This window comes from Blastococcus sp. SYSU DS0617, assembly GCF_054051075.1.
The window spans coordinates 1-115,343 of record NZ_JBJHAO010000004.1; the positions used below are offsets into that span (position 1 = coordinate 1).

A 115,343-nucleotide genomic window follows, 5' to 3' on the forward strand; every position below is an offset into this window, starting at 1 on the left:
AAAACCCGGACGCCGAGCAGCTGGAGATGCACGACCCCGACGTCACGGTGGGCGGCCCCCGCGCCCGCGCGGGGGGCCGCCCCCCCCCCCCCCCCCCCGACGTGGGCCGCCAGGCCGCCGAGGACCACCGCGAGGAGATCGAGGAGGTCCTCAAGGGGGCCGACATGGTCTTCGTGACGGCGGGCGAGGGTGGTGGCACCGGCACCGGTGGCGCCCCCGTCGTGGCCTCCATCGCGCGCAAGCTCGGCGCCCTGACCATCGGCGTGGTCACCCGCCCGTTCGCCTTCGAGGGCAAGCGGCGCGCGGTGCAGGCCGAGTCGGGCATCGAGGAGCTGCGCAACGAGTGCGACACGCTCATCGTGATCCCGAACGACCGGCTGCTGCAGCTGGGCGACCGGAACGTCAGCGTCATGGACGCCTTCCGCACCGCCGACCAGGTGCTGCTGTCCGGTGTCCAGGGCATCACCGACCTGATCACCACGCCCGGTCTGATCAACCTGGACTTCGCCGACGTCAAGTCGGTCATGTCGGGGGCCGGGTCGGCTCTCATGGGCATCGGCAGCGCGCGCGGGGACAACCGGGCACTGCTGGCCGCGGAGCAGGCGATCGCCTCACCCCTGCTCGAGGCCTCCATGGAGGGTGCGCACGGCGTGCTCCTGTCGATCTCCGGCGGGTCCGACCTGGGCCTGTTCGAGATCAACGAGGCCGCCTCGCTGGTCTCCGATGCGGCACACCCGGACGCCAACATCATCTTCGGCGCCGTCATCGACGACGCCCTGGGTGACGAGGTGCGGGTGACGGTCATCGCCGCGGGGTTCGACAGCGGCAAGCCCAACGTCCGCAAGGACGGGGCGGCCGCATCGGTGCCCGGGAGCCAGTCCAACGGCTCGGTGCCCAGCGGGCTGTCACCGCATCGCCGCCCCCCGATGGCGCCGATGAACCCCGCCCCGGCGGCACCCCAGGGGTCCGGTGAGCGGCTCGCCCCCGCGCAGCCGGTCGCGTCGGCGCCCGTCGCCGCGTCCCGGCCGGCGCCGACGCCGCCGCCCGCCGGCGGTGGCATCACCGTGCCCCCGCTGCCGCCGATCCCCGGAGCGATCAACGGTCGTCGCCCGCTGTCCAACGAGGACTTCGAGGAAGAGCTCGACATCCCCGAGTTCCTCAAGCAGTAGCGACGATCGACCCGACCGTAAGGTCGACGTCGATGAGTACTCCACCGGCCGCCTCGTCGGCGGTGCGACCCCGCCGGGTCGTCACCGACCGACGGGGCGGCCGCTCCGTGTCGCCCTACGACTCCTTCAACCTCGGCGACCACGTCGGCGACGACCCGGCCGCCGTGGCGGCCAACCGGTCGCGCGTGGCACGCGAGCTCCGGGTCGGCGAGGACCGGCTGGTCTGGATGGACCAGGTGCACGGCTCGGGCGTCGCGGTCGTCGCCGGCCCCCAGGACGGCCCCCTGCCCGGTACCGACGCCCTCGTCACCGCCACCCCGGGGCTGGTCCTCGGCGTCCTGGCCGCCGACTGCGTACCCGTCCTGCTGACCGATCCGGTCGCCGGGGTGGTCGCCGCCGTGCACGCGGGCCGCGAGGGGGTGCGCCGGGGTGTGCTGCCGGCGACCCTGTCGGCCATGGCGAGCCTCGGCGCGCGGGCCCGGCACGTCACCGCGCTGCTCGGCCCGGCCGTGTGCGGCGCCTGCTACGAGGTGCCCGAGGCCATGCAGGCGGAGGTGGCCGCCGTCGTCCCCACCGCCGCCGTGCGGACCCGGCGCGGCACTCCGGGGCTGGACCTCCGTGCCGGCCTGGCCGAGATCCTGGGCCGCGCCGGCGTGACCGAGGTGGTGCAGGACGCGCGCTGCACCGTCGAGGACCGGACGCTGTTCTCCCACCGCCGCGACGGCGTCACCGGGCGCCAGGCGGGCCTGGTGTGGCTCGACCCGGCATGACCGACCTCGAGCGGAACCTGCGCGCGGTGCGCGACCGGATCGACGCCGCCGCCCGTGCCGCCGGGCGGGATCCGGCCACGGTCGCGCTGCTCGCCGTCAGCAAGACCTGGCCCGCGACCGATGTCCGCGCCCTGGCCGGGCTCGGGCAGTCCGATTTCGGCGAGAACCGCGCGCAGGAGCTCGTCGGCAAGGCCGCCGAGCTCGCCGACCTCCCGGTCCGCTGGCACTTCATCGGCCAGCTGCAGCGCAACAAGGCCGCCGCGGTGGCCCGGCTGGGTGCGGTCGTCCACTCCGTGGACCGGATGTCGCTGGCCCAGGCCCTCAGCCGGGCGGGGGAGGCCGCGGAGCGGGTCGTCGAGGTCTTCCTGCAGGTCGACCTCGGCGGGCCCGAGGGGGAGCTGGGAGCCCGTGGGGGAGCGGACCCGGCCGAGCTGCCGGGCCTGGCCGACGCGGTCGCGGAGCTGCCGGGGGTGCGCCTGCGCGGGCTCATGGCCGTGGCGCCCCGCGGGGTCGCGCCCGCGCCGGCCTTCGCCCGGCTGGCCGAGCTCGCGGGCCGCGTGCGCACCGACCACCCGGGCGCCGTGGAGCTCTCCGCCGGCATGAGCGGCGACCTGGAGGAAGCGGTCGCGGCCGGCGCCACGATCGTGCGTGTCGGAACCGCGCTGTTCGGCCGGCGGCCCCTAACCTCGCCCTGAGACACACGAGTCACACCAGTCACACGGGCCTCCGGAGCCCCGGGGTGATTCCGTCGACGCTCGTCGAACGTGCACGCTGAGCACGCCAGCAGAGGGGGAGGTCCGATGGCTGGAGCCATGCGGAGGATGGGGATCTACCTGGGGCTCGTCGAGGACGACGACGCACGGGGGTACGGCCGGTACGACGCCCGCCAGTCCGACCATCCCGAAGCCGACCGCCGGTACGCGCGGTACGAGGACGACCGCTACGACGACTACGCCGACGGCGACTACCCGGCTGGGTACGCCGACGACGAGCCCGCCGAGCCGGCTCCGTCCCGGGCCCCCGAGCCGCTGAGCGTGCGCCGGGTCGCCCCGGCCCGCCCGCTCGGCCTGGCCCCCTCGGTGGGCAGCGGTGGCGGCTCCCGGATCAGCGCCATGAGCAGCGGCCCGGTCGGCGCCGCCGGACTCGCCGTCCGCGAGCCCGTCGCCGCCGTCGTGCCCGACCCGGTCCCGGCGCCCGCGCCCGCGCCGCAGCCCTACCGGATCACCACGCTGCACCCGCGCACCTACAACGAGGCGCGCATCATCGGTGAGCGGTTCCGCGACGGGATGCCGGTCATCATGAACCTGACGGAGATGGACGACGCCGACGCCAAGCGGCTCGTCGACTTCGCTGCGGGACTGTCCTTCGGGCTGCGCGGTAGCATCGAGCGCGTCACGGCGAAGGTCTTCCTGCTCAGTCCGCAGAACGTCGACGTGACGGCCGAGGACAAGGCGCGGATCCGCGAGGGCGGGTTCTTCAACCAGTCCTGAGGCCCCGCGCGGGCACCCGCCCGCGCGCACGATGACGGCGGCACGTCAGGTGCCCTGGACGAACGAGGACCGTGTCACTTTTCTGGGGGATCGTCTCGTCGGTCCTGCTCGTGTTCCTCGTGCTGCTCTTCGCCCGGTTCGTCGTGGACTGGGTGATGGTGCTGGCGCGCAGCTGGCGTCCCTCCGGACTCGTCGCGGCGGGGCTGGAGGTGGTGTACAGCACCACCGACCCTCCGCTCAAGGCCGTGCGGAAGGTGATCCCGCCGCTCAACCTCGGCCAGATCCGCCTGGATCTGGGATTCATGGTGCTGCTGATCGCTGTGGTCATCCTCCGTGGGATCGCCCAGAACCTCGCCTACTAGGTTGAGCGATACTTCCCCGGAGCGGGCCGCGTCAGGGACCTTGTCCTCGGCGTACCGCTTGCAGCCTCCCAGTCCCGCCGTATCACTAAGGTGACCTGATGCCACTCACGCCTGCCGACGTGCACAACGTCGTCTTCAAGAAGCCGCCCATCGGCAAGCGGGGCTACGACGAGGACGAGGTCGACGCCTTCCTCGACGTGGTGGAGGCCGAGCTGGCCCGCCTGATCGAGGAGAACAACGAGCTGCGCTCGAGCGCCGGCGGCCGGGTCCAGGCCCGCGCCGAGGAGCGCCCCGAGCCCCCGGCGCCCGCGCCGGTGGCGGCCGCGCCGCCGGTCCAGCAGCCGCGCGAGGACGACAGCGCACGTGCCTCGCGGATGCTCGCCCTGGCGACCGAGACCGCCGACCGCTACGTCAACGAGGCCAAGACCCAGGCCGAGCAGATGCTCAGCGGCGCGAAGACCAACAGCGAGCGGCTCATGACCGACGCGCGCGCCAAGAGCGAGCAGATGGTCACCGAGGCCAAGCACCGCGCCGACTCGATGATGGGCGACGCCCGGACCCGCGCCGAGACCCTGGAGCGCGAGGCACGGGCCAAGGCCGCGGCTCTCGACCAGGACGCCGAGCGCCGCCACGCCGAGGTCATGGGCACCCTCGAGGAGAAGCGGAGCAGCCTCGAGCGCAAGATCGAGGAGCTGCGCACCTTCGAGCGCGAGTACCGCACCCGGCTCCGGTCCTACCTCGAGTCGCACCTGCGCGATCTCGACAGCCGGGGCTCGGCGGAGCCGGCCTCCAACGCACGCCAGAACCAGCACGCCAGCGCCTGAACCCAGCGTTCGCCACAGGGCTCCCGGACGGTCGTCCGGGAGCCCTGTGGCGTTCGTAGGCGTGGCGGGCCCTCGGACGGGGGCGGCGCACGGACGGTGCCCCTAGAGTCCTGGTCGTGATCGTCGCGGCCGGCCTGTTGGTGCTCGGAGGCCTGGGACTGTTCGTGGCCGGTGTCTTCACCGACGTCACGGCGCTGTACTGGGCCTGCGTGGCTGCGTGCGTGGTCGCGGCTGTGCTGCTGTACCTCGCGCGGCGTCAGCTGCGCGCACAGGGCACCACCGCGCCCGCCACGTCCGGGACGGCCCCGGTCAGCACCGCACCGGCCACGTCGGGGGCTGCCCCGGTCAGCACCGCTCCGGCCACGTCGGAAGCGGCCCCGGTGACCACCGCACCGGCCACGGCCGGGGCCGCGCCGGCCGGGGTGCGATCCGGGCGGCATGCCGATCGCGGTGACGCGCCCACGGACCCGCCCGCTGCCGCGGCAGCGCGAGGCGACGCGGCAGTCCCCGAGCCGGCCGGCGCGACGGACGCCGACGGCCCGGCGCTGCCGGCGGACCCCGGCGGGACCGGCGAGCCGGACGGTGTCCCGGCGGAGCGACCGGCTGCCGAGGCGCCCACGGCGACGACCCCGGCAGCCGGGGCCACGGCGGTCTCCGTCCCGGCAGGGATCGCCGGCACGACGACCGGCAGGACCGGTACGACGGCGGGCACGACGACCGGCACGACGGCGGGCACGACGGCGGAGCCCCCGGTGGAGGAGGTGGAGGTGACCGATCTGCTCCTGGTCGTCGACCTCCGCGACGAGGTGCTCGTCGTGGACGAGCACCCGCGCTACCACGTGCCCGGCTGCCGCCACCTCGCCGGCCAGGAGACCATCCCGCTCCCGGTGGACGAGGCGAAGACCGACGGCTTCACACCGTGCGGCTCCTGCCGTCCGGACGCCACGCTCGCCGACCGGGTCCGCGCCCGGAGGCACTCCGGCGGCTGAGCCGCCGGTCGCCCGAGGAAGCGGGCGCGGGCCTCAGCTCCCGGCGCGGACCACCCAGAACCGGGAACCCTCGGGTCCCTCGACGCCGTCGCCGGTGCCCGCCCCCGCCTGCACGCGCACGGCGAGCACCTCCGCGGCCAGCTGCTCGGCATGCTCCTCCACCGCCTGCGCCACCGCGCCCTCGGCGGTCCAGGACAGCTCGATCCGGTCGCTGACCTCGAGGCCGGCGTTCTTGCGGGCCTCCTGCACCAGCCGGACGACCTCGCGGAAGAGCCCGGCCCGCTCCAGCTCGGGGGTGAGCGTCAGGTCCAGCGCGACGGTGAGGCCGCCACCGCTGGCGACGGTCCAGCCCTCGCGGGGGGTCTCGGTGACGATCAGATCGCCGTCGGCCAGCGCGACGGGGGCGCCCTCGACCTGCACGGTCGCCGTCCCGGCCCGGTAGTCCGCCACCAGTCCGGCGGCGTCGGCCGCGGCCACGGCCTTCGCGACCGCCTGCACCTGCTTGCCCAGCCGTCGTCCCACGGCCCGGAAGTCCACCTTGACGCTGACGTCGACCAGGTCGCCGCCGACCGCGGAGAGCTCCACGAGCTCGGCGACGTTCAGCTCGTCGGCGACCTCCGCGACCAGGTCGCGGGGGAGCGTCGACCACGCCGGGGCCGCGACCAGGGCGCGGGCCAGTGGCTGGCGGGTGCGGACCTTCGCGGAGGTGCGGGCCGACCGGCCCAGCTCCACCAGGCGGCGGACCAGGTCCACCTGAGCCACCAGCGCGTCGTCCCGGGCGTCCTCGTCGACCGTGGGCCACGCGGCCAGGTGCACCGAGTCGACGGCGCGCTCGGCGGCCGGGCCCACCAGCCCGGGCACGACCGCGCGGGCCCAGACCTCCTCGGTGACGAAGGGCACGAACGGCGCCATGAGCCGGGTGAGCCCGTCGAGCACCTCGTGCAGCGTGGCCAGGGCCGCGGGGTCGCCGTCCCAGAAGCGTCGCCGCGAGCGCCGCACGTACCAGTTCGACAGGTCGTCGACGAACTCGGCGAGCAGCCGGCCGGCGCCCTGGGTGTCGAACTCCTCCAGCGCGTCGGTCACCCCCTGCGTGACCGACGCCAGCCGCGCCAGCGCCCAGCGGTCCAGCAGCGTGCGGTCGGCCGGCGGGGGAGCCGGGCTCGCGGCCCCGTCTCCCGAAGATCCAGCCCAGCCGTTGGTCTCCGCGTAGAGGGTGAAGAAGCTCGCGGTGTTCCAGTAGGTGAGCAGCACCTTCCGGACGACCTCGGACAGCGTCTCGTGCCCGACCCGGCGGGCCGACCACGGCGAGCCGCCGGCCAGCATGAACCAGCGGACGGCGTCGGCGCCGTGCCGGTCCATCAGCGGGATCGGCTCGAGGATGTTGCCCAGGTGCTTGCTCATCTTGCGGCCGTCCTCGGCCAGGATGTGGCCCAGGCACAGCACGTTCTCGTAGGAGCTCTGCTCGAACACCAGGGTGCCGACGGCCATGAGCGTGTAGAACCAGCCGCGGGTCTGGTCGATCGCCTCGCAGATGAACTGCGCCGGGTAGGCGGCCTCGAACTGGTCCCGGTTGCGGTGCGGCGCGCCCCACTGGGCGAAGGGCATGGAGCCCGAGTCGTACCAGGCGTCGATGACCTGGCGCACCCGCCGGTAGGTGCCCTCCTCGCCGGGGCGGGTGAAGGTGACGTCGTCGATGAACGGCCGGTGCGGGTCCAGGTCGGACAGGTCGCGGCCGGTCAGCTCGGAGAGCTCGGCCAGCGAGCCGATGGCGATCATCCGCGAGGGATCGGCGTCGTTGCGCCAGATCGGCAGGGGAGTGCCCCAGTAGCGGTCACGGGACAGCGCCCAGTCGACGTTGTTGTTCAACCAGTCGCCGTAGCGGCCGGTCTTGATGCTCTCCGGGTACCAGTTCGTCTTCTCGTTCTCGGCGAGCAGCTGGTCCTTGATCGCGCTGGTGCGGATGTACCAGGACGGCTGCGCGTAGTACATCAGCGGTGTGTGGCAGCGCCAGCAGTGCGGATAGCTGTGCTCGAACCGGTGCTCGCGCCAGAGCACACCGCGGGTCTGCAGGTCCTCGACCAGCGTCGGGTCGGCCGCCTTGAAGAAGTGCCCGCCGACCAGCGGGACCTCGGGCAGGAAGTGCCCCGTGGCGTCGATCGGCACGACGACGGGCAGCCCGTAGCCGCGGCACACGGCGAGGTCCTCCGCGCCGAAGGCGGGGGACTGGTGCACCAGGCCGGTGCCGTCCTCGGTCGTCACGTAGTCGGCGAGGACGACGTAGTGGGCGTCGCCCTCGGGGAACTCGACCAGCTCGAAGGGCCGCTGGTAGTGCACCCGCTCCCAGTCGCGGCCGGTGGTCCTGGCCAGCACCTCGCGGGGCGCGTCGGGGTCCAGGACGGCGTCGAGCAGCGGCTCGGCGACGACGACGGTGGCCGGGGCACCGGCATGCTCGGTGCGGACGACGAGGTAGGTGACGTCGGGGTGCACGGCGACGGCGGTGTTGCTCGGCAGCGTCCAGGGCGTCGTCGTCCAGATCAGCAGATCGGCCCGGCCGGCCCACTCGCCGCTGGTGACCGGCATCCGGACGTAGACCGAGGGGTCGGTCAGCGTCTCGTAGCCCTGGGCCACCTCGTGGTCGGACAGACCGGTGCCGCACCGGGGGCAGTACGGGGCGACGCGGTGGTCCTCGACCAGCAGGCCCTTGTCGAAGATCTGCTTGAGCGACCACCAGACGCTCTGGATGTAGCCGGGGTCCATCGTCCAGTAGGCGGTGGACATGTCGACCCAGTAGCCCATCCGCCGGGTGAGCTCGGAGAACGAGTCGACGTGCCGCTCGACCGACTCGCGGCACCGCGCGTTGAACTCGGCGATGCCGAAGCGCTCGATGTCGGGCTTCCCGGCGAAGCCGAGCTCCTGCTCGACGGCGATCTCCACCGGCAGGCCGTGGCAGTCCCAGCCGGCGCGGCGGGGCACGTGCCAGCCCTGCATCGTCTTGAAGCGGGGGAAGACGTCCTTGAACGCCCGCGCCTCGATGTGGTGGGTCCCCGGCCGTCCGTTGGCCGTGGGCGGGCCCTCGTAGACGTTCCACTGCGGGCGGCCGGCCGAGCCCTCGAGCGTGCGGGAGAAGATCTTGTCGGCCTCCCAGCGCTGGAGGATCTGCTGCTCGAGTGCCGGCAGGTCGACCTGTGGGGGCAGCGCGGCGAAGGGGCCGGTGGCCGAGGGGGAACTCACGCGGCCCATTCTCCCCGAACCGGCAAACGCATTCGCACGGCGCGTCCACCGGCGGCCGGTCCGGGCGCCTGCTCCGCGCGGGAGGCGGGTCCGTGGGTGCGGGAGACTGCCCCCATGGCGGGGGGCGAGCGGTGAGCACGACCGTGACGCTGGCGCTCGCCCTCGGCGCCACCGTCGTCCTCGTGGCCGCGGTGGCCCTGCGCCTGGCCGACCGGCTGGGGCTCCCCAGCCTGCTGCTGTACCTCGCTCTCGGCGTGGCCCTCGGCGAGAGCGGGCTGGGCATCCAGTTCGAGGACGCGGAGTTGACCCAGACCCTCGGGTTGGCCGCGCTCGTGGTCATCCTGGCCGAGGGCGGGCTGACCACTCGCTGGGCTGACGTCCGGCGGGCGATCGGGCCGGGGCTGAGCCTGGCGACCGTCGGGGTCGGGGTCAGCGTCGGGGTCACCGCGACGATCACCGTCTGGCTGCTGGACACGTCCTGGGGCTTCGCCCTGCTGCTGGCTGCGGTGATCGGCTCGACCGATGCGGCGGCGGTCTTCGCCGCGCTCAGGAAGCTCCCGCTGCCGCGCCGGCTGGCTGCCTCCATCGAGGCGGAGAGCGGGCTGAACGACGCGCCGGCGCTCCTGCTCGTGACCACCCTGGCTGCCTACCTGACCGATGCCGACGCGTACGCCTGGTGGGCGGTCGTGCTGCAGGTGGTCGGGCAGCTGCTCGGTGGGGCCGTGATCGGGGTGGCCATCGGGTGGGCGGGGTCGCAGCTGCTGCGCCGGGTGGCGCTGCCGCTGGCCGGGCTCTATCCCCTGGCGATGCTCGCGCTGTGCGTACTCGCGTTCTCGACCGCGACCCTGGCGCTGACCTCGGGAATCGTCGCCGTCTACCTGTGCGGAGTGGTGCTGGGCAACGCGGCGCTGCCGCACCGAGCGGCCAGCATCGGCTTCGCCGAGGGTATGGCGTCGCTGTCGCAGATCGGGCTCTTCGTGCTCCTGGGCCTGCTGGTCTCGCCCGGCCGCCTGGTCGAGGCACTGGGGCCGGCGCTGGTGGTCGGCGGGGCGCTGCTGCTGGTGGCCCGGCCGATGTCGGTCGTGCTGAGTCTGGTCTGGTTCCGCATCCCGTGGACGCACCAGGTGTTCGTCTCCTGGGCGGGCCTGCGCGGCGCGGTGCCCATCGTGCTGGCGACGTTCCCCCTGACCGCCGACGTGCCCGGCGCGGGCCGGCTGTTCGACACCGTGTTCGTCCTGGTCGTCGTCTTCACCGTGGTCCAGGGCACCTCGCTGCCCTGGGTGGCACGGCGGCTGCGGATCGCCGCACCGGTAACCCCGCGGGACGTCGACGTCGAGTCGGCGCCCCTGGAGGAGCTCGACGCCGAGCTGATGCAGCTGACCGTGCCCGAGGGCTCCCGGCTGCACGGGGTGTACCTGCCCGAGCTCCGGCTGCCCGAGGACGCCGCGGTGGTGCTCGTCGTCCGCGACGGCCGGCCGTTCGTGCCCGATGCCGAGACCCGGCTGATGCGCGGCGACCAGGCGCTCATCGTCTCCGCGCGGCGGTCGCGGTCGGCGGCCGAGCGCCGGCTGCGGGCGGTCAGCCGGGCCGGACGGCTGGCGTCCTGGCGTGGTGAGAGCGGGGCGGTGACCGGCGCGGACTGACGCGACCGGTGGCCGTGCGGGGACCCCGCGGTACGTGCGAAGGTGACGTCCCCGAGAGCACCGTGCCGGCACGGAGCCCGACGGGTGCTGCGAGCGACGGAGACCGCCCATGCGCTTCCTCTTCCGGCCCCCGGCCAACGAGGCGGCCGAGCTGCTGGCGCTGCCCTGGGACGCACCGCTCGAGGAGTGGGACGCAGACCTGCTGCTCGAGGTGCCGCAGCGCGGCATCTCGCGCCACGTCGTCCGCTTCGTGGCATCGGGAGGGCACGTGTACGCCCTCAAGGAGATCGCCGAGCGGCTGGCCCGGCACGAGTACGCCCTGCTGGCCCGCTTCCAGGAGGAGGGGCTGCCGGCGGTCAGCGTGCTCGGCATCTGCGTGGACCGCCCCGGCGACCAGCAGGCGATCCTGGTGACCCGCTACCTCGAGTACTCGATGTCCTACCGCTGGCTGTTCTCGCGGCCACCGGGGGACCACTCCGCGGAGCAGCTGCTCGACACGATGGTGGTGCTGCTGGTCCGGCTGCACCTGGCAGGGGTGTTCTGGGGGGACTGCTCGCTGTCCAACACGCTGTTCCGGCTGGACGCGGGCACCCTGGCCGCCTACCTCGTCGACGCCGAGACCGTCGAGCGCTACCCGACCCTGACGCCGGGGCAGCGCAGGCACGACGTCGACCTGGCCCGGGAACGGGTCGGCGCCGAGCTGCTGGACCTGCGCTTCGGCGGCCTGCTGCCCGAGGGGATCGACCCCATCGACGTGGCCGACAGCCTGCCCAAGCGCTACGAGTCGCTGTGGGAGGAGGTGACCCGGGAGGAGACCTTCTCGCCCGAGGAGCAGCAGTACCGGGTGGCCGAGCGGCTGCGCCGGCTCAACGAGCTGGGCTTCGACGTGGGGGAGATCGAGATCGTCACCTCGCCCGAGGGTTCGCGGCTGCGCGTGGAGACCCGCGTCTCGGAGCCCGGGCACAACCGCCGCGAGCTGTTCCGGCTCACCGGGCTGGAGGTCCAGGAGCGGCAGGCGCAGCGGCTGCTCAACGACGTCCGGGCCTACCGGGCCTGGCTCGAGCAGGGCAGCGGCACGCCGGTGCCCGAGCCGGTCGCGGCCCACCGCTGGCTGGCGGAGGTCTACCAGACCGTGATGGCCGCGATCCCCGCGGAGCTGGCCGGCCGGCTCGCCCCGGCCGAGATCTTCCACGAGGTGCTCACGCACCGGTGGCTGCTGTCCGAGCGGGCCGGCCGGGACGTCGGCACGGAGGAGGCGGCGCGCTCGTACGCGGCCGACGTCCTGCCGCGGACGCCGCAGGAGGTCACCACGCCGTCGGTCATCGCCCACCGCGCGAAGGAGCGCTGAGCCGCCGGTCGCCGGCGCAGATGGTCACGATCGCGCCGCTCCGGACGTCGTGGAGCCGGTTCGAATTGACAGCGAATGTGGCCTGGACCACGCTCCGGGAACCGCTGTTGATCAGCTTGTGGCGCGCCAACGGAGGCGATGACCGATGCCGAACGCTCGAGGCCGTATCCGCTCGCACGGAAGGACCCCGGCGCCGCCGCTCGCGCGCCGGAGGGGGCGCGGGACGGCGGGGGCAGCGGCACTGCTGGTGGCCGCCGGGACGCTGGCCGCCTGCGGTGGGGACAGCGGCGGTCCGCCGACCCTCACCTGGTACTACAACCCCGACAACGGGGGGCAGGTCGAGCTGGCCGAGCGCTGCACCCAGGAGGCCGACGGCCGCTACCGGATCGACACCGCCATCCTGCCGCGTGACGCCTCCTCCCAGCGCGAGCAGCTGGTGCGTCGCCTGGCGGCGAAGGACTCCTCGATCGACCTGATGAGCCTCGACCCGATCTACGTTCCCGAGTTCGCCCAGGCGGGCTTCCTCGCCCCGGTGCCCGAGGACGTCGCCGAGCGGGTCACCGAGGGCGTCGTGCAGAGCGCGATCGAGGGGGCGACCTGGGAGGACGAACTCGTCGCCGTCCCCTTCTGGGCCAACACGCAGCTGCTCTGGTACCGCAAGTCCGTGGCCGAGGCCGCCGGGCTGGACATGAGCCAGCCGGTCACCTGGGAGCAGATCGTCACCGCGGCGCAGGAGCAGGACGTCGAGCTCGGCGTCCAGGGCATCCGCGCGGAGTCGCTGACCGTCTGGCTGAACTCGCTCATCGAGTCCGCCGGCGGCTCGGTGATCGAGGACAACGCGGACGACCCGCAGAACCTGGAGCTCGGGCTGGACTCCGAGGCCGCTGTCCGTGCCGCGGAGGTCATGAAGATGGTCGCCGAGTCCGGCGTGGCCGGGGCCGCGTTCTCGACCGAGAACGAGTCGGCGTCGGCCGCGGAGTTCGAGGGGGAAGCCGGCGGCTTCATGGTGAACTGGCCGTTCATCTACGCCCAGGGGGTCGCCGGCGTGGAGGGCGGCACGATCGACCAGGCCGTGCTCGACGACTACGGCTGGACGCTGTGGCCCTCGGTCGTCGAGGGGGAGCCGAGCGCCCCGCCGCTGGGTGGCATCGACCTCGGGGTCGGCGCCTACAGCGAGAACGTGGAGTTCGCCTACGAGGCGGCCGAGTGCATCACCACGGACGAGAACCAGGCCTATTACATGATCAACGAGGGCAACCCGGCGTCCTCGGCCGCTGTGTTCGACGACCCCGAGGTCGTCGAGCAGTTCCCGATGGCCGACACCATCCGCCAGTCCCTCGAGCAGGCGGCCCCGCGGCCGCAGACCGCCTACTACAACGAGGTGTCCGGCGGTCTCCAGCGCGAGTACCACCCGCCGGGCTCGGTGCAGCCGGGCGAGACCGGTCCGGAGGCGGCCGAGCTCATCGCCGCCGTGCTGCGAGGGGAGCAGCTGCTGTGAGCGAGCTCGCGAGCGAACCGATGGGTACAGCAGCCCCGCGAACGCGGCCCACGAGCGCCAGCGAGGAGGACTCGTGAGCACGACGACGCTGCCACCGACCAAGAAGGACGCGCCGAAGTCCGCACCGGACGCGACGACCAGCGACCGGGCGAGGAGCGAGCGCAAGCTCGGCTGGCTGCTGGCCGGCCCGGCGTTCCTGGTGATGCTCGCCGTCACCGCCTACCCGATCCTGCAGGCCACCTACGAGTCGTTGTTCTCCTACCGGCTCACCGACCCCGACAACCGGTCGTTCGTCGGCCTGCAGAACTACGGCGTGATCCTCAGCGACCCGCTGTGGTGGCGGTCCCTGTGGGTGACCGGCCTGATCACGTTCATCACCGTGCTCGTGGAGCTGGTGCTCGGGTTCGCGCTGGCGATGGTGATGGCCAAGGCGCTCAGCACCATCCGGCCGGTCGCCCGGGCGGCCATCCTCATCCCGTACGCGGTGATCACGGTCGTGTCCGCCTACGCCTGGCAGTTCGCCTTCGACATCAACACCGGCTTCGTCAACTCCTGGTTCGCGTGGATACCGGGGGTGGGCACGGACACCGACTGGTTCGGCGACTTCGGGACGTCGATCTTCGTGATCTGCCTGGCCGAGATCTGGAAGACCACGCCGTTCATCTCGCTGCTCCTCCTGGCCGGTCTCGCGCAGGTCCCCGAGGTGCTGCAGGAGGCGGCCAAGGTCGACGGCGCGACGTGGTGGCAGCGGCTGTGGCGGGTGACGCTGCCGAACATGAAGGCGGCGATCATGGTCGCCCTGCTCTTCCGCACCCTGGACGCGTTCCGGATCTTCGACAGCATCTTCGTGATGACAGCCGGCGCCAACGGCACGGAGTCGGTGTCGTTCCTGGCCTACCGGCAGACCATCTCCCGGCTCGAGATCGGGCTGGGCTCGGCGCTGTCGGTGCTGCTGTTCCTCTCGGTGGTGCTCATCGCGATGATCTTCATCAAGGGCTTCAAGGTCGACCTGGCACAGGCGAGGGGTGAGGGCTGATGTCCCGGAGGGAGAAGACCTGGTGGTGGGTCGGCGGCGCGCTGATCGTCGTCTACTGCCTGTTCCCCATCGCGTGGATCGTGTCGCTGTCGCTCAAGGCGCCCAGCGACCTCAACGCCGGCGGCTTCCTGCCCACAGCGGTGTCGTGGGAGAACTACGAGCTGATCCTCACCGGTGGGGCCAGCGACCTGTTCCTGCCGGCGCTGCGCAACTCGTTCGGGATCTGCCTGATCGCCACCGCGATCTCGTGTCTGCTGGCGATGTTCGCCGCCTACGCCATCGCCCGGCTCGACTTCCCGGGGAAGCGGCTGATCCTGTCCACCGCGCTCATCGTGGCGATTTTCCCGATCATCTCGATCGTCACCCCGCTGTTCAACCTGTGGCGCAACATCGGCCTGTACGACACCTGGCCGGGCCTGATCATCCCGTACCTGTCGCTCACCCTGCCGATCTCGATCTGGACCATGTCGGCGTTCTTCCGCGAGATCCCGTGGGAGATGGAGCAGGCCGCGCAGGTCGACGGCGCGACCACGTGGCAGGCGTTCCGCAAGGTGATCGTGCCGCTGGCGGCGCCCGGCGTCTTCACCACCGCGATCATCGCGTTCTTCATCGCCTGGAACGACTTCCTCTACGGCATCTCGCTGACCTCGACCGAGCGGGCCCGGCCGGTGCCGGCGGCGATCGGCCTGTTCTCCGGCGAGTCGCAGTTCGTGGAGCCGACCGGCGCCATCGCGGCCGCCGCGGTGCTCGTCACGATCCCGGTCGTGGTCCTGGTCCTGCTCTTCCAGCGGCGCATCGTCGCCGGCCTCACCAACGGCGCGGTCAAGGGATGACCCCCGAGCCGTTCCCCACCACTCCCATGCCGCCCCCCACCACCCCCATGCCGCTCCCCACCACCCCCATGCCGCTCCCCACCACCCCCATGCCGCTCCCCACCACCCCCATGCCGCTCCCCACCACCCCACCCACCCAGCGAGGGGACTCCTGATGGCCTCGATCGAGATGCGGAACATCGTCAAGCAGTACGGCGACGGGTTCCCGGCGGTGAACGACGTCAGCCTGGACATCGCCGACGGCGAGTTCATGATCCTGGTCGGCCCGTCGGGCTGCGGGAAGTCGACCCTGCTCCGGATGATCGTCGGCCTGGAGGACATCACCAGCGGCGACATGATCATCGGGGGGAAGAAGGTCAACGACCTCGCCCCCCGGGACCGCAACCTGTCGATGGTGTTCCAGAACTACGCGCTCTACCCGCACATGACGGTGTTCGAGAACATCGCCTTCCCGCTGCGGCTGGCCAAGATGCCCGACGACGAGGTGCGCCGTCGCGTGACCGAGGCCTCCGACGTTCTCGAGCTCGAGGAGCACCTGGAGCGCAAGCCGGCCAACCTCTCCGGCGGTCAGCGCCAGCGGGTCGCGATGGGGCGCGCCATCGTCCGCCAGGCCGAGGCGTTCCTCTTCGACGAGCCGCTGTCCAACCTCGACGCCAAGCTGCGCGGGCAGATGCGCACCGAGATCTCCCGGCTGCAGCGCCGGCTGGGCATCACCACCGTCTACGTCACCCACGACCAGACCGAGGCCATGACCCTCGGCGACCGGGTCTGCGTGCTGCGCAAGGGCAAGATCCAGCAGGTCGCGTCCCCGCGCGAACTCTACGAGCAGCCGGTCAACCTGTTCGTCGCCGGGTTCATCGGCTCGCCGCCGATGAACTTCCTCCCGGCCACGCCCGAGGGCAACCGCCTGAAGACGCCCTTCGGCGACATCGAGATCGAGCAGTCGCGGGCCGCGAAGTTCGCCGGGCACGACCTGCTCCTGGTCGGCATCCGCCCGGAGTACTTCGAGGACGCCTCACTGGTGGACGAAGCGAAGCGGCCGCTCGGCTCGACCTTCACCGCCCGGGTGGACGTCACCGAGTGGCTGGGCGACTCGCAGTTCGCCTACATCCCCTACGACGCGCCCCAGTCGATCCAGCAACACCTGCGCGACCTCTCCCGGGAGCTGGACTCGGAGGAGCTGCGCACCCAGGCGATCGTGTCGATCGACGCGACCAGCCGGATCCGCGAGGGCCGGGACGCGGAGTTCTGGCTGGACAGCCGCAAGGTGCACGTCTTCGACCCGGAGTCGGGGGAGAACCTCACCCGCGACGCCGAGGCCGGCGCCGAGCTCACCCGGCTGGCGAGCCAGGACCGCGAGGAGCAGCTGGAGGACTCGCAGAGCCGCACCGGCTCGGCTCAGCAGGTGGGCGGGGCCACGGCCGCGTCGGCCTGACGGCGTCGGCGCGCCCGGAGGGGGGCGGCCGGTGCGCGGCTATCGTCGGGTGCGGCGGCGCCGGAGCGGGTCCGCCCCCGAACCGAGGAGTGCGCCCTGTCCGAGCACCACGACCCGTCCGAGGGCCCGAACGACGGTGCGTCGGGGTCCGACGGTGCGGCGGCCGCTCCCGCGAAGGGGCGGCCGCGTACCCGTCTGCTGCTGGGCCTGGCCGCGGCCGTGCTGCTCCTGGACCTCGTCACCAAGCTGGTCGTGGTCGCCACGATCGAGCCGGGCGAGGACATCCGGACCCTCGGCGGGGCGCTGTACCTGACGCACCTGCGCAACACCGGCGCGGCGTTCTCCTTCGCCGAGGGCTTCACGGTCGTGTTCACGCTGGTCGCCGCGGCCGTCGTCGTCGTCATCGTGCGCACCGCCCGGCGGCTGTTCTCGACCGCCTGGGCGGTCACGCTCGGGCTGGTGCTCGGGGGCGCCGTGGGCAACCTGATCGACCGGGTCTTCCGCGACCCCGGCTTCCTGCGCGGTGGCGTCGTCGACTTCCTGTCGGTGTTCGGACCCGACGGCGAGGTGTGGCCGGTCTTCAACGTGGCCGACTCGGCGATCGTCTGCGGCGGGATCCTCGGAGCCGTCCTCGCGCTGCGCGGCATCGACTTCGACGGCACCCGGGAAGGCGCCGGGTCGGCGGGCTCCGCCGGCAGCGGTGGGCGGCCCGTCACAATGGAGGAGTGACCAGCTCTCCCGGCCTGCCCGCGTCCGGGATCCACCGTGCCCTGCCCGTGCCCGACGGGCTCGAGGGCCAGCGCGTGGACCAGGCGATCTCGCGGCTGTTCGGGCTCTCGCGCTCGGTGGCGGCCGAGGTCGCCGACGCCGGGAACGTCCAGGTCGACGGCCGGGTGCGCGGCAAGGGCGACCGGCTCACCGGTGGCAGCTGGCTGGAGGTCGAGCTGCCGCCGCCGCCGGGCGAGCCGGTGGCGCCCCGCCCGGTCGAGGGCATGACGATCCTGCACGACGACGACGACCTCGTCGTGGTGGACAAGCCCGTCGGGGTCGCGGCCCACCCGAGCCCCGGCTGGGACGGGCCGACCGTCATCGGTGGGCTCGCCGCCTCGGGGTACCGGGTGTCGACCTCCGGAGCGGCGGAGCGCCAGGGCGTCGTGCACCGCCTGGACGCCGCGACCACCGGCGTGATGGTCGTGGCCAAGAGCGAGCGCGCCTACGCCGTGCTCAAGGCCGCCTTCAAGGAGCGCACGGTCGAGAAGGGCTACCACGCGCTCGTCCAGGGTCACCCCGATCCCTCGCGCGGCACCATCGACGCGCCGATCGACCGGCACCCCAAGCACGACTGGCGGTTCGCGGTGGTGCAGGACGGCCGCCCCTCGGTGACGCACTACGAGGTGATGGAGGCCTTCCCGGCCGCGAGCCTGGTGGACATCCGGCTGGAGACCGGGCGGACCCACCAGATCCGGGTGCACTTCTCGGCGCTGCGGCACCCCTGCGTGGGCGACACGACCTACGGCGCCGACCCCACGCTGGCCGCCCGTCTGGGCGTGAGCCGGCAGTGGCTGCACGCGGTGCGCCTGGGCTTCCACCACCCGGCCGACGGGCGCTGGGTGGAGTTCACCAGCGAGTACCCGTCCGATCTCGCCGGCGCGCTGGCCGTCCTGCGCGCCGAGGCCTGACCCGGCCCGGGCGTCGGCCGTGAGCGGGCTCCCGGACGCACTGACCGACTTCGGCCCGGCGGCCTTCGCCGCGGTCGTCGTCGCGGTGTACCTGGTCGCCGGGGAGCCGGTGGTCGGCCACGTCCTGCACCGCCGCTTCGAGGGGCGACTGCGCACCGACCCCGGCGCCCGCCGCTCGTTCTACGGCCGGCTGCTGATCCTCGAGTGGGGTCTGGCCCTGCTGGCCCTGGTCGTGTGGCTCTCGGCACCGGGGGTGGACGCCGGGGCGGTGGGGCTCACCTGGCCGCGGTCGTGGCCCGGCCCGCTGACGCTGCTGCTCGTCGTCCTCGTGCTCGTCTTCGTCGTCGCCTCCACGCGGGCCCTGCGCGGCGGCGCGCTGGTCGAGGCCGGCACGCCGGCGCCGGCGGCCCGCCGTCCGCCCGGCCAGGGCCGGCACGCAGAGCCGCCGGGGTCCGCCACGCTCGCCCTGCTGCCGCGCACCGCCCAGGAACGCCGGCTGTTCACCGTGGTCGGCCTGACCGCCGGCATCTGCGAGGAGTGGCTGTACCGGGGCTTCTTCCTCGCCGTGGTCGCGGCCGTCGCCGGCGACCTGCCGACCTGGCTGCTCGTGCTGGTGGCGGCGGTGGCCTTCGGGCTCGCGCACGCCTACCAGGGTCGGGCCGGCATCGTGCTCACCGGCGTGCTGGGGGGCGTGATGGCCGCGCTGTACCTGGGGACGGGGTCGCTGCTCCTCCCGGTGCTGCTGCACGCCGCCATCGACCTACGCTTCCTCCTCGTGCCCACGTCCGTGCTGCCCGCCGCAAGGCCCGCCTGGTGACCCGGCCGTCGGCCCGCGTGGCCACCCCGGACGACTGGCCCGAGGTGGTGGCCCTGCGCACCCGCGTCTTCGTCGACGAGCAGGGTGTGCCCGTGGAGATCGAGCAGGACGGGCGCGATGCCACCGCCGTGCACGTGGTGAGCCGCGATGCCGCCGGCGGCGTCGTCGCCACGGGGCGGTTGCTGCTGCCGGCCGACGGCTCGGCCACGGCCGGGATCGGCCGGATGGCCGCCGACGCGTCGGTGCGCGGGACGGGGCACGGCGCCGCCGTCCTGGCCGAGCTGCACCGCCAGGCCGCGCTGCGGGGTGCCGCGGCGGTCGAACTGCACGCGCAGGTGACCGCCCGGGGGTTCTACGAGCGGGCCGGCTACACGGCCGTCGGGCCGGAGTACCTCGAGGCCGGCATCGCGCACGTCACCATGCGCCGGGCGCTCCCGGAGCCGGACGGCGCGCACCGGCTGCCGGGCGGACACGCGGGCGACGCGGGGCGGGTGTGACCGATCGGTCCGTCCGGGGTCAGACACGTCCTGTCAGACCCTCGGCGTAGACAGCTTCCAGTGCGAGGATCGGGGCAACCCCGAGACACCTCTCCCGAGGGCTCGCACGCCGGTCTTCCCCGCCGGTCGCCCGCCGGAGACCTTGCCGGCCGGGCACGCACGACCACTGAGGAGCACGACCGCCCGTGACCAGTTCGTCCGATTCCTTCGCTCACCTGCACGTGCACACCGAGTACTCGATGCTCGACGGCGCGGCGAAGCTGCCCGAGGTGACGAAGGCGGCTGCCGAGCAGGGGATGCCGGCGCTGGCCATGACCGACCACGGCAACGTGTTCGGCGCCTACGACTTCTACAAGCAGGCCGGCGCCGCGGGCGTGAAGCCGATCATCGGCATGGAGGGGTACTACACGCCGGGCTCGCGCTTCGACCGTGCCCCGTTCGACTTCGGCGACAAGCTGCTCGACGAGGAGGGCGACGGCGGGTCCAACCGGGGCAAGGCGGCCTACACCCACATGACGCTGCTGGCCCGCACCACCGAGGGGATGCACAACCTCTTCCGCATCTCCTCGCTGGCCAGCCTCGAGGGCCAGTACCGCAAGCCGCGCTTCGACCGCGACCTGCTCGAGCGCTACGGCAAGGGCCTCATCGCCACCACGGGCTGCCCGTCCGGCGAGGTCAACATGTGGCTGCGCGCGGGCAAGGAGGACAAGGCCAAGCAGGCGGCGGCGGACTTCCAGGACATCTTCGGGAAGGAGAACTTCTACGCCGAGCTGATGGACCACGGCCTGTCCATCGAGAAGAAGACGCGTCCGGCGCTGCTGGCCATCGCCAAGGACCTCGGCATCCCGCTCCTGGCCACGAACGACCTGCACTACACGCACAAGGAGGACGCCGGCGCCCACGACGCCCTGCTGTGCATCCAGACCGGCTCGCGGCTCAACGAGCCCAACCGCTTCCGGTTCAACGGTGACGGCTACTACCTGAAGAGCGCCGCGGAGATGCGGGCGCTGTTCCCGGGCGAGCTCTCGGTCGCCTGCGACAACACGCTGCTGGTCGCCGAGCAGTGCGAGGTCACCTTCACCGAGGGCGCGGACCTGATGCCCCGCTTCCCGCTGCCCGAGGGAGAGGACGAGACCTCCTGGTTCGTCAAGGAGGTCGAGCGCGGGCTGCACAAGCGCTGGCCGGGCGGCATCCCCGACCACGTGCGCAAGCAGGCCGACTACGAGGTCGGGATCATCTGCCAGATGGGCTTCCCGGGGTACTTCCTCGTGGTCGCCGACTTCATCAACTGGGCCAAGGACAACGGCATCCGCGTCGGTCCCGGCCGTGGCTCGGCCGCGGGGTCGCTGGCCGCCTACGCCATGGGCATCACCGACCTGGACCCGCTGGCCCACGGCCTGATCTTCGAGCGGTTCCTCAACCCCGAGCGCGTCTCCATGCCCGACGTCGACATCGACTTCGACGACCGCCGCCGGGGCGAGGTCATCCGGTACGTGTCGGAGAAGTACGGCGAGGAGCGGGTCAGCCAGATCGTCACCTACGGGACGATCAAGGCCAAGGCCGCGATCAAGGACGCCGCCCGGGTGCTCGACCGGCCCTACTCCGTGGGCGACGAGCTGACCAAGCTCATGCCGCCCGGCGTGATGGGCAAGGACATCCCGCTGTCGGGGATCTTCGACCCGGCCCACCCCCGGTACAAGGAGGCCGCGGAGTTCCGCGCCCGCTACGAGTCGGACCCGGGGGCCGCCGAGGTCGTCGACCAGGCGCGCAAGCTCGAAGGCCTGAAGCGGCAGTGGGGCGTGCACGCGGCCGGCGTCATCATCGGCCGCCACCCGCTGATCGACAGCATCCCGCTCATGCGCCGGGAGGCCGACGGCGCGATGATCACGCAGTTCGACTACCCGACCTGCGAGACGCTCGGCCTGCTCAAGATGGACTTCCTGGGCCTGCGCAACCTGACCGTCCTGGACGATGCGCTGCGCAACATCGTGCTGAACGGCAAGCCGCCGGTGGACCTCGACGAGATCAGCAAGGACCTCACCGACAAGGCCACCTACGAGCTGCTCGGCCGCGGCGACACCCTCGGAGTCTTCCAGTTCGACGGCGGCCCGATGCGGTCCCTGCTGCGGCTGATGCGCCCGGACAACTTCGAGGACATCTCCGCCGTCGGTGCGCTCTACCGGCCCGGCCCGATGGGCGCGAACTCGCACACCAACTACGCGCTGCGCAAGAACGGCCAGCAGGAGATCACCCCGATCCACCCGGAGCTGGCCGAGCCGCTGGAGGAGATCCTCGGGCAGACCTACGGCTTGATCGTCTACCAGGAGCAGGTCATGGCGATCGCGCAGAAGGTCGCCGGGTACTCGCTCGGCAAGGCCGACCTGCTGCGCCGCGCCATGGGCAAGAAGAAGAAGTCCGTCCTGGACGCCGAGTTCGTCGGCTTCGAGGCCGGGATGAAGGCCAACGGCTTCTCCGCCGCCGCGATCAAGACGCTGTGGGACATCCTCGTCCCGTTCGCCGACTACGCCTTCAACAAGGCCCACTCGGCGGCCTACGGGCTCATCTCCTACTGGACGGCGTTCCTCAAGGCCAACTATCCCGCCGAGTACATGGCCGGCCTGCTCACCAGCGTCCAGGACGACAAGGACCGCCGGCCGATCTACCTCGCCGAGTGCCGCCGGATGGGCATCAAGGTGCTCCCGCCGGACGTCAACGAGTCGTCCTGGGACTTCACCGCCGTCGGCAACGACATCCGCTTCGGGCTGGCCTCGGTGCGCAACGTCGGGCACAACGTCGTCGAGTCGATCGTCAAGGCGCGCGAGGAGAAGGGGGCGTTCAAGGACTTCCCCGACTTCATGAAGAAGATCGACACGGTGGCCTGCAACAAGAAGGTCATCGAGTCCCTCGCCAAGGCCGGCGGGTTCGACTCCCTCGGCCACTCCCGGCAGGGCATCGTCGCCATCCACGCCCAGGCCGTGGACTCCGCGATGGGTCTCAAGCGCAAGGAGGCCGAGGGCCAGTTCGACCTGTTCGGCAGCTTCGGCGAGGGCGACGCGGCCGACGACCCCTTCGGCAGCGCGCTGGACATCGTCATCCCGACGGCGGACTGGTCCAAGAGCGAGCGGCTGGTCTTCGAGCGGGACATGCTCGGCCTCTACGTCTCCGACCACCCGTTGCACGGCGTGGAGCACGTGCTGGCGCAGAACGCCGACACCCCGATCGCCGAGATCAACGCCGGCGGGGTCGAGGACGGCGCGAACGTCACGATCGCCGGCATCCTCACCGCCGTCTCACCGCGCACCAACAAGCAGGGCGCGCCCTGGGCGATCGCCACGCTGGAGGACCTCGAGTCCGGCATCGAGGTGCTGTTCTTCCCCAAGACGTGGGCGGAGGTCTCCGAGAAGGTCGTCCGCGACCAGATCGTCGTGGTCAAGGGCCGGATCAGCCGCCGCGACGACCAGCCCTCCCTCTTCGGCTCCGAGGTGACGCTGCCCGAGCTCACCGAGGGGGCGCGCGGGCCCGTGCTGGTCTCGATGGCCGCCGGGCGCTGCACCCCGCCGGTGGTCGAGCGGCTCCGCGAGGTGCTGGGCAGCCACCCCGGCACCACCGAGGTGCAGCTCAAGCTGGTCAACGGCAGCCGCGAGACGGTGCTGCGGCTGGACCAGGGGCTCCGCGTCCGTCCGAGCCCGGCGCTGATGGGCGACATCAAGGCGCTGCTCGGTCCCATGAGCGTCGCGCTGCTGTGACCCGGCCCGGCCCGCCGTTCGTCCCGCCCGGGCAGATCCGGCCCGCGGTGTCCGACCGCTGGCTGGCCCGGCAGGAACTGCGTGCCGACCTGCGCCCGGCGGTGCTGCTCGCCCTCGCGCTGGCCGGCGCCGGGGTGCCCGCCGGGCTGCTCTGGTGGGTGCTGGCGCCCCGGGCGGACTTCCGCATCACTGCGGACGGGCCGGTGGTCATCGGCTCGCCGTCGCTGGAGCTGCTGGTCGCCGACGACGCGATCTTCGTCCTCGTCATGGCGGTCGTCGGCCTGCTCGCCGGGCTGGCCGCGTGGCCGCTGCGCCGGCACCGCGGGGTCACGATCCTCGGCGCGCTCGCGGTCGGGGCGACCGCGTCCGGGGCGGTCGCCTGGCTGGTCGGCGAGATGCTCGGCGAAGGGCCCACCGAGGCCGAGCTGTCGGAGGTCGGGCGGGTGGTCACCACCGGGCTGGACCTGGGTGCCACCGCGGCGCTGGCGGTGGCGCCGTTCGTGGCGGTCCTGGTCTACGTCCTCGGCGTGATCGTCAACGCCGACGAGGGCCTCGGCCGCACAGATGCACCCTCGGCCCCGTCCGGAGGTTCGCCCTGAGCCTGCGACGGGCCGTCGGCCCCGTCGCAGGGCTCCCGTCGCGAGCGTGCGAGCGATGGGGGGCGACGGGGTCCTTCCGGGGGTCCTTCTTCAGTTGACCGTCATCGGGGTGGCGAAGCGCTGCAGCGGTGCGGGCACCGCCCCGATCTCGCGGAGCAGGGTCAGCTCCCTGCGCAGCAGCCGCGCCTCCGCCGCGAGCCGGCGCCGGGTGGCCGACTCGGCCAGCAGCGCCTGACGGTCCTCGGTGGTCAGCAGCGCCGCTGAGGCCACCAGCCAGGACAGCGCCGTGGGGTCGCCGGCCACCGCGGCCAGCAGCGCGGCACGTTCGGCGTCCTCGCCGTCGCTGCCCGCGCCCAGGTCGGCCACCTCGTCGACGTAGTCGGTGAACAGCTGCTGCACGGCGGACGCCAGCAGGGCCAGCGAGTCCCGGGCGACGGAGGCGACCACCTCGTCCAGGTTCTCGTCGCACGGCGGAGGCGTCCCAGGGCCCGCCGTCCCGCCGGCCGCCGGACCGCTGCCGGGCAGCACCAGGCCCTCGGCGTCGCCGGCGGCCTCCTCCGCGGCCTCCTCGTCGGCGAGCCACTCCACCTCGCCCTGCAGATAGGGCGGGTCGCCGCCGACCACGACGTCGCGCAGCCGGAACCGCTCGCCGCCGACGGTCACCACGCGGAAGCCGCCGTCGGACTGGGGGCGCACCATCTGCAGGCGGGCCACGCAGCCGATGTCGTACAGCGCCTCGGCCGGCGCTATCCGCTCCACCTCCCAGCCCTGCCGGATGGCGACGACGCCGAAGAACCGGCGGTCGCTCTCCTCGGGCATCGCCAGCAGGTCGAGCACCAGCCGGCGGTACCGGGGCTCGAAGACGTGCAGCGGCAGGACCACGCCGGGGAACAGGGGAGTCCCGAGCGGGAACAGCGGGATCAGCTCACCCATCCCAGCAGCCTACGGGCCGCTGGCTACGCTGGACTTCCCGTCGGCCGCTCCCTGGCCGGCGCACCTGGATCCTCCCGTCCCTCCCGACTGAGCCGTCCACCCGCCCACCATCCCGGAGGCAACCCCGTGCTCGCCCGCATCGACCTGCGCGGATCCGCGCTGCCGGGAAGCCGGGAGCTCACCGGCCTGCTGCCGCGCGCCGCCACCGACATCGACTCCGTCCTGGCGACGGTGCGCCCGCTGTGCGAGGACGTGCGCCTCCGGGGCGCGCAGGCCGTCCGGGAGATCACCGCGCGCCTCGACGGCGTGGACAACGAGGACTTCGCCGTCCCGCAGGAGGCGCTGGACCGGGCCCTCGCCGAGTGCGACCCCACCCTCCGCGCGGCGCTGGAGGAGGCGATCGTCCGGGTGCAGAAGGTGCACGCCGACCAGCGCCGCACCGACGTCACCACCGAGGTCGTGCCCGGCGGGACGGTGACCGAGCGCTGGGTGCCGGTGCGCCGGGTCGGCCTCTACGTGCCGGGCGGGCTCGCTCCGCTGCTGTCCAGCGTGATCATGAACGTCGTCCCCGCGCAGATCGCCGGCGTCGAGTCCATCGCCGTCGCCTCGCCGCCGCAGCGCGACCACGGTGGGCTGCCCGACCCGGGCGTCCTCGCCGCCTGTGCGCTGCTGGGCATCACCGAGGTCTACGCCGTCGGCGGGGCACAGGCCGTGGCCGTGTTCGGGTACGGCGCGGGCTCCTGCGAGCCGGTCGACATGGTCACCGGGCCGGGCAACGTCTACGTGACCGCGGCCAAGCGGCTGCTGCGCGGCCTGATCGGCATCGACTCCGAGGCCGGCCCCACCGAGGTCGCCATCCTCGCCGACGACACCGCCGACCCCGCCCACGTGGCCGCCGACCTGATCAGCCAGGCCGAGCACGACCCGCTGGCCGGTGCCGTGCTGGTCACCGACAGCGAGGCGCTCGCCGACGCCGTCCTCGGCCTGGTGCCCGGCCAGGTGACGGCGACCAAGCACTCCGACCGGATCACCACGGCGCTGGACGGCAGCCAGTCGGGGATCGTCCTGGTGGACGACATCGACGCCGGCCTGCGGGTCGTCGACGCCTACGCCGCCGAGCACCTGGAGATCCAGACGCGCGATGCCCGGGCGGTGGCGGCGCGGGTCCGCAACGCCGGCGCGATCTTCGTGGGCGCCTGGTCGCCGGTGTCGCTGGGCGACTACTGCGCCGGGTCCAACCACGTCCTGCCCACCGGTGGGTGCGCACGGTTCTCCAGCGGGCTGTCGGTGCAGTCGTTCCTGCGCGGCATCCACGTCATCGAGTACGACGAGCAGGCCCTCGCCGGCGTCGCGGGGCACATCGACGCCCTCGCCGGGGCCGAGGACCTGCCCGCGCACTCGGCCGCGGTCCGGATCCGGCAGCGTCCGTGACCTCGATGGACGAGCTCCCGCTGCGGCCGGAGCTGCGTGGACGCACGCCCTACGGCGCCCCGCAGGTCCCGGCCGCGCACCGGCTCAACACGAACGAGAACCCGCACCCGCTGCCCGACGAGCTGCTCGCCGACCTGGGGACGGCGCTCGGGCACGCGGCGCTGGAGCTCAACCGCTACCCCGACCGGGACGCACGCGAGCTGCGGGCGGACCTCGCGGGCTACCTCTCCCGGACCGCCGGGACGGCGCTCGAGCCGGCCCAGGTGTGGGCGGCCAACGGCTCGAACGAGGTGCTGCAGCAGATCCTGCAGGCGTTCGGCGGTGCGGGGCGGACCGCGCTGGGCTTCACCCCGTCCTACTCGATGCACCCGATCATCGCCGCCGGCACCGGGACGGGCTGGGTCGACGGGCACCGCCGGGCGGACTTCACCATCGACCCGTCCGCGGCCGTGGCGCAGCTGCGCGAGGTGACTCCGGACGCCGTCTTCGTGACCAGCCCGAACAACCCGACCGGCACCGCGGTGCCGCTGGAGACGATCGAGCAGCTCTACGACGCGACCGCCGGGATGGTCGTGGTGGACGAGGCCTACGCCGAGTTCGCGCGGACCGGCACCCCGTCGGCGCTCACCCTGCTCCCGGGCCGGCCCCGGCTGATCGTGAGCCGGACGATGAGCAAGGCGTTCGGGATGGCCGGGCTGCGGCTGGGGTACCTGGCGGCGGACGCCGCGGTCGTGGACGCGCTGCAGCTGGTGCGGCTGCCCTACCACCTGAGCTCGCTGACCCAGGCCGCCGCGCGGGCCGCGCTGGCGCACACCGACGCGCTGCTGGCGACCGTCGACGCGGTGCGGCAGCAGCGCGACCGGATCGTCGCCGGGCTGCCCGCCATGGGGCTGACCAGCGTGCCCAGCGACGCCAACTTCGTGCTCTTCGGCCGGTTCGCCGACGCGCCGGCCGCCTGGCAGGCGCTGCTCGACCGGGGGGTGCTCGTCCGCGACGTCGGGCTCCCGGGGTGGCTCCGGGTGACCGCCGGCACCGCCGCCGAGACCGATGCCTTCCTCACCGCGCTGGGTGAGGTCGCCGCAGGCCAGGAGCTCGCGTCGTGATCACCCGCCTCACCGCGCCGGGTGAGGCCGCGCCGATTCGGTGCGCCACTCTGGGAGACTGACGCCATGACCGCACCTGCACGCCGCACCGCCCGGGTGGAGCGCGAGACCAGCGAGACCAAGCTGGTCGTCGAGCTCGACCTCGACGGCACGGGCACCAGCTCGATCAGCACGGGCGTCGGCTTCTACGACCACATGCTCACCGCGCTGTCGAAGCACAGCGGCATCGACCTCACCGTGCAGGCCGACGGCGACCTGCACATCGACGCCCACCACACGGTCGAGGACGTCGCCATCGCGCTCGGTCAGGCGTTCGCGCAGGCGCTGGGCGACAAGCGCGGCATCACCCGCTACGGCGACGCCACGATCCCGATGGACGAGGTGCTCGCGCAGGCCGCCGTCGACCTGTCCGGCCGGCCGTACTTCGTGCACTCCGAGCCCGAGAACATGACGCCGATGATCGGGCCGGACTACCCGACGTCGCTCACCAAGCACGTGCTCGAGTCGTTCGCGTTCAACGCGCGGATCAGCCTGCACGTGCGGGTGCTCTACGCCGGCCGGGACGCCCACCACATCGTGGAGGGCCAGTTCAAGGCGCTCGCGCGGGCGCTGCGCCAGGCCGTCGCGCTGGACCCCCGCGTCACCGACGTGCCCTCGACCAAGGGCGCCCTGTAACCGGTGAACTCGGGTCTGGTCCTCCTGCTCGTCGGGGGCTTCCTGCTCGGCGGCGCCTGGAGCGTGTGGAGCGTCGACGAGGATTCGCCGCACCGCAGCACCCCGCAGGTCGTGTTCGCGCTGGTGCTGCTGCTGGCCGCGCTCCTGGCGTCCGCCTCGGGCATCCTGCGCCTGGTCTGAGGCGACCGTGGGCGATGCGGACGAGCAGCGCTTCCTGGGCATCGTGCTGGCCGATCCGACGGTGCGCACGATCCTGGATCGGGCGCCCGCGCTGGGCGTGGGGGACTGGTGGCTCACCGCCGGTGTGCTGTTCCAGACGGTGTGGAACGAGTTGACCGGTCGTCCGGCGGGCACGGGCATCCGGGACGCCGACCTTTTCTACTTCGACGAGGACACCTCGTGGGAGGCGGAGGACGCCGTCATCCGTGCGGGCGCGGAGCTGTTCGCCGACGTGACCGTGCCGGTGGAGATCCGCAACGAGGCGCGGGTGCACCTCTGGTACGCCGACCACTTCGGGGTGCCGGCGCCGGCGTTCCGGGACTGCGCGGACGCCATCGACCACTTCGCGGCGGTCTGCTGCTGCCTCGGCGTCACGGTCGCGCGCGACGGCAGCCCCTGGGTGTACGCGCCGCACGGCTACGACGACCTCTTCGATCTCGTCGTGCGCCCGAATCGCCGGCTGGCTCCGCAGGACGTCTACGAGGCCAAGGCGGCGCGCTGGCAGGGGGAGTGGCCCGAGCTCACCGTCCTGCCCTGGGACGACCACCCGCGCTGATGCGCACGTACGCGCACTCCGCGGCCCCGTAGACCGCGCTCGTGCGCACGGGGGTGGAACGGCGGACACCGGCGTCGCGGGAATCACCGACGCCGTTGCTGCGCTGGTCGGTAGCGTGGCAGGTGTGAAGAAGGTGGCGGTCCTCGACTACGGGTCGGGCAATCTGCGCTCGGCCGAGCGCGCGCTGGCGCGGGTCGGTGCCGACGTGACGGTCACCTCCGACGCGCAGACGGCGCTGGACGCCGACGGTCTCGTGGTCCCCGGCGTCGGCGCTTTCGCCGCGTGCATGGAGGGCCTCAAGGCCGTCGACGGCCCGCGCATCATCGGCCGGCGGCTCGCCGGTGGCCGTCCGGTGCTCGGCATCTGCGTCGGCATGCAGATCCTGTTCGACCGCGGCGTCGAGCACGGCCACGACGCCGAGGGCTGCGGCGAGTGGCCCGGTGTGGTCGAGCAGCTCAAGGCGCCGGTCCTGCCGCACATGGGCTGGAACCAGGTCGACGTCGCCACGGGCAGCGTGCTCTTCGACGGCATCGAGGACGAGCGCTTCTACTTCGTGCACTCCTACGGGGTCCGCGACTTCCCGCTGGGACAGGAGACCGCGCCGTCCCCGTTGCCCAGGCCGAAGGTGACCTGGGCCGAGCACGGCGACCGGTTCGTCGCGGGGGTCGAGAACGCGGCGCTGTCGGCAACCCAGTTCCACCCCGAGAAGAGCGGCGACGCCGGCGCCCAGCTGCTCACCAACTGGCTGAACAGCCTGGACTGATCACGGCAGCGCGAGCAGCCGCAGCGCGAGGAAGCCGGGCCGCCGGCTGAGCTTCTGGTGCTCCTCCGGCCAGCGCTCGCGCATGATCTCCGGAGGCCGGGGCTCGACGAGACGCTGGATCACGAAGCCCGCGTCGGTCGCCGCCGCGCACAGGTCCGACAGCGGCTCGCGCCAGAACCGCACCTCGTGGGCCCCCGACGCCAGCGCCCAGGTGTCGTTCTCCAGCACCCGGTCGAAGTACGACCCGCCCTTGCGCAGCCAGTCGGTCGTCGGGTGCTGGGTGGAGACGACGGCGGCGCCGCCGGGGCGCAGCACCCGGTGGAACTCGGCGAAGGCGGCATGCCGGTCCTCGACGTAGTGGATGGCGAGGGCGCACACCACCAGGTCGACGCAGTCGTCGGGGTAGGGGAGCGGCTCGTCCAGGCGGGCGACCCGGATCTCGGCGCGGCCCCCGACCCGGGCGCGGGCGAGCTCGACCATGGCTGCGCTGGCGTCGAACCCGAGCACCTCGGCGCCGCGACCCAGCAGCTCGTCGGCGTACAGGCCCGGGCCGCACCCGGCGTCCAGCACGCGCAGGCCACCGACGTCCCCGAGCAGGTCGAGCACCGCGGGCCGGTCGTAGTGCGCGTTGTAGGCGCCGTCCTCCGCGTGAGCGCGGAACTCGTCGCCCATCCGGTCGTACGGGCGCCACAGCTCGTCAGCCACCCGGCGACCGTAGTGGCCTCCCCGCGTCCGGTCAGCCGGATGCCAGCGAATCAGCCGGATGCCAGCGAACGGATCGCGGCGGTGATCGCCTGCCGTGTCCGGGCCCAGCCCGCCGGATCCCGTCGTGGCCGGGGGCGGTTGCCCTCGACGTCGGACCCCACCAGGTAGCAGCGCTGGTCGAGCTCGACCTGCACGGCGTCGACGCGTGCCTCGCCGGCCCACCGCCGGACGATGTGGCCACCGGGAAAGCGGAGGTTGCGGGCGACCGTGAAGCCCTCGTGCCGCAGCGCCCGCTCCACCCGGTCGCTCGCCTCGGCGCCGGCCGTCGAGCCGTCGACGTCCCCGAGGACGACATCGGCGCCCAGGGGAAGCCCGAAGCTGTGCAGGTCCAGCAGGAGCACCCGCGGATGCCGGCGCAACGCGGCGGCGACTGCCCGGTCGAGGGCGCGGTGGTACGGGGCGTGCGCCAGGTCGAGCCGTTCCCGGAGCTCGTCCGGTGAGAGCCCCCGGTCGTACAGCAGCGCACCGGCGGGATCGGTGGCGGGCACGGCCGTGGACCAGAAGTCCCCGTGCAGCGGCGCGACCGGCGCGCGGTTCGGGTCGGCCACGAAGCGGCTGAGCCCGGTCGTCACCACCGGGACCGCGACCTCGCCGGTCAGGTCGTACAGGTCGGCGGTGTGCCAGTCCGACCACAGCGTCGCCGGTGCGACCCGCAGTCCCGCGCGGTACCTGGCGGGGAAGCCGGTCCCGCCGTGGGGCACCGAGAGGACCAGCGGGACCGGCGCGTCCAGGTGGGACGTCGCCACGGCGGGGCCGTCGATCTCCACCGGTTCACCAGCGGCCGCGGTGCACGACCTCGTCCACGCCGCGCCGTCCGCGCCGCAGCGACGGCGAGCGGCGGTCGCGGTCGCCCGGGTAGCCGATGGAGAGGCAGCCGACCGGGCGGTAGGCGTCGGGCACGCCGAAGGCCGCCCGCAGCCCCGCCACCTTGTCCGCGGGGACGCCGAAGAAGCAGGCGCCCAGCCCCTCGTCGACCGCGGTGAGCAGCATCAGCAGCGAGGCCATCCCCGCATCGACGTCCCAGTACGGCACCGGCCAGCGCGACTCGTCGCGGTCGGTCCACCCCTTGTCCGGCTCGGCGTACCGGTCCAGGTAGGCGTCCTTGTTCGACATCGGCACGACCAGCAGCGGCGCCCGGCGCATCCGCGTCAGCCACCCGTCCGCGCCGGGCGGGTGGGCAGCAGCACTGTCGGTGGTGGCCGCCCAGAAGCGCGCCCGCTCCTCCTCCGTCTCCAGCACGAGGAACGCCCAGCCCTGGCTGAAGCCTGCCGACGGCGCCCGGATGGCGTGCGCCAGCAGGCGCTCCCGCACGTCGGGCGGGACCGGCCGGTCAGGGTCGTAGTCGCGCACCATGCGGCGCCGGCGGACCACCTCTGCGAACTCCACGCCGACAGCCTGCCGCAGGGCCCGGCCCGCGACGCTCCTAGGCTGGTCCCGTGCCGAAGCTGCAGCTGCTCCCCGCCGTCGACGTCGCCGACGGGCAGGCCGTCCGCCTCGTGCAGGGGGAGGCCGGCAGCGAGACCTCCTACGGCGACCCTCTCGAGGCCGCTCTCCAGTGGCAGCGGGACGGCGCCGGGTGGGTGCACCTGGTCGACCTCGACGCCGCCTTCGGCCGCGGGTCCAACCGCGAGCTGCTGGCCCGGGTCGTCGGTGAGCTCGACGTCGACGTCGAGCTCTCCGGCGGCATCCGCGACGACGAGTCGCTGGCCGCGGCCCTGGCCACCGGCTGCCGGCGGGTCAACCTGGGCACCGCCGCGCTGGAGTCCCCGGACTGGTGTGCCCGCGCCATCGCGGAGCACGGGGACCGGATCGCCGTCGGCCTGGACGTGCGCGGCACCCGGCTCGCCGCCCGGGGCTGGACCCAGGAGGGAGGGGAGCTCTACGAGACGCTCGCCCGCCTGGACGCCGAGGGGTGCGCCCGCTACGTCGTCACCGACATCACCAAGGACGGCACGCTCAAGGGCCCGAACCTCGACCTGCTGCGCGAGGTGTGCGCCGCGACCCCGCGCCCGGTCATCGCCTCCGGCGGCGTCAGCTCGCTCGACGACATCCGCGCGCTCGCCGGCCTGACCGCGGTCGGCGTCGAGGGCGCGATCGTGGGCAAGGCCCTGTACGCCGGCGCCTTCACGCTGCCGGAGGCGCTGCGGGTCACGGAGGAGCTCGGGTGAGCGTCATCCGCCTCGGGTCGAACAGCCCCTGGGAGGCGGTCGTCGGGTACAGCCGCGTCGTCGTCCGGGGCGACACCGCCTGGGTCAGCGGCACGACGTCCACGGTGGACGGCGTGGTCGCGCACCCCGGCGACGCCGCCGCGCAGACGCGGCAGTGCCTGGCCACCATCGAGCACTCCCTCGAGCGGGCCGGGTTCGCGCTGCACGACGTCGTCCGCACGCGGATGTTCGTCACCGACATCTCCCGGTGGGAGGAGGTCGGACGGGTGCACGGGGAGGTCTTCGGCGACATCCGCCCGGCCACGTCCATGGTCGAGGTGGCTGCCCTGATCGACCCCGCGATGCTGGTCGAGATCGAGGCGGACGCGGTGCGGGGGACCGGCGCATGAGTCTCTCGGTGCGCGTCATCCCGTGCCTGGACGTCGACCAGGGCCGGGTGGTCAAGGGCGTCAACTTCGTGGACCTGCGCGACGCCGGCGACCCGGTGGAGATGGCCCGCGTCTACGACGCCGAGGGCGCCGACGAGCTGACCTTCCTCGACATCAGCGCCAGCTCCGGCAACCGGGAGACCACCTACGACGTCGTCCGCCGCACGGCGGAGAGCGTCTTCATCCCCCTCACCGTCGGCGGCGGGGTGCGCACGGTCACCGACGTCGACCGGTTGCTGCGGGCCGGTGCGGACAAGGTCGGCGTGAACACCGCCGCCGTCGCCCGGCCGGAGCTGATCGCCGAGATCGCCCACCGGTTCGGCAGCCAGGTGCTGGTGCTCTCGGTCGATGCCCGCCGGGTCCGCGACGGCGCCGCCACCGACTCCGGCTTCGAGATCACCACGCACGGCGGACGGCGCGGCACCGGGCGGGACGCCGTCGAGTGGGTCGTGCAGGCCGCCGCGCTCGGCGTCGGCGAGGTGCTGCTGAACTCCATGGACGCCGACGGCACCCAGGCCGGCTTCGACACCGAGCTCATCCGCGCCGTGCGCCGCGAGGTGACGGTGCCGGTGATCGCCAGCGGGGGAGCGGGCGAGGTCGGGCACTTCCCGCCCGCGGTGGAGGCCGGCGCCGACGCGGTGCTGGCCGCCAGCGTCTTCCACTTCGGCAAGCTCCGGGTCGGCGACGTCAAGGGCGAGCTGTCCCGCGCCGGTATCCCGGTCCGGTAGCCCCTCCCACCTCCTCGGAAGAGTTGGTCCGCCGGTCAGCCGCCGGTCACCTCCGTGCGCCACCCTGCAGCGGGCCGACACGAGGAGTGGACATGCACGCGCACGGGGACCACCACCACGGGCACGACCACGGGGACCACCACGGGGACGACGGCGGGCGTCACCACCACCACGGACCGAGCCGCCGTCAGGTGCTCGCCGCCGGCGCCGTGGGTGCGGCGGGGTCGCTGCTGGTCCGGCCGACCGGCGCGCTCGCCACGCCGCTCGGGCCGGGCAGCGTGGCCGGTGCCGCGCGGGCGTCCCGGCTCGGGCGCCGCTCCCGCCTGGCCCATGCCGACCTGCACAACCACAGCATCCAGTCCGACGGCGCCGGCGACCCGGCGCTGGCCTTCGAGTCGATGCGGGCGGCCGGGCTGGACGTCGCCGCGCTCACCGATCACACCACCGTCTCCAAGCTCCTGGGCCCGGTGGACGCCTGCGCGGCCTTCCCGCCTCCGGAGCCGGGTACCGAGGACCCCTGCCGCTCCCTGGCCGGCATGAACGAGCGGCACTGGCAGGAAACGCGGCGCTACGCGGACTCGGCCGACGACCCCGGCGAGTTCACCGCGCTGCGCGCCTTCGAGTGGTCCAGCCCGCTGCTGGGGCACATGAACGTCTGGTTCAGCCGCGACTGGACCGACCCGCTGAGCACGGCCGGCTTCAGCCTCTCCAGCCTGCTCCAGCTCGGGCTCACCGAGTCCGGCATCGCCGCCGCCCTCGGCCCGCTCGGTCCCGTCGGTGGACGGCTGCTGGAGCTGATCCGGCGGTCCGAGCCGCGCGGCATGGCGCTGTTCTACCAGTGGCTGCGCCGCTCGCCCTGGACCCCCGTGGTCGGCGGCGGCGCCGACGGACTGGCCGGCTTCAACCACCCCAACCGGGAGCCCGGCGTCTTCGACGCGTTCGCCTTCGAGGCGGCGCTGCGCGACCGGATCATCTCGATGGAGATCATGAACCGGCGGGACGACTACCTCTTCGAGGGCTGGGCCGACGGGTTCCCCTCACCGCTGGTGGCCTGCCTGGACGCCGGCTGGCGGGTCGGGCTGCTCGGGGTGACCGACGAGCACGGCACCGACTGGGGCGAGCCGGACGGGAAGGGCCGGGCCGGCCTCTGGGTGGACCGCCTGGACCGGGCCGGCGTGCGCCGGGCCCTCGCGCAGCGCGACTTCTTCGCGACGAACGTGCGCGGCCTGCGGCTGGACGCGACCGCGCAGGGCAGCTTCATGGGCCGTTCGGTCCCCGATCGATCGCGGGTCATCCACTTCGAGGTGGACCTGGACCGCGGGCCGGAGCACGCCGGCGAGCCGGTCGAGATCCAGGTGCTCACCTCGGGCGACCGGGCACCCACCGTCGTGCACGTGGAGTCCGTCCGCATCCCCTACCCCCGCGAGCGCCGGCCCATCCGGTTCCGCGTCCCCGTCGACCGGGCGACCACCTCCTGGGCGGTGCTCCGCATCGCCGACCCGGCCCGCCCCAACATGAGTCCCGGCCCGGCGGGGCACCCGTGCAACAACCTGGCGCTGGCCTACGCGAGCCCCTTCTACTTCGAGGGTGCGCGCGGAGGGCGCCGGCGTCGGCTGCCGTCCCCGCCGGCGCGCGGCCGGGACCGCGACCTCGGCGGGCTGCTGGGGCGCGGTCACTGACCGGCCGTCGAGGTGCCGACCGCCGCCCCGTCCACCGCGCCGCCGGCTCACCGGGGTCGACGCGGGACCGCCGGGCGAGCAGGGTGGCAACCCCCGACCCATGGAGCTCCCCGTGCACCCGCACCGCATCGTCCCGAACCTGACCGTCGCCGATCCGACCACCGGGCACGACTTCTACGAGGAGTTCCTCGGTCTGCGCAAGGAGTTCGACCTGGGCTGGGTCGCCAGCTTCCGGTCGCCGGAGAACCCCAGCGTGCAGGTCAGCCTGGTGGGCACCGACGCCACCGCGCCCGAGCAGTCGTCGATGAGCGTCGCCGTGGCCGACGTCGACGCCGCCTACGCCGACGCCCAGGCCCGCGGCTACGAGATCGTGCACCCGCTGACCCACGAGCCGTGGGGCGTGCGCCGGTTCTTCGTCCGCGATCCGCACGGCGTCGTGGTGAACGTCGTCGGGCACGCCGACTAGCTGACGGTCACCCGCGCCACGTCGCGGCGGCCGGCGGCCCACAGCAGCAGCTCCAGCGGCTCGCCCTCCACCGTCCGCCCGGCGGCGCCGATGCGCGCCTCCACGCCCGGCCGGTCCGAGCGGCGCAGCAGCACGCCGCGCCGTCCGGCGCCACGCCGGGCGTAGAGCGTCGCCGGTGTCCAGAACCTGTCCTGCACGGCGGCCGGCAGCTCCCGCGGCGCCCACCCGGGCTGCGCGCGGCGCACGTCCTCGTGGTGGATGACGAACTCGGGTTCGTTGAGCCGCTCCAGCCCCGGCCAGGCCAGCGGTGACCAGCGTGGCGGCCCGCTGCGCACCCGCGCCACCAGGTCCGCGTACGAGGCCCGGGTGCGGGCGCCGTCCTCGACGCGGTGCGCCCAGCCGCCCAGGCGCCCCAGGCCGGGCACCATCTCCAGCGCGTAGCCCGGCATCGCGTCGGGCCGGCGGTCGCGGACGGCGAGGTGTGCCGCCAGGTGGGCGGTGGTCCAGCCCTCGCAGCACGTCGGGGCGTCGGGCCCGAGTTCGGCGAGCAGATCGGCCAGCGCGCGGCGCTCCTGGTCGGCGAGCGATCCCGCGGCGGAGGGTGAGGTCATCGCCCGACGCTACCCATCCCGGGCGCGCGGAATAATCCGAATACCGTTCGGTTGCCCGGTGAGATCCACGTAACATCCCAGTGCCGGAACCGAACCACCCCGAGGAGAACCGTGCCCCGCCGTCGAGATGCCGTCGTGCGGCGAGGACTCCGACACGTCGGCCGGGCCATCTCCCGCCAGCCGAAAATCTTCGCGATCGCGCTGACCGCCAGCAGCCTCTACGGGGCCATGCTGGTGGCCGGCTCCTTCGTGATCGGTGAGATCACCGACCGGGTGCTGCTGCCCTCCTTCGAGGAGGGCCGTGCCGACGTCGCGGCGCTCGCCCTCGCCGCGCTGGCGATCGTGGGCGTCACCCTCCTCCGGATCGTCGGCATCATCGGGCGCCGGCTGTTCGGCGGCATCATGAACTACCGGCTGCAGGCGGACTACCGCCGGCAGGTCACCCGGCAGTACCTCCGGCTGCCCCTGTCCTGGCACCAGCGACACCCGACCGGGCAGCTGCTGTCCAACGCCAACTCCGACGTCGAGGCGTCGTGGTTCTTCGTCGCGCCGCTGCCGTTCGCCTGCGGCGCGCTGGTGATCATCGCGATCACCGCCGTCGCCATGGTGGTGGTCGACCCGATCCTCGCGCTGGTGGGGCTCGTGGTCTTCCCGCTGGTCTTCGTGGCCAACGCCGTCTACTCGCAGGTCATGAGCCCGCGCATGCAGCGGGCCCAGCAGCTGCGGGCCGAGGTCAGCGAGATCGCGCACGAGAGCTTCGACGCCGCGCTGGTCGTCAAGACCCTGGGCCGGGAGACCACCGAGACCGAGCGCTTCGACCGGCGCGCGCAGGAGCTGCGCGAAGGCCTGGTCTCCGTGGGGCGGGTGCGCGGTCTGTTCGATCCCCTCATGGAGGCGCTGCCCAGCCTGGGCACGCTCGCCCTCCTCTTCATCGGCGCCAACCGGGTCGTCGACGGCTCGCTCGACGCCGGTGACCTGGTGTCCATCGCCTACCTCTTCACCCAGCTCAACCTGCCGATCCGGGCGATCGGCTGGGTGCTCGCGGACCTCCCGCGCGGGCTGGCCGGCTTCGACCGCGTCACCCCCGTCCTCGAGGCGACCGGTGAGACGCCGCACGGCCCCGACGAGGCGCCCGTCGTCGCCGGGGGCGCCGGCGTCGGCGTGCAGTCCGTCGGCTTCACCTTCGACGGGAGCGAGCGGCCGACCCTGGCCGGCGTCACCTTCGACGTCCCGGCCGGGCGCACCGTCGCCGTCGTCGGGCCCACCGGGTCGGGCAAGTCGACCCTCGCCGGGTTGCTGGTCCGGCTGGTCGACCCGGCCGACGGCGCCGTGCTGATGGACGGCGTCGACCTCCGCTCGCTCCGGGAGGGCGCGGTGAGCGACCATGCAGCCTTCGTGGCGCAGAGCGCGTTCCTGTTCGACGACACGGTGCGCGGCAACATCACCCTCGGCGGCCCGTACAGCGACGACGAGGTGTGGGCGGCGTTGCGGGTGGCCGCCGCCGACGAGTTCGTGTCCGCCCTTCCCGAGGGGCTGGACACGCACGTGGGGGAGCGCGGCGCCTCGCTGTCCGGCGGTCAGCGGCAACGGCTGGCGCTGGCCCGTGCCGTCGTCCGCAGGCCCCGGCTGCTCGTGCTGGACGACGCCACGAGCGCCGTCGACCCCTCGGTCGAGGCGCGGATCCTGGACGCGCTGCGGAACGCCGACGCCCCGGCCACGGTGGTCGTCGTCGCCTACCGGCAGGCGACCATCGCGCTGGCCGACGAGGTGCTGTGGCTCGAGCACGGCCAGGCGGTGACGCGAGGTACGCACGAGGAGCTGCTCGCCGCGGTGCCCGGGTACGCGGCGCTGGTCCGCGCCTACTCCCAGGCCGCAGAGGTGCCGGCGTGACGACGACGCTGCCCGACGAGGACCGGCACGAGGGCGCCCTGAAGACCCTCCGCCGCGGCCTGCGGATGATGCCGGAGTTCCGGCGCGGCCTGCCGGTCACCTTCCTGCTCGCGCTCGTCGCCACCGCGGGCCGGGTCGTCGTCCCCATCGCGGTGCAGCAGGTCATCGACCGGGGGCTCAACGCCGCCGGCGGACCGGACCTCGACCTCATCACCTGGGCCGTGATCATCTGCGCCGTCATCGTGCTGATCACCGCGGTCGCGGTCTACCGGATGAACGTGCGGTTGTTCAGCACCACCGAGGCCGCGCTGGCCGGGCTGCGGGTGCGTGCCTTCCGGCACGTGCACGACCTCTCGGCGGTGCACCAGCAGGGCGACAAGCGGGGCGCGCTGGTCTCCCGCGTCACCAGCGACGTCGACCAGCTGTCGGTCTTCATGCAGTGGGGTGGCGTGCTGGGGCTGGTCAGCCTCGGCCAGATCGTCGTCGCCACCGCGGTGATGACCTACTACTCCTGGCAGCTCACCCTGCTGGTCCTGGTCTGCTTCATCCCGCTGGTCTTCGCCGTCCGCTGGTTCGCCCAGCGGCTGGCGACGGTCTACGGCGTGGTGCGCGAGCGGGTGGGTGACGTGCTGGCCGCGGTGTCGGAGTCCGTCGTGGGGGCCGCGACCGTGCGCGCCTACGGCGTGCGCGCCCGCACCGGCGACCGGATCGACGCGGCCATCGACCGCCACTACCGCTCGGCCGTCGACGCCCAGAAGGTGGCGGTCGCGGTGTTCGTCAGCGGCGAGCTGGTGGCGGCGATCGCCAACGCGGCCGTGGTGATCGTGGGCGTCTACCTGGGGCTGGCCGGCGACATCACCGTCGGCACCCTGGTCGCCTTCCTCTTCCTCGTCCAGCTGTTCGTGGCGCCGGTGCAGACCGCCAGCGAGGTGCTCAACGAGGCGCAGAACGCCATCGCCGGGTTCCGCCGGGTGCTCGACATCCTCGACACCGAGCCCGACATCCGGGACCCCGCGATCGCCAGCCCGGACCGGGCCCGGCAGCTGCCCGAGGGCGTGCTCGGGGTCCGCTTCGAGCACGTCACCTTCCGGTACGCCCCCGGCGCACGGGCGGCGCTGGAGGACATCGACCTCACCATCGAACCCCGCCGCCGGGTGGCGATCGTCGGCGAGACCGGCTCGGGCAAGACCACCTTCGCCAAGCTGGTCACCCGGCTCATGGACCCCGTCGAGGGCCGGGTGCTGCTGGGTTCCGACGACGCCGGCTGGGTGCCGCTGTCCGACGTCGTCTTCGACTCGCTGCGCGAGCGGGTCGTGATGGTGCCGCAGGACGGCTTCCTGTTCGACGCCACCGTGGCCGACAACGTGCGCTACGGCCGTCCGGGCATCAGCGACGCCGACGTGACCGCCGCCTTCGACGACCTGGGCCTCACGGACTGGGTCACCGGCCTGCCGCACGGTGTGGCGACGGCGGTGGGCCAGCGCGGTGAGTCGCTGTCCGCGGGCGAGCGCCAGCTGGTCGCCGTCGCGCGTGCCTACGTCGCCGATCCCGACCTGCTGGTGCTCGACGAGGCCACCAGCGCCGTCGACCCGGCCACCGAGCAGCGCCTCACCCGGGCGCTGGACACGCTCACCGCGGGGCGGACGACGCTGACCATCGCGCACCGGCTGTCCACCGCCGAGCGGGCCGACGAGGTCCTCGTGGTCGACGCCGGCCACGTGGTGCAGCGCGGCAGCCACGCCGAGCTGGTCGGGGTCGACGGCACCTACGCCCGCCTGCACGCCTCCTGGCGCCGGTCGTCGGCCGGCGAGCCTGAACCCGTGGCCTGAGCTGCACCGGCCCTAGGCTGCGCCGCGTGTCCCTCCCGATGCCCGACCGCGCAGCGTCGCGGCTGCCACCCGTGCCCGGGCTGATCGCGGCGCCGCTGGCCGTGTTCAGCGGACTGGTGCCCGGCTTCTTCGTCCTCGTGGTGGTCGGCTTCTCCGGCGGGCGGCTGTCGGGGCTCGAGTGGCTGCTGCTGGTCGTGCCCCTGGCGCTGACGCTGGGGCTGCTGGTCGGTGCGGTGCTGCTCCTGCTGGGCCGGTCGTGGCGCGTGGTCGCCGTCTCGGGCGCGGTGCTCGGGCTGCTGATCATCGGTGGCACGCTCTTCGCCGGCTGGGCGGAGAACGCACTGGGCCTGGGGATCTCCACCGGCCTGTTCCCCGCACTGACCGCGGTCCTGGCGTCGCTCCCCTCGGTGCGTGCCTGGGTCGCGGCACGGCGGGCGTAGACCTGGTCGTCAGCTGCGCCCGCTCCTCCGCGCGTGCCAGGCCCGCCGTCGGCACTGCTGGTGGGGCAGGGTGTCGACGTCGCGGTGGGTGCGTCGCACCCGCAGCCGGCACGAATAGCATCGACCTCCGTGGTGACGCTCTCGGACCCGTCCGGCCCCACGGCGATCGAGGGCAACACCGACTCCTCGAAGAGGCGAGTCGTCGCCTGGGCGATGTGGGACTGGGGAGCCCAGCCGTTCAACACGGTCATCACGACCTTCGTCTTCTCCGTCTACCTGACGAGCGATGACTTCGGCGAGACGAACTCCACGTCGATGGCCTTGGCGGTCGCCACCGGACTGGCCGGGCTCCTCGTGGCCGTCCTGGCGCCGGTGCTGGGGCAGAACTCCGATCGCTCCGGGAAGACGGTCCGCAACCTCAAGCTGCAGACCTGGCTGCTCGCAGCGCTCTCGGCGTCCCTGTTCCTCGTCGAGCCGGAGCCCGGGTATCTCGTCCTCGGTCTCGTCCTCCTCGGCGCGGGATCGGTCGTCTCCGAGATCGCCGGCGTCAACTACAACGCCACGATCGACCAGGTCGCGACCCCGCGCACGGTCGGCCGGGTGTCCGGCTTCGGCTGGGGGATGGGGTACCTCGGCGGGATCCTGGTGCTGCTCGTCCTCTTCTTCCTCTTCATCCAGCCCGAGACCGGCCTGTTCGGAGTCACCGACGACGGGGCGATGGACATCCGGGTGTCCATGCTGGTCTGCGGCATCTGGATCGCCCTGTTCACCGTTCCCGCGTTCACCGTCCTGCGCGATCGGCCGCGCCCCCTGGCCCCGCGCGTCGGCGTCGTGGACTCCTACCGGCTGGTGTGGCGCTCCGTCCGCGGGCTGTGGAGCACGTCCCGCCACACCGTGTACTTCCTGCTCGCCTCGGCGCTCTTCCGTGACGGGTTGGCCGGCGTGTTCGCCTTCGGCGCCGTCCTCGCGGCGGGCACCTTCGGGCTGAGCGCTGGTGAGGTCATCATCTTCGGGGCGGCAGCGAACATCACCGCCGGATTGGCGACGATGGCCTTCGGCGCGCTCGACGACTGGATCGGCCCGAAGAAGGTCATCCTGATGTGCCTTGCGGCGCTCGTAGCGCTCGGCCTGCTCGTCTTCCTCCTGCACGACGGCGGGCAGACCGTCTTCTGGGTCCTCGGGCTGCTGCTCACCGTGTTCGTCGGCCCCGCCCAGGCGGCCTCCCGGAGCTTCCTCGCCCGGCTCATCCCCCAGGGGAGGAGTGGCGAGATCTTCGGCCTCTACGCCACGACGGGACGGGTCGTCTCGTTCCTCTCCCCGCTCGCCTTCGGCGCATTCATCGCCCTCGGAGCCCTCGTGACCGGGCAGGACAACACGCAGTACTGGGGGATCCTCGGCATCGTCCTCGTCCTCGCCGCCGGCTTCGCCGTCATGCTGCGCGTCGAGGAGCACGGCGAGCACCGCATCGCCTGACGCCCGACGACGGCTCCCGCGCCGGCACCGTCACGGTGCGCGCCCCTCTGCCGGGTGGGTAGCGCCCGGTCCGGCGGTGCAGGAGGCCTGCGGCCCGCTAGCGTCGGGTCCGTGCAGAACAACACCGAGGCAGACGTCGTCGTCGTGGGCGCGGGGCTCGCGGGGCTGGTGGCCACCGCCGAGCTGGCCGACGCCGGCAAGCGGGTCGTGCTGGTCGACCAGGAGCCGGAAGCCTCGCTCGGCGGCCAGGCCTGGTGGTCCTTCGGCGGGCTCTTCCTCGTCGACTCGCCCGAGCAGCGCCGGCTGCGGGTGCACGACTCCCTGGAGCTGGCCCGCCAGGACTGGTTCGGCACGGCCGCCTTCGACCGCACCGAGGACCACTGGCCGCGCCAGTGGGCCGAGGCCTACCTGCAGTTCGCCGCGGGGGAGAAGCGGGCCTGGCTCAAGGAGCAGGGCATCGGCTTCTTCCCGGTCGTCGGCTGGGCCGAGCGGGGCGGCTACACCGCCACCGGGCACGGCAACTCCGTGCCGCGGTTCCACATCGTCTGGGGCACCGGACCCGGCGTCGTCGAGCCCTTCATCCGGCGCGTCCGCGCCGCCGTCGAGGCGGGCACCGTCGAGCTGCGCTTCCGGCACCGGGTCGCCGAGCTCGTCGTGGCCGACGGCGCGGTGACCGGCGTGCGCGGCGCCGTCCTCGAGCCCAGCGACGTCGCCCGCGGCGAGGCCAGCTCGCGCACGGAGGTCGGCGAGTTCGAGATCTCCGCTCAGGCCGTCGTCGTCACCTCCGGTGGGATCGGCGGGAACCACGACCTGGTGCGGCGCAACTGGCCCGCCCGGCTGGGGCCGGCGCCGAAGCGGCTGCTCTCCGGCGTGCCCGCGCACGTCGACGGCCGGATGCTCGAGGCCACCGCCGGTGCCGGCGCCAGCGTGGTCAACAACGACCGCATGTGGCACTACACCGAGGGCATCGCCAACCACTCGCCGGTGTGGGACAAGCACGGCATCCGGATCCTCCCCGGACCCTCGTCGATGTGGTTCGACGCCCTCGGCCGGCGGCTGCCCGTGCCGCTCTTCCCCGGCTTCGACACCCTCGGCACGCTCGCCCACATCGGCACGACCGGCCACGAGCACACCTGGTTCGTCACCACGAAGAAGATCGTGGAGAAGGAGTTCGCGCTGTCGGGCTCCGAGCAGAACCCCGACCTCACCGGCAAGGACGTGCGGCTGCTGGTCAACCGGGCACGGGCCGGGGTCTCGGCGCCGGTGCAGGCGTTCCTGGACAAGGGCGAGGACTTCGTCGTCGCGGACACGCTGCCCGAGCTCGTCGCCGGCATGAACCGGATCACCGGCGGGACACCGGCGATCGAGCTGGCCGACCTCGAGCGCGAGATCGTCGCCCGCGACCGGGAGATGGCCCACCCGTTCACCAAGGACCTGCAGATCACCGCGATCCGCGGTGCCCGCACCTACCTGGGCGACAAGCTCATCCGGGTGGCGCAGCCGCACCGCATCCTCGACCCCGAGGCCGGTCCGCTGATCGCCGTGCGGCTCAACATCATCACGCGCAAGACCCTCGGCGGCCTGGAGACCGACCTGTCGGGCCGGGTGCTGCGCCCCGGCGGCGAGGTGTTCTCCGGCCTGTACGCCGCGGGTGAGGTCGCCGGGTTCGGCGGCGGTGGCATGCACGGCTACCGCTCGCTGGAGGGCACCTTCCTCGGCGGCTGCCTGTTCTCCGGGCGCACCGCAGGCCGGGCCGTCGCGGCGGCACTGTGAGCGATCCCTGGTCGGACCCGGCCGAGCCGGCCGAGCCGTATCCGGGCCCCCCGCAGACGGCCCCGCAGCAGCCGTCGTACGGGCAGCAGCCCCCGTACGGGCCGCGGCCCCCGTACGGGCAGCCGCCCGGCTGGGCTCCGCCCTACGGCGCCCCGGAGCCGTGGGGCCAGCCGGCCTGGGGTCAGCCGCAGTGGGGTCAGCCGCCCTACGGGCAGCCGCCGTACGGGCAGCCGCCGTACGGGCAGCCGTGGGGCCGGCCGCCGGTGCAGCGCACGCCGGCGCAGGTGATCACCGCGGCCGTGCTGGCCTTCGTCCAGGCCGTCGTCGTGCTCATCGCCTCGCTCTACGTCTGGTTCTTCGCCTCGATCGCCGACATCGCGTCCAGCGGACGGCCCGACGTCTACACCTCCGAGACGGCGCGTCAGCTGGCCACCGAGGGCACGATCCTGGCCGTCGTCCAGCTGCTGTCCGTCGTGCTGCTCGTCGTCGGCGGGGTCGTCGCGCTCAACCGCCGCACGCCGGTCGCCCACCGCCTGCTGGGCGCCGCGCACGTGGTGCAGGTCGTGCTCGCGCTGTACTGGGCCGGCCGGCTGCTCGACCTCCTCGGGAACCTGCCGGGAGCCGAGGCCGAGGGCTCGCTCGCGGCGTTCTCGCTGTTCTTCGTGATCGGCCCGGTGGTCTCCCTCGGGCTGCTGCTCAGCGGCGCGGCGCGGCGCTGGTTCACCGGCACCCCACCGGCCTGACGCAACGGCACGGCACACTGGCGGGCATGCCCGTCGTCCCGTCCGAGCCCGCCCTCGACCCCGAGGTCGCCGCCCTGCTGCGCCGCGACCCCGCCGGCCTGGTGACCGCGGTGGTCCAGCAGCACGACTCGCTCGAGGTGCTCATGGTCGCGTACATGGACGACGAGGCCCTGCGGCGCACGCTGAGCACCGGCCGGGCGACCTACTGGTCGCGCAGCCGGCAGGAGTACTGGGTCAAGGGCGAGACCTCCGGCAACCGGCAGTGGGTCCGCGAGGTCCGGGTGGACTGCGACGGCGACGCGCTGCTCGTGCTCGTCGACCAGGAAGGCGCGGCCTGCCACACCGGTGAGCGCAGCTGCTTCTTCCGCGTGCTGCCCTCCGTGCCCGCCGACGGGACGGCCCGCGCATGAGGTTCGGCATCGCGACGCCGGCCCGCGAGGAGTTCACCCTGGACCGGCCCATGGTCCCCGTCGTCCGCCGGCTGCTCGCCGACAGCGAGACCGCCGTCGGCATCTACCGCAAGCTGGCCGGCAACCGTCCGGGCACGGTGCTGCTGGAGTCGGCCGAGCAGGGCAAGCGCTGGGCCCGCTACAGCTTCGTGGGCGCCCGCAGCGCCGGCGTCCTCACCGAGCGCGACGGCGTCACGCAGTGGCTGGGGGAGGACATCCCCGGGGTCACCGACGACCTGCCCACCGATCCGCTCGCCGCGGTCCGCACGCTGGCCCGCCGGCTGCGCTCGCCGCGCACGCCCGGCCTGCCGCCGCTGACCGGCGGCCTGGTCGGCTACCTCGGTTACGACGTCGTCCGGCGGCTGGAGCGGCTGCCCGAGACCAGCAGCGACGACATCGGCATGCCCGAGCTGGCGATGATGCTGGTGACCGACCTCGCCGTGCTCGACCACGCCGACGGCACGGTGCTGCTCATCGCCAACGTGGTCTGCGGGGGTGGTGAGGGCGGGGGAGGTCCGAGCGGCGAGGCCCTCTACGACGACGCGGTGGCCCGGCTCGACGCGATGGCCGCCGACCTGACCCGCGCCGTCCCGCCGGGGGTCGCGGTGCTCGGCGAGGCGCCGGTACCCGAGGTGGCCAGCAACATGGCGCCGGGCGTGTACGAGGCGGGCGTGGAGCGGGTGCGCGAGCACATCCGGGCCGGGGACGCCTTCCAGGTGGTGCTCGCCCAGCGCTTCGAGACGGCGACGACGGCCGACGCGCTGGACCTCTACCGGGTGCTGCGGGCCACGAACCCCTCGCCGTACATGTACCTGCTGCGCTTCGAGGGCCGGGAGTCGCCCTTCGACGTCGTCGGCTCCTCGCCGGAGGCGCTGGTCACCGTCACCGGGTCCTCGGCCGTGGTGCACCCGCCGGCCGGCACCCGTCCGCGCGGCGCCACCCCGGAGGAGGACGTCCGGCTGGCCGAGGGGTTGCTGGCCGACCCCAAGGAGCGTGCCGAGCACGTCATGCTGGTCGACCTGGCCCGCAACGACCTGGGCCGGGTCTGCGTCCCCGGGTCGGTCGAGGTGCCCGACTTCATGCGGGTGGAGCACTACAGCCACGTGATGCACCTGGTCTCGACCGTCGCCGGCGAGGTGGCGCCCGAGCACGACGCCCTGGACGTCTTCGACGCCACGTTCCCGGCCGGCACCGTCTCCGGTGCCCCGAAGCCCCGGGCGATGGAGATCATCGAGTCGCTCGAACCGACCCGGCGCGCGCTCTACGCCGGCACCGTCGGCTACGTCGACGCCAGCGGCGACATGGACATGGCCATCGCCATCCGCACCGCCGTGCTGCACGACGGCCGCGCTTACGTGCAGGCCGGCGCCGGGATCGTCGCCGACAGCGACGCCGCCACCGAGGAGGCCGAGACCCGGCACAAGGCGCGGGCGGTGCTGTCGGCGATCGCCCGGGCGGACGGTCTCCGGGAGCTTCCGTGAGCGAAGCGCCGGGCACCGAACCATCGGGCACCGCGAGCGGGCAGGGCCGCAGGGAGCTCACGGCCGCGGTCCTGGGCGCGGTGCTGGCCGGCACGCTGGCGCTCGTCGCCGGCGGTCAGGCGTGGGCGACGGTGACCGCGGAGCGCCGCGCGCCGCTGCCGCCGGTCTCGGCCGGCCTGTCCGGCGCCGACGCCGCCCCGCTCGTCCCGGCCGCGGGCCTGGTGCTCCTGGCCGCGGCGGTCGCGCTGCTGGCCGTGCGGGGCGCCGGGCGGATGGGCGTGGGACTCCTCGCGGCGGCGGCCGGGGGAGCGGTGGCCTGGTCCGGGCTGCGCGCGCTCACCGGTGGCCTCGACGACGCCGTCACCGATCTGCCCGGACTGAGCGGGGCGACGGTGGACGCCACCTCGGCCGACGTGTCCGCGGCCTGGCCGCTGCTCGCCGTGCTGGCCGGCCTCGTCGCCGTCGCCACCGGCGTGGTCACGGTGCTGCGCGGCCGGACCTGGCCGGGTATGGGCCGTCGCTACGAGCGGGACGAGAGGGGGACCGCGCCCGCGCAGGCGGGTGCGGCACCCCGCCCGCGGACCGACGAGGACCGCGCCGTGGACGCGTGGAAGGCGCTGGACCGGGGCGAGGACCCCACCGACCCGCGCGGCGTATAGCGGAACCGGGCGGACCCGCCCCGACCGCCCCCTGGCCGGGCCCGACCGGCGTCGGCTCTAGAGTGGCCACACCGATCCGGCTGGTGAGGGGACGACGTGCGACAGGCAGTGGAGACGAGCGGCAGGCGCGCATCGGCGCCGGCAGGGACGACGCGGTGAGCGTTCTCGACGAGATCGTCGCCGGCGTCCGCGAGGACCTCGCCGCCCGCGAGGCGGTCACCCCGCTCGCCGAGGTCAAGGCCGCCGCCCGTGACGCCCGCCCGGCGCTGGACGCCCTCGCCGCGCTGCGTGCCCCCGGGGTCGGCGTCATCGCCGAGGTCAAGCGGCGCAGCCCGTCCAAGGGCGACCTGGCGGCCATCGCCGACCCGGCCGAGCTCGCCCGGCAGTACGCCGCGGGCGGCGCGCGGGTCATCTCCGTGCTGACCGAGCGGCAGAAGTTCCTCGGCTCGCAGGCCGACCTCGACGCCGTCCGTGCCGTCGTCGACGTGCCGATCCTGTGCAAGGACTTCATCGTCAGCAGCTACCAGGTGCACGAGGCCCGGGCCCACGGCGCCGACGTCGTCCTGCTGATCGTGGCCGCGCTCGAGCAGAACGTGCTCACCGGCCTGCTGGAGCGCGTGGAGTCCCTCGGCATGACGGCGCTGGTCGAGGTGCACACCGAGGCCGAGGCCGACCGGGCCATGGCCGCCGGTGCCGCCGTGATCGGCGTCAACGCCCGCGACCTCACCACGCTGGAGGTCGACCGCTCCACCTTCGAGCGGATCGCCCCCGGGCTGCCGTCGGAGGTGGTCAAGGTCGCCGAGTCCGGCGTCCGCGGCCCGCACGACCTGATCGGCTACGCGGCGGCGGGTGCCGACGCGGTGCTCGTGGGGGAGGGGCTGGTGACCGCCGGCGACGCCCGCCAGGCGGTGGCCGACCTGGTGACGGCGGGAGCGCACCCCGCCACGCCGCGCACCTGCCGCTAACCCCCTGCACCTGCTGCCCGCCGCGACGCGCCACACTGGGCGCATGACGACGACCAGCCCAGCGCAGCCCGGAGAACTCTCTCTGCCGGCGCGCCCGGGCTGGCCCGACACCACCGGTCACTTCGGCGTCTTCGGCGGGCGCTTCGTCCCCGAGGCGCTGATCGCCGCGCTCGACGAGCTGACCGAGGCCTACGAGGCCATGCGGGTCGACCCCGCGTTCCTCCAGGAGTTCGCGACGCTGCAGCGCGACTACACCGGCCGGCCCAGCCCGGTCACCGAGGTGCCGAAGTTCGCCGAGCACTGCGGCGGTGCCCGCGTGCTGCTCAAGCGCGAGGACCTCAACCACACCGGCTCGCACAAGATCAACAACGTGCTCGGACAGGCGCTGCTCACCAAGCGGATCGGCAAGAGCCGCGTCATCGCCGAGACCGGCGCCGGCCAGCACGGCGTGGCGACGGCGACGGCGGCGGCGCTCATGGGGCTGTCCTGCACCGTCTACATGGGCGAGGAGGACACCCGCCGCCAAGCGCTCAACGTCGCCCGCATGCGGTTACTCGGCGCCGAGGTCATCCCGGTCACCACCGGATCGCGCACCCTCAAGGACGCGATCAACGAGGCGTTCCGCGACTGGGTGACCAACGTGGAGACGACGAACTACGTCTTCGGCACCGTCGCCGGCCCCCACCCCTTCCCGGCGATGGTGCGTGACTTCCAGCGGGTGATCGGCGACGAGGCCCGCGCCCAGGTCCTCGAGCGGGAGGGGCGGCTGCCCGACGCCGTCCTGGCCTGCGTGGGCGGTGGCTCCAACGCGATCGGCATCTTCACCGCCTTCGTGCCCGACGACGGCGTCCGGCTGATCGGCCTGGAGGCCGGTGGCGACGGCGTCGACACCGCCCGGCACGCGGCGACCATCACCGGAGGCACCCCGGGCGTGCTGCACGGGGCGCGGTCGTACCTGCTGCAGGACCACAACGGCCAGACCATCGAGTCCCACTCGATCAGCGCGGGCCTGGACTACCCGGGCGTGGGTCCCGAGCACAGCTACCTGCACGACATCGGCCGGGCCGAGTACCGGCCGGTGACCGACGCCGAGGCCATGGAGGCCTTCGCGCTGCTGTGCCGGACCGAGGGGATCATCCCCGCGATCGAGTCCGCGCACGCCCTGGCCGGCGCGATGCGGCTCGGTCAGGAGGCCGGCCCGGACTCGCTGCTGCTGGTCAACCTCAGCGGACGCGGGGACAAGGACGTCGAGACGGCGTCCCGCTGGTTCGGCCTCGGCGACCGCGAGGAGGTCGACCCGGGACCGGGCCTGGACACCGACCAGCAGCCCACCGAGGGCGCCGTCACCCGGGGCGATGCGGTGGCCGGCCCCGAGACGGGAGACGAGCTGTGAGCCAGGCCGCCGAGCGGATCCAGCGTGCCAAGGACGAGGGGCGGGCGGCGCTGATCGCCTACCTGCCGGTCGGCTACCCCGACGTGGACGCCTCGATCGGGGCCATGGTCGCCGCGGTCGAGGCCGGTGCCGACATCCTCGAGATCGGCGTCCCGTACAGCGATCCCGGCATGGACGGCCCGGTGATCCAGGAGGCCGTCGACGTCGCCGTCCGTGCCGGGGTCGGCATGCCGGACGTGCTGCGGGCGGTCGAGGCGGTCGCGGCGGCCGGTGCCGTCCCGCTGGTGATGAGCTACTGGAACCCGATCGAGCGCTACGGCGTCGACCGGTTCGCCACCGACCTCGCCGCCGCGGGGGGAGCCGGGGCCATCACGCCCGACCTCATCCCGGACGAGGCCGGCGAGTGGATCGCCGCCGCGGAGCGCGCGGACCTCGACCGCGTCTTCCTCGTCGCCCCCTCGTCGACCGACGTGCGACTGCGCTCGACGGCTGCGGCCTCCCGCGGGTTCGTCTACGTCGCCTCCACCATGGGCGTGACCGGCGCCCGGGACACCGTGAGCGACGCGGCCCGGGCACTCGTGGCCCGCACCCGCGAGGCGCGGCCGGACATCGCGCTCTGCGTGGGGCTCGGCGTCTCGAACGGCGCCCAGGCCGCGGAGCTCGCCGCCTTCGCCGACGGCGTCATCGTCGGCTCGGCCTACGTGCGCGAGATGCTCGAGGGCCGGGGTGCCGACGGCGTCCGTGCGCTCACCGCGGATCTCGCGGCGGGCGTCCGCCGGGCGGGGGTGCCGGCATGACGGTGCTCGCGTCCATCCCGAGTCCGTCCCAGGGCGTCTGGGAGCTCGGTCCGTTCCCGCTCCGCGCCTACGCGCTGTGCATCATCGCCGGCATCGTCGCGGCCGCCTGGCTGACCGAGAAGCGCTGGATCGCCCGTGGCGGTGCACCCGGTGACGTGCTGGACATCGCCGTCTGGGCCGTGCCGTTCGGCATCATCGGCGGCCGGATCTACCACGTGATCACCAGCCCCCGGCCCTACTTCGGCGAGGGCGGTGATCCGCTGCGCGCCTTCGCCATCTGGGAGGGCGGGCTCGGCATCTGGGGGGCGATCGCCTTCGGGGCGGTGGGCGCCTGGATCGCCTGCCGGCGCAGGGGCATCCCGTTGCCTGCCTTCGGGGACGCCCTGGCGCCGGGGCTGCTGGTCGCCCAGGCGATCGGGCGGCTGGGCAACTGGTTCAACCAGGAGCTCTTCGGCGGGCCGACCGACCTGCCCTGGGGCCTGGAGATCGACCTGGCGAACCGCCCGTCGGAGTACCTGGACGTGGCCACGTTCCACCCGACGTTCCTCTACGAGCTGCTGTGGAACCTGGTCGCCGCGGCGGTAGTCATCTGGGCCGACCGGCGCTTCCGGCTCTCCCACGGCCGGGCCTTCGCCCTCTACGTGGCCCTGTACTGCGCCGGCCGGCTGTGGATCGAGATGCTGCGCACCGACCCGGCGGAGACCTTCTTCGGCGTCCGGCTCAACGTGTTCACCGCGATCGTCGTGGGCCTGCTCGCCGTGGCCTACCTCGTCTGGCAGCGCGGCCTGCCCCGCGAGGTGATCACCCGTGGCGAGGAGCTCGCCGCCGCGGAGCGCGCCTCGTCGGGTGCGGCGGACGGGGCGGACGCGCCGGCTCCCGAGCCCGACGCGGTGCGCGCGGAGGACCACCGCCCCGCCGAGCCGAGCTGACCCGCCTCGGCCTATCGCTCTCCGGACCGGCTGGGTGTGATCGTCGCCCTGCCGGCGGGCTCCTGCGGGGGTGCGAACGGGTGACGACCGCGTGAAGATGGTCACCGATCGGCCCGTTCCGGGGGAGGGATGCGGCCACGTTCCGCGGTGTTCCTGCCGATGCAGCGCGTCCTGAGATTTACGCGACTGAGGCCCGTGTTACGGCTGTGTACGCTTCGCAGCGGGCCCGCCGGCGATCCCGGCCGGGCCTTACCGTCGGACCGGGCCAGCGCCGCCCCGCGGACGACAGCCTGTCGGTGACCACCCGGCGGGCTCGAGCCTGCCGCACCGGGGCGACGTACCTCCCGGGCTGCCGGCCCTCCGCAGTGCCGTCCGCCGACCCCTTGACCACCGGCCCGGGCCTCCAGCCCCGCCCGCTCCCTCCGGGGACGCAGGCGCCGCCGACGACGGGAGTGACATGCCCGACCTCACCGCCCCCGCCGCTCCGAAGTCAGCCGTTCCGTTCTCTGCGGTCCCCGCTGCCTCCGGCCTGTACGACCCGGCGAACGACAAGGACGCCTGTGGCGTCGCCTTCGTGGCCGACGCCCGTGGCCGCCGCTCGCGCGACATCGTCGCCAAGGGCCTCACCGCCCTGCACAACCTCGACCACCGGGGCGCCGCCGGCGCCGAGCCCAACTCGGGCGACGGCGCCGGGATCCTCACCCAGGTCCCCGACGGGCTGCTGCGCGCCAGCGTCGACTTCGAGCTGCCTCCGGCGGGGGAGTACTCCGTCGGCATCGCCTTCATGCCCGCCGACGACGCCGAGCGTGCCGCCCGCGTCGAGGAGGTCGCCCGCCTCGCCGACGAGGAGGGGCTGACCGTCCTGGGCTGGCGGGACGTGCCCATCGACCCCGACGGCGCCGACCTCGGCCCCACCGCGCGCGCGGTCATGCCGCACTTCGCCCAGCTGTTCGTCGCCGAGACCATGGGCGCCCGCGCCGACGAGGCCGCCTTCGGCGGGAACGTCGTGTGCAACGGCGTCACCCGGCTCGAGCGGCGCTCCTTCGTGCTGCGCAAGCGGGCCGAGCGTGCCGCGGTCGACGCCGGCAGCTCGCTCTACATCGCCTCGCTGTCGTCGCGGACGATCACCTACAAGGGCATGCTGACCACCGACCAGCTGCCGCTGTTCTTCCCCGACCTGCGCGACGAGCGCTACGAGTCGGCGATCGCGCTGGTGCACAGCCGGTTCTCCACCAACACCTTCCCGAGCTGGCCGCTGGCCCACCCGTTCCGGTTCGTCGCCCACAACGGCGAGATCAACACGATCAAGGGCAACCGCAACCGCATGCGGGCCCGCGAGGCCAAGCTCGCCACCGAGCTGTTCGACGGCCCGGCGGGCCCGGCCTCGGAGCTGGGCCTGGAGCGCATCTTCCCGGTGACCGCCAGCGACTTCAGCGACTCGGCGACCTTCGACGAGGTGCTGGAGCTGCTGCACCTGTCCGGCCGCTCGCTGCCGCACGCGGTCCTGATGATGATCCCGGAGGCGTGGGAGAACCACGACGAGATGGACCCGGCCCGCCGGGCCTTCTACCGGTTCCACTCCTCGATCATGGAGCCGTGGGACGGGCCGGCCGCCGTGTGCTTCACCGACGGCACGCTGATCGGCGCCGTTCTCGACCGCAACGGGCTGCGCCCGGGCCGCTGGTGGCACACCAAGGACGACCTCGTCGTGCTGGCCAGCGAGGTCGGCGTGCTGGACATCCCCGCCGCCGACGTCGTCGCCAAGGGCCGGCTGCAGCCGGGCCGGATGTTCCTCGTCGACACCGCCGCCGGGCGGATCGTCTCCGACGAGGAGGTCAAGGGCGCCCTGGCCGCCGAGCACCCCTACGACGACTGGCTGCACGCCGGCCTGGTGCACCTGCCCACGCTGCCCGAGCGCCGCCGGTCGCGGCCCAGTCACGAGTCGGTCGTCCGCCGGCAGTCGCTGTTCGGGTACACGGAGGAGGAGCTGCGCATCCTCGTCCAGCCGATGGCCGCCTCGGGCGCCGAGCCGATCGGCTCCATGGGCACCGACACGCCGATCGCGGCGCTGTCGGACCGGTCGCGGCTGCTCTACGACTACTTCGGCCAGCTGTTCGCGCAGGTGACCAACCCCCCGCTGGACGCGATCCGCGAGGAGCTGGTGACCAGCCTCGGCCGCACCTTCGGCCCGGAGCAGAACCTGCTGACGGCCACGCCGGCCTCGGTCCGCCAGGTGTTCCTGCCGTTCCCCGTCATCGACAACGACGAGCTGGCCAAGATCCTGCACATCGACGACGACGGCGACCTGCCCGGCTACGCCGCGGTCCGGGTCACCGGCCACTTCGACGTCAACGGCGGCGGCCCGGCCCTGGCCAAGGCCGTCGAGGACCTGCGCACCAAGGTGAGCAAGGCGATCGCCGCCGGCGCCCGGATCATCGTGCTCTCCGACCGCGACTGCGACGAGAAGCGCGCCCCCATCCCGTCGCTGCTCATGACCGCCGCCGTCCACCACCACCTGGTGCGGGAGAAGACCCGCATGGAGGTCGGCCTGGTCGTCGAGTCCGGGGACTGCCGCGAGGTCCACCACGTCGCGCTGCTGCTCGGGTACGGCGCGGCCGCGGTCAACCCCTACCTGGCCTTCGAGTCGATCGAGGACCTCATCCGCGACGGCGCGCTCACCGGCGTGGAGCCCGCGCAGGCCGTGCGCAACATGGTCAAGGCGCTGGGCAAGGGCGTCCTCAAGGTCATGAGCAAGATGGGCATCAGCACCGCCGGCTCGTACACGATGGCGCAGATCTTCGAGGCCGTCGGGCTGTCCCAGGACCTCGTGGACGAGTACTTCACCGGCACCTCCGCCCCGCTGGGCGGCGTCGGCATCGACGTGCTGGCCGAGGAGGTGGCCATGCGCCACCGCCGCGCCTTCCCGGACAACCCCACCGAGACCGCGCACCGCCGGCTCGAGGTCGGCGGGGAGTACCAGTGGCGCCGCGAGGGCGAGGTGCACCTGTTCAACCCGGAGACGGTGTTCCTGCTGCAGCACGCCACCCGCTCGCGGCAGTACGACGTCTTCCAGAAGTACACCGACACCGTCGACCAGCTCAGCCAGGACGCCGGCACGCTGCGTGGGCTGTTCGGGCTGAAGACCGGTGTCCGCCCGCCCGTGCCGATCGAGGAGGTCGAGCCGGTCAGCGAGATCGTCAAGCGGTTCCAGACCGGCGCGATGAGCTACGGCTCGATCTCGCAGGAGTCGCACGAGACGCTGGCGATCGCCATGAACCGGCTGGGCGGCAAGTCCAACACCGGTGAGGGCGGCGAGGACCCCGACCGGTTCACCCCCGACCCCAACGGCGACCTGCGCCGCTCGGCGATCAAGCAGGTGGCCAGCGGCCGGTTCGGCGTGACCAGCGAGTACCTGGTCAACGCCGACGACATCCAGATCAAGATGGCGCAGGGCGCCAAGCCCGGCGAGGGTGGCCAGCTGCCCGGCGGCAAGGTCTACCCGTGGGTGGCGCGCACCCGGCACTCGACGCCGGGCGTGGGCCTGATCAGCCCCCCGCCGCACCACGACATCTACTCGATCGAGGACCTCAAGCAGCTCATCCACGACCTGAAGAACGCCAACGACCAGGCGCGGATCAACGTCAAGCTGGTCGCCGAGGTCGGCGTCGGCACCGTCGCGGCCGGCGTGAGCAAGGCGCACGCGGACCTGGTGCTGATCTCCGGCCACGACGGCGGCACGGGCGCGGCGCCGCTCACCTCGCTCAAGCACGCCGGCTCCCCGTGGGAGCTGGGGCTGGCCGAGACCCAGCAGACGCTGCTGGCCAACGGCCTGCGCGACCGCATCACGGTCCAGGCCGACGGGCAGATGAAGACCGGCCGCGACGTGATCATCGCCGCGCTGCTGGGCGCCGAGGAGTACGGCTTCGCGACGGCTCCGCTGGTGGTCTCCGGCTGCGTGATGATGCGGGTCTGCCACCTCGACACCTGCCCGGTGGGCGTGGCCACGCAGAACCCGGAGCTGCGCAAGCGGTTCACCGGGCGCCCGGAGTTCGTCGTCACGTTCTTCGAGTTCCTGGCCCAGCAGGTGCGGGAGTACCTCGCCGAGCTCGGGTTCCGCTCGCTGGACGAGGCGATCGGCCACGCCGAGCTGCTCGACACCCGCGAGGCGGTCGGCCACTGGAAGGCCTCGGGTCTCGACCTGGCGCCCCTGCTGGTCGTCCCCGAGCTACCCGAGGGCACGCCCCTGCGGAAGGTCCGCGACCAGGACCACGGACTCGACGTCGCCCTGGACCAGACGCTGATCCAGCTCTGCGAGGGCGCGCTGCTCGACGCGCAGCCGGTGAGCCTGGAGCTGCCGGTGCGCAACGTCAACCGCACCGTCGGCACCATGCTGGGCTCGATGGTCACCCGCCGCTTCGGCGGCGAGGGCCTGCCCGACGGCACGATCGACCTCACCTTCGGTGGGTCGGCCGGGCAGTCGTTCGGTGCCTTCGTGCCGCGCGGGATCACCATGCGGCTGTTCGGGGACGCCAACGACTACGTGGGCAAGGGCCTGTCGGGCGGCCGGATCATCGTGCGGCCCTCGCGGGAGGCGACCTTCGCCGCCGAGGACAACGTGATCGCCGGCAACGTCATCGGCTACGGCGCGACGGGCGGCGAGATCTTCCTGCGCGGCCGGGTCGGCGAGCGGTTCTGCGTCCGCAACTCCGGGGCGCTCGCGGTCGTCGAGGGCGTGGGCGACCACGCGCTGGAGTACATGACCGGCGGCCGCGCGGTCATCCTGGGCGCGACCGGGCGCAACATCGCGGCCGGCATGTCCGGCGGCATCGGGTACGTGCTCGACCTGGCCCGCCACCGAGTGAACGGCGAGATGGTCGACGTCGAGCCGCTGGACGGCGAGTCGGCGCAGTGGCTGCGCGACGTGCTGGTGCGCTACGCCGCCGAGACCGAGTCCCCGGTGGCGACCGCGCTGCTGGCGGACTGGGGACGCTGGTCCGCGCAGTTCAGCGTGATCATGCCGCGGGACTTCAAGCGGGCGCTGGACGCGCAGCGGATGGCCGAGGCCAACGGGACCGATGTCGATCTCGCCGTCATGGAGGCTGCTCGTGGCTGACACGACCCCGGCCAGATCGGCGATCTGGTCGCCTCCCCGCCCGCGTGCCGTCCACATCGCCGATGTCGCTGCTCTTCCGAGGAGGAACCCCCGTGGCTGACACCACCGGATTCCTGAAGTTCGAGCGGGAGCTGCCCCCGCGGCGTCCCGTCGAGGTCCGCATCCGGGACTGGAAGGACGTCTACGTCGCCCGGCAGAACGGGGAGGACCCGCTCTTCCCGACGGCGGAGGTGCGCAAGCAGGCGGCCCGCTGCATGGACTGCGGCATCCCGTTCTGCCACCACGCCTGCCCGGTGGCCAACCTGATCCCCGAGTGGAACGACCTGGCCCGGCGCGACGACTGGCACGACGCCATCGAGCGGCTGCACGCGACGAACAACTTCCCCGAGTTCACCGGGAAGCTCTGCCCGGCGCCGTGCGAGGGCTCCTGCGTGCTCAACCTGCAGGAGTCGCCGGTCACCATCAAGCAGATCGAGTGGGAGATCATCGACCGGGCCTGGGACGAGGGCTGGGTCGCACCGGTCAACCCCACCGAGCGCACCGGCAAGAAGGTCGCCGTCGTCGGGTCGGGTCCCGCGGGCCTCGCCGCCGCCCAGCAGCTCACCCGCGCCGGGCACGACGTCACCGTCTACGAGCGGGCCGACCGCATCGGCGGCCTGCTCCGCTACGGCATCCCCGAGTTCAAGATGGAGAAGTCCGTCCTGGACCGGCGGCTGGACCAGATGCGCGCCGAGGGCACCCGCTTCGTCACCGGTGTCGAGGTCGGCGGTGCGGGGGAGCAGGACCTGTCCACCGAGCAGCTGCGGGCCGACTACGACGCCGTCGTGCTGGCCGGCGGCGCCACGGTCGGCCGTGACCTGCCCGCCCCGGGACGCGAGCTGGCCGGTATCCACCTGGCGATGGAGTACCTCCCGCTGGGCAACCGGCAGGCGCTCGGCGAGCTGGACGACCCGCCGATCAACGCCGCCGGCAAGCACGTGGTGATCATCGGTGGTGGCGACACCGGCGCGGACTGCCTCGGCACGGCCCACCGCCAGGGCGCGGCCTCGGTGACGCAGCTGGAGATCATGCCGGCGCCCCCGGACCGCCGGGACCAGGGCGCCAACCCGTGGCCGACCTACCCGATGATCATGCGGGTCTCGAGTGCCCACGAGGAGGGCGGCGAGCGCCTGTACTCGGTCAACACCGAGCGATTCCTGGGCCATGAGGAGGGCCCCGCCCACGGCACCGTGCGGGCGCTGCTGCTGCACGAGGTCGAGCGGGTCGACGGGCGGTTCGAGAAGATCGAGGGCAGCGAGCGCGAGTTGCCGGCGGACCTGGTCTTCCTGGCCATGGGGTTCACCGGCTCGCAGCGCGAGGGCCTGCTGGACACGCTGGGCGTCGAGATGGACCAGCGCGACAACGTCGTCCGCGACAGCGAGTTCATGTCCACCGTGCCCGGCGTGTTCGTGGCCGGTGACATGGGCCGCGGGCAGTCGCTCATCGTGTGGGCCATCGCGGAGGGGCGTGCCGCGGCGGCCGCCGCGGACACCTGGCTGACCGGCGCCTCGGCGCTGCCGCGCCCGGTCACGCCGACCGCCGTCGCGCTGCGGTAGGACGCCCCGGAGGCGCGGGTGCTGCCCGCGCCTCCGGGGCGCCGCTCACCGTGTCGTCCCGGCGAGGGGCGGCCCGGCCGGCTCCGCGCGGGCGGCACGAAGCTCCTCGCCCGTGTGGGGAACGGCTCCTGACCGCGGTGCGGTCCGGAGGGCCACGGTGAACTAGCGTTCTGAGCATGTCCCGCCGCGCCAAGATCGTCTGCACCCTGGGTCCGGCCACGAGCTCCGCCGAGCAGATCGTCGCGCTCGTCGAGTCCGGCATGGACGTCGCCCGCCTCAACTTCAGCCACGGCGCGCACGCCGACCACGCCACCGCCTACCAGCGGGTGCGCGAGGCCTCCGACCGCACCGGGCACGCGGTCGCCGTCCTGGCCGACCTGCAGGGCCCCAAGATCCGGCTCGGCACGTTCGCCGACGGCCCGGTCGACTGGCCCACCGGCAGCCAGGTCGTCATCACCGTCGACGACGTCGAGGGCACCGCCTCGCGCGTGTCCACGACCTACAAGGACCTCGCCAACGACGTCCAGGTCGGCGACCGCCTGCTCGTCGACGACGGCAAGCTGGCCCTCACGGTGCTCGCCGTCCAGGGACCGGACGTGGTCTGCCTGGTCATCGAGGGCGGCCCGGTCTCGAACAACAAGGGGCTGTCGCTGCCCGGCGTGGCGGTCAGCGTGCCCGCGCTGTCGGACAAGGACGAGCTCGACCTCCGCTTCGCCCTCCAGCTGGGCGCGGACTTCATCGCGCTGTCGTTCGTCCGCTCGGCCGCCGACGCCGAGCTGGTGCGCGAGATCATGCGGCAGGAGGACATCGAGGTCCCGATCATCGCCAAGCTGGAGAAGCCCGAGGCGGTCGAGCGGCTCGACGAGATCGTGGAGGCCTTCGACGGCATCATGGTGGCGCGCGGCGACCTGGGCGTGGAGCTGCCGCTGGAACGCGTGCCGCTGGTGCAGAAGCGGGCGATCCAGGCGGCGCGGGAGCGCAACAAGCCGGTGATCGTGGCCACCCAGATGCTCGAGTCGATGATCACCAACTCGCGACCGACCCGCGCCGAGGCCTCCGACGTCGCCAACGCGGTGCTCGACGGCACCGACGCGGTGATGCTGTCGGGCGAGACGTCGGTGGGGGCGCACCCGATCGCGGCGGTGCGCACCATGGAGCGGATCATCGACGCGGTCGAGAGCGACCACATGCCCGTCCCCGAGGTGGCCCGGCGCTCGAGGTCGCGCTCCGGGGCGATCGTGCGGGCCGCCAAGGACGTGGGCGAGGCCCTCGACGTCAAGGCGCTGGCCACGTTCACGCAGACCGGTGAGACCGCGCGCCGGCTGTCGGCCCTGCACCCCTACCAGCCGCTGCTGGCCTTCACCGTCGACGCACGGGTCCGCAGCCAGCTGGCGCTGTCGTGGGGCGTGGAGACCTTCCTGGTCCCCGAGGTGGCGCACACCGACGACATGGTCGCCCAGGTGGACTTCTCGCTGCTGTCCATCGGACGGCTCAAGGTCGGCGACCGGGTCGTGGTCGTGGCGGGCAGTCCGCCGAACACGGTGGGCTCGACGAACCTGATGCGGGTGCACGAGGTCGGGACCGACTCGTGAGCGCCGGCGGCGAGAACACGCAGGCGGCGGCCCTGATGTCGGTCCTGGCGCTCGAGGAGCGCGAGCCCGACACCTTCGTCGGCAAGACCCCGGGCACGACCATGCAGCGCATCTTCGGCGGGCAGGTGGCCGGCCAGGCCCTCATGGCGGCCTCCAGCACGCTGCCGGAGGGGCGCGGCGTCCACTCGCTGCACTCGTACTTCCTGCGCCCGGGGGACCCGAACGAGGAGATCCGCTACGCGGTCGAGCGGATGCGGGACGGCCGGACGTTCAGCACCCGCCGGGTCGTCGCCTGGCAGCGACGCGGCGAGCGGGACGTCGCGATCTTCGCGCTCACCGCCGACGCCTCGGCGGGGGAGGCCGCGTACGCCGAGCACGCGCTGCCGATGCCGGACGTGCCGGCCCCGGAGAGCCTGCCCACCTTCGTCGAGCTGCTGGCCGCGCGCGGCGACGAGGCGCGGGCCGCGATGAGCCTCGGCATGGCGGTGGAACAGCGGATGCTTGAGCACCCCTTCGACCGGCCCCCGAAGTCCTACCCGGACACGAAGTCCTGGACGTGGATGCGGGTCGCCGGCGAGCTGCCCGACGACCAGGCGGTGCACGGCGCCGCGCTGACGTTCGCCAGCGACCTCAGCCTGCTCGGCGCCGGGACGGCGCGCATGGGCGGCGGCTGGGGGAGGACGGCGGGATCCAGCCTCGATCACGCGGTGTGGTTCCACCAGCGGGTGCGGGCCGACGAGTGGTTCCTCTACGAGACCGACAGCCCGGCGGCCTCGCACGGGCGGGCGCTGTGCTTCGGGCAGATCTGGGCCGCCGACGGCACCCACGTGGCCACGGTCAGCCAGCAGGGGCTCATCCGGCCGCTGTCGCGCTGAGCCCGGCGAGCCCCGCTGCCGCCGCGCGGCTGCCGGTACCGCGCTGCAGGGCGGTACCGGCGCGGTCGGACCGGTAGCCGCCCCGCGGTCAGGGGTGCTCTGCCGTCGACCCCGCCGGGTCTGCCTCGGTCCGGGCCTCGGCGCCCCCAGTCTCGCGCGGGGCCTCTGCGCTCGCGGTCTCGGTCGGGGCCTCGCCGCTCCCGGTGCCATCGCTGCCGGTGTCGTCGCTCCCGGTCTCGTCGCTCCCGGACTCGACGGGCCGGGGCGGGGCGCTCTCCGCCTCGGCGCGCCGGCGTTCGGCCTCGCGGGCGGCGGCCTGCTCGGCGGCCTGGGCGGCGAAGTCGGCCGCGAGCCAGTCGTGGCCCTCGCACAGCAGCGTCCAGACCCGCTCGACGTGGGCGCGCGTCGTCGTCGGTGCGCCGACGGCGACCCGGAGCACGGCCCGGCCGCGCACCGTGGTGTGGGTCAGGAACACCTCGCCGCCGTCGTTGAGCCGTTCGAGCAGGGTCATCGTGGCGACGTCGGCGTCCACCCCCGACGGCCAGCGCGGCGTCAGGCAGACCAGCGACAACGGGTGCGGGCTCAGGACGTCGAACCGCTCGTCGGCCTCGGCCCACCCGGCGAGCTCCTGGGCGAGGGCGACGGAGCCGCGGATGTGCGCGCGCAGCCCCTCGGCGCCGTACCAGCGCAGCACGAACCACAGCTTGAGGGCCCGGAAACGACGCCCGAGCGGGATCTGCCAGTCGCGGAAGTCCACGACGGCGCCGGCATCCGTGGCGGCGTTGCGGAGGTACTCGGGGAGGATCGCCAGCGCGCCGGTGAGGGCGGCGCGGTCGGCGACCCAGAAGAGGGTGGCGTCGAAGCCGGTGAGCAGCCACTTGTGCGCGTCGGTGGTGTAGCTGTCGGCCCACTCGACGCCGTCCTGGAGGCCGCGCAGCTCGGGGACGACCGCGCTGACGCCGGCGTACGCGGCGTCGACGTGCAGCCACGCGCCGTGCTTCTGGCAGATGGGGCCGATCGCCGCGAGCGGGTCCACCGCGGTGGTCGACGTGGTGCCCACCGTGGCGCAGACGAGGACCGGCGTGTACCCGCGGGCCACGTCGCGCTCCATCCGGGCGGCGAGCGCGCCGGGGTTCATCGCCAGGTCGCCGTCGACCTCGACGATGCGGACCGCGTCGCTGCCCAGGCCGGCGATCCGGACGGCCTTCTCCATGGAGGAGTGGGTCTCGGCGGAGACGTACACGGTGGCGCGCTCGGGCTCCACGCCGCGGCGGACGGTGGCGCCGCCGCTGGCGCGGTGCAGGGCGGCGAGGAGCGCGACGAGGTTCGCGCCGGAGCTGGAGTCCTGGACGACGCCGCCGCCGGTCCCGGTGGACCGGAAGGACTCCGGCAGCCCGAGCAGCTCGGCGAACCAGTCCATGACGTGCTGCTCGAGCTCGGTCGCGGCGGGGCTGGTCACCCAGGACATGCCCTGGACACCGAGCCCGGCCGAGACGAGGTCGCCGAGGACCGACGGCCCGGAGGTGTTCGCGGGGAAGTAGCCGAAGAAGCCGGGGTGCTGCCAGTGCGTGAGCCCGGGCACGACGACCCGGTCGAGGTCGCCGAGGACGTCGGCGAAGGGCTCGCCCTGCTCCGGGGGAGCGGTGGGCAGCGCCGCCCGCACGTCGCCCGGCGCCACCGTCGACCGCACCGGGAGGGAGCCGACCCGCGCCCAGTAGTCGGCGATCCAGTCCACGACCTCGTGGCCGTGCTGCCGGAACTGCTCGGGAGTCATGTGCGGCGCAGGCTCGGTCACGGACCCCACGGTATGGGGTCGTGCGGAGCGGCAGCACGCGGCTCCGGACCAGCGCGCCGGAGGCGGTCGTGACGAGCGGGGGCCCGGAGGGTCCCCCGAGGAGTGACGGGAAGCGAGACGAAGACGCTGGAACAGGAGCCGCCCCGCGAGGCTGACCGAGGAGGGGGCCCGGAGGGTCCGCGACGAGGAGCAGGGATGGGCTCAGCGCAACGGCGGAACGGCACGTGGCCGCGGTGTCGTCCGGAGGACGACGATCAAGCACGGTGCCCCCGGTGCGACTCGAACGCACACTGCGCGGGTTTTGAATCCGCTCCCTCTGCCGATTGGGGTACGGGGGCGTGCCGGTGGACCGGCAGCCGGATCAGCGTAGCGGGGGCTGGACGGGCCCCGGCGTCGCTAGGCTCGGCCCGTGAGCAGCGTGCCGGCCAGGGTCCTCATCGCGGAGGACGAAGCACTCATCCGTCTCGACCTCAAGGAGATGCTCGAGGAAGAGGGGTACGAGGTCGTCGCCGAGGTCGGCGACGGGCAACAGGCCGTGGACCGCGCCACGGAGCTGGCGCCGGACCTGGTGATCCTGGACATCCAGATGCCGGTCCTCGACGGTCTCTCGGCGGCCGAGCAGATCGCGTCGGCCCGCATCGCCCCCGTCATCGTGCTGACCGCCTTCAGCCAGCGCGAACTGGTCGAGCGGGCGCGGGACGCAGGGGCGATGGCCTACCTGGTCAAGCCGTTCTCGAAGAACGACCTCGTGCCCGCGATCGAGGTCGCGCGCGGCCGGTTCGCGGAGATGGCGGCGCTGGACGGCGAGGTGCGCACGCTCGAGGAGCGCCTGGCGGCCCGGCAGGTCGTGGAGAAGGCCAAGGGGCGGCTCATGGCGGAGCGCGGGGTGACCGAGGCCGACGCCTTCCGCTGGCTGCAGCGCACCGCCATGAACGACCGGACGTCCATGAAGGCGCTCGCCGAGCGGATCCTCGCCGAGGGCGTGCCTCCGGAGCCCGGCTCCGCCTGAGGTACCTGGGTACGACCGTCGTTATAGCGACTCCAGTCACCAGCACACCTGTCGATCTTCGGCCTGGAAATCGGGTCGCCTACGAACGTTCCGACGGCGGTCGGCGGGGGGTGTTCTTCCCCATCCCGCCGGGTTCCGAGCACGCCGGGCGGCGCGATCACGAGACGGTCACGAAACGTCGGGGCCGCTCCGCGTCCACCTGGTTGCGCCCTACTGTTTCCCAGCCGCCCATCGGGACGGCAACGACCACCGGCGGGTCCGACCAGCGGACCGCCGATCCGGCTCTGGAGGACATGTGCGTTTCTCGGTCAAGACGGGCGCGCCTTTGCTCGCCATGGCGCTGGCGCTCACCGCCTGCGGCACCTCGGGCGGCGACGACAACGAGGCCTCGTCCGGTGGTGGCGGCGAGGCCGGCACCTGTGAGGACGTCGCGATCGCCTACTTCGGCGCCCTGACCGGTGCCGCGGCCAACCTCGGCATCAACATCCGCAACGGTGTCCAGCTCGCGGTCGACCAGTTCAACGAGGAGAACGACGACTGCCAGGTGGAGCTGGAGGCGTACGACTCCGCCGGCGACCCGAACCAGGCCACCGGTCTGGCCACGCAGGCGATCGGCGACGACGCGGTCATCGGCGTCGTCGGCCCGGCGTTCTCGGGTGAGTCCGACACCGCCGGCCCGATCTTCGCCGAGGGGGGCCTGCCGACGATCTCCGCGTCGGCCACCAACCCCGAGCTGTCCGAGAACGGCTGGGACACCTTCCACCGCGTCCTGGGCAACGACGCCACCCAGGGCCCGGCGGCGGCCACCTACATCCAGGACGTCCTGGGCAGCGACAGCGTCTTCGTCGTCGACGACGCCTCGGCCTACGGCGCCGGCCTGGCCCAGATCGTGGAAGAGGACCTCGGCGACGCCGTCGTGGGCACCGACACCATCCAGACCGGGCAGACCGACTTCTCCGCGACCATCACGGCGATCCGCGACTCCGGTGCCGACGCGGTCTTCTTCGGCGGCTACTACGCCGAGGCCGGCCTGCTCGTGCAGCAGATGCGCGGTGCCGACGTCGACGCCACCTTCGTCGTCGCCGACGGCGTGAAGGACCCGGGCTTCATCGAGGCCGCCGGTGACGCCGCCGAGGGCACGATCATCACCTGCCCGTGCCTCCCGCCGGAGGAGCAGCAGGAGTTCTTCACCGCCTTCGAGGAGGCCTTCGGCACCGCCCCGGCGACCTACTCGGCCGAGGCGTACGACGCGGCCAACGTGATGCTCGAGGGCATCCTGGAGGGCAACACCGACCGCGAGTCGCTGCTCGAGTGGATCAACGACTACGAGGGTGAGGGCATCACGAAGACCATCACCTTCGACGAGTCCGGCGAGCCGCAGGAGGTCTCGGTGTGGGCCTACACGGTCGAGAACGGCGAGATCGTCGCCGACCAGGAGATCCAGACCGACTGATCTCCCGCTGACCGACCAGGGCGCGGCCGGGCCTCCTCGCTGAGGAGACCCGGCCGCGTCGCCACCTGCTGCTCGGAGACCTTGTGTCCTTCCTGATCAACAACTTCGTCGAGCTCACCGTCACAGGTCTCGTTCTCGGCGCGGTCTACGGCCTCGTCGCGCTCGGCTACACGCTCGTCTACGGCGTGCTGCAACTGATCAACTTCGCCCACTCCGAAGTCTGGGTGTACGGCAGCTTCGCCGCGGTCTGGGTGACCGTGGCCCTGGGAGTCGCCCCCGGCAGCGCGCTGCCGGTGGTCATCGGCGTCCTCCTGCTGGCCCTGCTCGCCGCCATGACCGTGAGCGGAGGGGTGGCGCTGCTCCTGGAGCGGGTCGCCTACCGCCGGCTGATCCGCCTCGACGCCCCCCGGCTGGTGGCGCTCATCAGCGCGATCGGTGCGAGCTTCGCCCTGGCCGAGCTCATGGGCCTGCGGGACCGGGTCGCCGGCTGGATCGGCCTGCGCGACGACCTGGACCCCTACGTCCGCTCGGCACGCGACAACACCCGCTTCCAGAACCCCCTCGAGACCGAGGGTCTGTTCAGCATCGGCGGCTACACCGTCACCAACGTCGACGTGATCATCATCGTCAGCGCGGTCGTGATGATGGTGGCGCTCGACCAGTTCATCCGCCGCACCCGCACCGGCCGCGGCATCCGCGCCGTCGCGCAGGACTCCGAGGCCGCGGCGCTCATGGGCGTCAACCGCAACCGGATCATCCGCGCCACGTTCCTCGTCGGCGGCATCATGGCCGGCGCCGCCGCGCTGCTGTACCTGATGCGCTTCGGCGTCACCCGCTGGAACGCCGGCTTCCTGCTCGGGGTCAAGGCGTTCACCGCCGCCGTGCTGGGGGGCATCGGCAACGTCCGCGGGGCACTGCTGGGCGGCTTCGTCCTGGGCCTGGCCGAGAACTACGGTTCGGCTCTCGTGGGCTCGGAGTGGCGCGACGTCGTCGCCTTCCTGCTCCTGGTCACCATCCTGCTGTTCCGGCCCACCGGCCTGCTCGGCGAAAGCCTGGGGAGGGCTCGCGCATGACTCAGGGAAAGGCTTCCCCCGAGAGCTCGCCCGGTGTCGCACGCACCGGCGTGCGGGGCCCCCGGCTCGGTTGGGACCGGAGCGCGTTCGCGCGCCGCCTGACCGGCCTGCCCACCCCGGTCAAGTGGGTGCTGATCGGCCTGCTGGTGCTGTTCCTCTACGCGCTGCCGCTGCTCGAGCTGCCGATCATCAGCACGCCCGACACCGACTTCGGGGCCGTGCTGTTCACCGTCGCCAGCTACGTGCTGGTCGCCCTGGGGCTCAACGTCGTCCTCGGGTACGCGGGCCTGCTGGACCTGGGGTACGTCGGCTTCTACGCCGTCGGCGCCTACACGGTCGCGGTGTTCGGCTCGCTGCAGGCGGAACTGGCCTGGTGGGCGCTCATCCCGCTCGCGGTCGTCCTCACGACGATCTCCGGCATCCTGCTGGGCTGGCCGACCCTCCGGGTGCGCGGCGACTACCTGGCGATCGTGACCCTCGGGTTCGGCGAGATCATCCGGCTCACCGCGCTCAACACCGAGTGGCTCGGAGCGGCCAAGGGCATCACCGGGGTGCCCCGCCCCCCGAGCATCGAACTGTTCGAGATCCCCCACCTGCAGTGGGAGGGGGCGACGGCGCTGATCGACCTGGACGACACGACGACGTTCCTCGTCTTCGGCGTGGCCGACCAGGCGCCGTACTACTGGCTCGCCCTCACGCTCATCTTCGTCATCCTCGGCGCGGACCGGATGCTGCGGCTCTCGCGCGTGGGCCGGGCCTGGGAGGCGACCCGGGAGGACGAGGACGCCGCCGAGCTCATGGGCGTCCCGACGTTCCGGTTCAAGCTGCTGGCCTTCGCCACCGGCGCGTTCGTCGGCGGCCTCTCCGGCGCCCTGTTCGCCTCGCGGCAGGGGTTCATCAACCCCGAGTCCTTCGCGCTGCTCCTCTCGATCCTGTTCCTGGCGGCCGTGGTCGTCGGTGGCGCAGGCAACCGGTACGGCGTGATCCTCGGCGCGATCGTGGTGGCCTACCTGCCGGAGCGCTTCCGCGGCTTCGAGGAGTGGCGCCTGCTGGTGTTCGGCCTCGCGCTGCTGCTGCTGTCGAACTTCCGGCCGCAGGGCCTCCTGCCGCCCCGGCGCACGAGACGCGCGGAAGCCGTCGATCACGAGCTCGACGCCGTCGAGGAGGGGAGCGCACGTGCCTAGCACCGCTGCGACCGCGCAGCCCACCACCCGGGAGGGGGCGGCGCTGCTGTCGGTCGACGACGTGAGCATCCAGTTCGGTGGGCTCAAGGCGCTGGACCACGTGAGCTTCGACGTGCGCGAGGGCGAGATCCTCGGGCTCATCGGGCCCAACGGCGCCGGCAAGACCACCTGCTTCAACGTCATGACCGGCGTCTACCAGCCGACCTCCGGCGAGGTGCGGTTCGCCGGTGAGCCGCTGGGGAAGCGCAAGCGGTTCGCGATCACCCGCCTGGGCATCGCGCGCACGTTCCAGAACATCCGGCTGTTCGGCAACATGACGGCGCTGGAGAACGTGCTGGTCGGCGCCGACGCGCACCACAGGACGAACGTGGTCGACGCGCTGTTCCGCACCCCGCGGCACCGCCGCGAGGAGCGGGAGGGCGAGGAGACCGCGCGCGAGGTCATGCGGTTCCTCGGCCTGGAGCGGCAGGCCGACGAGCTGGCCCGCAACCTCTCCTACGGCGACCAGCGCCGGCTGGAGATCGCCCGTGCCATGGCGACGAAGCCGAAGTTGCTCTGCCTGGACGAGCCGGCCGCCGGGTTCAACCCGGCGGAGAAGGCCCAGCTCCTGGAGCTGATCCGGAGCATCCGCGACCGCGGCCTCACCGTGCTGCTCATCGAGCACGACATGAGCCTGGTCATGGGCGTCAGCGACCGGGTCGCGGTCCTGGAGTTCGGCCGCAAGATCGCCGAGGGCGTGCCGGCCGACGTCCGCAACGACCCGGCGGTCATCGCGGCCTACCTCGGAACCGAGGTCGACGACGACGCCGACGAGGAGGGGGATCTCTGATGCTGCTCGAGGTGGACGGGCTGTGCGTCAACTACGGGCGCATCGAGGCCATCCGGAACATCACCTTCTCGGTCGAGCAGGGTGCGGTGGTCACCCTCATCGGGGCCAACGGCGCCGGCAAGACCACGACCCTGAAGACCCTCTCCGGGCTGCGCAAGGTGCGCGCGGGCGCCGTCCGGTTCCAGGGCCGGGACATCACCCACATGCCCTCGCACGAGCGGGTGCCGCTGGGCATCAGCCAGTCTCCCGAGGGACGGCGCATCTTCCCGGGCATGTCCGTCGTCGAGAACCTGGACATGGGCGCGTACGCGCGCGCCGACCGGGCGCAGACGCGGTCGGCGGACCTGGAGCGGGTGTTCGCCCTGTTCCCGCGGCTGCACGAGCGTCGGGACCAGGCGGCCGGCACGATGTCCGGCGGTGAGCAGCAGATGCTGGCCATCGGCCGGGCGCTCATGTCCCACCCGACGCTGCTGCTGCTCGACGAGCCGTCGATGGGGCTGGCGCCCAAGCTGATCCAGCAGATCTTCTCGATCATCAAGGAGATCCGGGAGCAGGGGACGACGATCCTGCTGGTCGAGCAGAACGCCGCGCAGGCGCTCAAGATCGCCGACCAGGCCTACATCCTGGAGACCGGCGAGGTGGTCCGCACCGGCACCGGCCGGGAGCTGGCCGCCGACGACAGCGTGCGGGCGGCCTACCTGGGCGGCGACGTCTGAGCGGCTGAGCTGGAGGTCCTCCACCGGGGCCCGGGTGTCGCACCGACGCCCGGGCCCCGGCGCGTCCGGTCGTAGTCCGCCGGGGCCGTTTGCTCACCGTGCGGTCGCATCTCGCACCGCCGGCACCGTGCGTCACAGGGGACGGCGCGCCGCCGCTACCGGTTGTGCACAACGGTGCAACCTGCGCTCAACTCGTAGGGGGAGGCAGCTGTGCCAGGATCTGCATCGCGGTCCAGGGTGGTCACGCGCGTGGCTCGTCCTGAGGACCTGCCCCTCGTCCTGGAACTGGTCCGTCAGCACCGGGTCGAGGCCCACACCGAGGAGGTGCTGACCGGGCATCCGCCGGTGCACGCCGCGGGTGCCGGGTTCCGCCGCCTGCTCGAGGACGCCGGGCACCGCGTCGTGCTCGCCGTCCTGCCGGCTCCCGAGGGCCCGCAGGAGGACGGCGAGGTCGGGGTCGGCCTGGCCGTGCTCGGTCTGGACCCGCTGTCGCTGGTGCTGGGCACGCCGCAGGTCACGGTGGACACGTTCGTGGTGCACCGCGAGCACCGGAGGTCCGGGGTCGGCGCGGCCCTGCTGGCCGCGGCCGTGGCGTACGCGGGGGAGAACGGTGCGGCCTACGTCGTCGCCGCGGTGGCGCAGGAGGCCGACCGGCAGCGCTTCTTCGCCCGCATGGGCTTCGCGCCGCTGACCACCCGGCGCATCGCCTCGGTGCACACGCTGGGCCGCTCGCTGTCGGCCTGGCAGCGCCGGCGCCTGGGCATCATCCCGCTGGCGCGCCGGGTGCCCGGCGTGGGACGGCGGCGGGTGCCCCCGCTGCCGTCGGCTACTGCGGTCCGCTGAGCGTCATGCAGGTGAGCCGCGCGGTCGCGGTCGCCCGGCCCTCGTCGTCGCTGACCTCGATCAGGAAGGTCGACAGCGTGCGTCCCCGGCGCACCGGCGTGCACACGGCCGTCACCGTGCCGGACGTCGCCGCCCGCAGGTAGCTGGCGTTCAGCTCGATCCCGACCACCTGCTTGCCGGGCCCCGCTCCGATGGCAGCCGCCACCGAGCCGATGGTCTCCACCAGTGAGCAGGTGGCGCCACCGTGCAGCAGGCCGAAGGGCTGCTCGTTGCCGGCGACCGGCATGGTCGCGACCAGCCGGTCGGGGGCGTAGTCGACGATCTGGATGCCGAGCTTGTCGTCCAGCGGGCTCTGCTCGGTGCCGGACAGCCAGTCGGGAGGAGGAGTGGTCACCCGGGCACCGTAGCCAGGACCACGGCCGCCTTCGATGTCGGAGCCCGCACCTAGGATCGACGGCGATGTCCGCTCCGGTCTCCACCTCCGCGCCCGCCGCTCCCACGATGCCGGGCACCCGTCCGCGGCTCCTGCTCCTGGACGGCCACTCGCTGGCCTACCGGGCCTTCTTCGCGCTGCCGGTCGAGAACTTCTCGACGACGACGGGCCAGCCGACCAACGCCGTCTACGGCTTCACGTCGATGCTGATCAACATCCTGCGGGACGAGCAGCCCACGCACCTGGCCGTGGCGTTCGACGTGGGGCGGAAGACCTTCCGCAGCGAGATCTTCGCCGAGTACAAGGCCAATCGCGCCGAGAGCCCGACCGACTTCCGCGGCCAGGTCAGCCTCGTGCAGGAGGTGCTCGGCGCGCTGCGGGTCCCGGTGATCACGGCGGAGGGCTACGAGGCCGACGACGTCATCGCCACGCTCACCGTGCAGGCCGTCGAGCAGGGCATGGACGTGCTGATCGGCACCGGTGACCGCGATGCCCTCCAGTTGGTCAACGAGCACGTCACGGTGCTCTACCCGCGCAAGGGCGTCTCGGACATGACCCGGTTCACCCCCGAGGCGGTCGAGGAGAAGTACGGCCTGACGCCGGCGCAGTACCCGGACTTCGCCGCACTGCGGGGCGACCCGAGCGACAACCTGCCCAGCATCCCCAGCGTCGGGGAGAAGACCGCGGCGAAGTGGATCCGCGAGTACGGCGACCTCGACGCGCTGGTCGACCAGGTCGACACGGTCAAGGGCAAGGTGGGGGAGAAGCTGCGCGAGCACCTCTCCTCGGTGCTGCAGAACCGCCGGCTCACCGAGCTGGACCGGGCGGTGCCGCTGGAGGTGGGGCCCGCCGACCTCGCCGTCCAGGCATGGGACCGCAACGAGGTGCACACGCTCTTCGACAACCTGCAGTTCCGCGTGCTGCGCGACCGCCTGTTCGCCACCCTCACCAGCGCCGAGCCCGAGGTCGAGGGCGGCTTCGAGGTGGAGCTCGACGAGGTCGCCCGCGGCGGGCTGGGGGAGTGGCTGGACGCCCACGCGCGCGAGGGCCACACCGGCGTCATCTTCCGCGGCACCTGGGGTCGCGGCACCGGCGAGCTGACCGGCCTCGCGCTGGCGGCCGGCGACGGCGCCGCCACCTTCGTCGACGTCGGCCCGTCCCTGGACGTCGCCGACGAGCAGGCGCTCGCGGCCTGGCTCGCCGATCCGGCGGCCAGCAAGGTCGTGCACGAGGTCAAGGGGCCGCTGCTGGCGATCTGGGCGCGCGGCTGGGAGCTCGAGGGCGTGCTCAGCGACACCGCGCTGGCGGCCTACCTCGCGATGCCCGGGCAGCGGTCCTTCGACCTGGGCGACCTGGCTGTGCGGTACCTGCGGCGCGAGCTCAAGGACACCGCCGAGCCCGAGGGCCAGCTGACCCTGGACGGGCTCGGCCCGACGGAGGACGACGTGGCGCGCGAGGCCGCGCACGCCGACGTCCTCAAGGCCGTGGCGGTCAACGACCTCTCCGACGCCCTGGAGCAGGTGCTCGGCTCGAAGGGCGGGGACGCGCTGCTCGGCGGCATCGAGCTGCCGCTCACCCGCGTGCTGGCGGCCATGGAGTACCGCGGCATCGCGGTGGACCTGGACTTCCTGCACGACCTGCAGAAGGAGTTCGCCGAGGGCGTCGCCGCGGCCGCCGCCGAGTGCTACGCGGTGATCGGCCGGGAGGTGAACCTCGGCTCGCCCAAGCAGTTGCAGACGGTGCTGTTCGACGAGCTGGGCCTGCCCAAGACCAAGAAGAACAAGACCGGCTACACCACCGACGCCGACGCGCTGACCTCGCTGCTGGCCTCGACCGGTCACCCGTTCCTGGAGCACCTGCTACGGCACCGCGACGTGACCCGGTTGCGCACCGTCATCGACGGGCTCATCCCGATGGTCGACGACGCCTCGCGGATCCACACCACGTTCCAGCAGACCATCGCCGCCACCGGCCGGCTCTCCTCGACCGACCCGAACCTGCAGAACATCCCGATCCGCACCGCCGAGGGTCGCCGCATCCGCCAGGCCTTCGTCGTCGGCGCCGGTTACGAGTCGCTGATGACGGCCGACTACAGCCAGATCGAGATGCGGATCATGGCGCACCTGTCCGGTGACGAGGGTCTGATCGAGGCGTTCACGTCGGGGGAGGACCTGCACTCCTTCGTCGCGTCGCGGGCCTTCGACATCCCGATCTCCGAGGTCGACCCGGAGATGCGCCGCCGCATCAAGGCGATGAGCTACGGGCTGGCCTACGGGTTGAGCGCCTACGGGCTCTCGGGGCAGCTGCGCATCTCCGTGGAGGAGGCGCGGGAGCAGATGCACGCCTACTTCGAGCGCTTCGGTGGCATCCGCGACTACCTCGACGGGGTCGTCGACGACGCCCGGCAGACCGGGTACACCGAGACCACGCTGGGCCGGCGGCGCTACCTGCCCGACCTCACCAGCGACAACGGGCAGCGCCGGCAGATGGCCGAGCGGATGGCGCTCAACGCGCCCATCCAGGGTTCGGCCGCCGACGTCATCAAGGTCGCGATGCTCAACGTGGAGAAGGCGATCGCCGCCGAGGGGCTGCGCTCCCGGATGCTGCTGCAGGTCCACGACGAGCTGGTGCTCGAGGTCGCGGCGGGTGAGCGGGAGGCGCTGGAGGGCCTGGTGCGCCGCGAGATGGCCGGCGCCGCGGAGCTGTCCGTGCCCCTGGAGGTCTCGGTCGGGTTCGGCACCAGCTGGGACGCCGCGGCCCACTGAGGCCTGAGGCTGAACCTCACGTGGAGGTCGAGGGTGGCTACGTCGGCGGTCCGCCGCCGTCGCTGCCGGATGGTGTCCAGCGCGTGCTCGTGGTCGGGAGCAGCGGAGCGGGCAAGACGACCATGGCAGCGGCCCTGGCCCGGCTGCGCGGACTGCCGCACACCGAGCTCGACGCGCTCTGGCACGGGCCCGGCTGGGTGCCCCGGCCCGAGTTCGCGGCCGACGTCGAGGCGATGCTGGCCACCGGCCGCTGGATCACCGAGTACCAGTACCGCCCGGTGAAGGAGCGCCTCCTCGGCCAGGCGCAGGCCGTCGTGTGGCTCGACCACCCGTTCCCGCTGGTCGCCGCCCGGCTGCTGCGCCGCTCGGTGGTCCGGGCGGCCACCCGGCGGGCCTACTGGAACGGCAACCGGGAGAGCGTCGCGATGTGGCTGCGCGCCAGCCATCCGCTGCGCATCGTGCTCAGCCGGGAGTTCTGGGCCAAGCGCCGGCGCACGGAGGCCGAGCTCGCCGACGCCGCGGCACGCGGCGTCGTGGTCGTCCGTCTGCGGGGCGCCCGGCAGGCCCGCCACTGGCTCGCGGCGGAACGGACCCGCAGGTCGGGACGGCGCTGAGTCATCGACGAGTCACCGACCCGATGTGTCGCGGCGCGGGCCTGCGAGAACACCACGGGGCATGGCATTCGACGAAGACGCCCGGACGGCCTCCGCACCCGCATGGCTCACCCGCTCGGCGGCGATCGGCGGACGACTGCTGGTCCTGGCCGTCCTCGTCTGGCTGCTCGCGGGGCTGGCCGTCAAGCTCACCCTACTGCTGGTCGCGGTGCTGGTGGGGCTGCTGCTGGCCGGGGTGGCCTCGCCCCTGGTCCAGTGGGCGGACCGCCGCGGTGTCCCGCGCTGGGTGAGCGCGGGCGCGATGGTGCTCCTGCTGCTGGTCGCGCTCACCGGTGCCGCGCTCGGCCTGGCCGCCCGCATCGCCGACCAGCTCCCTCAGCTGCGCGACTCGTTCCGCTCGATGTCGGGCGACCTGTCCTCGCGCCTGGGTGTGGAGCTGCCGTGGACCTCGTCCTCCGGGACCGGCGGGTCGGGCGGCGACGGATCGGGCGGCACGAGCGCCAGTGACCTCCTCGGTCCCGCCCAGACCGTCGCCGAGCTCGCGATCGCCGGCTTCCTGACCATCGCGCTGGCGTTCCTGTTCCTGACCAGCGGCCCGGGCATGTGGCGGTGGTTCCTCGGCAAGTTCGGTGGCCGCGTGCGGGAGGACGTGGACGCCGCCGGCCGGGCCGGCTGGGCCACGCTGGGCGCCTACGTCCGCGGCCTGACCGTGGTGGCGCTGTTCGACGCGGTCGCCATCGGCGGGGGACTGCTGCTGCTCGGCGTCCCCCTCGCGCTCACCCTGGCGGTGCTGCAGTTCCTGGCCTCCTACATCCCGACCATCGGTGCCTTCGTCGCCGGGGCGGTCGCCGTCGTGGTGGCCTACGGCTCCGGCGGGCTCGGCTCGGCCGTCCTCGTCGCGGTCCTGGTCATCGTCGTGCAGCAGATCGGCAACGACGTGGTCGAGCCGTGGGTGATGAAGAACCGGCTGCCGCTGAACGCGGTGACGGTGCTGGTCGCGGTCACGGCGGGCGGGCTGCTGTGGGGGATCGCGGGAGCGCTGCTGTTCGTGCCGCTCACGGCCGCGGCGACCGCCATGGCCCGCGAGACCTGGGTCCGCCACGGCTCGCCCCCGCTCGCCGGGGCATGACGCCGTCCGGGAGGCAGGTCAGCCCGGCTTGTCGCAGACGAGGATCAGCGTGCCGGGGACCAGTGCACCGCGCTCGGGCGACCACTGTCCCCAGTTCTGGGTCCGGCCCGCCGTCCACTCCGGCTCCACGAGGTCGCCGAGCACCAGCCCGGCGCCGACGACGGCCCGCACCCAGTCACCGATCGTGCGGTGGTGCTCGACGTACACCGTGCGGCCGGCTCCGTCGGTCTCCACGTAGGGCTGCCGGTCGAAGTACGACGAGGTGATCTGCAGGTCCTCGGGGTCGGGGGAGTCGGGGAAGGGCCACCGCATCGGGTGGTTCACCGAGGCCACGAAGCGCCCGCCGGGCCGGAGCACCCGCGCCACCTCGGCGAGCACCGCCCGAGCGTCCGCGACGAAGGGCAGCCCGCCGTACGCCGAGCACGCCAGGTCCATCGACGCCGTCGCCAGTGGGAGCCGGCCGGCGTCGGCCTGCAGCAGCGGGACCGCGATGCCGGTGTCCCGGTTCAGCTGAGCGGCGCGCACGAGCATGCCGCCGGACAGGTCCAGCGCCACGACGTCGGCGCCCTGGCGCACGAGCCAGCGGGCGCACGGCGCGGATCCGCAGCCGATCTCGACCACGCGGCGCCCCGCCACCTCGCCCAGCAGGCCGGCGTCGGCCTCCCGGAGGCCTTCGGGGCACCAGAGGAAGTCGGCGTCGCCCAGGTCGGTGCCGTGCTCGGCGAGGTAGGCCCGCGCGGCGGCGTCCCACCACCGCCGGTTGGCGCGGGCGGACTCGTCCTGGCCAGCCGGACGGCGGGCGACGCCGCCGGCCGCGGGATAGCCGTCACTGCCCAGCGGCAGCCCGGCGTCGGCGCGGGAGGGGAGGCTCATGACACGCCGATGGTGACACGCCGGAGGGGTCGGCGGAGGTGCCGGACCCAGGTGGACCCGGCCCTGCCGACGTCCGTACCATGAGGAATGCGCCAGAGGTCTGTCGTGGTTTTCCCCACACGGAACGCCAGAGCCGGCTCTCCCCGCTGATCATCCCGTGGCCGCACGGCCGCGGGTCGTCCTGTCCCTACGCATAAACCGTCCGGAGCAACCAACCACATGACCTCCACTCAGGTCCGTCCTTCCAGCACCCCCCAGGTCGCCATCAACGACATCGGTAGCGCCGAGGACTTCCTCGCCGCCATCGATCAGACGATCAAGTACTTCAACGATGGCGACATCGTCGAGGGCGTCATCGTCAAGGTCGACCGGGACGAGGTGCTGCTGGACATCGGCTACAAGACCGAGGGCGTCATCCCCTCGCGCGAGCTCTCCATCAAGCACGACGTCGACCCGAACGAGGTCGTCAAGGTCGGCGACGAGGTGGAAGCCCTGGTCCTCCAGAAGGAGGACAAGGAAGGGCGGCTGATCCTCTCCAAGAAGCGCGCACAGTACGAGCGCGCCTGGGGCACGATCGAGGCCAAGAAGGAAGCCGACGAGGTCGTCACCGGCACCGTCATCGAGGTCGTCAAGGGTGGGCTCATCCTCGACATCGGTCTCCGCGGCTTCCTCCCGGCCTCGCTGGTCGAGATGCGTCGCGTCCGCGACCTGCAGCCCTACGTGGGCCGTGAGCTCGAGGCGAAGATCATCGAGCTGGACAAGAACCGCAACAACGTCGTGCTCTCCCGCCGTCAGTGGCTGGAGCAGACGCAGTCCGAGGTCCGCAGCGAGTTCCTCAACAAGCTCGCCAAGGGCCAGGTCCGCACCGGCGTCGTCTCCTCGATCGTCAACTTCGGCGCGTTCGTGGACCTCGGCGGCGTCGACGGTCTGGTGCACGTCTCGGAGCTGTCCTGGAAGCACATCGACCACCCCTCCGAGGTCGTCGAGGTCGGCACCGAGGTCACCGTCGAGGTCCTCGACGTCGACCTGGACCGCGAGCGGGTCTCCCTGTCGCTGAAGGCGACGCAGGAGGACCCGTGGCGCCAGTTCGCGCGGACCCACCAGATCGGTCAGGTCGTCCCGGGCAAGGTCACCAAGCTGGTCCCCTTCGGTGCGTTCGTGCGCGTCGACGAGGGCATCGAGGGCCTGGTGCACATCTCGGAGCTGGCCGAGCGCCACGTGGAGATCCCGGAGCAGGTCGTGCAGGTCGGCGACGAGCTCCTGGTCAAGGTCATCGACATCGACCTGGACCGTCGCCGCATCTCGCTCTCGCTCAAGCAGGCGAACGAGGGTGTCGTCGGCGACGAGGAGCAGTTCGACCCGGCCGCCTACGGCATGGCCGCGTCCTACGACGAGCAGGGCAACTACATCTACCCCGAGGGCTTCGACCCGGAGACGGGCGAGTGGCTCGAGGGCTTCGACGAGGCCCGGGAGACCTGGGAGCGGCAGTACGCCGAGGCCCAGAGCCGCTTCGAGGCGCACCGCAAGCAGATCGCGGCGGCCAAGGAGGCCGACGCCGAGGCTGCGGCCGGCGGCAGCTACTCCAGCGACGACGTCGCTGGCCCGGACGCCCCGGCCAGCACCGGCGGCACCCTGGCGAGCGACGAGGCCCTGGCCGCGCTGCGGGCGAAGCTCGCCGGCGGCGAGTGACCCGGTAGTCCGGCGCTGATTCCTCAGCGCTGATCCGGAGGCCCAGGACCCACGTGGTCCTGGGCCTCCGGCACGTCCGGGCCCGGTGCGGCGGTCGGACGGCGGGTATCGGCCGGGCGTGCCCGCGGGACGACGAAGGCCCCGTGGACAGTGGTCCACGGGGCCTTCGTCGCGCGTGTGCCGAGGTCGGCGGTCCAGATCCCCCCTGGGCCGCCGAGTCGGCGCACCACGCCGTCGCGCCGGGTGTCCCCGGCGCCGGCGTGAGCGGGCGCAGCGGGGGACCGCTCCGGCGAGGAGGGACTAGAGGCTGAGGATGATCGCGAAGGCGGTGCGGGGACGGCCGCCGTTGCCGGCGAGGAACGTCCAGGTGTGCCGCCCGGCGGGCGGCGTCTGCACCAGCCAGCGCAGGAAGGCGTTGCGCGGCCCGGTCACCGGCTGCTGGAAGCTCATGCGCTCGCGCACGGCGGGAATGTCCGAGCAGCGGACACCGGCGGGGGAGCCCACCCGGTGGCGGCCGGCACCGCTGGAGACGGCGCGGGTCGACGATGAGCCAGGTGCGGACCTGTGACGGGACATGATGGGTTCTGCCTCTCCTCGGCGGGGAAGATCGCCGGGGCTGAAGTTAGTGCTGTGACTGGTGTGACTCGTGCGACGCGCCGGGGGGCGCGGCGTCGTGTTACCTCTCCGTGATGTACCGACCGTCGAGTCGCTACTCTGCGCACATGCTGCGGATCGGACTGACCGGTGGGATCGGCTCGGGGAAGAGCACCGTCGCGGGGCTGCTCGCCGAGCGGGGCGCGGTGGTCGTCGACGCCGACCGGATCGCCCGGGAGGTCGTGGCGCCGGGCACCCCCGGGCTGGCCGCGATCGTCGACGCCTTCGGGACGTCGGTGCTGTCGGCCGACGGATCCCTCGACCGGCCGGCCCTGGCCTCGGTCGTGTTCACCGACCCCGAGGCCCGGGCGCGACTCGACGCCATCGTCCACCCGCTGGTGCGCGAGCGGTCCGTCCAGCTCATCGCTGCGGCGTCGCCGGACGCCGTCCTGGTCAACGACGTGCCGCTGCTGGTGGAGACGGGGCAGGCGGGTACCTACGACCTCGTGCTCGTCGTGGAGGCGGACCTGGAGACCAGGCTGGCCCGGCTGGTCGAGCGGGGGACGACCCGGGAGGACGCCCGGGCCCGGATCGCCGCGCAGGCCACCGACGAGGAGCGCCGGGCCGTCGCCGACGTCGTCCTGGACAACAGCGGCAACCTGGAGCAGCTGGTGGAGCAGGTGGACCGCTTCTGGCAGGAACGGGTCGAGCCGGCCCGTGGCTGAGGTCGGGGCCCTCCTCCGCCGGCGCCGGGAGTTCCGCGACGACATCTCGCGCCGGCAGTTCCACGTGCGCCTCCACCTGGCGCTCGGGGTTCTCTGGCTGATCCTCGCGGCCGTGCGCCTGCTCGACGACGACGCCGCGTTCTGGCTGGACGTCGCGTGGGTCGCCCTCGCGGTCGGCTACCTCGGCTCCGGTCTCGTGATGTGGCGGCAGCTACGCGAGGACCGGAGCAAGCTGGCCGCGCTCGTGGGGGTCGACCTGGTCCCGGTCACCGAGGCGCGCCTCGCGCGGCTGGTGGCAGCCGCTCTGGACGGAGCGGCGCCGGACGAGGTGACACCTCCGGTCACTGCGGGGGAGCGGTGGACACCGGAGCGGATCGAGTGGCTGCGGGACTTCCACCGCGATCGGCGCCGGGGTCTCGACGGGCCGCGCCAGGAAGCGACGTGGGCGGTCGTGGAGCTCACCGGGAGCGGTCCGGACGACGAGCAGGTGGTGGGGTCGGTCCGGTTGCGCCGGACCGGCGAGGCAGGCGTCCTGGAGACCGGCATCTGGCTGGTGCGGGAGGCCCGGGGACGAGGCGTCGGACGCCGCGCCCTGGGCCTGCTGCTGGACCGGGCCCGCGAGGTGGGGGCGACGATCGTGCGCGCCGACACGACCCGTGACGACGCTGCAGCCCTGGGGCTGCTGCGGTCCTGCGGGTTCCGCACGGTGGCCGGCGACGCGCGGGTGCGGGCGGAGCTGCAGCTGGCCCGCTGACCGCCGCTCGGCGGGGTCCGTGCCCGTCGAACGACAGAACCCCAGGCGCCGAGATCGGCAGTCCTGGGGTTCCTTCGGTGGGCGATACTGGGATCGAACCAGTGACCTCTTCCGTGTCAGGGAAGCGCGCTACCGCTGCGCCAATCGCCCGGCCCGGTCTCGCGACCGGTCCCTCCTCCGCGCTCGTGCTCCGCGGAGGAGAACGAGGTGGAGACGGGATTTGAACCCGTGTAGACGGCTTTGCAGGCCGTTGCCTCGCCTCTCGGCCACTCCACCGCACGCGGGCGCTGATCTCGCGATCAGCGCCCGAGGTTCCGAGCGGATGACGGGATTCGAACCCGCGACCCTCACCTTGGCAAGGTGATGCTCTACCACTGAGCCACATCCGCGTTGCAGGAAGAACGTTACCTGACGGCTTTCCGGCGTCCAACGAGGGGGGGTGCCCCTCGGCGGCCGGCCGGGTGCCCGTCGGTGGCGTCTCCGCAGGTCAGCGCCCCGAGGGGTCCGCCCCGCCGTTGGACAGCAGGACGTGCAGCTCGTCGTCGAGGTGCAGGAGCTCGCTCTCCGAACCCGACGGGACCAGTGCCTCCGTCTGGCGCAGGAAGCCGGCGACGACCGCCCGGGACAGCTCGAACAGCGCCTCGCCCGACGGTGCCCGCAGGTGCAGGAAGAGCACGTCGCTGGCCGAGGCGGTCGGCCAGACGCGGACGTCGCCCTCGCCCGAGGGGCGGTCGAGCCCGGCCTGGAGCAGCTCGCGGCTGACCAGCCAGGCGATGCCCTCGTCGGTGTCGACGGCGCCGCTGTCGTCGCCGATGTCGCCGAAGGCGATCCGCACGGCGAAGGGGTCCGTCGCGTCGTAGCAGAGCAGCGCCGGCACTTCGGTCCACGACTGCGGGCCGATGAGCTGCAGCGTGACGGGCGCGCAGTGACCGGGGTTCCAGCGATTGGTCATGTCAGCTCAACGACGTCCCGCTCGGGGAGTGACGCAGCGAGTCACTCCTGTCACATCCGTCCCGCCAGCCCCACATGTCGGTCATGGAGGGATGTGTGTCCGCCGAGGACGGTCCGGAAACCGTTTTGGGGCAGACGTGACCGATGAGGTTCGCCGACGTCGATCAGAGGCACCGGCCGGACGTAGGCTCCGGGGGTCGATCCGACGACGCGGGCGGACCACGATCCGGGAGGTGCACGCTGGGCGGACAGGAGACCGTGGCCCCCCGGAGTCCGCGGCCGGAGGGCGAGTCGAGGGACGAGCGGCGGGCCCGGTTCGACGCCGACGACATCACCTCCCTCCGGGAGCGGGTGGCCGACGCCAGATGGCGCCGCCGGCTCGCGGCCCGGCGCAGCACCAATCACACCTACCGGGTGGCCGTCGGCATCGTGGGCGGCCTGGTCGTCGCCTTCGGGCTGGTCACCATCCCGCTGCCCGGACCGGGGTGGCTCACGGTGATCGCCGGCCTGTTCATCCTCGCCAGCGAGTTCACCTGGGCCGAACGGCTGCTGGAGTACACGAAGGAGCGGGTCGGCCGCTGGACCGACTGGGTGGGCGCCCAGCCGCTGTGGGTTCGGGTGCTGCTGGGCCTGGCGACGGCGGCCTTCGTCTACGGCGTCCTCGTCGTCACCCTGCGCCTGTTCGGTGTCCCCACCTGGATGCCGGGGTGGGTCCCGCTGTGGCGGTGAGCGTCTGGCAGAATGGGATTGCAGCCGCGTGCGGCCGCACCGGGCGATTGGCTCAGTGGTAGAGCGCTTCGTTCACACCGAAGAGGTCACTGGTTCGAACCCAGTATCGCCCACCGGACAGCAGGGCCAGGTCCACCCGCGAGGGAGGACCTGGCCCTTCGTCGTTCCCGGAACCGTCCGCGACGAACGGCGCGGAGGCGCCGCGTCCCGGGGTGGGCGGGGCCGGTGGGGCGAGTGGTGCACCGGACCGTTCGACACGGCATCCCCTCCCGCGAGCTTCCTGGTTCGCGGAGGGCCGCCCGGTCAGGATTCGCCCTGATCAGCGGCCATGGGAGCCGCTCGTAGAGAGAGCGATGGCCATGCGCGTTGGTTCCGTCGTCCTGCCCGCCGTCCTCGCCATCGCGGCGGCGGTCCTCGCCCCCACGTCGGCCCAGGCCGCCCCCGCGCAGTGCGGCCTGCAGCTGCCCACGAAGGTCGTCATCGACGCGCCCCGGGTGGACGCGGACATGCGGCTGACGAACGGGTGCTGGTCCAACGGCGCCACGAGCGCCACGTGGGACATGGTGGTCCGCGGCGTCGTGGCCGGCCCGATCGAGTTCGATCAGGACGACTTCGACGAGGACCCCGACCTGTACGCGTGGTGGGACGACACCGACCCCATGGGGAAGTGGACCCTGACCCCTCGCGGGGCCGTGGCGACCGGCAACGCCCCCTTGTCGCAGAACACCGCGGTCACCCTGGTCAAGTACGGCTCGCGGCTGGCCACGAAGGTCACCCGCTCGGGCAGCTCGGTGTCGTGAGCGGTGACCGCGACGCAGTGGTCGAGCCGCACGCACGCGTTCGCGCCGCGCGCCAAGGCGCGCGTCGGCCTCTTCCACCAGGCGCCCGGCTCGACCGCCTGGAAGTTCGTCAAGGCCGTCACCACCTCGAGCACCGGCAAGGCGACGGTGACGCTCCCCTCCCCGAAGGCGGGCAACTACCGCCTCAAGGTCGCCGAGACGCCGACCGTCTGGGCCGCCTACTCGCGCACCGTCACGGGCCGCCGCTGACCCGCGGTTCGGGCCCGGCGGGTGACCCCCCCCGGGCCCGAGCCGGCGCACCTCGCCGCTGAGGAGTCAGCCGGGGACGTACCGCACGAGCCGCACCATGCCGTCGGTCATGTGGTGGTGGTTGTGGCAGTGGAACAGCCAGTCGCCCGGGTTGGTGGCGAGGAAGTCGAAGGTCACGGCGCCACCTCGTGCGGGCACGGTGACGGTGTCCTTCACCGGCCCTCGACCCGACGGTGTGAGCACCTGGAAGTGGTGGCCGTGCAGATGCATCGGGTGCCACTTCGCGCTGGTGTTCCGCATCGTCACGCGCACCCACTCGCCCTCGGCCACGGGCAGCGGATCCGCGTCGGGATAGCTCTGCCCACTGATCTCCGTCCGCTGCAGGGTGAGGTCGAAGACGCGGTCCGGCGCACCGGCGGGCAGCTCCGGCGGCTCGACCGCCAGCAGGTCGTCGTACGCCACCGGCCGGGCGTCCAGCTCGGTCGGCCAGGCGGTGACCGGCGGCGACGACGACGCCGGGCTGCCCGCGTACCGCAGCACCGCGCGCCCCCAGCCGGGCCGCCCCTCGGGGGCCACGCCCACCTGCCAGGCGCCGTCACGCTGGTCGAGGTGCAGCAGGACGTCGTAGCGCTCGCCCATGCCCAGGCGCAGCGCGTCCACCGTCACCGGTTCCACCGGCATCCCGTCGGTGTGCGTGACGGTGAGCCGGTGTCCCGCGACGGCGAAGCGGAACCCGGTGTCCGCGGCGATGTTCATGACCCGCAGCCGCAGCCTGTCCCCGGGGCGGCCCTCCATCACCGGAGGGTCGTCGGGCGGGCGGCCGTTGACCAGCACCAGGGGATAGGTGCGCCCGCCGAAGGAGACGGCCGTGGCCGGATCGCCGCGGACGGCGGTCTCCGGGGGCAGTCCGCCGTGGTCGGTGTGGTCCCCGCCGTCGTCCAGCCCGTCCGCCCAGTCGTCGAGCATCAGGGTGTACTCGCGGTCGTAGGCCAGCGGCTCGTCCCGCGGCTCGACGATCAGCGGTCCGTACAGCCCGCGGTCGAGCTGCATGCCGACGTGCGAGTGGTACATGAACGACCCGGCCACCGGCGTCCGGAACTCGTACCGGAACGTCCTGCCGGGGGACACCGGGCGCTGGGTCACGTCCGGAACGCCGTCCATCCCGTTCGGCGGCGCGAGGCCGTGCCAGTGGACCGTGGTGTCCTCGGGCAACCCGTTGTGCAGTCGGACGCGCAGCGTGTCCCCGGCCCGGAGACGGATCTCCGGGCCGGGCACGGTGCCGTACCCCCACGTCGGCACCTCGTGACCGGCGACGTCGAGGGTCACCGGGCCCGGCTGCAGCGACAGGACGCCGGGGGTGGCCGACGGTCGTCCGCCACCCCCGGCGCACCCCGTGGCCGCGGCCAACCCCGCCGCGGTGAGCGCGAGGAAGCCCCGCCGGGTCACGGGCAGCCCGGCACCGAGGTCGGGGACGGCGCTCATTCCACGGTGAACTCGCCGACCATGCCCAGCGTGAAGTGCGGCGCCCCCTCGCCCGGCATGTCGATGTGGGCGGTCCCCTCCGGCACGAAGCAGACCGCGGCGTACCGGCCCGGCTCCATCTCCATGAACGTGGTGTCGCTCTCGCCCGGGTCGGCGAAGGCGACGCCGACGAAGGTGGCCATGCTCATGGCCTCCTCCTCGGGAAGGGCCAGCAACTCCTCGATCGACCGGGTCACGCCCTCGTTGATCCGGACGAGGCCGATCTCGTGGACCTCCTCGCCCTCGTTGACGAAGGTCACCGCGACGGTGCCCGCCGGCACGGTGTCGGGGAGCCCCTCGTACTCGTAGTCGACGCCCGTGGCCTCGATCTGCTCGAAGCCGCAGTTGTCGATCATGTAGTCGTCGACGGCGGCGTCGGCGGCGAGGAACTCCTCGCTGATCAGCATGCTGTCGTCGCCGGTCTCCAGGACCTGCCGGATCTGGCGGACCAGGGTGTCGACGTCCTCGCTCACCTCCTCGGGAGCGGTCTCCTCGGCCTCCTCCAGGGACGGCTCCAGCTGCTCGCTGAACTCGAGCATGGCGGCCTCGAGCTCCTCGGGAGGCGCCGTCTCCGGATCCACCGGCGGACCTTGGCTGGAGAGCGTCTCGGCCTCGACCACCGCGGAGCAGAACGCGTCGACGTCGCCGCTGCCGCTCTCGGTGGCCTCGGTGGTCTCCGTGCTCTCGGTGGTCTCCGTGCCCCCGGCGGCCGTGGTGTCCTCGCCGCCGTCGTCGTCCGTTCCGCAGGCGGCCAGTGCGGCCGCCATCAGGAGGGCGGCGCCGCCCGTGGACCAGCGGCGCAGCCCCATACGTCCCGTCATGTCCCTACCTCGCCTTCCACCGGAGCGGACGACGCGCTGCCGGCCGCCATGAGCGAGAGGGTGAGGTCACCGGGGCCACTGCGGGTGATCTGCGTCACTCCTGGTCCTGGTCGCGACAGGCCCTTATCGCGATCCGGCACGCACCGCTTCCGGTCGGCCACCGGACGTACGGACGGGTGCATCGCCGGCTCGTGGAGGACCATCGCAGGGGATGTCCCGCCCTGCCGCTCAGTCCGCCCGTGCGGTGCGCCTGCTCGCCGTCCTGGAGCGGGACGGCCCGACCTGCATCTGGTGCGGCCGCCGATTCGCCGCGCTGGTCGTCCCCACCACCGAGCACGTCGTCCCCCGGGTCAAGGGAGGCCCCTCGCGGCTGGAGAACGAGGTGGCCGCCTGCCGTCGCTGCAACGCGGAACGTGGGCATCGCGGAGCGGTCGAGTGGCTCGAGGAGTGCCTGCGACGCGGGTGGGCGCCCGACGAGGCCCGGCTGGCCCGCTCGCTGGCCGCGCTGGCCGGGGCCATCGCCCGCGAGGGCGGGCAACGCCGGGCCCGCCCCTACCTGGACGCGCAGCTGCGTCGTCTCCGCCGCCGGGGGAGCGGCCGCGCGATGCCCGCCTAGATGCGATGCCCGCCTAGATTCGGACCGTGACGACGACGGTGGGCCGGGTGGCGCGGATCTGGATCTACCCCGTGAAGTCCATGGGTGGGTCGACCCGGGACCGGGTGCGGCTGCGGCCGGCCGGCCCCGAGGGGGACCGGGCGTGGTCGGTGGTCGACGCCGCCACGGAGGAGGTCCTGCGCGGCAAGCACGCGCCCGAGCTCGCGGGCGTCCAGCCGACCGGGGACCCGGACGCCGACGCGCGAGCCGTCACCGAGGTGCTCGGCCGGCCGGTGCTGCTGCGCGCCGCGGAGGAGGGCTCGGCGGCCGACGTGGCGGCGGTGCACCTGGTCTCCCGCCAGGCGATCGACCGCGCCGCGGCCGGCGATGTCCCGGAAGGCTGCTCGACCGACGATCCCCGCGCCAACGTCCTGCTCGACCTGGCCGACGGGGAGGACGAGCGCAGCTGGGTCGGGCGCACGCTGCGCATCGGCGCTGCCGAGCTCACCGTGACCCGCACGCCGAAGCACTGCCTGGGGATCTACGCCGACGTGCGACGCCCCGGCGAGATCGGCGTCGGGGACGCCGTCCTGCTCTAGCCTCCGGCCGTGCCGCGCAGCCGATCCCGAACCCTCGCCGTCCTGACGGCGCTGCTGCTGACCGGCTGCACCGCCGACCCGGAACCGGCGACGCCGCAGGAGCCGGTGGAGGTCCCCGCCCCGCAGACCACCGAGACGGTCCCACCTGCACCCGAGAGCTTCACGCTCGTGGCGACCGGCGACGTCCTGGTGCACCAGGGCCGCGCGCTCACCGGCGGCGCCCGGCAGCCGGACGGCTCCTACGACTTCACCGGCGTCTTCGCGCCGGTCGCCGACCTCATCGGCGACGCCGACCTGGCGATCTGCCACCTGGAGACGCCGGTGGCGCCCGCCGGCGGGCCCTACCGCGGGTATCCCAGCTTCGCCGTCCAGCCCGAGATCGTCGACGCGCTCGAGGCGGCGGGCTACGACCTGTGCTCCACGGCCTCCAACCACTCGCTGGACGGGGGCTTCGACGGGCTCACCCGCACGATCGACACGCTGGCGGGGGCCGGCATCGGGCACACCGGCACGTACCGCAGCCAGGAGGAGAGCCGGGAGCCGACGATCGTCGACGTCGAGGGCGTGCGCGTGGGGCACGTCGCGGCCACGTTCAGCCTGAACGGGGTGCCCCTGCCCGCCGGCCGGGAGTGGTCGGTGGACGTCGCCGACCTGCCCGACGTGCCCGGCATGCTGGCCGCCGCCGCGCGGGCGCGGGCAGCGGGCGCCGAGGTCGTCGTCGCCAGCCTGCACTGCTGCCAGGAGTACGACAACGACCCGACGGAGACCCAGGTCGCCGCGGTCCGGACCCTGCTGGCCTCGCCGGACGTCGACCTGGTGCTCGGCCACCACGCGCACGTCGTGCAGCCCTTCGAGCGGATCGGCGACGAGTGGGCGGCCTACGGGCTGGGCAACCACCTCGCCGAGCACGCCACCCGCGGCTACCCGACCGAGGACTCCGTGGCCGCCCGGTTCACCTTCACCCGCGGCACCGACGGCCGGTTCACCGTGTCGGAGGCGGAGGCGGTGCCGCTGCGCATCGAGATCGGGGACGGCGCCGTGCGGATCGTGCCGGCGGACCCGGAGAGCTTCGCGCGCATCGCGGGCGTCCTGGACCGGCGGGGTGCGGTGGACGCCGGACTGGAAGTCGTCCCGGGGTGAGGGTGGTCGCGCACTAGGCTCAGGTCGCCCTTTCCCCGCACTCTCACCCACCACCCCTGGAGCGCTCTCGTGTCGACCCCGCCCTCGCCCACCGCCGCCGGATCCGTGCTGCGGGTGCCGGCCGGGACGACGGCGATGCAGGCGCTCAAGGACGCCGGGGTGCCGCTCAAGGGCCCGGACGGTGCCGTCGTCGTCCGCGACGTGGCCGCCGGCGAGCTCAGGGACCTCGCCTGGACCCCGGAGGCCGACGCCGAGGTGGAGCCGGTCCCGGCCGCCAGCGACGAGGGTCGCGCAGTGATCCGGCACTCGGCCGCGCACGTGCTGGCGCAGGCCGTGCAGGAGCTCTTCCCCGGCACCTCCCTGGGCATCGGCCCGCCGGTCGAGAACGGCTTCTACTACGACTTCGACCCCGAGCGGCCCTTCACCCCCGAGGACCTGACCGCCCTCGAGAAGAAGATGACCGAGATCGTCCGGGCCGGGCAGCACTTCTCGCGCCGCGAGATCAGCGACGCCGACGCGCAGGCCGAGCTCGCCGACGAGCCGTACAAGCTCGAGCTCATCGGCCTCAAGGGCGGCGCCGGCGAGGTGGCCGAGGGCGCGGACGTCGAGGTGGGCGGCGCGCAGCTGACCATGTACGACAACCTCGACGCCCGCACGGGGGACCGGGTGTGGACCGACCTGTGCCGTGGCCCGCACCTGCCGCGGACCTCGGCCATCCCCGCGTTCAGCCTGACCCGGTCCGCGGCCGCCTACTGGCGCGGCAGCGAGAAGAACCCGCAGCTGCAGCGGATCTACGGCACCGCGTGGGAGAGCAAGGACGCCCACAAGGCCTATCTGGAGCACCTCGCCGAGGCCGAGCGCCGTGACCACCGCCGGCTCGGCGTGGAGCTCGACCTGTTCAGCTTCCCCGACGAGATCGGCTCCGGCCTGCCCGTCTTCCACCCCAAGGGGGGGGTCGTGAAGCGGGAGATGGAGGACTACGTCCGGCGCCGGCACCTCGAGGAGGGGTTCGACTACGTCGGCACCCCGCACATCAGCAAGAGCGGGCTGTTCGAGACCTCGGGGCACCTGCCGTACTACGAGGACACGATGTTCCCGGGCATGGACCTGGACAACGCGAAGTACTACCTCAAGGCCATGAACTGCCCGATGCACAACCTGATCTTCCGGTCGCGCGGGCGGTCCTACCGCGAGCTCCCCCTGCGGTTGTTCGAGTTCGGCTCCGTCTACCGGTACGAGCAGTCCGGTGTCGTCCACGGCCTGACCCGGGTGCGGGGCTTCGCCCAGGACGACTCGCACAGCTACGTCACCCCCGAGCAGGCCCCTGGCGAGATCCGGCACCTGCTGGCCTTCGTGCTGGGGCTGCTGCGCGATTTCGGGCTCGACGACTACTACCTGGAGCTGTCCACCCGCGACGACTCGGACAAGTTCATCGGGTCCGACGCCGAGTGGGCGGTCGCCACCGCCGTCCTCGAGGAGGCGGCGAGGGAGACCGGTCTGGAACTGGTGCCGGATCCGGGCGGGGCGGCCTACTACGGCCCGAAGATCTCCGTCCAGGCCCGCGACGCCATCGGCCGCACCTGGCAGATGTCGACCATCCAGTACGACTTCAACCAGCCCGCCCGGTTCGGCCTGGAGTACACCTCCGCCGACGGCGGCCGGGCCCAGCCCGTGATGATCCACTCCGCGAAGTTCGGCTCGATCGAGCGGTTCTTCGGCGTCCTCACCGAGCACTACGCCGGCGCCTTCCCGGCCTGGCTGGCGCCGGTGCAGGTCGTCGGCATCCCGATCACCGACGAGCAGGTGCCCTACCTGGCCGACGTCGCCCTGAAGCTGCGCCAGCACGGCGTCCGGGTGGAGATCGACGACTCCGACGACCGGATGCAGAAGAAGATCCGCACTGCCAGCAAGCAGAAGGTCCCGTTCGTGCTCCTCGCCGGGGCGACCGACGCCGAGGCGGGCGCGGTCTCCTTCCGCTACCGCGACGGCTCGCAGCGCAACGGTGTCCCGGTCGACGAGGCGGTGGCACAGGTGGTCGCCTGGATCGCCGCTCGGTCCAACGTGGACCCGACGGCCGCCGACGAGCCGGGCGAGACCGTGGAGGCCGGATGAGCGAGCCGGGCCAGGAGACCTACCGGGTCGCCGTGTCGTCGGACGACGACGGCCCGAGCGTGCCCCAGACCCCCGGGCAGGCGTTCGAGCACCTCTGGACGCCGTACCGCATGGCCTACATCCGCGGCGAGGGCAAGCCCACGGGCACGCACGACTGCCCGTTCTGCGTCATCCCGACGATGAGCGACGAGGACGGCCTGATCGTCGCGCGCGGGGCGACGGTCTTCGCCGTGCTCAACCTGTACCCGTACAACGCCGGGCACCTGATGGTCGTGCCGTACCGGCACGTGCCCGACTACACCGACCTCACCGCCGACGAGGTGGCCGAGCTCGGCGCGGTCACCCAGACGGCGATGCGCGTGGTCCGCGAGGTCGCCGGCGCGCACGGGTTCAACATCGGCATGAACCAGGGCGCGGTCGCCGGCGCCGGCATCGCCGACCACCTGCACCAGCACGCGGTGCCGCGGTGGGGCGGGGACACCAACTTCATGCCGGTGGTCGGGCTGACCCGCGTGCTGCCCCAGGTGCTGCGGGAGACCCGGGCGCTGCTGGCCGAGGCGTGGCAGCGGCTGGACGCCGCGCCCGCGGGTGGGCAGGCCTGATGCTCGGCGTCAACGCGCGTCCCGCCGTCGCCAAGGTGGTCGCCCCGATCGTGCCGGCGCTGGTGCGGGCGGGGATCACCCCCGACATGGTGACCATCACCGGCACGGTGGGCGCGGTCGTCTCGGCGGTGTTCCTCATCGGCTCCGGCCACCTGTTCTGGGGCGCCTTCGCGGTCACCGTCTTCGTGCTGCTCGACATGCTCGACGGTGCGCTGGCCCGTGCCCGCGGTGGCGGCTCGGTGTTCGGCGCGGTGCTGGACTCGGTGGGCGACCGCGCCGCCGACGCCGCCATCTTCGGCGCCCTGGCCTGGTGGTTCTCCGGCGGCGGGGACAACCGGCTGTTCGTGCTGCTCGCCCTGATCTGCCTCGTGCTGGGCGTCCTCACCAGCTACATCAAGGCGCGGGCCGAGGGCGTGGGCCTGTCCTGCGACGTCGGCGTGGTGGAGCGCACCGAGCGGCTGATCCTGGTGCTGGTCGGCACCGGCTTCACCGGTCTCGGGATCCCGTACTCGCTGCACGTGGCGCTCGTCCTGCTGGTCGCCGGCAGCGCGGTCACGGTGGCCCAGCGGATGGTCGCCGTCCGGAGGGGTGCCGCGGGCGCGGCTCTCCCGCAGTCCCCGCCGCAGCCGTGACCGGGCCGGCGGGTCTGCGCAGCCGGCTCACCGCCCGGCTGACCGACGCGGGGTACGCGGCCGGGTGGCGGGCGGTGCGCATGCTGCCCGAACCGGTCGCCCGCGCCGGATTCGACCGGGGCGGCCGCTGGGCGGCCGGCCGGGACGGGGCCGGGGTGCGCCAGCTGCGGGCGAACCTCCGGGTCGCCACCTACGGAGAGCTCTCCGAACCGGAGCTCGACGAGCTGACCGGCCGGGCCATGTCCTCCTACGCGCGTTACTGGCAGGAGGCCTTCCGGCTGCCCACGCTGGGCATCGACCGGATCCGGCGGGACACCGAGGTGCCCGGCGTCGAGCTGATCACCCGGGCACGCAGCGAGGGCCGGGGCGTCGTCCTGGCGCTGCCGCACAGCGGGAACTGGGACGCCGCGGGCGCCTGGCTGGCCGACTGGCTCGGCGAGCCCTTCCTCACCATCGCCGAGCGGCTGAAGCCGGAGTCGCTCTACCGGCGGTTCCTGGAGTACCGCGAGTCCCTGGGCATGAAGGTCACCCCGCTGACCGGCGGCCCGAAGCCCGGCTCCGAGGTGCTGCGGGCCTGGCTGAACGACGGCGGGGTGAGCTGCCTGCTGGTCGACCGCAACTTCGGCACCGGCGGCGTGCCGGTCGAGTTCTTCGGCCGGCCGACGCTGCTGCCCAGCGGTGCCGCGCTGCTGGCCGCCCGCACCGGCGCCGCGCTGCTCCCGGCCGTGCCCCGCTTCGACGGGCCGGGCTGGCGCATCCAGGTCCAACCGGAGGTGCCGGTGGCCGGCGAGGGGCGGCTGGCCGCCCGGGTCGCCACCGCCATGCAGGGGGTCGCCGACGTCTTCACCGCGGGCCTGGCCGAGCACCCCGAGGACTGGCACATGCTGGGCCGCATCTGGGCCGACGTGCCACCCGACCCACCCCGGCGGGCGGCGGGCGCCGCACCGGACCGGGCCGCCCGCTGATGCGGATCGGCCTCGTCTGCCCCTACAAGTGGGACGTCCCCGGTGGCGTGCAGTACCACGTGCGCGACCTGGCCGAGACCCTGCGCGCCATGGGCCACCACGTCGAGGTGCTCACCCCGGCCGAGCGCGAGGAGTTCCTGACCGACCCCTGGATCACCTTCGCCGGCCGCACCGTCCCGATCCCGTACAACGGCTCGATGGCCAGCGTGCAGTTCGGCCCGGTCTCGGCGGCCCGGGTGCGCCGGTGGCTGCGCGAGGGGCGCTTCGACGTCGTGCACGTGCACGAGCCGGCCCCGCCGTCGGTCGCGCTGCTGGTCTGCATGATCGCGAGCGGACCGATCGTCGCGACCTTCCACGCCGCCACGACCCGCTCCAAGATGCTGGCCGCCTTCGGGCCGGTGGTCCGGCCCTGGCTCGAGCGGATCAGCGGCCGGATCGCGGTGTCGGACTTCGCCCGCCGGGTGCAGGTCGAGCACCTCGGCGGCGACGCCGTGATCATCCCGAACGGGGTGCACGTCGACGCCTTCGCCTCCGGCCCGCCGCTGCCCGCCGCGGCCGGCCCGGCCCCCACGATCGGCTTCCTGGGCCGCTTCGACGAGCCGCGCAAGGGCCTGCCCACGCTGCTCGAGGCGATGCGCACCGTCGTCCGGCGGCACCCCGATGCCCGCCTCCTGGTCGCCGGCCGGGGGGACGCCGACGCACTGCGGCGCCTGGTGGGGGCGGACCTGCGCCCGCACGTGGAGCTGCTGGGAGAGATCTCCGAGGCGGACAAGGCGGCGTTCCTGCGCACGGTCGACGTCTACTGCGCGCCCAACCTGCTCGGCGAGTCCTTCGGGGTCGTCCTCATCGAGGCCCTCGCCGCCGGGGCACCGATCGTGGCCAGCGACCTGGACTCCTTCGCGCGGGTCCTGGACGGCGGAGCGGCCGGCGTCCTCGTGCCCCGCGGCGACGCGGCGGCCCTCGGGGAGGCGCTCGCGGACCTGCTCGCCGACCCGGAGCGGCGGGACGCGCTGAGGGCCCGCGGCGCCGAGGTCGCGCGCGCGTACGACTGGCCGGTGCTCGCCGCGCGCATCCTCGCCGTCTACGAGACCGTCGTCCCGCCCGGGAGCGCCGCGGTCACGGCCCGGGAGGGCGACGACGTCCCGACCCCGCCGCCGACCGGTGTCGCGCCGCGGAGCTCCCGCTGGAGGGGCAGCTCCCGCTAGCCTTCGGCCTCGTGGATGCGCACGCGTGGATGTGGACGGCCGTCGCGGTCGTCGTCGTCCTGCTGTTGGCGTGGGCGGCCTGGACCCTCGTGCGCCTGCGGCGCCTCGCGGGGCGCGTGGCCCAGGCCCGGGAGACGCTGGAGGTCCAGCTCCGGCGTCGCGCCGGACTGGCGGCGGAGCTGGCCCGCGAGTACCCGTCCGCACTCGGACCGGAGCGCGCCCGGGCGCTCGCGGCGGCGGCCGCCGACGCCCGGTCGACGACGCCGGCGGATCGGGAGGCGGCCGAGAACGCGCTGGGCCGCGAACTGCGCGACCTGCCCGCCGAGCTGCCCGGTGTCCCCGCCGCGCTGCAGGCCGATCTGGACGGCACCTGCACCCGGGTGGCGCTGGCCCGCCGGTTCTACAACGACGCCGTCCGCGACACCCAGGCACTGCGCGGCAGGCGGCTGCCCCGGGTGCTCCGGCTGCACGCATCCCGGCCGATGCCGCGGTTCTTCGACATCGACGACCGGCTCGAGGCGCTGACCACGAGCAGCGTGGGAGGGCCCGCTCACCGGCCGTAGGATGGCGGACCGTCCCCACCCCCAGCCGTTAGGCCGCCTGCCGTGTCTGCACAGACCCCCTCCACCGGAACCGACCGCGTCAAGCGCGGGATGGCCGAGCAGCTCAAGGGCGGCGTCATCATGGACGTCGTCACCCCCGAGCAGGCGAAGATCGCGGAGGACGCCGGCGCGGTCGCCGTGATGGCCCTGGAGCGGGTGCCCGCCGACATCCGTGCCGAGGGCGGTATCTCCCGGATGAGCGACCCGGACATGATCGAGGGCATCATCGGCGCGGTCTCCATCCCGGTGATGGCCAAGGCGCGGATCGGCCACTTCGTCGAGGCGCGGGTCCTGCAGGCCCTCGGCGTGGACTACATCGACGAGTCCGAGGTGCTGACCCCGGCCGACGAGGCCCACCACATCGCGAAGTCGGAGTTCACCGTCCCCTTCGTCTGCGGCGCCACCGACCTGGGTGAGGCCCTGCGCCGGATCTCCGAGGGCGCGGCGATGATCCGCTCCAAGGGCGAGGCGGGCACCGGCAACGTGGTCGAGGCCACCCGCCACATGCGTGCCATCCGGGCCGGCATCAAGGCACTGGGCACGCTGGACGAGACCGAGCTCTTCGTCGCCGCCAAGGAGCTTCGGGCGCCCTACGACCTCGTGGCCGAGGTGGCGCGCCTGGGCAAGCTCCCGGTCGTGCTGTTCACCGCCGGCGGCATCGCGACCCCGGCGGACGCGGCGATGATGATGCAGCTGGGCGCCGAGGGCGTCTTCGTCGGCTCGGGCATCTTCAAGTCCGGCGACCCGGCGCAGCGCGCCGCCGCGATCGTGCAGGCGACGACGTTCCACGACGACCCCGACGTGATCGCGAAGGTCTCCCGCGGGCTCGGCGAGGCGATGGTGGGGCTGAACGTCGCCACGCTGCCGGCCGACCAGCGCTTCGCCACCCGCGGCTGGTGACCGCACCCGTCATCGGGGTCCTGGCGCTGCAGGGTGACGTCCGCGAGCACCTCGCGGCGCTGCGGGACCAGGGCGCCGGGGCGGTGGCGGTGCGGCGCCCGGAGGAGCTGGCCGCCGTCGGCGGGCTGGTCGTCCCCGGCGGCGAGTCGACGACGATCGTGAAGCTGGCCTCCCGGTTCGGGCTGCTGGAGCCGCTGCGCGATGCCGTGCGCGACGGTCTGCCGGCCTACGGGTCCTGCGCCGGCATGATCCTGCTCGCCGACCGGCTGCTGGACGCCCCGCCGGACCAGGAGACGATCGGCGGGCTGGACGTCACCGTCCGCCGCAACGCCTTCGGCCGGCAGGCCGACAGCTTCGAGTCCGAGGTCGACGTCCAGGGGCTCGGCGGTGATCCGCTGCACGCGGTCTTCATCCGGGCTCCCTGGGTGGAGGAGGCCGGCCCAGGGGTCGACGTCCTCGGCCGGGTCGTCGGGGGAGAGGCCGACGGTAGGATCGTCGCGGTCCGCCAGGGGAACCTGGTGGCCACGAGCTTCCACCCCGAACTCACCGGGGACCGCCGGGTGCACGCGCTGTTCGTCGACATCGTCCGTCGTCGCCTGGCCGAGCAGGCCGGCGCCGAGGCCGGGAACGAGAGGGGAACGCCTTCATGAGCGGCCATTCCAAGTGGGCGACGACCAAGCACAAGAAGGCCGGGATCGACGCCAAGCGCGGCAAGCTCTTCGCCAAGCTGATCAAGAACATCGAGGTCGCCGCCCGCACCGGCGGCGGTGACCTGGCCGGCAACCCGACGCTCTACGACGCCGTCCAGAAGGCGAAGAAGAGCTCGGTGCCCAACGACAACATCGACCGCGCGGTCAAGCGCGGGTCGGGTGCGGAAGCCGGCGGGGTCGACTACCAGGGCATCACGTACGAGGGCTACGCCGCCGGTGGTGTCGCCGTCCTCATCGAGTGCCTGACCGACAACAAGAACCGCTCGGCGATGGAGGTCCGGACCGCCATGACCCGCAACGGCGGGACCATGGCCGACCCGGGCTCCGTGTCCTACCTCTTCTCCCGCAAGGGCGTCGTCGTGGTCCCGAAGGCCGAGGGGGTCGACGAGGACTCCGTGCTCATGGCCGTGCTGGACGCGGGCGCCGAGGAGGTGCGCGACCTCGGCGACACGCTCGAGGTGGTCAGCGAGCCCGGTGACATGGTCGCCGTGCGCACCGCCCTGCAGGACGCCGGCATCGACTACGACTCGGCCGACATGGGCTTCCTGCCCAGCGTGCAGGTCGAGCTGGACGAGGACGGCGCGGGCAAGGTGTTCCGCCTCATCGATGCCCTCGAGGACCTCGACGACGTGCAGAACGTCTACGCGAACTACGAGGTCTCCGACGAGGTCATGGAGAAGATCGACGCCTGACGCGGGGGCGGAACCGGCTCCGGCGCGTCGCGGCCGCCCGCGGCCGGGTGCGGGCTAGCGTTCGGATCGAACAGGTGTTCGTGCGAAGCTAGGAGCGTGGCCATGCGGGTGCTCGGCATCGACCCGGGGCTCACCCGGTGCGGCTGGGGGGTCGTCGACGGGCGCCCCGGCGCCCGCCCCACGGCGATCGGCGTCGGGGTGGTCCGCACCCTGGCCGAGCTGGACCTGGAACTGCGCCTGCTCCAGGTGCACACCGCGGTGACGGCGCTGCTGCGCGAGCACCGGCCGGACGTCGTCGCCATCGAGCGGGTCTTCACCCAGAACAACAAGGGCACCGCCACGGGGACGGCGCAGGCCGCCGGGGTGGCCGCGCTGGCCGCGGCGCAGGCCGACCGGCCCGTCGCCTGGCACACGCCCAGCGAGGTCAAGGCGGCCATCTCCGGCAACGGCCGGGCCGACAAGGAGCAGGTCACCCTCATGGTCACCCGCGTGCTGGGGCTCGCCGAGGCCCCGAAGCCGGCCGACGCCGCCGACGCCCTGGCCCTGGCGGTCTGCCACGCCTGGCGCGGCCCGGCCCAGCAGCGGCTGCGCTCGGCTGCGCTCGCCGGCGGCCTCGGCGCCCCCGTCGTGCAACGCACGCTGCCCCGCTGGCAGGGGGTGGCGGCCCGATGATCACCCAGGTGTCGGGCGTGCCCCTACGAGGCCGCAACGGGCGGCGTACGACGGAGGTGGCTCCGTGATCGCCAGTGTCAACGGCCGGGTGGCTGCGGTGTCGCCCGACGGTGCGGTGGTGGAGGTCGGCGGGATCGGGCTGGCGGTGCAGTGCACGCCGGGGACGATCGCCCGGCTGCAGGTGGGGGAGTCCGCCCGGCTCTCCACGAGCCTGGTCGTGCGCGAGGACTCGCTCACCCTCTACGGCTTCGCCGACGACGACGAGCGCCAGCTGTTCGAGCTGCTGCAGACCGCCAACGGCGTCGGCCCCCGGCTGGCGCAGGCCGTGCTGGCCATCCACCCCCCGCGCGAGGTGCGCCGCGCGGTGTCGATGGCCGACGTGAAGGCGCTCATGCAGGTGCCCGGCATCGGGAAGAAGGGCGCCGAGCGGCTGATCCTGGAGCTGCGCGACCGCCTCGGCTCGGTCACCACGGACACCTCGCTGGACGGACCCGCGCCGGCCGGGCTGGCTGCGGTCACGCCCGTCGCACCGTGGCGCGACCAGCTCACCTCCGCCCTGGTCGGGCTCGGCTGGTCGGGCAAGGAGGCCGAGACGGCGCTGGCGCAGCTGGCGCCCGTGGCCGACCAGCAGATCGTGGAGACCGGGTCGGTGGAGGTCGCCGTCCTGCTGCGGCAGGCGCTCCAGCTGCTGGGTAGGTCGTGAGCTCGCCCTTCGACCGGTCGATGACCGGCGAGGTGGCCGGTGAGCTCGGCCAGGAGTGGGCGGTGTCGCCCCAGGCCGGGGACGAGGAGCGGGTCGTCGAGTCGGCCCTGCGGCCGCATTCGCTGCACGACTTCATCGGCCAGCCCAAGGTGGCCCGCCAGCTCGCGCTCGTGCTCGAGGGGGCGAAGCGGCGCGGACGGCCACCGGACCACGTGCTCCTGTCCGGCCCGCCGGGGCTCGGCAAGACCAGCCTCGCCCTGATCATCGGCTCCGAGTTGGGCACCGCGGTGAAGATCACCAGCGGTCCGGCCATCGAGCGGTCCGGGGACCTCGCCGCGATGCTGTCGAACCTCGCGCCCGGTGACGTGCTGTTCATCGATGAGATCCACCGCATCGCCCGGCCGGCCGAAGAGCTGCTGTACATGGCGATGGAGGACTTCCGGGTCGACGTCGTCGTCGGGAAGGGGCCCGGCGCCACGGCGATCCCGCTGGAGATCAACCCGTTCACGCTGGTCGGTGCCACCACCCGCGCCGGTCTGCTGACCGGCCCGTTGCGGGACCGGTTCGGGTTCGTCGGCCAGATGGAGTTCTACGAGCCCGCCGAGCTGCAGCTGGTGCTGGCGCGCAGCGCCGACCTGCTCGGCGTGGAGCTGACCGACGAGGGCTCGGCGGAGATCGCCGGGCGGTCCCGGGGCACCCCCCGGATCGCCAACCGGCTGCTGCGCCGGGTCCGCGACTACGCCGAGGTGGAGGCCGACGGCCGGGTCACCCGCGCCGTCGCCGAGGCTGCGCTCGCCCTCTACGACGTCGACCACCTCGGGCTCGACCGGCTCGACCGGGAGGTCCTCGAGGCGCTGGTGGGCAAGTTCGGTGGCGGGCCGGTCGGCGTCGCGACCCTCGCCGTCGCCGTGGGGGAGGAGCCGCACACCGTCGAGGAGGTGTGCGAGCCGTTCCTCGTCCGCGCCGGCCTGCTCGCCCGCACGCCGCGCGGCCGCGTCGCCACGGAGGCGGCCTGGCGGCACCTGGGGCGCGCCCTGCCGCGCGGCGGGATCCCGCTCGGCCGGGTCACACCCGACCCACCCGGCGCGGGCTCGTCGTCAGAGCCGCTCTTCGACGCCTAGACTCCGGACCGCTGGCGCGCAAACTGAAAGGCCGCGGCCGTGCGCGCCCTTCCGGGCCGCCGCGCGCCGTGCACCAGATGCGCCGAGGCAACCGACGTACCCGAGCGGCCCCAGGGCCGCACCGACCGCGGAGCAGCACGCGCGGTAGAGAGGCACACCTGTCGTGGAGTACTTCCCACTGATCATGCTCGCCCTGCTGGCGGTGCTGCTGTTCGTGCTCCCGGCACGCCAGCGCAAGGCCATGGCGGCCCGTGCCCAGGCGCTGCAGGAGTCGCTGACCGTCGGCACACCCGTGATGACCACCAGCGGCATCCACGGCACGGTGGCCGCACTCCACGAGACCACCGTCGACCTGGAGCTCGCGCCCGGCGTCGTCGTGACGTTCGCCCGGCAGGCGATCCTGGAGATCCGCCAGCCGGCGGGCCCGGGCACCGGACTCCCCGGGGACGACGCTCCCGGCTCGGCCGGGGGACGCCCGGCCGACGGCACGCTCTGAGCCGGGGAGATCCCGTGGCCAACCGACCGCTCCCGGCCCGCCGGTACTTCGGCGCGTTCATCCTGATCGTGGCCCTGCTCTACGGCCTGGTCTTCTTCGTCGGCACCGAGCGGACGCCGCAGCTCGGGCTCGACCTGCGCGGCGGCACCACCGTCACGCTGACGGCCCGCACGCCCGACGGCGCCGCGCCCGACACCGAGGACCTCGAGCTCGCCCGCCGGATCATCGAGCAGCGGGTGAACGGTCTGGGCGTCGCCGAGGCCTCGGTCGTGACCGAGGGCGACTCGAACATCGTCATCTCCGTGCCCGGGGACGACGGCGACCAGGCGCGCCAGCTGGGCCAGACGGCCCAGCTGAGGTTCCGCCCGGTGCTGAACCTGGCGCCGGCCGGCGAGGCGCCGGCCGAGGACCCCGCTGAGCCGACCGACGGCGCGGAGATCACCGACCCCGCGGAGCCGACCGAGGGCGCGGAGGCCACCGACCCCGCGGAGCCGACCGAGGGCGCGGAGCCCACCGAGGCGCCGGCCGACGAGGCCCCGGCACGCGACCCGGACTCCCCGGCGGTCACGCTGGAGGAGGCTCAGGCCGCCTTCGACGCACTGACCTGCGGTGACACGGTCGCCAGCGACACCGCCCGCCCGGAGGACCACGTCGCCGCCTGCGGTGAGGACGGCGAGTTCAAGTACCTGCTCGGCCCCACGGTCGTCGAGGGCACGTCGGTGACCGACGCCTCGACGGGCACCCGCCAGGGCACCGGGGAGTGGATCGTCCAGCTGGACTTCGACAACGAGGGTTCCGCGGCCTGGGCGGCCTACACCGCCGCCAACGTGGGCAGCTCCGTCGGCATCACCCTCGACGGCCGGGTCATCTCCGCCCCGGCCATCCAGAGCGCGATCGTGGGCGGCACGACGGAGATCACCGGTCAGTTCGACCAGGAGTCGGCCACCGAGCTGGCCAACCAGCTCAGGTACGGCGCGCTGCCGCTGAGCTTCGAGCAGGCCACCGCCCAGTCGATCTCCACCGAGCTGGGTGAGGAGCAGCTGCGCGCCGGGCTCATCGCCGGCGCGATCGGCGTCGGCCTGGTCTTCCTGTACTCGCTGCTCTACTACCGGGCGCTCGGCCTGGTCATGATCGCCAGCCTCGTGCTGTCCGGCGTCGTCGTCTACGGCGTGCTGGTGGTGCTCGGCCGGGAGATCGGGTTCACGCTGAGCCTCGCGGGGATCGCCGGCTTCATCGTCTCCCTCGGCATCACCGCGGACTCCTTCGTCGTCTACTTCGAACGGCTCAAGGACGAGATCCGCGAGGGCCGCAGCCTGCGCTCGGCCGTGCCGCGGGCCTGGGTGCGCGCGCGGCGCACCATCCTGTCGGCGGACGCGGTCAGCTTCCTCGCCGCGGCGATCCTCTACGTGCTGGCCATCGGCGACGTGAAGGGCTTCGCGTTCACCCTCGGGATGTCGACCGTCCTCGACCTGGTCGTCGTCTTCCTCTTCACCCACCCGCTGATGGCGGTGCTGTCGCGCTACAAGTCGTTCGGCAGCGGCCGGGTCTCCGGCCTGGGGCAGGTCGACAGGTCCCGCCCGTCGTCGGCTCCGCGGGCCGACCGCGACCTGGTCGGCGCCACCGCCGGTGCCACGGCGCAGAACAGGAGCACCTCATGAGCCGCGACGAGCGGACCGACGATTCCGGCGTCCCCGGTCCCGAGGACGAGGTCGTGCCGGTCGGTTCCGACGCCGACGAGGCCCGGGACGCTGGTGACGCCTCCGACGAGGCGGCCGCCGCGATGGGTGACGACACGCTGGCCGGCGCCGGGCTGCCGCCCGAGGGTGGCGCCGAGCGGCCGGACCGGCCCCGCGGCTCGCTGGCGCACCGGCTGTACAACGGCGAGGCCGGCCTCGACGTGGTGGGGAAGAGCCGGCTGATCTACAAGATCACCGCGGTGATCCTGCTGCTCTCCCTCGCCGCGATGCTGTTCCGGGGCTTCAACTTCGGCATCGACTTCGCCGGCGGCAACAGCTTCCGGCTGCCGGGCTCGGAGTCCCAGCTCGCGGAGATCCGCGAGGCGGCCGGCGAGGCCGGGGCCGAGGTGGCCTCGGCGCAGATCGTCGGTGGCGACACCGTGCTGCTGCGCACCGGCGCCCTGGAGAGCGACGCCGAGCGCGAGGTCGTGGAGGCCGTCGCCGATGCCGCCGGGGTGGAGCCCAACCAGGTCAGCCCCGAGTCGGTGAGCGCCGACTGGGGCCAGAACATCACCAACCAGGCGCTGATCGCGCTGGCCGTCTTCCTGGTCGCGGTCGTGGCGTTCCTCGCCCTGCGCTTCCAGCCCAAGATGGCGATCGGCGCGATGGCCGCCCTGGTGCACGACATCGTCGTCACCGCCGGCATCTACGCGCTCATCGGGTTCGAGGTGTCGCCCGCGACGGTGATCGGCTTCCTCACGATCCTCGGTTTCTCGCTCTACGACACCGTGGTGGTCTTCGACAAGGTCGACGAGAACGTCAGGGACCTCGAGAAGTCGGCCCGCATGACGTGGAGCGAGGCGGCCAACCTGGCGGTCAACCAGACGCTCATGCGCTCGATCAACACCTCGGTCATCGCGCTGCTGCCGGTCGCCGGGCTGCTGTTCGTCGGGGCCGGGCTGCTGGGCGTGGGGACCCTCAAGGACCTGGCGCTGGTCCTCTTCGTGGGCCTGGCCGCCGGCACGTACTCGTCGATCATCCTGGCGACGCCGATCGTGGCCGACCTCAAGGACCGCGAGCCCGAGGTGCAGGCGCTGCGCCGGCGGGTGCTCGCGCGCCGGTCCTCCGCGGCGCGGCAGGGAGGCGCCCCGGCGGGGCCGGTGGCCAGCGCGCGCCGTGGTCGTCGCCCGGCCGGTGGCGGCGGTACCGCTGTCGCGGAGCTGCCCGGCGAGGTGCAGGCCGACGTCGTGATCGAGTCGCCGTCCTCCGTGCGGCCCGACGCGTCCGGGAGCACCGCCGCGCCGCGTCCCGGTGCCCGGCCGCAGCGTGCCGACGCCAAGGGCCGCCCACCGGGCAGGAAGCGCCGGTGAGCGCGGTCCCCGCCCAGGAGTCGGTGCAGCAGCCGCTGGACGAGCTGATCGCCTCGCTGACCGTCGACGTGCCCGACCACCCCGAGCCGGGGGTGCTGTTCCGGGATCTGACGCCGGTGTTCGCCGACGGCCCGGCCTTCCGCCGGCTGGTCGCGGGCCTGGCCGCACCGGAGAACGGCGATCCGCGGGCCGCGGCCCTGGCCGGTGGCGACGACGCGGGTGCCGACCACGCCGGGCCGCCGTTCGACGTCGTCGTCGGCGTGGAGGCCCGCGGGTTCCTGCTGGCGGCCGCCGTCGCGCTGTCCGCCGGGGTCGGTGTCGTCCTGGTCCGCAAGGCCGGGAAGCTGCCCCGCGAGCGGATCGCCGCCGACTACGTGCTCGAGTACGGCACCGCGACGCTGGAGCTGCACTCCGACTCGATCCGCCCGGGACAGCGCGTGCTGGTGGTCGACGACGTGCTCGCCACCGGCGGCACCCTGGCCGCGGCCGTCGCCCTCGTGGAGCAGCTCGGCGGCGTGGTCACCGCCGTCTCGGTGGTCGTCGAGCTGGCGGCGCTGGGCGGGCGGGAGCGCGTCGCGCCGCACACGGTGCACGCCCTCTGGACCACCTGACCGGGGGAGGCGCCCCGCCGGTGTACGGCGGCGCCACGCCCGGCGCGGCTAGCATGGTCAGGGTCCTCCTCTCCTCGAACCCGCGGGAGTCGCCGTGGCCTCCGACGTAGCCGCCGACGCCGCTCCCGCGCGCCCCGGCACGCCCGGCACGACCACCGACCCGTCCCCGCCGGACGGGGCCGCGTCGGTGGCCCACCGCCCACCGTTGCCGGAGCGGCCCGCGGTGCGCCGCCCGGACGACGTCGGGGCCGAACCCGGGGACGGCGACCCCGCCACCCCGCGCCGTCGCGTCCGCGACCGGCTGGCCCGCCGGATCGTCGCCGGCCAGCGCAGCCCCGTCGTCCGTCCGGTCCTGGAGCCGCTGGCCGCACTGCACCGGCAGAGCCATCCCAAGGCCGACCTCGTCCTGCTGCAGCGGGCCTACGACGTGGCCGAGGCCGCACACTCCGCCCAGAAACGCAAGAGCGGCGACCCCTACATCACCCACCCGCTCGCCGTCGCGACCATCCTCGCCGGCCTCGGGATGGACACCACGACCCTCGTGGCGGCCCTGCTGCACGACACCGTCGAGGACACCGGCGTCACCCTCGACTCGATCACCACCGACTTCGGCCCCGAGGTGGCCCACCTCGTCGACGGCGTCACCAAGATCGACAAGGTGAAGCTGGGTGACGCCGCCCAGGCCGAGACGATCCGCAAGATGATCGTCGCCATGGCCCGCGACCCGCGGGTGCTGGTCATCAAGCTCGCCGACCGGCTGCACAACATGCGCACGCTGCGCTTCCTCCCGCCCGAGAAGCAGGAGAAGAAGGCGCGCGAGACGCTGGAGATCCTCGCCCCGCTGGCCCACCGGCTCGGGATGAACACCATCAAGTGGGAGCTCGAGGACCTCGCGTTCGCCACGCTGTACCCGAAGCGCTACGACGAGATCGTCCGGCTGGTCGCCGAGCGCGCGCCGTCCCGGGACACCTACCTGGCCGAGGTCACCACGACGGTCCAGGAGCAGCTCAAGGCCGCGAAGATCGAGGCGGTCGTCACCGGCCGGCCCAAGCACTACTACTCGATCTACCAGAAGATGATCGTGCGCGGCCGCGACTTCACCGACATCTGGGACCTGGTGGGCATCCGGATCCTGGTCGACTCGGTGCGCGACTGCTACGCCGCGCTGGGCATCATGCACGCCCACTGGCAGCCGCTGCCGGGCCGCTTCAAGGACTTCGTGGCCATGCCGAAGTTCAACATGTACCAGTCGCTGCACACCACGGTGATCGGCCCCCACGGCAAGCCGGTCGAGCTGCAGATCCGCACCCACGACATGCACCGGACCGCCGACTACGGCATCGCGGCGCACTGGAAGTACAAGGAGAGCGCACGGGCCGGCGGCCGGCCAAGCGCCGGTGAGTTCGGTGCCCCACCCAAGGTGGGCTCGCCCGACGACATGCTGTGGCTGCGCCAGCTCCTGGACTGGCAGCGCGAGGCGCAGGAGCCCGGCGAGTTCCTGGAGACGCTGCGCTACGACCTCGGTCCGCAGGAGGTCTTCGTCTTCACACCGAAGGGCGACGTGGTGAGCCTGCCGGGGGAGTCGACGCCGGTCGACTTCGCCTTCGCGGTGCACACCGAGGTCGGCTACCGCACCATCGGCGCCCGGGTGAACGGCGCCCTGGTCTCGCTGGACCGCAAGCTGTCCAACGGCGACGTCGTCGAGATCTTCACCTCGAAGTCGCCGACGGCGGGGCCCTCCCAGGACTGGCTGTCCTTCGTCGGCTCGTCGCGGGCGCGCACGAAGATCCGCCAGTGGTTCACCAAGGAGCGGCGCGAGGACGCGGTCGAGGCGGGCAAGGAGGCGCTGACCCGCGCCATGCGCAAGGCAGGCCTGCCGCTGCAGCGGCTGCTCGGCGGCGAGGCGCTCAGCACGCTGGCCAAGGACCTGCGCTACGCCGACGTCACCGCCCTGTACGCGGCGGTGGGGGAGAACCAGATCTCCGCGGCCTCGCTGGTCGAGAAGCTGATGACGGCGCTCGGCGGCACCGAGGGTGCGGTCGAGGACATCGCCGAGACCGCCATCCCCACGAGCCGGCCGGCGCCCCGCCGCTCCTCGGGTGGCGACCCCGGCATCGTCGTGCACGGCATGACCGACGTCTGGGCGAAGCTCGCCAAGTGCTGCACGCCGGTACCCGGGGACCGCGTGCTGGGCTTCGTCACCCGCGGTGGCGGCGTGAGCGTGCACCGCACCGACTGCACGAACGCCGACGACCTCCAGCGCAAGCCCGAGCGGCTGGTGGAGGTCGAGTGGGCCAGCGCGCCGGGGTCGGTCTTCCTCGTCGCGATCCAGGTGGAGGCGCTGGACCGGCACCGGCTGCTCTCCGACGTCACCAAGGCGCTGGCCGACGAGCGGGTGAACATCCTGTCCGCCTCGGTGCAGACCAGCCGCGACCGGGTGGCCATCAGCCGGTTCACCTTCGAGCTGGCCGATCCTGCCCACCTCGGTGCGGTGCTGCAGACCGTCCGCAACGTCGACGGCGTCTTCGACGTGGAGCGCGTGACGGCCTGACCCCGCGTTGGGATCAGGCGACGTGACTCCCGCGCTGGGATCAGGTGACCTGATCCCAGCGCGTCCACCCTCACCGTGCACCGAGAGGGAGGACGCTCCGCGGTGAGGGAGGACGCTTCCGCGACAGCGCCGGTCAGGGCAGGCGGGCGGCCACCACCGCGTAGAGCGGGTCCCCGCGGCCGGCCGGGGTGCGCAGCGAGACCTCGGGCTCGGTGAACCGGTGGGTGCGACGCACCAGCTCGGCGACCAGCTCTCCGTGCTGCTGGTCGTCGGTGAGCAGCCAGCCGCGCACGGCCTTGGTCGGGAAGCACCGGTTGGAGAAGGTGATCGCCAGCGTGCCGTCGGGTCGCAGGACCCGCCCGATCTCCTCGAGCACCTCGATGGGCCGGGTCAGATAGTCGATCGACACGCAGCAGACGGCGGCGTCGACGTCCTCGTCGGGCAGCGGCAGCCGCGGATCGGCGTTGAGGTCCTGCACCACGCGCTCGGTGGCCGCGGTGTTGGCCGCCAGCTCCGCGGCGTTCATCCCCAGGACCACCAGCTCCGCGGGCGGCGTGCGGAAGTGCGAGACCCACGAGGACATCAGGTCGAGCACCCGCTGCGGCCGGGGCGCCGAGCCGTCGATGCCCAGCTCGGCGTAGAGATCCCCCACGGCGCCGATGGCGCCGTCGTCGATGTGGGTGACCAGCCGTGGCGGGCCGTAGAACAGCTCGTCGGGTCGTTCGTCGTCCCGGCGGAAGAAGCCCTCCGGGAAGCCGGCGTACAAATCGGTGCCGGTCACGGGGCCGGCGTCACGCCACGACGGAGAGGGTCTCGATGGTCACCGGGGTGGCCGGAGCGCCGTCGCCCTCGGGCCCGACACCTTCGATGCCGCCGGCGGCGACCTCGTCCAGCACCGCCAGCCCGGCCTCGTCGACCGTGCCGACGACGGTGTACTCGGGCGGGAGCTGGGTGTCGGTGAAGACCAGGAAGAACTGGCTGCCGGTCGAGCCCGGAGCGGCGGTCTTGGCCATCGCGATGGTGCCGCGCGGGTAGGTGGTCTCGGGCGTGACCTCCTCGGCGTACTTGTAGCTCGGGCCACCGGAGCCGCTGCCGGTCGGGTCGCCGCACTGCAGCACGCCGAAGCTGGGCTGGTTGACCAGCCGGTGGCAGGTGCTGCCGTCGAAGAACGACTGCTGCGCGAGGTAGGTGAAGCTGGCCGTGGCGCAGGGGGCCTTCGCGCGGTCCAGGGTCAGCGTCAGGTCGCCCTGGTCGGTGCTCATCAGCAGCGTGCTGGTGCCCTCGGCCGGCGTCGCCTCGGGGGCAGGAGGCGTGCCGACGTCGGTGAGGTTGGGATTGCCCGAGGTGTCGGGCGCGTAGGTGCAGGTGACCGTGCCGTCGGGATTGACCACGGCCGGGCTCGCCGTCGCGGGCGCCGTGTCCGTCGGGGTGGGGTCGGCCGACGCCGTCGAGTCGTCGTCGTCCCCGCTGAAGACGCCGGTGAACAGCAGCACCGCGCCGACGACCACGACGGCGGCGATCGCGGCGAGGGTGATGCCCAGGTTGCGGCGCCGCTTCTGGGCCTGCTCGGCACGGCGCTCCAGCTGCCGCTGCAGGTGGCGCTGGGCAGCCTCGCGGCGCTGCTTGTTCGTGGGCATGGGTGGGCACTCCTCGGACGGGCGGCTGCTCGGCGGGGCGGCGGCCCGGCGGACGGGCGCCGCTCGGCGCGGTCGACGTCGGAGTCTAGGTGGCTGAGCTGTCCGTTCCCTGGCACGCCCGCCGGCGCGGGGGCGCCCGCGTAACCTGCACGGGTGCTCATCCGCTCGTTCCCCGCCGGTGCCTTCGGGACCAACTGCTACGCCGTCGCGTCCGGCCCGGGGCAGGAGTGCGTCGTCGTCGATCCCGGCATGGACGCCGTCGAGCCGCTGGCCCGCATGCTGGCCGACGACGGGCTCAAGCCGGTCGCCGTGGTGCTCACCCACGGCCACCTCGACCACACCTTCTCCGTCCTCCCGGTGTGCGACGGCTACGACATCCCCGCCTACCTGCACCCCGACGACTTCGGCATGCTGTCGGACCCGGTGCGCTGGCACGGCCCGCAGCTCGCCCCGCTGCTCGGCGGCCTCCGGCTGCCCGACCCCGGCGACGTCAAGGCGCTGGACGACGGCGCCGTGCTGTCGCTGGCCGGCGTCGACCTCACCGTCCGGCACGCGCCCGGGCACACCCAGGGCTCGGTGATGTTCTCCCTCGACCTGGGGGACGCCCCCGGACTGCTCGCCGGCGACGTGCTGTTCGCGGGCTCCGTGGGCCGGGTGGACCTGCCCGGCGGGTCGTGGGACGCGATGCTCACCTCGCTGCGCGACGTCGTCCTGCCGCTGGACGACGAGACGATCGTGCTGCCCGGGCACGGGCCCGCCACGACGATCGGTCGGGAGCGGGCGACGAACCCGTACCTGGCCGAGGCCGCCGCCGAGCCGAAGGGCCGGGGGCTGTGAGAGCGGACCTGGCCGCGCCGAAGGGCACCTTCGACACGCTGCCGCCGGACTCGGCCCGTTTCCTCGCGGTCCGCGACACGCTCACCGCGCCGCTGCGGCAGGCCGGGTACGGCTACATCGAGACTCCGGTGTTCGAGGACACGGCCGTCTTCGCGCGCGGGGTGGGGGAGTCCACCGACGTCGTGCAGAAGGAGATGTACACCTTCGACGACCGCGGTGGCCGCTCGCTGACCCTGCGCCCGGAGCTCACGGCGGGCCTGATGCGCGCCTTCATCGAGCACCGCCTGTACTCCGGCGCGCTGCCGGTCAAGCTCTGGAGCGTGGGCTCGGCGTTCCGCTACGAGCGCCCGCAGGCAGGTCGGTACCGGCACTTCACCCAGGTCGACTGCGAGGCCCTCGGCGTCGACGACCCAGCGCTGGACGCCGAGGTGGTGGCGCTGGGCGTGCAGGGCTTCCGCGACCTCGGCCTCACCGACTTCGAGCTGCTGCTGACCTCGCTGGGCGACGAGACCTGCCGGCCGCAGTACCGCGAGCTGCTGGTCGCCTACCTGGCGAAGCTCGACCTGGACGAGGAGACCCGCCGGCGCGCGCAGATCAACCCGCTGCGGGTGCTGGACGACAAGCGGCCCGAGGTGCAGGAGCAGCTCGGCGACGCCCCGCTCATGGTCGACCACCTCTCGGACTCCACCAGGGCGCACTACGACGCCGTCCGCCAGCACCTCGCCGACCTCGGCGTGGCCTGGACCGAGGCGCCGCGGCTCGTGCGCGGCCTGGACTACTACACGAAGACGACGTTCGAGTTCGTGCACTCCGGGCTGGGGGCTCAGTCGGCGATCGGCGGCGGCGGCGGGTACGCCGGGCTGTCGGCGGCGCTCGGCGGCCCGGACCTGCCGGGCATCGGCTACGCCGTCGGCGTCGACCGCACCCTGCTCGCGGTGCAGGCCGAGGGGCTCGACGTCGGCGCGAGCGCCGGCGTGCAGGCCTTCGTCGTGCCGCTGGGGGCGGAGGCCAAGCGGCTGGCCGTCCGCCTGGTCGGGCAGCTGCGCCAGGCCGGGGTCACCGCCGACACCGTCTACGGCGACCGCGGGCTCAAGGGCGCGATGAAGGCCGCCGACCGCTCCGGCGCCTCGCACGTCCTGGTCATCGGCGACCGCGACCTGGCCGAGGGGGTCGGGCAGCTCAAGGACATGAGCACCGGCGAGCAGACCGCGGTGCCGGTCGCGGAGCTGTTCGACGCGCTGAAGCGTGCGACGGTGGGGGCGTGACTTCCATGGAGCGGCGGCCGCTGGGACGGACCGGCGCCGAGGTCGGCGTCGTCGGCCTGGGCACGTGGCAGCTGGGCGGCGACTGGGGCGACGTCTCCGAGGACGACGCCGCCGACGTGCTGGACGCCGCGCTCGACGCGGGCGTGGACCTGCTCGACACCGCCGACGTCTACGGCGACGGGCGCTCGGAGGAGCGGATCCGCAAGGCCCTGGCCCCGCGGTCGGAACGTCCGTTCGTCGCGACCAAGGCCGGCCGGCGCGCCGACCCCTTCGAGGCCGCGCAGTACACCCCCGAGAACCTGCGTGCGTGGATCGACCGGTCGCGTCGCAACCTCGGTGTCGACACCCTCGACCTGGTGCAGCTGCACTGCCCGCCACCCGAGGTCTACAGCGATCAGCGGGTCTACGACGCGCTGGACCTCTTCGTCGAGGACGGCGCGATCGCCGCGTACGGCGTCTCGGTGGAGACCGTCGCCGAGGGCCTGACCGCGCTGCAGCGCCCGGGCGTGGCCACCCTCCAGGTGATCCTCAACGTCTTCCGGCGCAAGCCGCTGGAGGAGCTGCTGCCCGCAGCGGCCCGCGCCGGCGTCGGCGTGCTGGCCCGGGTGCCACTGGCCAGCGGGCTGCTCACCGGGAAGTACGACGAGTCGACGACGTTCGCCGCCGACGACCACCGGAACTTCAACCGCGGCGGCGAGGCGTTCGACGTCGGCGAGACCTTCGCCGGGGTGCCCTTCGAGGTCGGCGTCGCCGCCGCCCGAGAGGTGGCCGCCATCGCCGGCGACACCCCGACCGGCGCGTTCGCGCTGCGCTGGGTGATCGACCAGCCCGGCGTCACCGCCGTCATCCCCGGCGCCCGGAACGTCGAGCAGGTGCGCGGGAACGTCGCCGCCGCCGCGCTGCCGCCGCTGTCCGACGCCCAGCGCTCCGACCTCGAGCGGCTGTACGACGAGCGCATCCGCGCCCACGTGCACGACCGCTGGTAGCCGAGTGCCACCCCATCGCCCCTGACCCGCCCCACCGCCGTCACCCGATCCCTCCCACCCACCACCCCGAGAGGCCACATCCCTTGCTGCGCACCCACGACGCCGGCACGCTGCGCGCGTCCGACGCAGGAACGACCGTCACCCTCGCCGGCTGGGTGGCCCGCCGTCGCGACCACGGTGGCGTGGTCTTCCTCGACCTGCGCGACGCCTCCGGTTACGTGCAGGTCGTCGTCCGCGAGGAGGAGGCGCACGCGCTGCGCAACGAGTACTGCGTGCTCGTGACCGGTGAGGTGCGCCGTCGTCCCGAGGGCAACGAGAACCCGGAGCTGCCCACGGGCGAGATCGAGGTCGCGACCTCGGAGCTGCGGGTGCTCTCCTCGGCGGCGCCGCTGCCGTTCCCGATCGAGACCGACCAGGCGGCCTCGGACGACGTCCGCTACAAGTACCGCTACCTCGACCTGCGCCGGCAGGGCCCTGCGCGGGCCATGCGGCTGCGCTCGGAGGTCAGCCGGGTCGCCCGCCAGGTGATGCACCAGCACGGCTTCGCCGAGGTGGAGACGCCGTCGCTCACCCGCTCGACGCCCGAGGGCGCGCGCGACTTCGTCGTCCCCGTCCGGCTGCAGCCGGGCAAGTGGTACGCGCTGCCGCAGTCGCCGCAGCTGTTCAAGCAGCTGCTGATGATCGGCGGGCTGGAGCGGTACTACCAGATCGCCCGCTGCTTCCGGGACGAGGACTTCCGCGCCGACCGGCAGCCGGAGTTCACCCAGTTGGACTTCGAGATGAGCTTCGTGGAGCGCGACGACGTCCTCGCCGTCGCCGAGGACGTCGTCCGGGCGCTGTGGCGCGAGCTCGCCTCCTACGACGTGCCCGAGATCCCGCGGATGACCTACCGCGAGGCGATGGACCGCTTCGGCTCCGACAAGCCCGACCTGCGCTTCGGCATCGAGCTGACCGAGCTGACCTCCTACTTCGCCGACACCCCGTTCCGGGTCTTCCAGGCGCCCTACGTCGGCGCCGTCGTCATGCCGGGCGGCGGGTCGCAGCCGCGCCGGGCCTTCGACGCGTGGCAGGACTGGGCGAAGTCGCGTGGCGCCCGGGGACTGGCCTACGTGACGATCGCCGACGACGGCGCCCTCGGTGGCCCGGTGGCGAAGAACATCTCCGACGCCGAGCGCGAGGGACTGGTCGCTGCGGTGGGTGCGAAGCCCGGCGACTGCGTCTTCTTCGCCGCGGGCGGGCGTCGTACCTCGCAGGAGCTGCTGGGCGCCGCCCGCAACGAGATCGCCAAGCGGCTGGAGCTCATCGAGCCCGGCACCTGGTCGTTCCTGTTCGTCGTCGACTTCCCGATGTTCGAGGAGACCGAGGACGGCAACTGGACCTTCATGCACCACCCCTTCACCTCGCCCACGCCGGAGTGGCGGGACGGCTTCGCCGAGGACAAGGGCGCGGCGCTGTCGGACGCCTACGACATGGTCATCAACGGCAACGAGGTGATGAGCGGCTCGGTGCGTATCCACGACGCCGCGCTGCAGGAGCGGGTGTTCGAGACCCTGGGGATGTCGCGCGAAGAGGCCCGCGAGCGGTTCGGGTTCTTCCTCGAGGCCTTCGCCTACGGGCCGCCGCCGCACGCGGGTGCGGCGCTCGGCTGGGACCGGCTCACCGCGCTGCTCACCGGCGTCGACTCGATCCGCGAGGTCATCGCGTTCCCGAAGACGGGCGCGGGGTTCGACCCGCTGACCGGGGCGCCGACGCCGATCAGCGACGCCCAGCGCACCGAGGCCGGCATCGACGCGCAGCCGGAGGAGCCGGCGCTGTCCGGCGAGCCCGGAGCGCCCGGCCCGACCGATCCCACGAAGTAGCTCCGGGAGCCCGACCGCCATGACCCTGCGCGCCCGCACCCTGCTCGGCCCCGGCCCCTCCAACCCCTACCCGGAGGCGCAGGCCGCGCTGGGCCTCCCGCTGCTCGGGCACCTGGACCCGCTGTTCCTCCAGGTGCTCGACGAGACCTCCGAGCGGCTGCGGCAGGTCTTCGGGACGGCGAACCGGCGCACCCTGCCGCTGTCGGCCACCGGCTCGGCGGGCATGGAGGCGGCGTTCGTCAACACCGTGGGCCCGGGCGACGTCGTCGTCGTGGCGGTGAACGGGCTGTTCGGGCAGCGCATGGTGGAGGTGGCCACGCGCTGCGGTGCCGAGGTGGTCGCCGTCGAGCACGAGTGGGGGCGGCCGGTCGACGCCTCCCGGGTGCTCGAGGCGCACCCGGCGCCGAAGCTGATCGCCGCGGTGCACGCCGAGACCTCCACCGGCGTGCTCTCCGACCTGGAGCCCCTCGCGGCCGGCAAGGGCGACGCGCTGCTGCTCGCCGACTGCGTGACCTCGCTGGGCGGCGTCCCGGTGCGGCTGGACGAGTGGGGCGTGGACCTCGCCTACTCCGGGTCGCAGAAGTGCCTGGGCGTCCCGCCGGGGCTGGCGCCGTTCACCATCAACGACCGGGCGTGGGAGCGGCGGATCGAGAAGCCGCAGAGCTGGTACCTCGACCTCGGGCTGCTCGGTGGCTACGCGGGCGAGGCGGCGGGGTCCGGGCGCACCTATCACCACACCGCGCCGACCGGGATGGTCGTGTCGCTGCACGCGGGGCTGGGCCGGATCCTCGAGGAGGGGCTGGACGCCGTCCACGCCCGGCACGCGGAGGCCGGCCGCATGCTGCACGCCGGGCTGGCCGAGCTGGGGCTGGAGCTGTTCGCCGCCGAGGGTTCCCGGCTGCCCGAGCTCACGACGGTCAAGGTGCCCGACGGCGTCGACTCGGCCGCGGTCCGTGCCGAGCTGCTCGACCGCTACGACCTGGAGATCGGGGCGGGCGCGGGTGCCTACGCGGCGTCGGTGTGGCGGATCGGCCTCATGGGCCCCAACGCCGCACCCGGCAAGGTCGCCCTCGTGCTCGCCGCGCTGAAGGACGTCCTCGCCCGCTGACGATTGCCCACTGGCCCGCCTCGCGCGCCTTCCGTAGTTGATCATCGTCCGTGTAGCCGTGCATGCGGCGCGTCGACTCGTCCACGACCGCATTCCGGACACCAGGACGATGATCAACGCGGGTCGGGCGTCCAGCCGCGGTGGAGCAGCGCCCGGCGGGTGCGCTGGACGACGGCGTACGGGCCATGGCCGGCGGCGAACCGGAGCACCAGCCAGTCGTCGGCGGCCATGAGGGAGTAGCGATCCACGTCCCGCCTGAACTGGTCCACCGACGCGTGCTGGCGCCCCTCGTACTCCAGCGCCACCTTCCAGCGCGCGTATCCCAGGTCGGCATGTGCCACCACCCGCCCACGGAGGTCCACGATCGGGAGCTGCACCTCCGGCGCGGGCAGGTCGCTGCTCAGCAGCCAGTAGCGCATCAGGCTCTCGCGAGGAGAGCCTGCCTGTCCGCTGAGCAGCGGTGCCCACCGCCTGGCGCGCACGACGCCCCGCACGCGATCGGCGCGAGCCAGCCGGCGGGCCAGCGTCCCCGGTTCCAGTCGGCCGAGCCGCATCAGCGCATCGCCCACCACGAGGAGGTCCTCGGGGAGGAGGACGGACGCCAGGTCCAGGAACGTCTGCGCTCCCGAGGTGACGCGCAGACCGGCGTGCTCGACGACGTCGTCCCGGCTCAGCCGGCGCGCATGCACCGTCAGCCCGGGACGCTGCGGCAGGACGCGGCGCGGCGTCATGACGACGTGGACCGTCCGCGGCTCGGCGTCGGACGCACCGAGCAGGACGGCGGCGGTCCCCAGTGCGAAGGCGGCGTCCTCCGGGAGCACCTTCGCCCACGCGCGGCAACGGACCTCGAGTTCCGGTTCCACGGCCGAGGAGAGGTAGAGCCCGCGCGAGAGCGGGACCCCGTCGGCGTGGATCTGCCGGCGCGTCACGCCTCGCGCACGCGCCTCGATCCAGGTGTACCCGGGGTCGAGCGGGATGCCGTCCATGCCCGGAGGCTGTGGGCGCCGAGGGCGGGACGGCCTCCCGGCCGGCGATCTGTGGAAGGACTCCGCGGCTGTGGAGCCACCGCCGCCGCGTGTTGATCATCGTCTACGAGCCCGTTTGGCAGGCGAGCCGTCGCGGGCACGCCGACGAGGCGCGCACTCAGACGATGATCAACTCGGAGGGGTCGGCGGAGGAGGTGGCAGAGGAGGGGGCGCGGCGGGGTGGGTCAGCCGGCGTCCAGGCGGGCGAGCTGGTCGGGGGTCAGTGTCAGGTCGGCGGCGGCGGCCGAGTCCTGGATCGACGCCGCGCGTGAGGCGCCGGGGATGGGGACGACGACGTCGGCCTGCGCGAGGTGCCACGCCAGCGCCACCCGGTACACCGAGACGCCCAGCTCCGCGGCCACCTCGGCGAACGCCGGCGCCGACGTGTCCAACGAGCCGGCCGCGCCCACCCCGCCGAACGGGCTCCACGGGAGGAACGCCAGTCCGTGTGCCGCGCAGTGCGCCAGTTCCCCGGCCGAGGACCGCCAGCCGGGCGAGAACTGGTTCTGCACGCTGACGAAGGCGTCGCCGACGATGGCGCGGGCGGCGTCGATCTGCGCGATGTCGGCGTTGGACACCCCGACCATCCGCACCAGACCGTCGTCGGCCAGCGCGCGCAGGGCGCCCATCGAGTCCTCCCACGGCGTCCCCGGGTCGGGGCGGTGGTACTGGTACAGGCCGATCGCGTCCACGCCGAGCCGGCGCAGCGACGCCTCGCACGCCCGGCGCAGGTGGTCCGGCGAGCCGTCCAGCTCCCACGCGGTGCCCGACCGGGTGTGCCCACCCTTGGTGGCGACCAGCACGTCGGCGGCGCCCGGGCCGTAGGAGGCCAGCGCCTCGGCGACCAGCGACTCGTTGTGCCCGAACTCCGCCTCGTCGCGGGAGTAGGCGTCGGCCGTGTCGACGAGCGTCACCCCGGCGTCCAGGGCGGCGTGGACGACGCCGATCGCCTCCTCGCGGGAGGGCCGTGGCTCCTTGGTCGACAGGGGCATCGCGCCCAGCCCGATGGCGCTGACCGTCACGTCCCCGATGCGTCGCTGCTGCACGGGCCATGTCGTGCCCCGCGGGTAGCGTCGCAACCGTGAGCGGACAGGCGGGTGAGCATCGCAGCGAGGAACGAGCGAGGAGCGGAGCGCGCCGCGGTACCGAACCGAGGACGCCGTGACATCGCTGTTCGACCCCGCACCGGACGAGGACGGCGCGCCGGTCCTCGACCCGGGTGCCCCGCTCGCGGTGCGCATGCGACCGCGCGCGCTGGACGAGGTCGTCGGCCAGCAGCACCTGCTCGGTCCGCGCGCCCCACTGCGCCGGCTGGTCGAGTCCGACGAGCCGATGTCGCTGGTGCTCTACGGCCCGCCCGGCACCGGCAAGACCACCCTGGCCCACGTCATCTCCCTGGCCACCAAGCGCCAGTTCGTCCAACTCTCCGCGCTGGACTCCGGGGTGAAGGAGGTCCGCGCGGTCATCCAGAGCGCCAAGCGCGAGCTGACCTTCTCGGGCCGCCGCACCGTGCTGTTCATCGACGAGGTGCACCGCTTCTCCAAGACCCAGCAGGACAGCCTGCTGTCGGCGGTCGAGGACCGGATCGTGAGCCTCATCGCGGCCACCACCGAGAACCCCTTCTTCTCCGTGGTCAGCCCGCTGCTGTCTCGCAGCCTGGTGCTGGCGCTGCAGCCGCTGGAGGACGACGACGTCCGCATGCTGCTGCACCGGGCGCTCACCAGCGACCGCGGCCTCGACGGCGCCGTCACGCTGAGCTCCGAGGCCGAGGAGCACCTGGTCCGCATCGCCGGCGGCGACGGCCGCAAGGCGCTCACCGCCCTGGAGTCCGGCGCCGGAGCGGCGAAGGCGGTCGGCTCGGCCGAGATCGACCTGGCCACGCTGGAGACGGCGGTCGCCCAGGCCGCGGTGCGCTACGACCGCCAGGGCGACCAGCACTACGACGTCGCCAGCGCTCTGATCAAGAGCATCCGCGGCAGCGACGTCGACGCCGCGCTCCACTACCTCGCCCGCATGGTGGAGGCGGGGGAGGACCCCCGCTTCATCGCCCGCCGGCTGGTCATCTCCGCCAGCGAGGACATCGGCATGGCCGACCCGACCGCGCTGCCGCTCGCGGTGGCGGCGATGCAGGCCGTGCAGATGATCGGGATGCCCGAGGGGCACTTCCCGCTCGCGCAGGCCGTCGTCCACCTGGCCACCGCCCCGAAGTCCGACGCCGTCACCAAGGCGATGGGGGAGTCGGTGGCCGACGTGCGGAAGGGCCTGGCAGGCCCGGTGCCGCCCGGGCTGCGCGACGGGCACTACGCCGGTGCGAAGAAGCTCGGCCACGCCCAGACCTACGTCTACCCGCACAGCCACCCCGACGGCGTCGTCCCGCAGCAGTATCCGCCGGACGCCCTGGTCGGGAGGGACTACTACCGGCCCACCGGCCGGGGGGCCGAGGCGAGGCTGGGCGAGCGGCTGACGAAGCTGCGGGCCATCGTGCGGCGCAGCCGCTGACGGAACTGCCGATGAGGAGCGGGGACGCGGAACGGACCGACCGCACCCGCGACTACTGTGACGACTCCGGGCGGAGCCGGGACCGCCCGGCAGCGCCGGTCGCGCAGCCGGTCGCCGAGACCCTCAGAACAGGAGCA

The 115,343-nt window shown here is 73.3% G+C and carries 106 protein-coding genes and 5 tRNA genes; 90 read left to right on the forward strand and 21 right to left on the reverse strand.

What is annotated here, in order from left to right:
* The 7 genes from ftsZ to ACI793_RS06315 form a co-directional block, all read left to right on the forward strand.
* Nucleotides 1-1,169: cell division protein FtsZ (gene ftsZ, locus ACI793_RS06285; protein WP_456605517.1), on the forward strand; the 1,169-nt coding region annotated here is incomplete at its 5' end.
* A 32-nt stretch (nucleotides 1,170-1,201) separates the two neighbouring features.
* On the forward strand, nucleotides 1,202-1,939 hold the full coding sequence (pgeF, locus tag ACI793_RS06290) for a peptidoglycan editing factor PgeF (protein ID WP_456605518.1): 738 nt from the start codon (nucleotides 1,202-1,204) through the stop codon (nucleotides 1,937-1,939).
* Nucleotides 1,936-2,634 (forward strand): YggS family pyridoxal phosphate-dependent enzyme, encoded by a 699-nt coding sequence (locus ACI793_RS06295; protein ID WP_456605519.1) that lies wholly within the window; start codon nucleotides 1,936-1,938, stop codon nucleotides 2,632-2,634. The genes pgeF and ACI793_RS06295 overlap by 4 nt, the downstream gene beginning before the upstream one ends.
* 105 nt (nucleotides 2,635-2,739) lie before the next feature.
* Nucleotides 2,740-3,429, forward strand: coding sequence for a cell division protein SepF (gene sepF / locus ACI793_RS06300; RefSeq protein ID WP_456605520.1), 690 nt, complete (start codon nucleotides 2,740-2,742; stop codon nucleotides 3,427-3,429).
* 71 nt (nucleotides 3,430-3,500) lie between these two features.
* Complete coding sequence (locus ACI793_RS06305) at nucleotides 3,501-3,791, forward strand: YggT family protein (RefSeq protein ID WP_456605521.1); 291 nt, start codon at nucleotides 3,501-3,503, stop codon at nucleotides 3,789-3,791.
* 98 nt (nucleotides 3,792-3,889) lie between these two features.
* Entirely contained in the window at nucleotides 3,890-4,615 is a 726-nt protein-coding gene (wag31, locus tag ACI793_RS06310; RefSeq protein ID WP_456605522.1) for a DivIVA-like cell division protein Wag31, read from the forward strand.
* A gap of 116 nt (nucleotides 4,616-4,731) precedes the next feature.
* On the forward strand, nucleotides 4,732-5,604 hold the full coding sequence (locus tag ACI793_RS06315; RefSeq protein WP_456605523.1) for a hypothetical protein: 873 nt from the start codon (nucleotides 4,732-4,734) through the stop codon (nucleotides 5,602-5,604).
* Between the two features lie 33 nt (nucleotides 5,605-5,637).
* On the opposite strand, the gene ileS is transcribed toward ACI793_RS06315, so the two are convergent.
* Nucleotides 5,638-8,835, reverse strand: coding sequence for an isoleucine--tRNA ligase (gene ileS / locus ACI793_RS06320; protein WP_456605524.1), 3,198 nt, complete (start codon nucleotides 8,833-8,835; stop codon nucleotides 5,638-5,640).
* A gap of 131 nt (nucleotides 8,836-8,966) precedes the next feature.
* Between ileS and ACI793_RS06325 the strand changes: the two genes are divergently transcribed.
* The 12 genes from ACI793_RS06325 to ACI793_RS06380 all read left to right on the forward strand — a co-directional run bounded on the left by ACI793_RS06325 (nucleotide 8,967) and on the right by ACI793_RS06380 (nucleotide 23,966).
* The gene (locus ACI793_RS06325; protein WP_456605525.1) at nucleotides 8,967-10,478 is read left to right on the forward strand and encodes a potassium/proton antiporter; all 1,512 of its coding nucleotides are present in this window, start codon (nucleotides 8,967-8,969) and stop codon (nucleotides 10,476-10,478) included.
* A 109-nt stretch (nucleotides 10,479-10,587) separates the two neighbouring features.
* Entirely contained in the window at nucleotides 10,588-11,826 is a 1,239-nt protein-coding gene (locus ACI793_RS06330; RefSeq protein WP_456605526.1) for a DUF4032 domain-containing protein, read from the forward strand.
* Nucleotides 11,827-12,073: 247 nt separating this feature from the next.
* Complete coding sequence (locus tag ACI793_RS06335; RefSeq protein WP_456605527.1) at nucleotides 12,074-13,324, forward strand: extracellular solute-binding protein; 1,251 nt, start codon at nucleotides 12,074-12,076, stop codon at nucleotides 13,322-13,324.
* Nucleotides 13,325-13,397: 73 nt separating this feature from the next.
* Nucleotides 13,398-14,360, forward strand: a complete 963-nt coding sequence (locus ACI793_RS06340; protein WP_456605528.1) for a carbohydrate ABC transporter permease — start codon at nucleotides 13,398-13,400, stop codon at nucleotides 14,358-14,360.
* A complete protein-coding gene (locus ACI793_RS06345; protein ID WP_456605529.1) occupies nucleotides 14,360-15,193 on the forward strand; it encodes a carbohydrate ABC transporter permease in 834 nt (277 codons plus the stop codon). The genes ACI793_RS06340 and ACI793_RS06345 overlap by 1 nt, the downstream gene beginning before the upstream one ends.
* Before the next feature lie 154 nt (nucleotides 15,194-15,347).
* The gene (locus ACI793_RS06350) at nucleotides 15,348-16,628 is read left to right on the forward strand and encodes an ABC transporter ATP-binding protein (RefSeq protein WP_456605530.1); all 1,281 of its coding nucleotides are present in this window, start codon (nucleotides 15,348-15,350) and stop codon (nucleotides 16,626-16,628) included.
* A gap of 219 nt (nucleotides 16,629-16,847) precedes the next feature.
* Complete coding sequence (gene lspA, locus ACI793_RS06355; protein WP_456605531.1) at nucleotides 16,848-17,357, forward strand: signal peptidase II; 510 nt, start codon at nucleotides 16,848-16,850, stop codon at nucleotides 17,355-17,357.
* Nucleotides 17,354-18,307 (forward strand): RluA family pseudouridine synthase, encoded by a 954-nt coding sequence (locus ACI793_RS06360; RefSeq protein WP_456605532.1) that lies wholly within the window; start codon nucleotides 17,354-17,356, stop codon nucleotides 18,305-18,307. The genes lspA and ACI793_RS06360 overlap by 4 nt, the downstream gene beginning before the upstream one ends.
* A 19-nt stretch (nucleotides 18,308-18,326) precedes the next feature.
* A complete protein-coding gene (locus tag ACI793_RS06365) occupies nucleotides 18,327-19,124 on the forward strand; it encodes a CPBP family intramembrane glutamic endopeptidase (RefSeq protein ID WP_456605533.1) in 798 nt (265 codons plus the stop codon).
* Nucleotides 19,121-19,621, forward strand: coding sequence for a GNAT family N-acetyltransferase (locus ACI793_RS06370; protein WP_456605534.1), 501 nt, complete (start codon nucleotides 19,121-19,123; stop codon nucleotides 19,619-19,621). The genes ACI793_RS06365 and ACI793_RS06370 overlap by 4 nt, the downstream gene beginning before the upstream one ends.
* A gap of 185 nt (nucleotides 19,622-19,806) precedes the next feature.
* The gene (gene dnaE / locus ACI793_RS06375; protein ID WP_456605535.1) at nucleotides 19,807-23,367 is read left to right on the forward strand and encodes a DNA polymerase III subunit alpha; all 3,561 of its coding nucleotides are present in this window, start codon (nucleotides 19,807-19,809) and stop codon (nucleotides 23,365-23,367) included.
* Complete coding sequence (locus ACI793_RS06380; RefSeq protein ID WP_456605536.1) at nucleotides 23,364-23,966, forward strand: DUF2567 domain-containing protein; 603 nt, start codon at nucleotides 23,364-23,366, stop codon at nucleotides 23,964-23,966. Before dnaE ends, ACI793_RS06380 begins: the two co-directional genes overlap by 4 nt.
* Before the next feature lie 90 nt (nucleotides 23,967-24,056).
* Here ACI793_RS06380 and ACI793_RS06385 read toward each other — a convergent pair whose 3' ends face one another.
* Nucleotides 24,057-24,899, reverse strand: coding sequence for an LON peptidase substrate-binding domain-containing protein (locus ACI793_RS06385; RefSeq protein ID WP_456605537.1), 843 nt, complete (start codon nucleotides 24,897-24,899; stop codon nucleotides 24,057-24,059).
* A gap of 126 nt (nucleotides 24,900-25,025) precedes the next feature.
* Between ACI793_RS06385 and hisD the strand changes: the two genes are divergently transcribed.
* From hisD to hisH, 6 genes are all read left to right on the forward strand, one after another.
* Nucleotides 25,026-26,330, forward strand: a complete 1,305-nt coding sequence (hisD, locus tag ACI793_RS06390) for a histidinol dehydrogenase (RefSeq protein WP_456605538.1) — start codon at nucleotides 25,026-25,028, stop codon at nucleotides 26,328-26,330.
* A 5-nt stretch (nucleotides 26,331-26,335) separates the two neighbouring features.
* Complete coding sequence (locus tag ACI793_RS06395; protein WP_456605755.1) at nucleotides 26,336-27,433, forward strand: histidinol-phosphate transaminase; 1,098 nt, start codon at nucleotides 26,336-26,338, stop codon at nucleotides 27,431-27,433.
* 66 nt (nucleotides 27,434-27,499) lie between these two features.
* Nucleotides 27,500-28,108, forward strand: a complete 609-nt coding sequence (gene hisB / locus ACI793_RS06400; protein WP_456605539.1) for an imidazoleglycerol-phosphate dehydratase HisB — start codon at nucleotides 27,500-27,502, stop codon at nucleotides 28,106-28,108.
* Between the two features lie 3 nt (nucleotides 28,109-28,111).
* A complete protein-coding gene (locus tag ACI793_RS06405) occupies nucleotides 28,112-28,288 on the forward strand; it encodes a hypothetical protein (RefSeq protein ID WP_456605540.1) in 177 nt (58 codons plus the stop codon).
* Between the two features lie 7 nt (nucleotides 28,289-28,295).
* The gene (locus tag ACI793_RS06410; RefSeq protein ID WP_456605541.1) at nucleotides 28,296-28,883 is read left to right on the forward strand and encodes a nucleotidyltransferase family protein; all 588 of its coding nucleotides are present in this window, start codon (nucleotides 28,296-28,298) and stop codon (nucleotides 28,881-28,883) included.
* Nucleotides 28,884-29,007: 124 nt separating this feature from the next.
* Nucleotides 29,008-29,646, forward strand: coding sequence for an imidazole glycerol phosphate synthase subunit HisH (gene hisH, locus ACI793_RS06415; protein WP_456605542.1), 639 nt, complete (start codon nucleotides 29,008-29,010; stop codon nucleotides 29,644-29,646).
* Here hisH and ACI793_RS06420 read toward each other — a convergent pair whose 3' ends face one another.
* From ACI793_RS06420 to ACI793_RS06430, 3 genes are read right to left on the reverse strand one after another with little or no spacing between them, the layout of a single operon-like run.
* Complete coding sequence (locus tag ACI793_RS06420) at nucleotides 29,647-30,351, reverse strand: class I SAM-dependent methyltransferase (protein ID WP_456605543.1); 705 nt, start codon at nucleotides 30,349-30,351, stop codon at nucleotides 29,647-29,649.
* A gap of 50 nt (nucleotides 30,352-30,401) precedes the next feature.
* Nucleotides 30,402-31,178 (reverse strand): N-formylglutamate amidohydrolase, encoded by a 777-nt coding sequence (locus ACI793_RS06425; protein ID WP_456605544.1) that lies wholly within the window; start codon nucleotides 31,176-31,178, stop codon nucleotides 30,402-30,404.
* 4 nt (nucleotides 31,179-31,182) lie between these two features.
* Nucleotides 31,183-31,797 carry a nitroreductase family protein gene (locus ACI793_RS06430; protein WP_456605545.1) on the reverse strand — a complete coding sequence of 205 codons (615 nt, stop codon included), beginning with the start codon at nucleotides 31,795-31,797 and terminating at the stop codon, nucleotides 31,183-31,185.
* Between the two features lie 50 nt (nucleotides 31,798-31,847).
* Here ACI793_RS06430 and priA point away from each other — a divergent pair, with 50 nt between their 5' ends.
* The 5 genes from priA to ACI793_RS06455 all read left to right on the forward strand — a co-directional run bounded on the left by priA (nucleotide 31,848) and on the right by ACI793_RS06455 (nucleotide 35,880).
* Nucleotides 31,848-32,579: a bifunctional 1-(5-phosphoribosyl)-5-((5-phosphoribosylamino)methylideneamino)imidazole-4-carboxamide isomerase/phosphoribosylanthranilate isomerase PriA gene (gene priA / locus ACI793_RS06435; RefSeq protein WP_456605546.1), complete on the forward strand. Its 732-nt coding sequence runs from the start codon at nucleotides 31,848-31,850 to the stop codon at nucleotides 32,577-32,579.
* Entirely contained in the window at nucleotides 32,576-32,968 is a 393-nt protein-coding gene (locus tag ACI793_RS06440; RefSeq protein ID WP_456605547.1) for a RidA family protein, read from the forward strand. The genes priA and ACI793_RS06440 overlap by 4 nt, the downstream gene beginning before the upstream one ends.
* Nucleotides 32,965-33,735 carry an imidazole glycerol phosphate synthase subunit HisF gene (gene hisF, locus ACI793_RS06445; RefSeq protein WP_456605548.1) on the forward strand — a complete coding sequence of 257 codons (771 nt, stop codon included), beginning with the start codon at nucleotides 32,965-32,967 and terminating at the stop codon, nucleotides 33,733-33,735. Before ACI793_RS06440 ends, hisF begins: the two co-directional genes overlap by 4 nt.
* A gap of 92 nt (nucleotides 33,736-33,827) precedes the next feature.
* The gene (locus tag ACI793_RS06450) at nucleotides 33,828-35,414 is read left to right on the forward strand and encodes a DUF3604 domain-containing protein (RefSeq protein WP_456605549.1); all 1,587 of its coding nucleotides are present in this window, start codon (nucleotides 33,828-33,830) and stop codon (nucleotides 35,412-35,414) included.
* A 100-nt stretch (nucleotides 35,415-35,514) separates the two neighbouring features.
* On the forward strand, nucleotides 35,515-35,880 hold the full coding sequence (locus ACI793_RS06455; protein WP_456605550.1) for a VOC family protein: 366 nt from the start codon (nucleotides 35,515-35,517) through the stop codon (nucleotides 35,878-35,880).
* Here ACI793_RS06455 and ACI793_RS06460 read toward each other — a convergent pair.
* Entirely contained in the window at nucleotides 35,877-36,491 is a 615-nt protein-coding gene (locus ACI793_RS06460; RefSeq protein WP_456605551.1) for a TIGR03085 family metal-binding protein, read from the reverse strand. The genes ACI793_RS06455 and ACI793_RS06460 overlap by 4 nt on opposite strands.
* Before the next feature lie 135 nt (nucleotides 36,492-36,626).
* On the opposite strand from ACI793_RS06460, the gene ACI793_RS06465 reads away from it, so the two are divergent.
* The 17 genes from ACI793_RS06465 to ACI793_RS06545 all read left to right on the forward strand — a co-directional run bounded on the left by ACI793_RS06465 (nucleotide 36,627) and on the right by ACI793_RS06545 (nucleotide 60,487).
* Nucleotides 36,627-38,381, forward strand: coding sequence for an ABC transporter ATP-binding protein (locus tag ACI793_RS06465; RefSeq protein WP_456605552.1), 1,755 nt, complete (start codon nucleotides 36,627-36,629; stop codon nucleotides 38,379-38,381).
* The gene (locus ACI793_RS06470; protein ID WP_456605553.1) at nucleotides 38,378-40,210 is read left to right on the forward strand and encodes an ABC transporter ATP-binding protein; all 1,833 of its coding nucleotides are present in this window, start codon (nucleotides 38,378-38,380) and stop codon (nucleotides 40,208-40,210) included. The genes ACI793_RS06465 and ACI793_RS06470 overlap by 4 nt, the downstream gene beginning before the upstream one ends.
* A 26-nt stretch (nucleotides 40,211-40,236) precedes the next feature.
* Nucleotides 40,237-40,650: a hypothetical protein gene (locus ACI793_RS06475; protein ID WP_456605554.1), complete on the forward strand. Its 414-nt coding sequence runs from the start codon at nucleotides 40,237-40,239 to the stop codon at nucleotides 40,648-40,650.
* A gap of 129 nt (nucleotides 40,651-40,779) precedes the next feature.
* Nucleotides 40,780-42,123 (forward strand): MFS transporter, encoded by a 1,344-nt coding sequence (locus ACI793_RS06480; RefSeq protein WP_456605555.1) that lies wholly within the window; start codon nucleotides 40,780-40,782, stop codon nucleotides 42,121-42,123.
* A gap of 111 nt (nucleotides 42,124-42,234) precedes the next feature.
* On the forward strand, nucleotides 42,235-43,896 hold the full coding sequence (locus tag ACI793_RS06485; RefSeq protein ID WP_456605556.1) for an FAD-binding dehydrogenase: 1,662 nt from the start codon (nucleotides 42,235-42,237) through the stop codon (nucleotides 43,894-43,896).
* Nucleotides 43,893-44,639 carry a hypothetical protein gene (locus tag ACI793_RS06490; protein ID WP_456605557.1) on the forward strand — a complete coding sequence of 249 codons (747 nt, stop codon included), beginning with the start codon at nucleotides 43,893-43,895 and terminating at the stop codon, nucleotides 44,637-44,639. The genes ACI793_RS06485 and ACI793_RS06490 overlap by 4 nt, the downstream gene beginning before the upstream one ends.
* 26 nt (nucleotides 44,640-44,665) lie before the next feature.
* The gene (gene hisI / locus ACI793_RS06495) at nucleotides 44,666-45,049 is read left to right on the forward strand and encodes a phosphoribosyl-AMP cyclohydrolase (protein WP_456605558.1); all 384 of its coding nucleotides are present in this window, start codon (nucleotides 44,666-44,668) and stop codon (nucleotides 45,047-45,049) included.
* Nucleotides 45,046-46,569, forward strand: a complete 1,524-nt coding sequence (locus ACI793_RS06500; RefSeq protein WP_456605559.1) for an anthranilate synthase component I — start codon at nucleotides 45,046-45,048, stop codon at nucleotides 46,567-46,569. The genes hisI and ACI793_RS06500 overlap by 4 nt, the downstream gene beginning before the upstream one ends.
* Nucleotides 46,566-47,228, forward strand: coding sequence for a Trp biosynthesis-associated membrane protein (locus tag ACI793_RS06505; RefSeq protein WP_456605560.1), 663 nt, complete (start codon nucleotides 46,566-46,568; stop codon nucleotides 47,226-47,228). The genes ACI793_RS06500 and ACI793_RS06505 overlap by 4 nt, the downstream gene beginning before the upstream one ends.
* A 155-nt stretch (nucleotides 47,229-47,383) precedes the next feature.
* Complete coding sequence (trpC, locus tag ACI793_RS06510) at nucleotides 47,384-48,193, forward strand: indole-3-glycerol phosphate synthase TrpC (RefSeq protein WP_456605561.1); 810 nt, start codon at nucleotides 47,384-47,386, stop codon at nucleotides 48,191-48,193.
* Between the two features lie 43 nt (nucleotides 48,194-48,236).
* The gene (gene trpB, locus ACI793_RS06515) at nucleotides 48,237-49,586 is read left to right on the forward strand and encodes a tryptophan synthase subunit beta (RefSeq protein ID WP_456605562.1); all 1,350 of its coding nucleotides are present in this window, start codon (nucleotides 48,237-48,239) and stop codon (nucleotides 49,584-49,586) included.
* On the forward strand, nucleotides 49,583-50,383 hold the full coding sequence (trpA, locus tag ACI793_RS06520) for a tryptophan synthase subunit alpha (RefSeq protein WP_456605563.1): 801 nt from the start codon (nucleotides 49,583-49,585) through the stop codon (nucleotides 50,381-50,383). Before trpB ends, trpA begins: the two co-directional genes overlap by 4 nt.
* Nucleotides 50,380-51,312 (forward strand): prolipoprotein diacylglyceryl transferase, encoded by a 933-nt coding sequence (lgt, locus tag ACI793_RS06525; protein ID WP_456605564.1) that lies wholly within the window; start codon nucleotides 50,380-50,382, stop codon nucleotides 51,310-51,312. The genes trpA and lgt overlap by 4 nt, the downstream gene beginning before the upstream one ends.
* Before the next feature lie 457 nt (nucleotides 51,313-51,769).
* On the forward strand, nucleotides 51,770-56,425 hold the full coding sequence (gltB, locus tag ACI793_RS06530; protein ID WP_456605565.1) for a glutamate synthase large subunit: 4,656 nt from the start codon (nucleotides 51,770-51,772) through the stop codon (nucleotides 56,423-56,425).
* A 92-nt stretch (nucleotides 56,426-56,517) separates the two neighbouring features.
* On the forward strand, nucleotides 56,518-58,020 hold the full coding sequence (locus tag ACI793_RS06535) for a glutamate synthase subunit beta (protein WP_456605566.1): 1,503 nt from the start codon (nucleotides 56,518-56,520) through the stop codon (nucleotides 58,018-58,020).
* Between the two features lie 176 nt (nucleotides 58,021-58,196).
* Complete coding sequence (gene pyk / locus ACI793_RS06540) at nucleotides 58,197-59,612, forward strand: pyruvate kinase (RefSeq protein WP_456605567.1); 1,416 nt, start codon at nucleotides 58,197-58,199, stop codon at nucleotides 59,610-59,612.
* Nucleotides 59,609-60,487 carry an acyl-CoA thioesterase gene (locus tag ACI793_RS06545; RefSeq protein ID WP_456605568.1) on the forward strand — a complete coding sequence of 293 codons (879 nt, stop codon included), beginning with the start codon at nucleotides 59,609-59,611 and terminating at the stop codon, nucleotides 60,485-60,487. The genes pyk and ACI793_RS06545 overlap by 4 nt, the downstream gene beginning before the upstream one ends.
* Before the next feature lie 88 nt (nucleotides 60,488-60,575).
* Here ACI793_RS06545 and ACI793_RS06550 read toward each other — a convergent pair whose 3' ends face one another.
* On the reverse strand, nucleotides 60,576-62,282 hold the full coding sequence (locus ACI793_RS06550; protein ID WP_456605569.1) for a pyridoxal-dependent decarboxylase: 1,707 nt from the start codon (nucleotides 62,280-62,282) through the stop codon (nucleotides 60,576-60,578).
* 264 nt (nucleotides 62,283-62,546) lie between these two features.
* Nucleotides 62,547-62,620, reverse strand: a tRNA-Leu gene (locus tag ACI793_RS06555).
* A gap of 71 nt (nucleotides 62,621-62,691) precedes the next feature.
* Between ACI793_RS06555 and ACI793_RS06560 the strand changes: the two genes are divergently transcribed.
* The 7 genes from ACI793_RS06560 (at nucleotide 62,692) to ACI793_RS06590 (ending at nucleotide 69,389) form a co-directional block, all read left to right on the forward strand.
* Entirely contained in the window at nucleotides 62,692-63,291 is a 600-nt protein-coding gene (locus tag ACI793_RS06560; protein WP_456605570.1) for an ANTAR domain-containing response regulator, read from the forward strand.
* A gap of 295 nt (nucleotides 63,292-63,586) precedes the next feature.
* The gene (locus ACI793_RS06565; RefSeq protein WP_456605571.1) at nucleotides 63,587-64,744 is read left to right on the forward strand and encodes a branched-chain amino acid ABC transporter substrate-binding protein; all 1,158 of its coding nucleotides are present in this window, start codon (nucleotides 63,587-63,589) and stop codon (nucleotides 64,742-64,744) included.
* Nucleotides 64,745-64,827: 83 nt separating this feature from the next.
* A complete protein-coding gene (locus ACI793_RS06570) occupies nucleotides 64,828-65,817 on the forward strand; it encodes a branched-chain amino acid ABC transporter permease (RefSeq protein ID WP_456605572.1) in 990 nt (329 codons plus the stop codon).
* The gene (locus ACI793_RS06575; RefSeq protein ID WP_456605573.1) at nucleotides 65,814-67,001 is read left to right on the forward strand and encodes a branched-chain amino acid ABC transporter permease; all 1,188 of its coding nucleotides are present in this window, start codon (nucleotides 65,814-65,816) and stop codon (nucleotides 66,999-67,001) included. The genes ACI793_RS06570 and ACI793_RS06575 overlap by 4 nt, the downstream gene beginning before the upstream one ends.
* Nucleotides 66,994-67,830: an ABC transporter ATP-binding protein gene (locus tag ACI793_RS06580; RefSeq protein ID WP_456605574.1), complete on the forward strand. Its 837-nt coding sequence runs from the start codon at nucleotides 66,994-66,996 to the stop codon at nucleotides 67,828-67,830. Before ACI793_RS06575 ends, ACI793_RS06580 begins: the two co-directional genes overlap by 8 nt.
* Entirely contained in the window at nucleotides 67,830-68,546 is a 717-nt protein-coding gene (locus ACI793_RS06585; protein WP_456605575.1) for an ABC transporter ATP-binding protein, read from the forward strand. Before ACI793_RS06580 ends, ACI793_RS06585 begins: the two co-directional genes overlap by 1 nt.
* Nucleotides 68,547-68,795: 249 nt before the next feature.
* Nucleotides 68,796-69,389 carry a GNAT family N-acetyltransferase gene (locus ACI793_RS06590; protein WP_456605576.1) on the forward strand — a complete coding sequence of 198 codons (594 nt, stop codon included), beginning with the start codon at nucleotides 68,796-68,798 and terminating at the stop codon, nucleotides 69,387-69,389.
* Here the strand turns inward: ACI793_RS06590 and ACI793_RS06595 are convergent.
* Nucleotides 69,373-69,783, reverse strand: a complete 411-nt coding sequence (locus ACI793_RS06595) for a PaaI family thioesterase (RefSeq protein ID WP_456605577.1) — start codon at nucleotides 69,781-69,783, stop codon at nucleotides 69,373-69,375. The genes ACI793_RS06590 and ACI793_RS06595 overlap by 17 nt on opposite strands.
* A gap of 65 nt (nucleotides 69,784-69,848) precedes the next feature.
* Between ACI793_RS06595 and polA the strand changes: the two genes are divergently transcribed.
* From polA to ACI793_RS06610, 3 genes are all read left to right on the forward strand, one after another.
* Nucleotides 69,849-72,587, forward strand: coding sequence for a DNA polymerase I (gene polA, locus ACI793_RS06600; RefSeq protein WP_456605578.1), 2,739 nt, complete (start codon nucleotides 69,849-69,851; stop codon nucleotides 72,585-72,587).
* Nucleotides 72,588-72,607: 20 nt separating this feature from the next.
* Entirely contained in the window at nucleotides 72,608-73,201 is a 594-nt protein-coding gene (locus tag ACI793_RS06605) for a hypothetical protein (RefSeq protein ID WP_456605579.1), read from the forward strand.
* A 61-nt stretch (nucleotides 73,202-73,262) separates the two neighbouring features.
* The gene (locus ACI793_RS06610) at nucleotides 73,263-74,330 is read left to right on the forward strand and encodes an AI-2E family transporter (protein ID WP_456605580.1); all 1,068 of its coding nucleotides are present in this window, start codon (nucleotides 73,263-73,265) and stop codon (nucleotides 74,328-74,330) included.
* Nucleotides 74,331-74,348: 18 nt separating this feature from the next.
* Here ACI793_RS06610 and ACI793_RS06615 read toward each other — a convergent pair whose 3' ends face one another.
* Nucleotides 74,349-75,203, reverse strand: a complete 855-nt coding sequence (locus tag ACI793_RS06615) for a class I SAM-dependent methyltransferase (protein ID WP_456605581.1) — start codon at nucleotides 75,201-75,203, stop codon at nucleotides 74,349-74,351.
* Nucleotides 75,204-75,422: 219 nt separating this feature from the next.
* Between ACI793_RS06615 and rpsA the strand changes: the two genes are divergently transcribed.
* Nucleotides 75,423-76,892: a 30S ribosomal protein S1 gene (gene rpsA, locus ACI793_RS06620; RefSeq protein ID WP_456605582.1), complete on the forward strand. Its 1,470-nt coding sequence runs from the start codon at nucleotides 75,423-75,425 to the stop codon at nucleotides 76,890-76,892.
* Nucleotides 76,893-77,192: 300 nt separating this feature from the next.
* On the opposite strand, the gene ACI793_RS06625 is transcribed toward rpsA, so the two are convergent.
* Nucleotides 77,193-77,354 (reverse strand): hypothetical protein, encoded by a 162-nt coding sequence (locus ACI793_RS06625; protein ID WP_456605583.1) that lies wholly within the window; start codon nucleotides 77,352-77,354, stop codon nucleotides 77,193-77,195.
* Between the two features lie 260 nt (nucleotides 77,355-77,614).
* Here ACI793_RS06625 and coaE point away from each other — a divergent pair, with 260 nt between their 5' ends.
* Both coaE and ACI793_RS06635 read left to right on the forward strand, forming a co-directional pair.
* Nucleotides 77,615-78,211 carry a dephospho-CoA kinase gene (gene coaE / locus ACI793_RS06630; protein ID WP_456605584.1) on the forward strand — a complete coding sequence of 199 codons (597 nt, stop codon included), beginning with the start codon at nucleotides 77,615-77,617 and terminating at the stop codon, nucleotides 78,209-78,211.
* A complete protein-coding gene (locus ACI793_RS06635) occupies nucleotides 78,204-78,965 on the forward strand; it encodes a GNAT family N-acetyltransferase (RefSeq protein ID WP_456605585.1) in 762 nt (253 codons plus the stop codon). Before coaE ends, ACI793_RS06635 begins: the two co-directional genes overlap by 8 nt.
* Nucleotides 78,966-79,043: 78 nt before the next feature.
* Here the strand turns inward: ACI793_RS06635 and ACI793_RS06640 are convergent.
* The 4 genes from ACI793_RS06640 to ACI793_RS06655 all read right to left on the reverse strand — a co-directional run bounded on the left by ACI793_RS06640 (nucleotide 79,044) and on the right by ACI793_RS06655 (nucleotide 79,917).
* Nucleotides 79,044-79,115: transfer RNA gene (locus tag ACI793_RS06640), tRNA-Val, on the reverse strand.
* A 55-nt stretch (nucleotides 79,116-79,170) separates the two neighbouring features.
* Nucleotides 79,171-79,241 (reverse strand) — tRNA-Cys (locus tag ACI793_RS06645).
* Between the two features lie 41 nt (nucleotides 79,242-79,282).
* Nucleotides 79,283-79,354 (reverse strand) — tRNA-Gly (locus ACI793_RS06650).
* 98 nt (nucleotides 79,355-79,452) lie between these two features.
* On the reverse strand, nucleotides 79,453-79,917 hold the full coding sequence (locus tag ACI793_RS06655) for an SsgA family sporulation/cell division regulator (RefSeq protein WP_311345773.1): 465 nt from the start codon (nucleotides 79,915-79,917) through the stop codon (nucleotides 79,453-79,455).
* 257 nt (nucleotides 79,918-80,174) lie between these two features.
* On the opposite strand from ACI793_RS06655, the gene ACI793_RS06660 reads away from it, so the two are divergent.
* From ACI793_RS06660 to ACI793_RS06675, 4 genes are all read left to right on the forward strand, one after another.
* Nucleotides 80,175-80,645: a TIGR02611 family protein gene (locus ACI793_RS06660; RefSeq protein ID WP_456605586.1), complete on the forward strand. Its 471-nt coding sequence runs from the start codon at nucleotides 80,175-80,177 to the stop codon at nucleotides 80,643-80,645.
* 41 nt (nucleotides 80,646-80,686) lie between these two features.
* Nucleotides 80,687-80,758, forward strand: a tRNA-Val gene (locus tag ACI793_RS06665).
* Nucleotides 80,759-81,004: 246 nt separating this feature from the next.
* The gene (locus ACI793_RS06670; protein WP_456605587.1) at nucleotides 81,005-81,445 is read left to right on the forward strand and encodes a hypothetical protein; all 441 of its coding nucleotides are present in this window, start codon (nucleotides 81,005-81,007) and stop codon (nucleotides 81,443-81,445) included.
* A 3-nt stretch (nucleotides 81,446-81,448) separates the two neighbouring features.
* Nucleotides 81,449-81,694: a hypothetical protein gene (locus tag ACI793_RS06675; protein WP_456605588.1), complete on the forward strand. Its 246-nt coding sequence runs from the start codon at nucleotides 81,449-81,451 to the stop codon at nucleotides 81,692-81,694.
* Between the two features lie 66 nt (nucleotides 81,695-81,760).
* On the opposite strand, the gene ACI793_RS06680 is transcribed toward ACI793_RS06675, so the two are convergent.
* Nucleotides 81,761-83,176, reverse strand: coding sequence for a multicopper oxidase family protein (locus ACI793_RS06680; protein WP_456605589.1), 1,416 nt, complete (start codon nucleotides 83,174-83,176; stop codon nucleotides 81,761-81,763).
* Nucleotides 83,173-84,036: a hypothetical protein gene (locus ACI793_RS06685; RefSeq protein ID WP_456605590.1), complete on the reverse strand. Its 864-nt coding sequence runs from the start codon at nucleotides 84,034-84,036 to the stop codon at nucleotides 83,173-83,175. The genes ACI793_RS06680 and ACI793_RS06685 overlap by 4 nt, the downstream gene beginning before the upstream one ends.
* 211 nt (nucleotides 84,037-84,247) lie before the next feature.
* Between ACI793_RS06685 and ACI793_RS06690 the strand changes: the two genes are divergently transcribed.
* The 20 genes from ACI793_RS06690 to ACI793_RS06785 all read left to right on the forward strand — a co-directional run bounded on the left by ACI793_RS06690 (nucleotide 84,248) and on the right by ACI793_RS06785 (nucleotide 103,990).
* The gene (locus ACI793_RS06690) at nucleotides 84,248-84,652 is read left to right on the forward strand and encodes an HNH endonuclease (protein WP_456605591.1); all 405 of its coding nucleotides are present in this window, start codon (nucleotides 84,248-84,250) and stop codon (nucleotides 84,650-84,652) included.
* 26 nt (nucleotides 84,653-84,678) lie between these two features.
* Nucleotides 84,679-85,230, forward strand: coding sequence for an MOSC N-terminal beta barrel domain-containing protein (locus ACI793_RS06695; protein ID WP_456605592.1), 552 nt, complete (start codon nucleotides 84,679-84,681; stop codon nucleotides 85,228-85,230).
* A gap of 9 nt (nucleotides 85,231-85,239) precedes the next feature.
* The gene (locus ACI793_RS06700; protein WP_456605593.1) at nucleotides 85,240-86,370 is read left to right on the forward strand and encodes a CapA family protein; all 1,131 of its coding nucleotides are present in this window, start codon (nucleotides 85,240-85,242) and stop codon (nucleotides 86,368-86,370) included.
* A 69-nt stretch (nucleotides 86,371-86,439) separates the two neighbouring features.
* Nucleotides 86,440-88,482, forward strand: coding sequence for a threonine--tRNA ligase (gene thrS / locus ACI793_RS06705; RefSeq protein WP_456605594.1), 2,043 nt, complete (start codon nucleotides 86,440-86,442; stop codon nucleotides 88,480-88,482).
* Complete coding sequence (locus tag ACI793_RS06710) at nucleotides 88,479-89,084, forward strand: HIT family protein (protein ID WP_456605595.1); 606 nt, start codon at nucleotides 88,479-88,481, stop codon at nucleotides 89,082-89,084. Before thrS ends, ACI793_RS06710 begins: the two co-directional genes overlap by 4 nt.
* Complete coding sequence (pgsA, locus tag ACI793_RS06715) at nucleotides 89,084-89,716, forward strand: phosphatidylinositol phosphate synthase (RefSeq protein ID WP_456605596.1); 633 nt, start codon at nucleotides 89,084-89,086, stop codon at nucleotides 89,714-89,716. The genes ACI793_RS06710 and pgsA overlap by 1 nt, the downstream gene beginning before the upstream one ends.
* Entirely contained in the window at nucleotides 89,713-90,681 is a 969-nt protein-coding gene (locus ACI793_RS06720; RefSeq protein WP_456605597.1) for a phosphatidylinositol mannoside acyltransferase, read from the forward strand. Before pgsA ends, ACI793_RS06720 begins: the two co-directional genes overlap by 4 nt.
* The gene (locus tag ACI793_RS06725) at nucleotides 90,681-91,886 is read left to right on the forward strand and encodes a glycosyltransferase family 4 protein (protein WP_456605598.1); all 1,206 of its coding nucleotides are present in this window, start codon (nucleotides 90,681-90,683) and stop codon (nucleotides 91,884-91,886) included. The genes ACI793_RS06720 and ACI793_RS06725 overlap by 1 nt, the downstream gene beginning before the upstream one ends.
* A gap of 11 nt (nucleotides 91,887-91,897) precedes the next feature.
* Nucleotides 91,898-92,449 (forward strand): hypothetical protein, encoded by a 552-nt coding sequence (locus ACI793_RS06730; RefSeq protein ID WP_456605599.1) that lies wholly within the window; start codon nucleotides 91,898-91,900, stop codon nucleotides 92,447-92,449.
* 42 nt (nucleotides 92,450-92,491) lie between these two features.
* Nucleotides 92,492-93,388: a pyridoxal 5'-phosphate synthase lyase subunit PdxS gene (gene pdxS, locus ACI793_RS06735; RefSeq protein ID WP_456605600.1), complete on the forward strand. Its 897-nt coding sequence runs from the start codon at nucleotides 92,492-92,494 to the stop codon at nucleotides 93,386-93,388.
* Nucleotides 93,385-94,038 carry a pyridoxal 5'-phosphate synthase glutaminase subunit PdxT gene (gene pdxT / locus ACI793_RS06740; protein WP_456605601.1) on the forward strand — a complete coding sequence of 218 codons (654 nt, stop codon included), beginning with the start codon at nucleotides 93,385-93,387 and terminating at the stop codon, nucleotides 94,036-94,038. Before pdxS ends, pdxT begins: the two co-directional genes overlap by 4 nt.
* A complete protein-coding gene (locus tag ACI793_RS06745; protein ID WP_456605602.1) occupies nucleotides 94,035-94,790 on the forward strand; it encodes a YebC/PmpR family DNA-binding transcriptional regulator in 756 nt (251 codons plus the stop codon). The genes pdxT and ACI793_RS06745 overlap by 4 nt, the downstream gene beginning before the upstream one ends.
* Nucleotides 94,791-94,892: 102 nt before the next feature.
* Entirely contained in the window at nucleotides 94,893-95,462 is a 570-nt protein-coding gene (gene ruvC, locus ACI793_RS06750; RefSeq protein ID WP_456605756.1) for a crossover junction endodeoxyribonuclease RuvC, read from the forward strand.
* A gap of 64 nt (nucleotides 95,463-95,526) precedes the next feature.
* Nucleotides 95,527-96,165, forward strand: a complete 639-nt coding sequence (gene ruvA / locus ACI793_RS06755; RefSeq protein ID WP_456605603.1) for a Holliday junction branch migration protein RuvA — start codon at nucleotides 95,527-95,529, stop codon at nucleotides 96,163-96,165.
* The gene (ruvB, locus tag ACI793_RS06760; protein WP_456605604.1) at nucleotides 96,162-97,286 is read left to right on the forward strand and encodes a Holliday junction branch migration DNA helicase RuvB; all 1,125 of its coding nucleotides are present in this window, start codon (nucleotides 96,162-96,164) and stop codon (nucleotides 97,284-97,286) included. The genes ruvA and ruvB overlap by 4 nt, the downstream gene beginning before the upstream one ends.
* A 163-nt stretch (nucleotides 97,287-97,449) precedes the next feature.
* On the forward strand, nucleotides 97,450-97,782 hold the full coding sequence (gene yajC / locus ACI793_RS06765; protein WP_456605605.1) for a preprotein translocase subunit YajC: 333 nt from the start codon (nucleotides 97,450-97,452) through the stop codon (nucleotides 97,780-97,782).
* Nucleotides 97,783-97,796: 14 nt separating this feature from the next.
* A complete protein-coding gene (gene secD / locus ACI793_RS06770; RefSeq protein WP_456605606.1) occupies nucleotides 97,797-99,440 on the forward strand; it encodes a protein translocase subunit SecD in 1,644 nt (547 codons plus the stop codon).
* Complete coding sequence (secF, locus tag ACI793_RS06775; protein ID WP_456605607.1) at nucleotides 99,437-100,828, forward strand: protein translocase subunit SecF; 1,392 nt, start codon at nucleotides 99,437-99,439, stop codon at nucleotides 100,826-100,828. The genes secD and secF overlap by 4 nt, the downstream gene beginning before the upstream one ends.
* Entirely contained in the window at nucleotides 100,825-101,439 is a 615-nt protein-coding gene (locus ACI793_RS06780) for an adenine phosphoribosyltransferase (RefSeq protein ID WP_456605608.1), read from the forward strand. The genes secF and ACI793_RS06780 overlap by 4 nt, the downstream gene beginning before the upstream one ends.
* A 94-nt stretch (nucleotides 101,440-101,533) precedes the next feature.
* The gene (locus ACI793_RS06785) at nucleotides 101,534-103,990 is read left to right on the forward strand and encodes a RelA/SpoT family protein (RefSeq protein WP_456605609.1); all 2,457 of its coding nucleotides are present in this window, start codon (nucleotides 101,534-101,536) and stop codon (nucleotides 103,988-103,990) included.
* A 133-nt stretch (nucleotides 103,991-104,123) separates the two neighbouring features.
* Here the strand turns inward: ACI793_RS06785 and ACI793_RS06790 are convergent, their stop codons facing one another.
* Nucleotides 104,124-104,771 (reverse strand): class I SAM-dependent methyltransferase, encoded by a 648-nt coding sequence (locus ACI793_RS06790; protein WP_456605610.1) that lies wholly within the window; start codon nucleotides 104,769-104,771, stop codon nucleotides 104,124-104,126.
* Nucleotides 104,772-104,781: 10 nt separating this feature from the next.
* Nucleotides 104,782-105,627, reverse strand: a complete 846-nt coding sequence (locus tag ACI793_RS06795; protein WP_456605611.1) for a peptidylprolyl isomerase — start codon at nucleotides 105,625-105,627, stop codon at nucleotides 104,782-104,784.
* A gap of 153 nt (nucleotides 105,628-105,780) precedes the next feature.
* Here ACI793_RS06795 and ACI793_RS06800 point away from each other — a divergent pair, with 153 nt between their 5' ends.
* The 5 genes from ACI793_RS06800 (at nucleotide 105,781) to ACI793_RS06820 (ending at nucleotide 111,682) form a co-directional block, all read left to right on the forward strand.
* On the forward strand, nucleotides 105,781-106,464 hold the full coding sequence (locus tag ACI793_RS06800) for an MBL fold metallo-hydrolase (protein ID WP_456605612.1): 684 nt from the start codon (nucleotides 105,781-105,783) through the stop codon (nucleotides 106,462-106,464).
* Nucleotides 106,461-107,729 (forward strand): histidine--tRNA ligase, encoded by a 1,269-nt coding sequence (gene hisS / locus ACI793_RS06805; protein WP_456605613.1) that lies wholly within the window; start codon nucleotides 106,461-106,463, stop codon nucleotides 107,727-107,729. Before ACI793_RS06800 ends, hisS begins: the two co-directional genes overlap by 4 nt.
* A 5-nt stretch (nucleotides 107,730-107,734) precedes the next feature.
* Nucleotides 107,735-108,715, forward strand: a complete 981-nt coding sequence (locus ACI793_RS06810; protein WP_456605757.1) for an aldo/keto reductase — start codon at nucleotides 107,735-107,737, stop codon at nucleotides 108,713-108,715.
* A gap of 83 nt (nucleotides 108,716-108,798) precedes the next feature.
* Nucleotides 108,799-110,574, forward strand: coding sequence for an aspartate--tRNA ligase (gene aspS / locus ACI793_RS06815; protein WP_456605614.1), 1,776 nt, complete (start codon nucleotides 108,799-108,801; stop codon nucleotides 110,572-110,574).
* A gap of 19 nt (nucleotides 110,575-110,593) precedes the next feature.
* Nucleotides 110,594-111,682 (forward strand): pyridoxal-phosphate-dependent aminotransferase family protein, encoded by a 1,089-nt coding sequence (locus tag ACI793_RS06820; protein ID WP_456605615.1) that lies wholly within the window; start codon nucleotides 110,594-110,596, stop codon nucleotides 111,680-111,682.
* Nucleotides 111,683-111,795: 113 nt separating this feature from the next.
* Here ACI793_RS06820 and ACI793_RS06825 read toward each other — a convergent pair whose 3' ends face one another.
* Entirely contained in the window at nucleotides 111,796-112,668 is an 873-nt protein-coding gene (locus tag ACI793_RS06825; RefSeq protein WP_456605616.1) for a hypothetical protein, read from the reverse strand.
* Nucleotides 112,669-112,892: 224 nt separating this feature from the next.
* Nucleotides 112,893-113,753 carry an aldo/keto reductase gene (locus ACI793_RS06830; RefSeq protein WP_456605617.1) on the reverse strand — a complete coding sequence of 287 codons (861 nt, stop codon included), beginning with the start codon at nucleotides 113,751-113,753 and terminating at the stop codon, nucleotides 112,893-112,895.
* Nucleotides 113,754-113,868: 115 nt separating this feature from the next.
* Between ACI793_RS06830 and ACI793_RS06835 the strand changes: the two genes are divergently transcribed.
* Nucleotides 113,869-115,206, forward strand: coding sequence for a replication-associated recombination protein A (locus tag ACI793_RS06835; RefSeq protein WP_456605618.1), 1,338 nt, complete (start codon nucleotides 113,869-113,871; stop codon nucleotides 115,204-115,206).
* Nucleotides 115,207-115,343: the final 137 nt, after the last annotated feature.

Bases quoted from the DNA above. Each gene is read 5' to 3' on its own strand.
- pgeF (WP_456605518.1), top strand. From the start codon at position 1,202: ATGAGTACTCCACCGGCCGCCTCGTCGGCGGTGCGACCCCGCCGGGTC.
- ACI793_RS06295 (WP_456605519.1), top strand. From the start codon at position 1,936: ATGACCGACCTCGAGCGGAACCTGCGCGCGGTGCGCGACCGGATCGAC.
- sepF (WP_456605520.1), top strand. From the start codon at position 2,740: ATGGCTGGAGCCATGCGGAGGATGGGGATCTACCTGGGGCTCGTCGAG.
- wag31 (WP_456605522.1), top strand. From the start codon at position 3,890: ATGCCACTCACGCCTGCCGACGTGCACAACGTCGTCTTCAAGAAGCCG.
- ACI793_RS06330 (WP_456605526.1), top strand. From the start codon at position 10,588: ATGCGCTTCCTCTTCCGGCCCCCGGCCAACGAGGCGGCCGAGCTGCTG.
- ACI793_RS06345 (WP_456605529.1), top strand. From the start codon at position 14,360: ATGTCCCGGAGGGAGAAGACCTGGTGGTGGGTCGGCGGCGCGCTGATC.
- ACI793_RS06350 (WP_456605530.1), top strand. From the start codon at position 15,348: ATGGCCTCGATCGAGATGCGGAACATCGTCAAGCAGTACGGCGACGGG.
- ACI793_RS06385 (WP_456605537.1), bottom strand. From the start codon at position 24,899: ATGGGTGAGCTGATCCCGCTGTTCCCGCTCGGGACTCCCCTGTTCCCC.
- ACI793_RS06395 (WP_456605755.1), top strand. From the start codon at position 26,336: ATGGACGAGCTCCCGCTGCGGCCGGAGCTGCGTGGACGCACGCCCTAC.
- hisB (WP_456605539.1), top strand. From the start codon at position 27,500: ATGACCGCACCTGCACGCCGCACCGCCCGGGTGGAGCGCGAGACCAGC.
- hisF (WP_456605548.1), top strand. From the start codon at position 32,965: ATGAGTCTCTCGGTGCGCGTCATCCCGTGCCTGGACGTCGACCAGGGC.
- ACI793_RS06450 (WP_456605549.1), top strand. From the start codon at position 33,828: ATGCACGCGCACGGGGACCACCACCACGGGCACGACCACGGGGACCAC.
- ACI793_RS06455 (WP_456605550.1), top strand. From the start codon at position 35,515: ATGGAGCTCCCCGTGCACCCGCACCGCATCGTCCCGAACCTGACCGTC.
- ACI793_RS06460 (WP_456605551.1), bottom strand. From the start codon at position 36,491: ATGACCTCACCCTCCGCCGCGGGATCGCTCGCCGACCAGGAGCGCCGC.
- hisI (WP_456605558.1), top strand. From the start codon at position 44,666: ATGCCCGTCGTCCCGTCCGAGCCCGCCCTCGACCCCGAGGTCGCCGCC.
- ACI793_RS06500 (WP_456605559.1), top strand. From the start codon at position 45,046: ATGAGGTTCGGCATCGCGACGCCGGCCCGCGAGGAGTTCACCCTGGAC.
- trpB (WP_456605562.1), top strand. From the start codon at position 48,237: ATGACGACGACCAGCCCAGCGCAGCCCGGAGAACTCTCTCTGCCGGCG.
- lgt (WP_456605564.1), top strand. From the start codon at position 50,380: ATGACGGTGCTCGCGTCCATCCCGAGTCCGTCCCAGGGCGTCTGGGAG.
- gltB (WP_456605565.1), top strand. From the start codon at position 51,770: ATGCCCGACCTCACCGCCCCCGCCGCTCCGAAGTCAGCCGTTCCGTTC.
- pyk (WP_456605567.1), top strand. From the start codon at position 58,197: ATGTCCCGCCGCGCCAAGATCGTCTGCACCCTGGGTCCGGCCACGAGC.
- ACI793_RS06575 (WP_456605573.1), top strand. From the start codon at position 65,814: ATGACTCAGGGAAAGGCTTCCCCCGAGAGCTCGCCCGGTGTCGCACGC.
- ACI793_RS06585 (WP_456605575.1), top strand. From the start codon at position 67,830: ATGCTGCTCGAGGTGGACGGGCTGTGCGTCAACTACGGGCGCATCGAG.
- polA (WP_456605578.1), top strand. From the start codon at position 69,849: ATGTCCGCTCCGGTCTCCACCTCCGCGCCCGCCGCTCCCACGATGCCG.
- ACI793_RS06610 (WP_456605580.1), top strand. From the start codon at position 73,263: ATGGCATTCGACGAAGACGCCCGGACGGCCTCCGCACCCGCATGGCTC.
- ACI793_RS06615 (WP_456605581.1), bottom strand. From the start codon at position 75,203: ATGAGCCTCCCCTCCCGCGCCGACGCCGGGCTGCCGCTGGGCAGTGAC.
- rpsA (WP_456605582.1), top strand. From the start codon at position 75,423: ATGACCTCCACTCAGGTCCGTCCTTCCAGCACCCCCCAGGTCGCCATC.
- coaE (WP_456605584.1), top strand. From the start codon at position 77,615: ATGCTGCGGATCGGACTGACCGGTGGGATCGGCTCGGGGAAGAGCACC.
- ACI793_RS06655 (WP_311345773.1), bottom strand. From the start codon at position 79,917: ATGACCAATCGCTGGAACCCCGGTCACTGCGCGCCCGTCACGCTGCAG.
- ACI793_RS06670 (WP_456605587.1), top strand. From the start codon at position 81,005: ATGCGCGTTGGTTCCGTCGTCCTGCCCGCCGTCCTCGCCATCGCGGCG.
- ACI793_RS06680 (WP_456605589.1), bottom strand. From the start codon at position 83,176: ATGAGCGCCGTCCCCGACCTCGGTGCCGGGCTGCCCGTGACCCGGCGG.
- ACI793_RS06685 (WP_456605590.1), bottom strand. From the start codon at position 84,036: ATGACGGGACGTATGGGGCTGCGCCGCTGGTCCACGGGCGGCGCCGCC.
- ACI793_RS06690 (WP_456605591.1), top strand. From the start codon at position 84,248: ATGTCCCGCCCTGCCGCTCAGTCCGCCCGTGCGGTGCGCCTGCTCGCC.
- ACI793_RS06710 (WP_456605595.1), top strand. From the start codon at position 88,479: ATGAGCGAGCCGGGCCAGGAGACCTACCGGGTCGCCGTGTCGTCGGAC.
- pgsA (WP_456605596.1), top strand. From the start codon at position 89,084: ATGCTCGGCGTCAACGCGCGTCCCGCCGTCGCCAAGGTGGTCGCCCCG.
- ACI793_RS06725 (WP_456605598.1), top strand. From the start codon at position 90,681: ATGCGGATCGGCCTCGTCTGCCCCTACAAGTGGGACGTCCCCGGTGGC.
- ACI793_RS06745 (WP_456605602.1), top strand. From the start codon at position 94,035: ATGAGCGGCCATTCCAAGTGGGCGACGACCAAGCACAAGAAGGCCGGG.
- ruvC (WP_456605756.1), top strand. From the start codon at position 94,893: ATGCGGGTGCTCGGCATCGACCCGGGGCTCACCCGGTGCGGCTGGGGG.
- secF (WP_456605607.1), top strand. From the start codon at position 99,437: ATGAGCCGCGACGAGCGGACCGACGATTCCGGCGTCCCCGGTCCCGAG.
- ACI793_RS06795 (WP_456605611.1), bottom strand. From the start codon at position 105,627: ATGCCCACGAACAAGCAGCGCCGCGAGGCTGCCCAGCGCCACCTGCAG.
- ACI793_RS06810 (WP_456605757.1), top strand. From the start codon at position 107,735: ATGGAGCGGCGGCCGCTGGGACGGACCGGCGCCGAGGTCGGCGTCGTC.
- ACI793_RS06820 (WP_456605615.1), top strand. From the start codon at position 110,594: ATGACCCTGCGCGCCCGCACCCTGCTCGGCCCCGGCCCCTCCAACCCC.
- ACI793_RS06825 (WP_456605616.1), bottom strand. From the start codon at position 112,668: ATGGACGGCATCCCGCTCGACCCCGGGTACACCTGGATCGAGGCGCGT.